This is a genomic window from Paenibacillus sp. FSL H8-0283 (genome assembly GCF_045040675.1).
In the GTDB taxonomy this organism is placed as follows: domain Bacteria; phylum Bacillota; class Bacilli; order Paenibacillales; family Paenibacillaceae; genus Paenibacillus; species Paenibacillus amylolyticus.
This window is the reverse complement of sequence record NZ_CP150295.1, coordinates 5,360,056-5,475,398: the sequence shown is the minus strand read 5'-3', so window position 1 is coordinate 5,475,398 and position 115,343 is coordinate 5,360,056. Positions and strand designations below refer to the sequence as shown.

97 protein-coding genes and 1 riboswitch (2 of these 98 only partly in view) are annotated in these 115,343 nt (G+C 46.4%); of the genes, 73 read left to right on the top strand and 24 right to left on the bottom strand.

The window, feature by feature from the left end:
• From MHI52_RS24145 to MHI52_RS24130, 4 genes are all read left to right on the top strand, one after another.
• Positions 1-406, top strand: partial view of a TetR/AcrR family transcriptional regulator gene (locus tag MHI52_RS24145; protein ID WP_127551060.1) — the 3' portion only. 260 nt of this gene lie to the left of the window's left edge; only the last 406 of its 666 coding nucleotides appear in the window; the start codon falls outside the window, past its left edge; its stop codon occupies positions 404-406.
• Positions 407-442: 36 nt separating this feature from the next.
• Positions 443-1,234 (top strand): DUF4097 family beta strand repeat-containing protein, encoded by a 792-nt coding sequence (locus MHI52_RS24140; protein ID WP_405157792.1) that lies wholly within the window; start codon positions 443-445, stop codon positions 1,232-1,234.
• A gap of 44 nt (positions 1,235-1,278) precedes the next feature.
• Entirely contained in the window at positions 1,279-1,449 is a 171-nt protein-coding gene (locus MHI52_RS24135) for a hypothetical protein (protein ID WP_282320415.1), read from the top strand.
• Between the two features lie 137 nt (positions 1,450-1,586).
• Positions 1,587-3,767 carry a HelD family protein gene (locus tag MHI52_RS24130; protein WP_405157791.1) on the top strand — a complete coding sequence of 727 codons (2,181 nt, stop codon included), beginning with the start codon at positions 1,587-1,589 and terminating at the stop codon, positions 3,765-3,767.
• A gap of 123 nt (positions 3,768-3,890) precedes the next feature.
• Here MHI52_RS24130 and MHI52_RS24125 read toward each other — a convergent pair whose 3' ends face one another.
• Positions 3,891-4,793 carry a DMT family transporter gene (locus MHI52_RS24125; protein ID WP_405157790.1) on the bottom strand — a complete coding sequence of 301 codons (903 nt, stop codon included), beginning with the start codon at positions 4,791-4,793 and terminating at the stop codon, positions 3,891-3,893.
• Positions 4,790-5,533 carry an SDR family NAD(P)-dependent oxidoreductase gene (locus MHI52_RS24120; RefSeq protein WP_315370458.1) on the bottom strand — a complete coding sequence of 248 codons (744 nt, stop codon included), beginning with the start codon at positions 5,531-5,533 and terminating at the stop codon, positions 4,790-4,792. Before MHI52_RS24120 ends, MHI52_RS24125 begins: the two co-directional genes overlap by 4 nt.
• A 136-nt stretch (positions 5,534-5,669) precedes the next feature.
• Here MHI52_RS24120 and MHI52_RS24115 point away from each other — a divergent pair, with 136 nt between their 5' ends.
• The 4 genes from MHI52_RS24115 to crcB (MHI52_RS24100) are packed head-to-tail and all read left to right on the top strand — an operon-like array spanning position 5,670 to position 8,701.
• Entirely contained in the window at positions 5,670-6,560 is an 891-nt protein-coding gene (locus MHI52_RS24115; protein ID WP_340018315.1) for a LysR family transcriptional regulator, read from the top strand.
• A 42-nt stretch (positions 6,561-6,602) separates the two neighbouring features.
• On the top strand, positions 6,603-7,910 hold the full coding sequence (locus tag MHI52_RS24110; RefSeq protein WP_405157789.1) for a replication-associated recombination protein A: 1,308 nt from the start codon (positions 6,603-6,605) through the stop codon (positions 7,908-7,910).
• A 33-nt stretch (positions 7,911-7,943) separates the two neighbouring features.
• Positions 7,944-8,345, top strand: coding sequence for a fluoride efflux transporter CrcB (crcB, locus tag MHI52_RS24105; RefSeq protein ID WP_405157788.1), 402 nt, complete (start codon positions 7,944-7,946; stop codon positions 8,343-8,345).
• Positions 8,342-8,701, top strand: a complete 360-nt coding sequence (gene crcB / locus MHI52_RS24100) for a fluoride efflux transporter CrcB (protein WP_405157787.1) — start codon at positions 8,342-8,344, stop codon at positions 8,699-8,701. Before crcB (MHI52_RS24105) ends, crcB (MHI52_RS24100) begins: the two co-directional genes overlap by 4 nt.
• Before the next feature lie 131 nt (positions 8,702-8,832).
• On the opposite strand, the gene mnmA is transcribed toward crcB (MHI52_RS24100), so the two are convergent.
• A complete protein-coding gene (gene mnmA, locus MHI52_RS24095) occupies positions 8,833-9,957 on the bottom strand; it encodes a tRNA 2-thiouridine(34) synthase MnmA (protein ID WP_036616942.1) in 1,125 nt (374 codons plus the stop codon).
• Positions 9,958-10,278: 321 nt separating this feature from the next.
• On the opposite strand from mnmA, the gene cymR reads away from it, so the two are divergent.
• Positions 10,279-10,698, top strand: a complete 420-nt coding sequence (cymR, locus tag MHI52_RS24090) for a cysteine metabolism transcriptional regulator CymR (protein ID WP_017686811.1) — start codon at positions 10,279-10,281, stop codon at positions 10,696-10,698.
• 182 nt (positions 10,699-10,880) lie between these two features.
• Here cymR and MHI52_RS24085 read toward each other — a convergent pair whose 3' ends face one another.
• Positions 10,881-11,276 (bottom strand): hypothetical protein, encoded by a 396-nt coding sequence (locus MHI52_RS24085; RefSeq protein ID WP_127551074.1) that lies wholly within the window; start codon positions 11,274-11,276, stop codon positions 10,881-10,883.
• A 132-nt stretch (positions 11,277-11,408) separates the two neighbouring features.
• Between MHI52_RS24085 and MHI52_RS24080 the strand changes: the two genes are divergently transcribed.
• The 14 genes from MHI52_RS24080 (at position 11,409) to MHI52_RS24015 (ending at position 27,435) form a co-directional block, all read left to right on the top strand.
• Positions 11,409-12,560 (top strand): cysteine desulfurase family protein, encoded by a 1,152-nt coding sequence (locus tag MHI52_RS24080; protein ID WP_405157786.1) that lies wholly within the window; start codon positions 11,409-11,411, stop codon positions 12,558-12,560.
• A gap of 164 nt (positions 12,561-12,724) precedes the next feature.
• The gene (locus MHI52_RS24075) at positions 12,725-13,246 is read left to right on the top strand and encodes a PRC-barrel domain-containing protein (protein ID WP_017686814.1); all 522 of its coding nucleotides are present in this window, start codon (positions 12,725-12,727) and stop codon (positions 13,244-13,246) included.
• A 10-nt stretch (positions 13,247-13,256) separates the two neighbouring features.
• Positions 13,257-13,466, top strand: a complete 210-nt coding sequence (locus MHI52_RS24070) for a hypothetical protein (RefSeq protein ID WP_017686815.1) — start codon at positions 13,257-13,259, stop codon at positions 13,464-13,466.
• Positions 13,467-13,762: 296 nt separating this feature from the next.
• On the top strand, positions 13,763-14,830 hold the full coding sequence (locus MHI52_RS24065) for an AI-2E family transporter (RefSeq protein ID WP_076212453.1): 1,068 nt from the start codon (positions 13,763-13,765) through the stop codon (positions 14,828-14,830).
• A 435-nt stretch (positions 14,831-15,265) separates the two neighbouring features.
• Positions 15,266-17,896 carry an alanine--tRNA ligase gene (gene alaS / locus MHI52_RS24060; RefSeq protein ID WP_339284014.1) on the top strand — a complete coding sequence of 877 codons (2,631 nt, stop codon included), beginning with the start codon at positions 15,266-15,268 and terminating at the stop codon, positions 17,894-17,896.
• A 242-nt stretch (positions 17,897-18,138) separates the two neighbouring features.
• Positions 18,139-18,399, top strand: a complete 261-nt coding sequence (locus MHI52_RS24055; protein WP_036616950.1) for an IreB family regulatory phosphoprotein — start codon at positions 18,139-18,141, stop codon at positions 18,397-18,399.
• Between the two features lie 128 nt (positions 18,400-18,527).
• Positions 18,528-18,944, top strand: a complete 417-nt coding sequence (gene ruvX / locus MHI52_RS24050; protein ID WP_036616953.1) for a Holliday junction resolvase RuvX — start codon at positions 18,528-18,530, stop codon at positions 18,942-18,944.
• A gap of 12 nt (positions 18,945-18,956) precedes the next feature.
• Positions 18,957-19,256 carry a DUF1292 domain-containing protein gene (locus tag MHI52_RS24045; RefSeq protein ID WP_017686820.1) on the top strand — a complete coding sequence of 100 codons (300 nt, stop codon included), beginning with the start codon at positions 18,957-18,959 and terminating at the stop codon, positions 19,254-19,256.
• On the top strand, positions 19,257-19,571 hold the full coding sequence (locus tag MHI52_RS24040) for a DUF1292 domain-containing protein (RefSeq protein ID WP_047844066.1): 315 nt from the start codon (positions 19,257-19,259) through the stop codon (positions 19,569-19,571).
• A 76-nt stretch (positions 19,572-19,647) separates the two neighbouring features.
• Positions 19,648-20,688 carry an endolytic transglycosylase MltG gene (mltG, locus tag MHI52_RS24035; RefSeq protein WP_235193974.1) on the top strand — a complete coding sequence of 347 codons (1,041 nt, stop codon included), beginning with the start codon at positions 19,648-19,650 and terminating at the stop codon, positions 20,686-20,688.
• 14 nt (positions 20,689-20,702) lie between these two features.
• Positions 20,703-21,632 carry a peptidase U32 family protein gene (locus MHI52_RS24030; RefSeq protein WP_036616959.1) on the top strand — a complete coding sequence of 310 codons (930 nt, stop codon included), beginning with the start codon at positions 20,703-20,705 and terminating at the stop codon, positions 21,630-21,632.
• A gap of 17 nt (positions 21,633-21,649) precedes the next feature.
• Positions 21,650-22,978, top strand: a complete 1,329-nt coding sequence (locus tag MHI52_RS24025; protein WP_100529071.1) for a U32 family peptidase — start codon at positions 21,650-21,652, stop codon at positions 22,976-22,978.
• Between the two features lie 234 nt (positions 22,979-23,212).
• A complete protein-coding gene (locus tag MHI52_RS24020; RefSeq protein WP_405157785.1) occupies positions 23,213-25,501 on the top strand; it encodes a methyl-accepting chemotaxis protein in 2,289 nt (762 codons plus the stop codon).
• Between the two features lie 224 nt (positions 25,502-25,725).
• Positions 25,726-27,435, top strand: coding sequence for a peptidoglycan D,D-transpeptidase FtsI family protein (locus MHI52_RS24015; RefSeq protein WP_405157784.1), 1,710 nt, complete (start codon positions 25,726-25,728; stop codon positions 27,433-27,435).
• Here MHI52_RS24015 and MHI52_RS24010 read toward each other — a convergent pair.
• Entirely contained in the window at positions 27,414-28,598 is a 1,185-nt protein-coding gene (locus MHI52_RS24010; protein WP_127551080.1) for an AI-2E family transporter, read from the bottom strand. The genes MHI52_RS24015 and MHI52_RS24010 overlap by 22 nt on opposite strands.
• 174 nt (positions 28,599-28,772) lie before the next feature.
• Between MHI52_RS24010 and MHI52_RS24005 the strand changes: the two genes are divergently transcribed.
• Positions 28,773-30,176: a polysaccharide deacetylase family protein gene (locus MHI52_RS24005; RefSeq protein WP_339284007.1), complete on the top strand. Its 1,404-nt coding sequence runs from the start codon at positions 28,773-28,775 to the stop codon at positions 30,174-30,176.
• An 85-nt stretch (positions 30,177-30,261) separates the two neighbouring features.
• Here the strand turns inward: MHI52_RS24005 and ilvD are convergent, their stop codons facing one another.
• The 3 genes from ilvD to MHI52_RS23990 all read right to left on the bottom strand — a co-directional run bounded on the left by ilvD (position 30,262) and on the right by MHI52_RS23990 (position 33,670).
• Complete coding sequence (gene ilvD, locus MHI52_RS24000) at positions 30,262-31,947, bottom strand: dihydroxy-acid dehydratase (RefSeq protein ID WP_036616973.1); 1,686 nt, start codon at positions 31,945-31,947, stop codon at positions 30,262-30,264.
• 308 nt (positions 31,948-32,255) lie between these two features.
• Positions 32,256-32,507, bottom strand: a complete 252-nt coding sequence (locus MHI52_RS23995) for a KGG domain-containing protein (RefSeq protein ID WP_405157783.1) — start codon at positions 32,505-32,507, stop codon at positions 32,256-32,258.
• Between the two features lie 122 nt (positions 32,508-32,629).
• The gene (locus MHI52_RS23990) at positions 32,630-33,670 is read right to left on the bottom strand and encodes an acyltransferase family protein (protein ID WP_405157782.1); all 1,041 of its coding nucleotides are present in this window, start codon (positions 33,668-33,670) and stop codon (positions 32,630-32,632) included.
• 222 nt (positions 33,671-33,892) lie between these two features.
• Between MHI52_RS23990 and MHI52_RS23985 the strand changes: the two genes are divergently transcribed.
• The 6 genes from MHI52_RS23985 to mgrA all read left to right on the top strand — a co-directional run bounded on the left by MHI52_RS23985 (position 33,893) and on the right by mgrA (position 39,401).
• Positions 33,893-34,858: a sugar kinase gene (locus MHI52_RS23985; RefSeq protein ID WP_405157781.1), complete on the top strand. Its 966-nt coding sequence runs from the start codon at positions 33,893-33,895 to the stop codon at positions 34,856-34,858.
• 88 nt (positions 34,859-34,946) lie between these two features.
• Positions 34,947-35,612: a bifunctional 2-keto-4-hydroxyglutarate aldolase/2-keto-3-deoxy-6-phosphogluconate aldolase gene (locus MHI52_RS23980; protein ID WP_017686833.1), complete on the top strand. Its 666-nt coding sequence runs from the start codon at positions 34,947-34,949 to the stop codon at positions 35,610-35,612.
• A 94-nt stretch (positions 35,613-35,706) separates the two neighbouring features.
• Entirely contained in the window at positions 35,707-36,471 is a 765-nt protein-coding gene (locus tag MHI52_RS23975; protein WP_405157780.1) for an alpha/beta fold hydrolase, read from the top strand.
• Between the two features lie 64 nt (positions 36,472-36,535).
• A complete protein-coding gene (locus MHI52_RS23970; RefSeq protein ID WP_405157779.1) occupies positions 36,536-37,303 on the top strand; it encodes an HAD family hydrolase in 768 nt (255 codons plus the stop codon).
• A gap of 271 nt (positions 37,304-37,574) precedes the next feature.
• Complete coding sequence (locus MHI52_RS23965) at positions 37,575-38,315, top strand: NAD-dependent protein deacylase (RefSeq protein ID WP_405157778.1); 741 nt, start codon at positions 37,575-37,577, stop codon at positions 38,313-38,315.
• Positions 38,316-38,393: 78 nt separating this feature from the next.
• Entirely contained in the window at positions 38,394-39,401 is a 1,008-nt protein-coding gene (gene mgrA / locus MHI52_RS23960) for an L-glyceraldehyde 3-phosphate reductase (RefSeq protein WP_036616991.1), read from the top strand.
• Between the two features lie 82 nt (positions 39,402-39,483).
• Here the strand turns inward: mgrA and MHI52_RS23955 are convergent, their stop codons facing one another.
• On the bottom strand, positions 39,484-40,458 hold the full coding sequence (locus MHI52_RS23955; RefSeq protein WP_405157777.1) for an AraC family transcriptional regulator: 975 nt from the start codon (positions 40,456-40,458) through the stop codon (positions 39,484-39,486).
• 153 nt (positions 40,459-40,611) lie between these two features.
• Between MHI52_RS23955 and MHI52_RS23950 the strand changes: the two genes are divergently transcribed.
• The 3 genes from MHI52_RS23950 to MHI52_RS23940 are packed head-to-tail and all read left to right on the top strand — an operon-like array spanning position 40,612 to position 44,397.
• The gene (locus MHI52_RS23950; RefSeq protein WP_127551746.1) at positions 40,612-41,793 is read left to right on the top strand and encodes a galactokinase; all 1,182 of its coding nucleotides are present in this window, start codon (positions 40,612-40,614) and stop codon (positions 41,791-41,793) included.
• Between the two features lies 1 nt (position 41,794).
• Positions 41,795-42,784, top strand: a complete 990-nt coding sequence (gene galE / locus MHI52_RS23945) for a UDP-glucose 4-epimerase GalE (RefSeq protein ID WP_017686840.1) — start codon at positions 41,795-41,797, stop codon at positions 42,782-42,784.
• Between the two features lie 14 nt (positions 42,785-42,798).
• Positions 42,799-44,397 carry a UDP-glucose--hexose-1-phosphate uridylyltransferase gene (locus MHI52_RS23940; protein WP_405157776.1) on the top strand — a complete coding sequence of 533 codons (1,599 nt, stop codon included), beginning with the start codon at positions 42,799-42,801 and terminating at the stop codon, positions 44,395-44,397.
• A 59-nt stretch (positions 44,398-44,456) separates the two neighbouring features.
• On the opposite strand, the gene MHI52_RS23935 is transcribed toward MHI52_RS23940, so the two are convergent.
• Positions 44,457-46,481: a leucine-rich repeat protein gene (locus MHI52_RS23935; protein WP_405157775.1), complete on the bottom strand. Its 2,025-nt coding sequence runs from the start codon at positions 46,479-46,481 to the stop codon at positions 44,457-44,459.
• A gap of 253 nt (positions 46,482-46,734) precedes the next feature.
• Between MHI52_RS23935 and MHI52_RS23930 the strand changes: the two genes are divergently transcribed.
• From MHI52_RS23930 to ptsP, 8 genes are all read left to right on the top strand, one after another.
• Positions 46,735-47,307, top strand: coding sequence for an MSMEG_1061 family FMN-dependent PPOX-type flavoprotein (locus MHI52_RS23930; RefSeq protein WP_405157774.1), 573 nt, complete (start codon positions 46,735-46,737; stop codon positions 47,305-47,307).
• 92 nt (positions 47,308-47,399) lie between these two features.
• Complete coding sequence (locus MHI52_RS23925; RefSeq protein WP_036616999.1) at positions 47,400-48,563, top strand: iron-containing alcohol dehydrogenase; 1,164 nt, start codon at positions 47,400-47,402, stop codon at positions 48,561-48,563.
• 280 nt (positions 48,564-48,843) lie between these two features.
• On the top strand, positions 48,844-49,380 hold the full coding sequence (locus tag MHI52_RS23920) for a hypothetical protein (protein WP_017686844.1): 537 nt from the start codon (positions 48,844-48,846) through the stop codon (positions 49,378-49,380).
• Between the two features lie 63 nt (positions 49,381-49,443).
• The gene (locus MHI52_RS23915) at positions 49,444-51,000 is read left to right on the top strand and encodes a flotillin family protein (RefSeq protein ID WP_036617002.1); all 1,557 of its coding nucleotides are present in this window, start codon (positions 49,444-49,446) and stop codon (positions 50,998-51,000) included.
• 165 nt (positions 51,001-51,165) lie between these two features.
• Complete coding sequence (gene glcT, locus MHI52_RS23910; RefSeq protein ID WP_036617005.1) at positions 51,166-52,020, top strand: glucose PTS transporter transcription antiterminator GlcT; 855 nt, start codon at positions 51,166-51,168, stop codon at positions 52,018-52,020.
• 287 nt (positions 52,021-52,307) lie between these two features.
• The gene (gene ptsG / locus MHI52_RS23905; RefSeq protein WP_339186016.1) at positions 52,308-54,359 is read left to right on the top strand and encodes a glucose-specific PTS transporter subunit IIBC; all 2,052 of its coding nucleotides are present in this window, start codon (positions 52,308-52,310) and stop codon (positions 54,357-54,359) included.
• Between the two features lie 77 nt (positions 54,360-54,436).
• Positions 54,437-54,712, top strand: a complete 276-nt coding sequence (locus MHI52_RS23900) for an HPr family phosphocarrier protein (protein WP_036617010.1) — start codon at positions 54,437-54,439, stop codon at positions 54,710-54,712.
• Positions 54,705-56,417: a phosphoenolpyruvate--protein phosphotransferase gene (ptsP, locus tag MHI52_RS23895; protein ID WP_405157773.1), complete on the top strand. Its 1,713-nt coding sequence runs from the start codon at positions 54,705-54,707 to the stop codon at positions 56,415-56,417. The genes MHI52_RS23900 and ptsP overlap by 8 nt, the downstream gene beginning before the upstream one ends.
• Before the next feature lie 245 nt (positions 56,418-56,662).
• Here ptsP and gcvPB read toward each other — a convergent pair whose 3' ends face one another.
• The 3 genes from gcvPB to gcvT all read right to left on the bottom strand — a co-directional run bounded on the left by gcvPB (position 56,663) and on the right by gcvT (position 60,725).
• Positions 56,663-58,153, bottom strand: coding sequence for an aminomethyl-transferring glycine dehydrogenase subunit GcvPB (gene gcvPB / locus MHI52_RS23890; RefSeq protein WP_340984905.1), 1,491 nt, complete (start codon positions 58,151-58,153; stop codon positions 56,663-56,665).
• Positions 58,154-58,236: 83 nt separating this feature from the next.
• The gene (gene gcvPA / locus MHI52_RS23885) at positions 58,237-59,592 is read right to left on the bottom strand and encodes an aminomethyl-transferring glycine dehydrogenase subunit GcvPA (RefSeq protein ID WP_340984393.1); all 1,356 of its coding nucleotides are present in this window, start codon (positions 59,590-59,592) and stop codon (positions 58,237-58,239) included.
• On the bottom strand, positions 59,589-60,725 hold the full coding sequence (gene gcvT, locus MHI52_RS23880; protein WP_340984394.1) for a glycine cleavage system aminomethyltransferase GcvT: 1,137 nt from the start codon (positions 60,723-60,725) through the stop codon (positions 59,589-59,591). Before gcvT ends, gcvPA begins: the two co-directional genes overlap by 4 nt.
• A 320-nt stretch (positions 60,726-61,045) precedes the next feature.
• Positions 61,046-61,168, bottom strand: a riboswitch (glycine riboswitch).
• Between the two features lie 343 nt (positions 61,169-61,511).
• On the opposite strand from gcvT, the gene gcvH reads away from it, so the two are divergent.
• Positions 61,512-61,907: a glycine cleavage system protein GcvH gene (gene gcvH, locus MHI52_RS23875; RefSeq protein ID WP_076252926.1), complete on the top strand. Its 396-nt coding sequence runs from the start codon at positions 61,512-61,514 to the stop codon at positions 61,905-61,907.
• Between the two features lie 501 nt (positions 61,908-62,408).
• Positions 62,409-62,852 carry a hypothetical protein gene (locus MHI52_RS23870; RefSeq protein ID WP_076252925.1) on the top strand — a complete coding sequence of 148 codons (444 nt, stop codon included), beginning with the start codon at positions 62,409-62,411 and terminating at the stop codon, positions 62,850-62,852.
• A 1,256-nt stretch (positions 62,853-64,108) separates the two neighbouring features.
• On the opposite strand, the gene MHI52_RS23865 is transcribed toward MHI52_RS23870, so the two are convergent.
• Positions 64,109-64,324, bottom strand: a complete 216-nt coding sequence (locus tag MHI52_RS23865) for a cysteine-rich CWC family protein (RefSeq protein WP_405157772.1) — start codon at positions 64,322-64,324, stop codon at positions 64,109-64,111.
• Positions 64,325-64,462: 138 nt separating this feature from the next.
• A complete protein-coding gene (locus MHI52_RS23860) occupies positions 64,463-66,466 on the bottom strand; it encodes an endonuclease MutS2 (protein ID WP_405157771.1) in 2,004 nt (667 codons plus the stop codon).
• 527 nt (positions 66,467-66,993) lie between these two features.
• Here MHI52_RS23860 and MHI52_RS23855 point away from each other — a divergent pair.
• The 14 genes from MHI52_RS23855 (at position 66,994) to MHI52_RS23790 (ending at position 90,016) form a co-directional block, all read left to right on the top strand.
• Positions 66,994-69,330 (top strand): AraC family transcriptional regulator, encoded by a 2,337-nt coding sequence (locus MHI52_RS23855; RefSeq protein WP_165790022.1) that lies wholly within the window; start codon positions 66,994-66,996, stop codon positions 69,328-69,330.
• A 282-nt stretch (positions 69,331-69,612) separates the two neighbouring features.
• Complete coding sequence (locus tag MHI52_RS23850) at positions 69,613-70,566, top strand: sugar ABC transporter permease (RefSeq protein WP_017686861.1); 954 nt, start codon at positions 69,613-69,615, stop codon at positions 70,564-70,566.
• A gap of 45 nt (positions 70,567-70,611) precedes the next feature.
• Positions 70,612-71,484, top strand: a complete 873-nt coding sequence (locus MHI52_RS23845; RefSeq protein WP_017686862.1) for a carbohydrate ABC transporter permease — start codon at positions 70,612-70,614, stop codon at positions 71,482-71,484.
• Positions 71,485-71,546: 62 nt separating this feature from the next.
• Complete coding sequence (locus tag MHI52_RS23840) at positions 71,547-73,046, top strand: extracellular solute-binding protein (RefSeq protein ID WP_036674498.1); 1,500 nt, start codon at positions 71,547-71,549, stop codon at positions 73,044-73,046.
• 24 nt (positions 73,047-73,070) lie between these two features.
• Positions 73,071-74,183 carry a glycoside hydrolase family 105 protein gene (locus MHI52_RS23835; protein WP_405157770.1) on the top strand — a complete coding sequence of 371 codons (1,113 nt, stop codon included), beginning with the start codon at positions 73,071-73,073 and terminating at the stop codon, positions 74,181-74,183.
• 180 nt (positions 74,184-74,363) lie between these two features.
• Positions 74,364-75,875 (top strand): extracellular solute-binding protein, encoded by a 1,512-nt coding sequence (locus MHI52_RS23830; RefSeq protein WP_282320451.1) that lies wholly within the window; start codon positions 74,364-74,366, stop codon positions 75,873-75,875.
• Positions 75,876-76,222: 347 nt separating this feature from the next.
• Positions 76,223-77,491, top strand: coding sequence for an S-layer homology domain-containing protein (locus MHI52_RS23825; protein WP_405157769.1), 1,269 nt, complete (start codon positions 76,223-76,225; stop codon positions 77,489-77,491).
• Positions 77,492-78,093: 602 nt separating this feature from the next.
• Complete coding sequence (locus tag MHI52_RS23820; protein WP_405157768.1) at positions 78,094-81,183, top strand: DUF5704 domain-containing protein; 3,090 nt, start codon at positions 78,094-78,096, stop codon at positions 81,181-81,183.
• A 171-nt stretch (positions 81,184-81,354) separates the two neighbouring features.
• The gene (gene pulA, locus MHI52_RS23815) at positions 81,355-83,403 is read left to right on the top strand and encodes a type I pullulanase (protein ID WP_405157767.1); all 2,049 of its coding nucleotides are present in this window, start codon (positions 81,355-81,357) and stop codon (positions 83,401-83,403) included.
• Positions 83,404-83,891: 488 nt separating this feature from the next.
• Positions 83,892-86,768 (top strand): type I pullulanase, encoded by a 2,877-nt coding sequence (pulA, locus tag MHI52_RS23810; RefSeq protein ID WP_405157766.1) that lies wholly within the window; start codon positions 83,892-83,894, stop codon positions 86,766-86,768.
• Between the two features lie 281 nt (positions 86,769-87,049).
• The gene (locus MHI52_RS23805; protein WP_405157765.1) at positions 87,050-87,679 is read left to right on the top strand and encodes a 50S ribosomal protein L25; all 630 of its coding nucleotides are present in this window, start codon (positions 87,050-87,052) and stop codon (positions 87,677-87,679) included.
• A gap of 167 nt (positions 87,680-87,846) precedes the next feature.
• Positions 87,847-88,365, top strand: a complete 519-nt coding sequence (locus MHI52_RS23800; RefSeq protein WP_405157764.1) for a hypothetical protein — start codon at positions 87,847-87,849, stop codon at positions 88,363-88,365.
• Positions 88,366-88,639: 274 nt separating this feature from the next.
• Entirely contained in the window at positions 88,640-89,611 is a 972-nt protein-coding gene (locus MHI52_RS23795) for a YafY family protein (protein ID WP_036617058.1), read from the top strand.
• A gap of 42 nt (positions 89,612-89,653) precedes the next feature.
• Positions 89,654-90,016, top strand: coding sequence for an HIRAN domain-containing protein (locus MHI52_RS23790; RefSeq protein WP_076252914.1), 363 nt, complete (start codon positions 89,654-89,656; stop codon positions 90,014-90,016).
• 20 nt (positions 90,017-90,036) lie between these two features.
• Here the strand turns inward: MHI52_RS23790 and MHI52_RS23785 are convergent, their stop codons facing one another.
• Positions 90,037-91,140, bottom strand: coding sequence for a glycosyltransferase family 4 protein (locus MHI52_RS23785; protein ID WP_405157763.1), 1,104 nt, complete (start codon positions 91,138-91,140; stop codon positions 90,037-90,039).
• Positions 91,141-91,355: 215 nt separating this feature from the next.
• Here MHI52_RS23785 and MHI52_RS23780 point away from each other — a divergent pair, with 215 nt between their 5' ends.
• The 6 genes from MHI52_RS23780 to msrA all read left to right on the top strand — a co-directional run bounded on the left by MHI52_RS23780 (position 91,356) and on the right by msrA (position 97,292).
• Positions 91,356-91,667, top strand: coding sequence for a DUF3817 domain-containing protein (locus tag MHI52_RS23780; RefSeq protein WP_036617062.1), 312 nt, complete (start codon positions 91,356-91,358; stop codon positions 91,665-91,667).
• 277 nt (positions 91,668-91,944) lie between these two features.
• A complete protein-coding gene (locus tag MHI52_RS23775; RefSeq protein ID WP_036617064.1) occupies positions 91,945-92,763 on the top strand; it encodes a TerC family protein in 819 nt (272 codons plus the stop codon).
• Positions 92,764-93,264: 501 nt separating this feature from the next.
• Positions 93,265-94,728, top strand: a complete 1,464-nt coding sequence (locus tag MHI52_RS23770; RefSeq protein ID WP_282320460.1) for an RtcB family protein — start codon at positions 93,265-93,267, stop codon at positions 94,726-94,728.
• Positions 94,728-96,032, top strand: a complete 1,305-nt coding sequence (locus tag MHI52_RS23765; RefSeq protein ID WP_340387272.1) for an AAA family ATPase — start codon at positions 94,728-94,730, stop codon at positions 96,030-96,032. Before MHI52_RS23770 ends, MHI52_RS23765 begins: the two co-directional genes overlap by 1 nt.
• A gap of 308 nt (positions 96,033-96,340) precedes the next feature.
• Complete coding sequence (locus tag MHI52_RS23760; RefSeq protein WP_017686880.1) at positions 96,341-96,598, top strand: GlsB/YeaQ/YmgE family stress response membrane protein; 258 nt, start codon at positions 96,341-96,343, stop codon at positions 96,596-96,598.
• A 178-nt stretch (positions 96,599-96,776) separates the two neighbouring features.
• Positions 96,777-97,292, top strand: a complete 516-nt coding sequence (msrA, locus tag MHI52_RS23755; RefSeq protein WP_340387270.1) for a peptide-methionine (S)-S-oxide reductase MsrA — start codon at positions 96,777-96,779, stop codon at positions 97,290-97,292.
• Positions 97,293-97,381: 89 nt separating this feature from the next.
• Here msrA and MHI52_RS23750 read toward each other — a convergent pair whose 3' ends face one another.
• Positions 97,382-98,194, bottom strand: coding sequence for a putative RNA methyltransferase (locus tag MHI52_RS23750; RefSeq protein ID WP_338708995.1), 813 nt, complete (start codon positions 98,192-98,194; stop codon positions 97,382-97,384).
• 352 nt (positions 98,195-98,546) lie between these two features.
• Positions 98,547-99,815, bottom strand: a complete 1,269-nt coding sequence (locus tag MHI52_RS23745) for a hypothetical protein (RefSeq protein ID WP_405157762.1) — start codon at positions 99,813-99,815, stop codon at positions 98,547-98,549.
• Positions 99,816-100,077: 262 nt separating this feature from the next.
• On the opposite strand from MHI52_RS23745, the gene MHI52_RS23740 reads away from it, so the two are divergent.
• The 3 genes from MHI52_RS23740 to MHI52_RS23730 all read left to right on the top strand — a co-directional run bounded on the left by MHI52_RS23740 (position 100,078) and on the right by MHI52_RS23730 (position 102,318).
• The gene (locus MHI52_RS23740; protein ID WP_036617077.1) at positions 100,078-100,674 is read left to right on the top strand and encodes a restriction endonuclease; all 597 of its coding nucleotides are present in this window, start codon (positions 100,078-100,080) and stop codon (positions 100,672-100,674) included.
• A 119-nt stretch (positions 100,675-100,793) separates the two neighbouring features.
• Positions 100,794-101,021 (top strand): hypothetical protein, encoded by a 228-nt coding sequence (locus MHI52_RS23735; RefSeq protein ID WP_036674487.1) that lies wholly within the window; start codon positions 100,794-100,796, stop codon positions 101,019-101,021.
• 49 nt (positions 101,022-101,070) lie between these two features.
• Positions 101,071-102,318: a DNA glycosylase AlkZ-like family protein gene (locus MHI52_RS23730; protein WP_315371803.1), complete on the top strand. Its 1,248-nt coding sequence runs from the start codon at positions 101,071-101,073 to the stop codon at positions 102,316-102,318.
• A 194-nt stretch (positions 102,319-102,512) separates the two neighbouring features.
• Here the strand turns inward: MHI52_RS23730 and fabV are convergent, their stop codons facing one another.
• Positions 102,513-103,706, bottom strand: coding sequence for an enoyl-ACP reductase FabV (gene fabV / locus MHI52_RS23725; protein WP_036617082.1), 1,194 nt, complete (start codon positions 103,704-103,706; stop codon positions 102,513-102,515).
• Between the two features lie 203 nt (positions 103,707-103,909).
• On the opposite strand from fabV, the gene MHI52_RS23720 reads away from it, so the two are divergent.
• The 3 genes from MHI52_RS23720 to MHI52_RS23710 all read left to right on the top strand — a co-directional run bounded on the left by MHI52_RS23720 (position 103,910) and on the right by MHI52_RS23710 (position 106,971).
• Positions 103,910-105,190 carry an XRE family transcriptional regulator gene (locus MHI52_RS23720; RefSeq protein WP_405157761.1) on the top strand — a complete coding sequence of 427 codons (1,281 nt, stop codon included), beginning with the start codon at positions 103,910-103,912 and terminating at the stop codon, positions 105,188-105,190.
• 458 nt (positions 105,191-105,648) lie between these two features.
• The gene (locus tag MHI52_RS23715; protein ID WP_036617087.1) at positions 105,649-106,065 is read left to right on the top strand and encodes a hypothetical protein; all 417 of its coding nucleotides are present in this window, start codon (positions 105,649-105,651) and stop codon (positions 106,063-106,065) included.
• A gap of 111 nt (positions 106,066-106,176) precedes the next feature.
• A complete protein-coding gene (locus MHI52_RS23710; RefSeq protein ID WP_405159421.1) occupies positions 106,177-106,971 on the top strand; it encodes a hypothetical protein in 795 nt (264 codons plus the stop codon).
• 99 nt (positions 106,972-107,070) lie between these two features.
• Here the strand turns inward: MHI52_RS23710 and MHI52_RS23705 are convergent, their stop codons facing one another.
• Together MHI52_RS23705 and MHI52_RS23700 are read right to left on the bottom strand one after the other, a co-directional pair.
• Complete coding sequence (locus MHI52_RS23705; RefSeq protein ID WP_405157760.1) at positions 107,071-107,886, bottom strand: class I SAM-dependent methyltransferase; 816 nt, start codon at positions 107,884-107,886, stop codon at positions 107,071-107,073.
• Positions 107,887-107,959: 73 nt separating this feature from the next.
• Entirely contained in the window at positions 107,960-108,901 is a 942-nt protein-coding gene (locus tag MHI52_RS23700; protein WP_353883304.1) for a WYL domain-containing protein, read from the bottom strand.
• Positions 108,902-109,246: 345 nt separating this feature from the next.
• Between MHI52_RS23700 and MHI52_RS23695 the strand changes: the two genes are divergently transcribed.
• Complete coding sequence (locus MHI52_RS23695; protein ID WP_315372786.1) at positions 109,247-110,680, top strand: glycoside hydrolase family 1 protein; 1,434 nt, start codon at positions 109,247-109,249, stop codon at positions 110,678-110,680.
• 165 nt (positions 110,681-110,845) lie between these two features.
• Here MHI52_RS23695 and MHI52_RS23690 read toward each other — a convergent pair whose 3' ends face one another.
• Positions 110,846-111,514 (bottom strand): phosphatase PAP2 family protein, encoded by a 669-nt coding sequence (locus tag MHI52_RS23690; protein WP_315372785.1) that lies wholly within the window; start codon positions 111,512-111,514, stop codon positions 110,846-110,848.
• A gap of 152 nt (positions 111,515-111,666) precedes the next feature.
• Between MHI52_RS23690 and MHI52_RS23685 the strand changes: the two genes are divergently transcribed.
• Positions 111,667-112,242, top strand: a complete 576-nt coding sequence (locus tag MHI52_RS23685) for a hypothetical protein (protein WP_315372784.1) — start codon at positions 111,667-111,669, stop codon at positions 112,240-112,242.
• A 173-nt stretch (positions 112,243-112,415) separates the two neighbouring features.
• Here MHI52_RS23685 and MHI52_RS23680 read toward each other — a convergent pair whose 3' ends face one another.
• A complete protein-coding gene (locus tag MHI52_RS23680; RefSeq protein WP_405157759.1) occupies positions 112,416-113,192 on the bottom strand; it encodes an AraC family ligand binding domain-containing protein in 777 nt (258 codons plus the stop codon).
• Positions 113,193-113,211: 19 nt separating this feature from the next.
• A complete protein-coding gene (locus MHI52_RS23675) occupies positions 113,212-113,793 on the bottom strand; it encodes a LysE family translocator (RefSeq protein WP_405157758.1) in 582 nt (193 codons plus the stop codon).
• Between the two features lie 206 nt (positions 113,794-113,999).
• On the opposite strand from MHI52_RS23675, the gene MHI52_RS23670 reads away from it, so the two are divergent.
• Positions 114,000-115,007 (top strand): substrate-binding domain-containing protein, encoded by a 1,008-nt coding sequence (locus tag MHI52_RS23670; RefSeq protein WP_076252891.1) that lies wholly within the window; start codon positions 114,000-114,002, stop codon positions 115,005-115,007.
• A gap of 91 nt (positions 115,008-115,098) precedes the next feature.
• Positions 115,099-115,343: the 5' end (the start) of a sensor histidine kinase gene (locus tag MHI52_RS23665; protein WP_405157757.1), read on the top strand. The gene runs 1,624 nt beyond the window's last position; only the first 245 of its 1,869 coding nucleotides appear in the window; the start codon lies at positions 115,099-115,101; the stop codon falls past the right edge of the window.

The window sequence follows — 115,343 nt, the reverse complement described above, 5'->3', positions numbered from 1 at the left end:
GCTCATCAGTATTTTGGAAAATATTATCGTTGATCCTGGAATCCAGTCCAACTCAATTGATCAGGTTCTAAGCACTCAGATCAAGAATCCGCAGTTTGTTCTTGGAGGGATCAGAAAAGGTGTTCTGAAGGATGCACGAATTATTTCCAATATTATGGAACAAGGCAAGGAAGATGGGTCCATTTCAGTCGAATATCCGCTGGAGTGTGCTGAAATCTTCATGTTGCTCGTTAATATCTGGATTAACCCTCTTCTTTTTGGCAGAGATCAGGAGCAGACATTGGAAAGGCTTAAGTTTTTGCAACACATGATGAAGCTCTTGGGAGCAGATATCGTTAGCGAACAGCTCATTCAGCGAATTACGAATCGCCATGCCAGCACAGGAGGCTATGCGGAGGCGGAATAAACATATACCTGATTGTTTGAAATGGAGAGGGAAAAGATGTTGAAAAGTAGTGAGCTTGCCATATGCAAGAGCATAGACATTGATCAACCCATTCATGATATACAGTTAAATTGGTTGTCAGGAGATATCAGAGTTCTTCCGAGTGTGGATGAACTGATTCACGTTATGCAATATGCGGATGTGTGCTTTTCCAAGCGAAGGCTGATGCAAGTTAACATACGAGGGGATACCTTAAGCATTGTGGACGGGAGAAAAAGGAGAGGCCTCGTTGGAATAAATATTGCTAGAACAGCATTGGAGATTCAGCTTCCTGATCGGGTTTTTGATCGTATTTTACTAAACTCCACAGGAGGACAACTCCGGTTGAATCGGCTTCTGGCCACTCGCTGTCAATGTAAGATCACCTCAGGTAGTGTAGACCTATCAGGGAGGATGGATGAGCTTGAACTGTGCGCATTGGCATCGATAGTGAAAGGACAGCACCTTAGTGCAGATAAATTCAATCTTCAATCCAGTTCAGCCAAGATCGACATATCAGGGGAATTCCGTCACTTGCAGTATACAACTACAGGCAGAGGATTGAATATGGATTGTCTCAAGATGCCGGAGAGCTTGCATTCCGTATCCACAGGATCAAAAGTAGTGGTTTCCATTCCAGATAACGAAGGTTTCCGAATTTTACTTAAAAGAAGATCAGGAGCGTTAAAAAGCGAATTTGATTTGACTCCCCTTCATGGAGACAGCAACTGTCTAATACACAAAAGTGGAAAAAGTGAATTCCAAGTGGATATTCGAGGAGGAGCTTTTCATCTAAAATCCAGGAAATGAGAGACTGTTCGTGTGTACTGAAAACAAAGGGGGCGGTAGGTATAATGGCTGGTTGGATTGTAGGGATTAGTTTCTCCACCATCGTACTGCTAATCGGGATTTACGGCGCATTAAACAGCAGGAGCAGGCAGGCCAGAAACAAGTGGGCCTGGTGGTTTATTCTGTTTGGTTGTTGTGCGCTTGTCAGTGCCATCATTAATTATCAATTCAGATGAGCCTCATATATTACAAAAGTAAGCCTACAAAAACGGATGTGGCTTTCAATTGCCCTATGTGATATAGTAAGTATCCTTTTGTATTGCCAGATCTAGGCGATGCAGAGCAAAACATATTCTTAGGAGGTAACTGAAACATGTCAGACAGCTTTCAAAGTGCCTATCAAGAAGAAGAGTACAGGTTAGAGCGAACGATGGAGGAAGTGGATAGTCAGCTGGAACGACTGCAGAACATTCCGGTATACACCGGCCACGACTTCACAGAACAAGTGCTGGAAGCTGGACGCGAAGAGCGCCGCACCGCCTTGTCCAAGAGCGCGCAGCAACCCTATTTCGGACGCTTGGATTTCGAAGAACAGGGCAGTGGTGCACGGAAACCGCTGTATATTGGCAAAATTGGCGTAGACCGCGAAGAGGTGGGAGAGCATCCGCTCGTCATCGACTGGCGTGCTCCTGTCGCAAGCCTGTTTTACTCATTTACGGGAGGGGAAGCCTCCGCTACGTATGAAGCCCCGGAAGGGCTTATTGAAGGTCTCGTATATCTGAAACGAAACGTTGTCATTCGGCAGCGGATATTGGAACGTGTGGCGGATACATATAACCGTGACAGCGACCAGCCAGCGGTATCTGATGAATTCCTCGTTTATCGTTTGGGAGAGAACAAGGATAACAAACTGCGTGATATCGTATCTACGATTCAAGCGGAGCAGGATCTGATTATTCGTGCGGCGAGAAACACTGCATTGATCATTCAGGGTGTAGCTGGATCCGGGAAAACGACGGTTGCCCTGCATCGGCTTGCCTTTTTGCTATATCAGTACAAGGAGCAGGTATCTGCAGAGAAAATGGTTATTTTTGCGCCCAACCACATGTTTCTGGATTACATCTCGGATGTGCTTCCGGAACTTGGAGTAGGGGACATTCAACAGCGGACATTCCCGGATTGGGCGATGAACCTGCTGGGGCTGGATATGCCTTTGGCGAATACGTCGGATACATTGAACACCTGGTTCGAAAAACCTGATGCACGACCTGAATTGAATGATGATGTACCTGGGCGTTACAAAGGATCCATCCGTTTCATGGAGCTTATTCGAGAATGGTTGTCGGGGATGGAAGCGGATTCCGTACCGGATATGGACTTCAGTCCATGGGATGGTAAGGTGCTCAGCAAGACGGAGATCGAGAACTGGTTCGGTGAGGAATACAAACATTATCCACTGGCCAAACGCAAAGAACGGGTCATGGCGCGGGTTCACCGCTGGATTGAGATGGAACTTAAGAAACCGATGCCAGAAGCTGTGCGCAAAGAACGCAAGAAAAAAGCGTCTACTCGTGAGAAAGCTTATGCCAAAAAATGGCCTCAATACGAGCCGCTTACGTTATACAAACAGCTGTTCAAAGCTGGAAAGGGCGGCTCTGTGCCAGCCTCGCTCAGCGGGCTGATTCCAAAACTAGTCATGAAACAAACGGCAACAGATCTGAAACAGGATATCGTCCGTGAAGAGGATCTGCCTGCATTGGTATACATTCATACATTGGTCCATGATATCGAGGGCTCGGAGCGGTTTGATCATATTGTGATCGATGAAGCGCAGGACTTTTCCCCTTTTCATGTGGCGTTATTGGATCAGTTCGTCAAAGGGCATTCCTTCACCATACTGGGTGACTTGTCTCAAGGCATTCATGAGTACCGTGGTGTTCATGCGTGGGAAGAGATGAGTTCTTTATTTCCTGAGGAACAGAATGCATACTTTGCATTGACCCGAAGTTATCGTTCAACGATGGAAATTATCGATTATGCCAACACGATTCTGGAACGTGGTGTCAAGAGCGGGATTACGGCGATTCCTGTTTTCCGTAGTGGTGATCCGGTTCGGACGTTGGCTTATGGAGGCGACGGGCGGACGGCGAGTCTGGAGCAGGCTTTGAAGCTGTTAACGGTCAAAGACTACCGAACGGTCTCCATCCTGACTCGTACACTGCATGAAGCAGAGGAACTTCACCGTGACCTACAGGCCGCAGGCTGGGATCTAAACTTGATCGATGGTGGCAAAAAGCAGTACACAGGTGGGCACTCCGTTTTACCGGTCTATCTGTCTAAAGGGTTGGAGTTTGATGCCGTTATTGTGGCAGACGTAGATCAGAAGCATTATTTGCCAAATGCAGGTGATGCAAAGCTGTTGTACGTTGGTTGTACACGGGCCTTGCACGAATTGTGGTTGTTCCATGACGGTGAACTGCCGATCTATGCGGCTGCAACACATAATCCCGATGGCGAGTCCGTAACCATTCAGGGTTGGCCAGAGCTTGGCTAGATAAAGTTTATTTATACAGAAAAAGGCATGACGTTTATGGAGAGTCCCATAAGCGCATGCCTTTTTTGCTTTTGTGCGAGAAATGATTAATCTTCCAAGGAAGAACGATGGGGGAGTTCAAGTTTATGTTACGCTATTTCTCATTCTGGATGAGCGACGGTTCACCAGGAATATGCCAACACCAATAAATAAACCGCCTGCTAATGCAAACCACTGAACGTGCTCTCCTAGTAAAATCCAACTCGATAGTACACCAAAGAACGGAGCCAGAAACAGATACGAACTGGTTTGGGCTGGGTCACTATTCTGAAGCAGATAAAACCAGAGTGAGAACTGAATGATGGAGCAAATAAGCGTTAACCAGAGCAGCGCCATAACCGAGGTGGTATTGATCGTAAAGTGAGGCTGTTCAGTCCATACGCTCAGCAGAAGCAACGCAGCACCTCCAGCAAGCATCTGATAGGCTGTTAAGACAAAAGTATCGTAGCCATTGCCCCAGCGTTTGATGAGCAATGTGGACACGGCAAAGGAGATCGCTCCACCAAATCCAATCCAGGTTCCGGGGCTAAAGCTCATTTGCATTCCAAAGGTTAACATAATCCCGATGAAACCGAGTATAACACCGATCCACTGACTGAAACGGTAGGTCACTCTATATAAGAGAGCACTGAGGATAATGACCAGTAGCGGATTGGTAAACGTAATAATGGCGGATTCACCGGATGTAATCCAGTTCATGCTGTAGTAGGCGCAGCCCATCACTCCTGCGGATTGGAACAGGCCAATAAGGATTATTTTCAACCAAGACTGCCATCCAGTAGGCAAAGGACGTTTACGAAGGAACAAGGCCATCAAGCCACCTGCCAGTATATAACGTATGCCCATGAGCAGGAAAGGTGGGGCATATAACATGCCGATCTTGCCAACTGGAAAAGAAGTGCCCATGATTAACGTTGTCAAAATGATCAATAATGTATATTTCAATGGTTTGATGATCCGGGTATCTTTATCATGACTGGAGCTCATAACGTCTGTCCGCTATCTACAGTAATTAGTTGCCCGGTCATGGATTGCTGTTCCAGGGCAGCACAGATCATGTGTGCGATATCTTCAGGTGAGGCAATATGCTGTAATAACACTTCTCCACCGAGACGATACATTCGCTCCTCGTTTCCAGCCCACCACCTTGTAGCAACTGCGCCAGGGACGATAGCATTCACCCGAATGTGTGGTGAGAGTGCGTGCGCAAGTGATAAGGTCAGCCCATGAACTGCCGCTTTGGAGACGGCGTAAGGGAGGCAGGAGCCCGAGCCCGTACTGCCTGCGATGCTGCCCAGATTTACGATAGAACCACCGCCAGCCTGTCTCATGCCTTCCGTCACTGCACGAGCGCAATGAAACATGCCTTTCACATTCACATCAAGCAGCTCATTCCAGATGTCATCTGTAACAGACTCCAGATCGTGCATGGGGATATGGTGCGTGATTCCAGCGTTATTTACAAGTGAAGTGATCGGGCCATAGGTTTCAGTTATTGTAGTGACCATTCGCCGGACATCAAGATCATTGGCAACATTAGCTTGAACGGCGAATGCATGGCCTCCCGTATCCAAAATGTGTTGAACAGTCTCGTTTGCTGCATCTTGTGAGCGGGAATAGTTGACAGCGACCAAGGCTCCGCGTTCAGCGAGCAACTCACTTACAGCACGTCCTATACCTGTTCCACCACCTGTGATCAGAGCAACTCTATTTTTCCAGTATGTCATGCTGAACACTCCTTATCATCATCCAGTCAGATGACTGGTTTGGGATCTACATGAATTGTAGTCCGGTTTACACATGAAGTATAATGATTGGTAATGAAGCGGATATCATTTTGAATGATGTCAGAGTGGGGGGACCATGGAGAGCGGGGATCTTAGAATATTTCAGTGTGTTGCACAGGAAGGGAATCTGACCAAAGCTGCTTCTAAACTGGGGTATGTTCAATCCAACGTAACGGCACGAATCCGGCATCTGGAAGCAGAAGTAGGTACAACGTTGTTCATTCGTCATAACCGAGGTATGACGTTATCTCCAGCCGGAGAAATGTTGCTGACCTACGCAGATAAAATTATTGGTTTGCTGAATGATGCTTCCAAGGCACTTCGGGCGACGAGCACACCATCGGGTCCAATGCGAATAGGGTCTACACAAACTGCAGCGGCCGTGCGACTACCTGAACTTTTCGTCAGATATTATAAACAGTATCCAGATGTCTCCTTGTCACTGGTTACTGGCAATTCGCAGATGCTTATGGATCAGGTTATTGGGTATGAATTGGAGGGAGCGTTTATAGGCTGTCCCTGTGATCATCCTGATATCGTTTCTATTCCCGTATTTGATGAGGAACTATTTGTTGTCTGTTCTGGTATGGGTCCTACGGATGAAGATCTTAAGAGTAAACCCATTCTTGTCTACAGCATGGGGTGTTCCTATCGTCAGGTTTTGGAGGAATGGTTAGAGGTGGGTGGTGTTACCCGCCCAGTAATTATGGAATTCGGAACCCTTGAAGCGATTATTAGTGGAGTTACGTCCGGTATGGGAATTTCCTTATTACCAGAGATTGTGATTAGGCATCAGATCAAAAATGGATTATTGCGCACGCATACACTCCCCGTAGGTATGAATCGCATGATGACTCATTTTATTACTCGCAAGGATGCCTTTGTCAGCAGTGCACTTCATGCATTTATGGCTATGTTACCGCGAGAGTATGATATGATAGAGAGTGGAGAACCATCTGAAGTGTAATAGTATTCAAGGCAAGGCAATCCGTTAAGGAAGTGATGAGCAATGGATTTATTTTCGTTTCAACAGGACTCAAAACCACAAGCTAGATTGCTCGCGGACCGCTTGCGGCCAGAGCATCTGGATGAATATATTGGACAGGAACATATTATTGGACCGGGGAAATTACTCCGGCGCGCCATCGAGGCTGATCAGATTTCGTCAATCTTGTTATACGGCCCGCCGGGATGTGGCAAGACTACCTTGGCACATATTATTTCTCAGCAAACGCAAGGACAGTTCGTACGTCTGAATGCAGTGGAAGCTTCCGTTAAGGATGTGCGTGAAGTCATCGAACAGGCGCAAACGAACAAACAGCTGTATGGAACCAAAACCATTCTGTTCCTCGACGAGGTACATCGATTTAACAGTTCACGTCAGGATGCGCTATTGCCAGCGGTAGAGAAGGGCACGATTATTTTTATCGGCGCGACAACAGAGAATCCCTTTCATTATGTCAATGGAGCCTTGATGAGTCGCTCCACCCTGTTCCAGCTGGAATCGCTGAACAAGGATCATTCCCTAATTGCAATGCGCAGAGCATTGAGTGATGTGGACAAAGGTCTGGGGTTCATGGAACTACAGGCGGACGATGAGGCGCTAGAGCATATTGCCACGATGGCCAACGGAGATATTCGGCGTGCGCTTAATGCGCTTGAACTGGCTGCGTTGACCACGCCACCGGAGAAGGATGGGGCCATTCATATCACGCTTGGTGTAGCTGAAGAGTCTATTCGGCGCCCCATTGTGAAGGCAGATGAATCCACACAGTATGATGTGCTGTCTGCATTTCACAAGAGTATTCGGGGTTCCAGTGATGCGGCGTTGTTTTGGTTTCTATACGCGGTGGAGAAGCTCGGCATGGACCCGATGACCTTCATTCGGCGTCTGATTGCAGCGAGCAGTGAAGATATTGGACTTGCGAACCCGCAAGCCATGACTCAGGCGATTGGAGCACTTGATGCGTACCGAAATAACGGCTGGCCCGAAGCCAAGCTGAACATTGCACAAGCGATTCTGTTCGCGGTCGAAAGCCCAAAATCAAATGCGGTGTACACCGCCATTTCCAAAGCCATGAACGCGATTGATGAGGTGAAATCGGCAGAAGTTCCGCTTCACTTGAGAGATACGCATTACTCGGGTGCCGTGAAGCTTGGACATGAGGGTTATCAATATCCACACAACTATCCGGGGCATTACGTGAAACAAGAATATTTGCCAAAGCAGCTCTCACGGAGAGTATTCTATGAGGCAACGGAGCAGGGTAACGAATCGAAGATCAGGCTGAACCAACAGCGGCGCAGGGAATTTTAAGGACAGACAGATCATCCGGGAGATGCACAAAACATGAAAGAGCTTTTGTATATAGGGGCGGGTGGATTTCTCGGTACATTGACCCGATATGCCATACAGTTAGCGATACCAACTGTCCATGGGGGATTCCCATGGGCAGTGCTGTTAATCAATGCGATTGGCAGCCTTTTTTTGGGTTGGTTCTTTACCATAGCTGTTCCAGGCAAAATAACACCACAACTTCGACTGGCGATTGGTACAGGTTTTACTGGCGCATTTACGACATTCTCCACGTTTACGCTTGATATTGTTCGTTTATCCGAAGGGGGCGAATGGATCAGTGCCGCTATTTATATGATCGTGAGTCTGTTGGCAGGATTGTTGCTCTGTGCGCTGGGAATGAGCCTTGGACATCGTATGTTGGGAGCACAAAGACAAGAGGGTGATGCCTCATGATCCTGTGGATTGGTTTTGCAGGTGTGCTGGGTGCGGTACTGCGTTACAGTCTGGGAAAATGGGTCTCTGGCTTGCTGGGAATGGCCTTTCCATGGGGAACATGGATCATCAACATCAGTGGTTCACTGTTGCTTGGGTTGTTATATGGGTGGCATGTATCTGCAATGATCTCAGATGGAATCTGGTTGATGTGGGGAACCGGATTTTGCGGTGCGTACACGACGTTCTCTACCTTTGGTTATGAGACGTTAGGGCTTATGGGTCGACAACGATACGCAAGCGCGGCGCTCTACGTTGTCAGTTCGGTTCTAGTTGGGGTGTTGGCCGCCTGGGCAGGGGTCTGGTTGACTGCATAACGAACTATTTTTAATTTTTTTGCAAAAATAAGCAGGAAAAAAGCCATCCTTCATGGTATACATGAAAGACGGCTTTTTTAATAGGGATACACGGTATTGTGTATAATCCGCATTTTAATGGACAAGCTCTATTATTGCATTGCGGGTACAGGTACTTTTTGCACCTGATCGATCGTACCCCCACCCAGGCAGACCTCTCCGTCGTAGAAAACAACGGCTTGTCCTGGCGTGATGGCTTTTTGCTGCTGGTCAAATTGTACATCCACACTTCCATCTTCCTGCCAGGTCAATGTTACACCTTGATCCGGCTGACGATAGCGGAATTTGGCAGTACAACGGTATGGCACATTAGGCATGTGCTCTGCACCAGCAATCCAGTTCACACCCGTTGCGGTAAGACCAGTGGAGTACAGGCTTGCATGGGCATCGCCCTGAACAACAAGCAGTTGATTCTTCTCCAGGTTCTTGTCTGCAACGAACCAGGGTTCACCATTGCCGGAACCACCAATGCCAAGACCTTGGCGCTGTCCAAGTGTGTAGTACATCAGACCGTCATGACGACCTTTGACTTCACCGGTTGCGATATCAACCATGTCTCCACCTTTGGCAGGCAGATAGTTACTCAGGAACTCTTTGAAATTACGCTCACCGATGAAGCAGACACCTGTGCTGTCTTTTTTCTTGGCAGTATACAAACCAGCCGCTTCTGCGATTTTGCGTACTTCCGGTTTGGGCAGATGACCAATCGGGAACATGGCTTTGGACAGCTGGTTCTGATTGAGTGCGTTAAGGAAATACGTTTGATCCTTATTGTTGTCCACACCACGAAGCAACTTGAGTGTGCCATCTTCTTCAATCAGACGAGCATAGTGTCCTGTAGCTACATAATCTGCGCCGAGATCCAGAGCTTTGTTCAGGAATTCACCAAATTTGATCTCACGATTACACATGACATCCGGATTTGGCGTGCGGCCCGACTTATATTCATCAAGGAAATAGGTAAATACTTTATCAAAATATTCTTTCTCGAAGTTGACAGTGTAGTAAGGAATGCCGATCTGTTCACATACGCGGCGTACATCCTCTGAATCTTCTTCAGCGGTACAGTGGCCGAACTCGTCGGTGTCATCCCAGTTTTTCATGAAAATGCCGATGACATCGTACCCTTGCTCTTTCAGCAACAGTGCGGTAACGGAAGAATCGACACCTCCGGACATGCCAACGACGACCCGTGTATTTTCAATTGTTTTGGACATCGTTATCACCATTTCTATATATAAATGTGTTTCGTTTCTTATTCTAGCATAACCGGACTCAAGATACGATACACCCGGCCAATTTTGGATAGTGTCCACCACAGACGCACATTTTGGAATATCGTCAATCTTTCTTTTCCATAAAGCATGCAGATATGTTAACATTAGCTGAGGGTTATGATCGGAATACGGAGGATTAGAAGGTTTATGCTAATCTCAATGCATCTCCGCTGTGGATAGATCGTGAAACAGACGGTCATGGACCATAGGATTAAATATAAAGTTTCCAATCGTTTCTGAAAATTGAAAGAGGTGACTCCTTTGAAAATATCGACAAAAGGCCGTTACGGCCTCACAATCATGATGGAGCTTGCTGCCAGAATAGGCGAAGGCCCTACATCACTTAAAAGCATTGCTGAGCGCAACCAGCTTTCGGAGCATTACCTGGAGCAACTGATCGCTCCACTACGTAATGCAGGACTGGTGAAAAGCATTAGAGGTGCTTACGGCGGTTATATCCTTGCGGGTGATCCTGCAACCGTGACTGCAGGCGATGTAATCCGTGTACTGGAAGGGCCAATCTCTCCAGTAGATTTCACAGAGGAAGATGATCCGGCGAAACGTGATCTGTGGTTGCGTATTCGTGATGGCATTGCGGAAGTGTTGGATTCCACAACACTGAAAGACCTGATTACCTTCCAGGATCAGGACAAAAAAGACAGCTACATGTTTTACATTTAAGATCATTAATTCGCATCACAGAAGATACAATAAAGCCCCCAACTTGGGGGCTTTAGACATGCCAATGGGTACTTTGTTCTGTTCTTCAATTTCTACGGATTATTTTAATTGAGTAGGGCTATGTATTCAGCCGTGGGATTTACAAGATGGTCTAGTGTGAACTTAACTGGATCACTTGTAAATCAGCGACCTTTTAAGGTTTCTATATCAGCTTCCATGCGTAACTGACGGCGATTCAAAATATCAATGCTGTGCTGATGGGTATTCAATTCGGTAGTTACTTTGCGTTCAGAGGCGGAGTGGGAAGCGTCAAGACGTTTCGTAACGGTTAGTGTTTCCAGAACAGCTTGTTGAAGAAGCGGAATGTTTTTAGTTTGTTCCTCTATGGTGTCCAATCTGCCATCCATGGTATTCAGTCTGTCATCGACAGTGTCTAGTCTGTTCTCTACGGCACCGAGCCTCTCTTCCATAACATCGAGTCGGTGGTTTATTTTTCCAAGATGTCCATCAATACTGTCGAATCGTTTGTCCATTTGTTGAAGCTGATTCAGAATCTGCCCGAGAATGGGATCACTCATGTCTCTCTCTCCTTTTTGAAATGGATATATAACATTATACACGAAGATGTGACAATAGAGCATCCGTTTCAGTTTCCAATTTTGACAGTTTGCCATGAGATAGAAATTTAACATATAACGGGGTGAAGATAAATGAAACGAATTTATTTGGATCACGCCGCATCGACACCTATGCATCCACAAGTCGCAGAAGCGATGATGAACGTCATGACAGGACAATTTGGCAATGCATCAAGTATCCATGCCTTTGGGCGTGAGGCCAAACGGACTGTCAGCGGAGCAAGGGATGTCATTGCGGCGTCTTTGGGCTGTTTCCCGGACGAATTGGTATTCACCGGAGGTGGCACGGAGAGCGACAATCTGGCAATCTTTGGAGCAGTGGCATCCAGGCAGGATAAGGGGAAACACGTCATTACGAGCGCAATTGAGCACCATGCTGTCTTGCATACGTGTCAGGAATTGGAGCGGCAAGGTTATGAAGTAACCTATCTATCTGTGGATCGTCATGGACGAATAAATCTGGATGAGTTGCAAGAGGCCATTCGGCCGGATACGGTGCTGATTACCATGATGTATGCCAACAATGAAGTAGGCACGATTCAGCCGATCCGTGAGGTGGGTGAGCTTGCCCGTCAGCATAATATCCTATTCCATACCGATGCAGTTCAGGCTCTGGGTAGCCAGAATATTTCCTGTAAGGAACTTCCTGTGGATCTGATCAGCTTCTCTGCGCATAAAATCAACGGACCTCAGGGCGTGGGTGCACTCTATGTACGGCGAGGAATTGTGCTGGAAGCAAGAGCTCACGGTGGGTTGCAAGAGCGTCAGCGTCGCGCTGGTACGGAAAATATCGCAGGTATTACCGGATTTGCAGAGGCTCTCAAGATTGCATCAGCACAGACGGAGGCGCATCGTCAGCATGATTTGGAATTGCGTAAACTTTTGTTAGAACAGCTTGAAATTCATGTGGGGACGGAGCACTTTCACGTGAATGGACACCTGGAGCATACGCTGCCAAACATCCTGAATATCAGCTTTCCGGAAGTGTCCACAGAGACGATGTTAATGAATCTGGATATGGAAGGGATTGCTGTTGCAAGCGGTTCTGCCTGCACTTCCGGTTCACTTGAAGTCTCTCATGTGCTCAAAGCGATGAAATTGCCTGAAACATTTTTACACTCTGCGATTCGATTTAGCTGGGGATTGGGTAATACTACGGAAGAAATCATGATAACCGCCGAAAAAATTGGAACCATTCTTGGACGACTGCGTAATAGACCCTAAGGGGAACTTTACACATGGAACAGAAGGAGGGAAGAAGTTCCATTTCATCGGTTGGATAGAAGCGGTTTTGATGATCGGCGTCTGATTGCCACTCATCAACTTTGGGCATACCTAGCAATAGCGCCGCGCCTATTTAATGATAAGAAGATGAGGGGGACCCAGCGATGAAGCTTCAGGAAATGATCGGACTTGCCGTTTTTGATGTTGAGGACGGGAAGCAGGTCGGTAAAATCCAGGATTTCATTGTGAATGATGATTGGGAGATCGAAGGCATTGAGCTTGAGAACAAAGGTCTGTTTACCAATCATGTCAAAATCGTGCAGTGGCAAGATATCGTTGCCTACGGCGAAGATGCCGTCATGATCCGTAATCAACAGGCTGTCCGCAAGACGGGAGCCGACGACATAAAATACACGTACCTCCTCGGTCGGTCTAAATTGAAGGAGATGTCCGTGCTCACCGAAGAAGGTTTGCTGCTTGGGCGTGTCTCCGATGTTTATTTTGACCAAGAGTTGGGAAATACAATAATAGGGATTGAAATTACGGACGGTTTTGTGTCCGATCTGATCGAGGGCCGCAAATGGCTGCCATGTACAAGCGATATGTCCATCGGGGAAAGTGCCATTATGGTTCCGTCTCTGAGTGAACAACGCTTGGAAAATGCCATTCATTCTGTTAATGGATAGGTGAATGAATATGAAATGTCCAAACTGTAGTTCCAAAGATATCGGGAAAATTGGTTCCCACCAGTTTTATTGCTGGGGATGCTTTATTGAATTAACGGTGAACGGTGAGAAAATGTCTGTATATCAGGTGGAAGAAGACGGTACGCTGAGTTCCCTGGATGATCTGTTTTTCGGGGACGAGTTGCCACAAGACTTCCCTCATCTTCACGCTTCTTCTTAATAAGCAGAATAACTTCCTCTATGTGCGGTTTCATGACAATGTCTGTCATGGGAGGCTGTCGCTAATTGTTGGCAGATGTATATAGATGCGGTTACATAGTGGTTCGGCTGGTGTATGGTTGATTATATGCTAACCCGTACTGCAAAATGCGCTTCCTTCTCTGATGAAGGAGGCGTTTTTTTTGGGTTTAAGAAAAAATGTTCGGATTACTCCTTTCCACTTTTGCGCTGTGTTAATAAATATTACCTTTCCTACATATACTGACTCTCAGAGCCAGTCCAAAAGGAGAGATGCAAGTGGAGCAATTAACCAAAAACAAGCTGTTCCGTTACGCGATCTGGCTGCTGCTCGGATTGATCATTTTATATTTTATCTGGCTGCTGCGGCCTTTACTACTTCACATATATGCGTTCCTGAAAACAGTGCTGGCACCCTTTATCGTAGCCCTTATCATATCCTATGTACTTAATCCGATTGTCAGCATGCTGGGAGGGCGCAAGGTGCCGCGTACGATTGCGGTACTACTCATATATGCCTTTTTCCTGACCTGCCTCGGTGTCATTCTGATGAATGTCATTCCGGTATTGATTGAACAGCTAGGGGAACTCAACGAGCATATGCCGGAACTGTCCATGCGTGCCCAGAGCCTGATGAACAATATGGATCACAAATTAATGCCGCCAAGTGTGCGAACAGGCATGAACAGTTGGTTTTTTCAGATGGAGGATCGACTAACTCAGGGAATTACTGTGCTTATGGACAATATCGGGGCGACCATTAATGTGTTATTCAATGTGTTTATCGTGCCATTTCTGATCTTTTATATGTTAAAAGACTTTGAGGTGTTTGAGCGCACCATTGTGGCGTATCTTCCGCGTTCACGTCGGAAAGCGATTGTCTCGGTGATGAAAGAGATCGATACTGCACTGGGGAACTACATTCGGGGACAGTTTATTGTCTGTGTCATTGTTGGTATCTTTGCCTACATTGGTTATATCGTCATTGATATGCCGTATGCCCTGCTACTTGCAAGCATTGTAGCTGTGTTTAACATTGTGCCCTACTTGGGGCCTTTCCTTGGAGCTGCTCCTGCTGTGGTCATGGCATCAACCGTATCGTTTAAAATGGTACTACTTGTTGTCATTGTGAACACACTGTGCCAAGTGTTGGAGAGTAATGTTATTTCTCCTCAGGTGGTGGGACGTACGTTGCATCTGCATCCTCTGTCGATTATATTTGCACTGCTCGTCGGAGGTGAATTGGCAGGCATTGTAGGTTTAATTCTGGCAGTACCCGTTTTTGCCGTGCTGAAGGTGATTGTGCAACACTTTTTCGCCTATTACATCAAACGAAGGACCGACTAATTATCAGGGGTAAAACATCAACGAGGCCGCGTTGACACCCGCTTGTGCTATCGATATAATGAGTGTGTATGTTGAGAACATGAAATCGATGATGAAATAAAGTACGCCGAGGGTTCCTTTCCTCAGAGAATAGACTTCTTCGGATCAGGGTGAGCCTGAACTGATGGCTGGAAGAGTCTTGAAAGATGAAGCGGCGGAAAGCTAATTTCGGAGTGCAGGACAACCCTGCCGGGAGCGACCGTTATTTCGCATGAACGAGGAGATTGTTTGTTTGTCCGGGCAGCAAGGGATAAACAGCAATAACCAGGGTGGTACCGCGATAACATCGTCCCTGATTATTCAGGGGCGTTTTTTGTGTTTATTTTTACAAAAACAATGTTGACCAACCGGAGCGAATACGCAACGGACTATTATAATTTAATGGGGGCATCCAGTATGAAAGCCAGTGAAATCCGGTCCAAATGGATAGAGTTTTTTGCAAGTAAAGGTCACAAAATCGAGCCGAGCGCATCGCTCGTGCCTCACAACGATCCTTCTCTTTTGTGGATCAATGCAGGTATGGCGCCGCTCAAACCATATTTTGACGGACGTGAGAAGCCGGAGAACCCGCGTCTTGCGAACTCCCAAAAATGTATCCGTACCAATGATATCGAGAATGTTGGTAAAACACGTCGTCACCATACGTTCTTCGAAATGCTCGGCAACTTCTCTATTGGAGATTACTTCAAGGAAGAGACCGTAACATGGGCTTGGGAATTCTTGACCAGCAAAGAGTGGATCGGATTCGATCCGGAACGTCTTTCCGTAACGGTATATCCGGAAGATGAAGAAGCTTTCAAACTGTGGAACGAAAAAGTAGGACTGCCTGCTGAGCGTATCATTAAATTGGATGAAAACTTCTGGGATATCGGCGAAGGCCCATGTGGACCTTGTACCGAGATCTTCTATGACCGCGGCGAAGCTTACGGAAACGACATGAGCGATCCTGAAATGTATCCAGGTGGGGAAAACGAACGTTACCTGGAAGTATGGAATCTGGTATTCTCCCAGTTCAACCATAACAAGGACGGCAGCTACACACCGCTTCCTAACAAAAACATTGATACAGGTGCAGGTTTGGAGCGTTTTGCTTCCATTCTGCAAAATGTGGATTCCAACTTCGACACAGACCTGTTCCAACCGATGATTCAAAGAACAGCCGCTCTTGCGGGTGTGAAATATAACGACAGCGTAGAGATTGATGTTGCATTGAAAGTCATTGCCGATCATATCCGTACGGTTGCTTTTGCAGTAGGTGATGGCGTTCTGCCAAGTAATGAAGGACGTGGATATGTCATCCGTCGCTTGCTTCGCCGTGCAGTTCGTTATGGAAAAGTGCTTGGACTTGACCGTCCATTCCTGTATGAATTGACAACAACCGTTGGTGAAGTGATGGGCATGTACTACCCTGAGGTAGTAGACAAACAGGAGTTCATCGCCAAAGTAATCAAAACCGAGGAAGAGCGTTTCCACGAAACACTAACAGATGGTCTGGCTATTCTGGCTGATATCAGCGGCACAGCCAAATCCGAAGGACGCACCGTTATTAGCGGACCTGAAGCTTTCAAGCTGTATGATACGTACGGTTTCCCGTTTGACCTGACAGAAGATTATGCAGCAGAGCATGGTCTGACTGTGGACCGAGAAGGATTTGATGCTTCCATGCAGAAACAACGTGAGCTTGGACGTGCTGGGCGTCAAGAGAACGAGAGCATGAAAGTTCAAGGCGGACCACTTGCTGATCTGGAGGTTAAAAGCGAGTTTGTTGGTTATACTGACCTGTTGACGGAAGCAAAAGTGGTAGCCATCGTAGCCGGTGATGCCCTTGTTGAATCTGTAGGCGAAGGACAGATGTGTCAGGTTGTTCTGGACAAGACTCCGTTCTACGCGGAAAGTGGCGGTCAAGTGAGTGATCAGGGCTTGCTGCGAGGTGCTGGTGTATCAGCGAAAGTACAAGGTTTGTTCAAAGCTCCACTTGGACAACATGTACATCTGGTGAATGTGGAGTCTGGTGAACTGCGTGTAGGCGATGTGATTAATGCCGAAGTAGACTCAGCGAAACGTGGCGACATTATCAAAAACCATACGGCTACCCACTTGCTGCACAAGGCACTCAAAGATGTGCTCGGAACACATGTAAACCAGGCAGGATCGCTCGTAGAGCCACAACGTCTGCGGTTTGACTTCTCTCACTTCGGTAGTATTACGCCGGAAGAGTTGACAGAGATTGAACGTCAGGTGAATGAACAGATCTGGAATCGTCTGAACGTGAACATCGAGCTGAAAGCTATTGATGAAGCTAAAGAAATGGGTGCAATGGCCCTGTTTGGCGAAAAATATGGAGATATTGTACGTGTTGTTCAAGTAGGAGACTACAGTTTGGAACTTTGTGGCGGCTGTCACGTAAATAATACTTCAGAGATTGGAATCTTCAAACTGGTGAGCGAGAGTGGAATTGGCTCCGGCGTACGCCGGATCGAAGCTGTAACTGGCCGCGGCGCATATCTGTATGTGGAAAGCCAGTTGGAACTGCTTAAACAATCAGCAGCACTGCTCAAAGCAAATGTGGCTGATGTACCTAAACGGATTGAAGGTCTGAACCAACAACTGAAAGAAGCAGCCAGAGAGACTGAATCCCTGCAAAGCAAGCTGAGTGCTATGGAAGCGGGTCAATTGACCGATCAAGTGGTACAAGCAGGAAATACACAATTGCTGGCAGCACGCGTAGATGCTCCGAACATGGATGCGCTGCGTACAGTGGCAGATGAGTTGAAAGTAAAATTGCCTAACGCGGTACTCGTATTGGGTGCTCCAGCGGACGGCAAAGTGAATTTTGTTGTAGCAGTACCTGCTGAACAAGTAAAACAAGGATTACACGCAGGCAAAATCGTCAAAGAAGTCGCAGCAGTATGCGGCGGCGGTGGCGGTGGACGTCCAGATATGGCGCAAGCCGGAGGTAAGGATGCGACCAAGCTGGATGAAGCGCTGAAACTGGCGGTTTCGCTGGTTAGCGGGCATAATGCATAAATCCATTGAGCGGCTTTCAATCGTCAAAAAATAAATCGAAATGGTTCTGTTCGTTTATTTTTTGTACCCGAGAGCGTGTGGAATCGAATGATGCAATATGCTGAAGCCAGTAAAGGACAAGCAAAAAACACAATTGCCTTATCCTTTGTTTACTTGTGGCAGTCAGAATATGTTATTATATAAACAGAAATCAATTCGGCAGGACATGGTCCCCATGTTCATGCAGGAGCGAGGTGTCATCAATGGACTCCATGGATAAGACGGTTAAATTTAATGTGAAAGGTGACGAACAGGAAGCATCATCCAAAGAGATTCTTCTCACGGTATATGATGCATTGGTCGATAAGGAGTATAATCCGATCAACCAAATTGTTGGGTATCTGATTTCTGGAGACCCGGCATACATTCCTCGTCACAACAACGCACGTAGTCTGGTCCGTAAAAAGGAGCGCGATGAGCTGATTGAAGAGCTTGTACGTTCCTATCTGGCCAATCACCGGTAATGTACGCCGCTTCCGCTGTGTTGCAGCCTTGCAGGCAGCGGGAAATGAACCGACAGAAGACAGCCTGAAGCTTGAGAAGGCGATTATTTGTAATCGACCTGAGCAGGCCCCAGGATGGGAGAGCATGGATGAAAATATTAGGTTTGGACTATGGGGACCGAAGAATCGGAGTTGCCGCGAGTGACGCCTTCGGTTGGACTGCCCAGGGATTGGAAGTGCTAGAACGTCGCCGTGATGAAGGCGAGTTCGCTCGGATTGCCGAACTTGTGCGTGAGCATGAGATTAGTGAGATCGTAGTCGGACTTCCCAAAAACATGAACGGCACCGTAGGACCGCGCGGTGAGATATGCATTGCTTTTGCCGATCGCCTGCGGGATGAACTGAATTTACCTGTTCACCTTTGGGATGAACGGCTGACAACCATGGCAGCAGAACGTACGCTGATTGAAGCGGATGTCAGTCGGAAAAAACGCAAACAGGTTGTGGACAAAATGGCCGCAAGCTTGATTTTGCAAAATTATTTGGATGCCAATAGTAGAAGGTGAGGGGGATCAACAATGGCTGAAGATCAACTGGGTATGGAAGAAGAAGCGGAAATTATTTACATTGCGGATGACGAGGGTAATGAAGAGGAATTCGAAGTCATTATGAAGTTTGAAGTAGATGGTTCGGAGGCCAAGTACATGATGGTTGCTCCGGTTGAACCTGAAGATGGCGAAACGGATGTATATGCATTCCGTTATGAAGAAGAGGGCGACGATATTAAACTTTTCGTCATCCAAGATGATGCCGAATGGGATATCGTTGAGGAGACGTTTAATACATTTCTTGCTGAAGATGAAGAGGAAGCGAACTAAATGACGGAATATAGCCGCAAAGACCTGAAATGGACAGATTCACTGCGTCTGGCATTCGGTGCTCATGTTGAGCTCGAAGAAGAGAACGGTAAATCACAACCGTATGACTTGTTGGCTGAGTTCGAAGTGAACGGTCAACAGTACGCGGTGCTCCGCAGTTCGTTGCGACCTTATGACGAGGTTGAACTTCTGCGGGTATCACCTGGAAGTGAAGACCAGATCATGCCAGAGTTAGTTACGATCGACGATGACGATGAGTGGGAGAACATCTCGGAACTGTATGATGAGTGTACACTCCCCATTGACGAAGATTAAATCAGCTTCAAATTGAAGAAACCGGGAGGGCGGAGAAGTCCGCTCTTTTTGGTTGTGTAAAGGAGTTGTTTCTTTTTTGAAAGGGAAAGCAATTGTAGTCATACTGCTTATCATTGTAGTTCTTGCCGGAGGCGCAGGCGGTTACGTATGGAGTATGATGCGTCCTGTGGAAGCTTCTACAGAACCGGTCGTATTCGAGATTAAGAGCGGATCGGGAACTTCGAAAATCGCGGATCAGCTTCAAGAAGAAGGCCTCATTCGAAGTGGGTTAACCTTCAAAGGGTATTTAAAGTGGAAGAAACTAGGTTCTAATTTCATGGCGGGTACATATTCAATGAATCCTGGCGTGACATATGATGAGATTGTTAGCAAGCTGAGTAGTGGCGAAGTTGTACCGGAAGAAATGGTGAAATTTACGATTCCGGAGGGTTATAACGTTCTGCAAATGGCGGGTAAGCTTTCTTATGAGCATGTAGTAGATCGGGATGAATTCATCAAGCTGGCCAATGATCCTTCGGCCTTTGATGTAGATATCATCAAAGATATTCCAGTGGATGAAGAACTTCGCTACGTATTGGAAGGGTATCTATTCCCGGAGACGTATGAGCTGAAAAAGGGAAGTTCCACGCATGATGTGATGCAACGGATGCTGGAAGAATTCCAGACCAAGATTAATTCCATTCCTGATTTGGAAGCCAAGCTCCAGGAAAAGAACCTTTCCCTGCATGAACTGCTGACGATCGCGTCACTCGTGGAGAAAGAAGTTGTAGTGGACGAGGAACGTGCTCTGGTTGCAGGTGTAATCTACAATCGGATCAATCAGGATATGAAGCTGGAGATTGATGCTACCGTGCAATATCTGCTCGACAGACCGAAGGAACGATTGTTTTTCAAGGATCTAAAGGTGAAAAGTCCCTATAATACGTATCTGAACAAAGGCTTGCCACCAGGTCCAATTGCCAGTCCAAGTCTTCCGTCCATTGAGGCAGCGCTAAATCCGGAAGCTTCGGAGTATCTGTTCTATGTGACAAAAAAGGATGGCTCGTCTGGACATCTATTTGCCAAAACGTATAAGGAACACCAGCAAAATATAGCCAAAAGTAAGGCTGCGCAATAAGCGGAGGGGATTATATGAGTAAGAAACATGAACTGCTCGTTACAGCAGCGAATGTGAAAGAGGCAGAAGTGCTTCTCCAGGCTGGAGCAGATGCTCTGGTCATTGGAGATGATCGATTCGGCATGCGTCTTCCAGGCAGCTTTAGCGTGGAAGAGACAGCAGAGGTGGTTGCCATTGCAGCCAAACATCAGGCGCGTGTGTATGTATCCATGACTAATCTGATGTCCAACGAACTGTTGAAAGAATTGCCTGAATATGTTCAAGCACTTGGCAGAATCGGTATTGATGGTGTGGAGTTTAATGACCCATCCGTGCTGGCCACCATGAAGGAATACGCTCCACATGTGAAGCTGCACTGGAATGCGGAGATGACTTCAACGAACTATGCGACGGCCAACTATTGGGGAACCAAGGGAGCGAGTCGCGTTGTACTTGCCCGAGAGTTGAATATGGACGAGTTGACGGAAATGGTTCCTTTTCTGAAGGTCGAGGCTCAGGTTCAGGTGCATGGCATGACGAATATTTATCATTCCAAACGCAGTCTGGTGCAAAGTTATATGGCTCATCAAGGACGGCCGGTTGAGGGACATCTGGGCAAAGAACGGGGATTGTTCCTGATCGAGGCTGAACGCCGGGATGAGAAATTCCCGATCTATGAGGATATTAACGGTACACACATTATGAGCTCAGAGGATATATGTATCCTCGAAGATCTTCATCTGTTGATGGAGGCGGGTGTGCACAGTTTCAAAATTGAAGGTATGTTAAAATCACTCACCTACAATGAAGCTGTTGTACGTGCATATCGGACAGCGATTGACAGTTATGTAGCCGATGCTGATGCATATGCGTTCTCTGAAGAGTGGCTCGCTGAGGTGCGGAAGTTACAGGACCCTGAACGTGAATTGTCGTTTGGATTTTTCTATAAAGAACAAGTGTATTAATAGACGAGGTGAACAGAATGGAAACAGTGGCGGTACAGCGGAAGTTTTCGGGGAAACGTAACCGTCTGGACAAACCGGAGCTGCTAGCTCCGGCGGGTAATCTGGAAAAACTGAAATTTGCGATCCATTACGGTGCAGATGCCGTATATATCGGTGGACAAGCCTATGGACTGCGTTCCAACGCGGATAACTTCAGCTTTGAAGAGATGCGTGAAGGTGTGGAGTTTGCCAAAAAGTATGGAGCCAAGGTGTTCGTAGCGACAAACATCTATGCACATAATGAGGATGTTGAGGGTATCGAAACGTACCTGCAAAACCTCTATAATGCGGGAATCTCTGCGATCATCGTAGCCGATCCGGCTATTATTGAAGTAGCGCTTCGTGCTGTGCCAGGCCTTGAGGTACATCTAAGTACTCAACAATCCACACTCAACTGGCAAGCCGTGAAGTTCTGGAAAGATGAAGGACTTCCACGTGTTGTTCTCGGACGTGAGACTAGCTTTGAAGAGATTGAAGAGATCAAGGCCAATGTGGATATCGAAATTGAAGCCTTTATTCACGGGGCGATGTGTTCGTCGTATTCCGGACGTTGTGTTCTCTCCAATCACTTTACGGATCGGGACTCCAACCGGGGCGGCTGTTGCCAATCTTGTCGCTGGAAGTATGATCTGTTTGAGGATGCGAGAGAAGATACGGTGTGGGTCAGCGAAGAGGACATGCAGATGAAGGCACCTGCACCATTCAAACTGGGTGAGAACCAGCTTCCCCTGTTCGAGGAACAGGATAATTCATTCTCCATGGGATCTAAGGATCTGTGCATGATTGGCCATATTCCCGAGTTGATTGATGTGGGTGTGGACAGTTTCAAGATCGAAGGACGTATGAAATCGATCCACTACGTGGCAACCGTGGTTAACGTATACCGTCAAGCTATTGATGCCTATATGGCAGACCCGGAAAATTATGTTCTGAAACCTGAATGGGTTGAAGAAATGAACAAAGCGGCGAATCGCCCGCTGAATACCGGCTTTTTCTATGATACACCAGACCATGAAGATCATATCTATGAACCGGAAGAAAAGGCTGTACCTTTTGACTTCGCTGGATTGGTCATGGGGTATGATGCTGAAACAGGAATGGCAACCATTCAACAGCGCAATCATTTCAAACCAGGACAGGAAATTGAATTTTTCGGCCCGGGAGGTCACTTTTTCAAACAGGTCGTCGGTGAAATACAGGATGAAGAAGGCAATGTTCTAGATGCTGCTCGTCACCCGTTGCAACTGATTAAAATGAAGGTAGATCAACCGGTTTCGTACTTCGATATGATGAGAAAAAAGAAATAGGCTCAAATACCTACAATGTGTCAATATTGTATTATGATTTAACAAAATAGTGTTATGAAATTTACATGGGGACCTCCGTTTATCGGCAGATGGGGGTCTTTTTTTTATAGAAAAATAGGAATAAAGTTGTAAAATATTTCTGGGAAGTGAAAGGGGAACGAAGAAAGCTGTCGAATACTACATATTTATAGGGGAGAGAAAGAAAAATCTAACAAGTAAATTACTGGCAGGTGAATGGGATTGGTTCAAAAGAAGCAGGAAGACAGTGGGGAGCAAGTGACAAAAGCCGAGCAGGTTAATCCTGAGAAGGTTCAGAAAGTGAAGAAAGAAAAAGTAGTCAAAAGCAAAACAACAGGTAGTGGCAAAAAATTGTTTAAGATTGACCGCAGCAAGCTCAAGCTGGGCTGGATCAAGACTGATTGGGTGAAGAAACAATTTAAAAACCGGGATTGGAAAAACATTGGAGGTTCCTCTTTCCAACAGATTAAGAAGGCAAATCCGGTTAAATCCGTAGGGGTTAAACTGTTCTTGATCTTTTTTGCGGGAATTATGATTTTTGTAGTAAGTTTAGGTCTATTATCCTATTCGAAGGCCAAAGGTACGATAGAGAAAAATGCCTCGCGTGCCAATCAGGAGACCATTGATCAGACCAAACAAAAAATGGACATCATTTTGGAGAGGTTTGTCGATACATCCACACAGATTTTCTTTGATCCGGAAATGCAGTCCTTGCTACAAAAAATGTCAGATACGAATTTGACTGCGTATGATACATTCGTGAACTCAAGTTCAATCAACAAGCAACTGTCCAATGTTGCGTTTACAAATAAATCTATGGAAGCGATTTATTTGGTACCTACGGACGATACAAAGTCCATTATGGGTACCGGCAGCAACAGTTCATCCATGGGCAGCATTCGCCAGGAAGCATGGTACAGTGAGTTAATTGAAGCGGGCGGTTATCGCTGGCTTCCAACAGAGGTCAAAGAAGGTGGCTCAACGCCAACGTTTAAAATTGCACGTTCCATGAAAAACTTGCAGGGGACTACTCAGTCGTATGTTCTGGTTATTGAACTGAAACTGGAAGTTTTGGAGGAACAATTGAAATCGCTTGATCTGGGGCCAGGAGCTATTCTTCAACTAATTGCTCCAGATAATAAAGTGGTTGCATCCTCCATCTCGGATCGTACAGGACAAGATACAGAGCTCGCATTTGTCAAAGAGTTGACCGAACCAGCAGGTAGTACGAATACGGAGTATACGGTAGATGGCAAATCTACGGAAATGCTGGCTGTATACAGTACGATGGATACATCCAATTGGAAACTGGTTGGTATGATACCTACCTCTGTTTTGGTTCAGGACGCAAAAGGCATTCTGACTCTGACCCTGTGGATGGCGCTGATTGATGCGGGGATTGCAGTATTGATCGGGATCTGGATGGTGCGTATGATCGCTCGTCCACTCGGCAAATTGAAAGACCTGATGCAGGAAGGTGCGAAAGGTAATCTTAAAGTTCGTACACCATATAGCTCTCAGGATGAAATTGGTCAGCTCTCGACCGCCTTCAATCTGATGATGGAGCAGATCACTAAGCTGGTTGAACAAACCAATCGTTCTGCGCAGGAAGTATTGGATACGGCCTCTGAGCTGAGCAGTGCATCCAAGAAAACGGCTGTGTCTGCTTCGGAGATTGCCGTAGCTACAGAAGAGATCGCAGGCGGTGCAGGCAGTTTGGCAACCGAAGCGGAACGTGGCAATGAATTAACTGACAATATCTCTCGTCAGATGCAGAGTGTAATCGCTGCTAATGAACAGATGGGTGATTCTGCTCGTCATGTAGAGAAGTCCAGTCAGACAGGAACACAACATCTGAATCAGTTGATGACCAAAACCCAGAAGACAGAAGAAATGATTGGTGCACTGGTGAATAAGGTTGATTCGCTGAAAGAGAGTACGTCTTCTGTTCTGAAAGTGCTTGAAGTGCTGCAAAACATAACGAAACAGACAAATATCCTTTCCCTGAATGCAACCATTGAAGCAGCACGTGCCGGTGCAGCCGGACGCGGATTCATGGTGGTGGCTGATGAGGTTCGTCAGCTCGCGGCTCAATCCAGACAATCCATTGAGATGGTTGGAGAGATTACAGACAAAATCATGACTGAAATGAATGAGACCGTTGATGCTTTGTCGGCAGCTTATCCGTTATTCAAGGAACAGATGGATGCGGTTAAAGATACCAACGTCATCTTTGCTTCCGTACAGGAACAGATGGGTGCATTTGTGGAACGTCTGGGCATGGTGACAGGTTCTATTGGAGATTTGAACAAATCTCAAGGTACGTTGTCTGAAGCCATGAGCAATGTCAGCGCTGTAGCTGAAGAATCTTCTGCAACGTCCCAAGAAGTAGCTTCCTTGAGCAGTGAACAGCAAAATATCAGTAACCAGCTGGTCAATCTGTCTGGCAAACTGGAGAATGTGTCCACTGAACTGAAAGAAACCTTGTCACGCTTTACGGTGTAACAAGCCAAGGTTGAAATGAGGAGAACCTGTCCCGCACATGGGACAGGTTTTCTTTTTGTTTACCGGATAATTCCAAGTCATATCAGCAATAATATGTCAAAACGACAAAAGGTGAGATTGGGATGCATCTCCTTGCGAAACGGCGAATCTATATAACTTGTATTCTTCTAACTCTTGTCTTTGGATTGCTTATATTACGATTGGGATGGGTTCAGATCGTTCAGGTGAATCAGACGATGCCTGGATTTCACCGAACGGTACGTGAAATGTCTGTATTGCAGCGTGAACGCGGGGTGATGCTTGACCCGGGGCGGGGGCAATTTACAGATTACAAGGGTGAGGCATTGACCGGTAAGCTGCAATGGGGACTGGTTCTTTTTCCACAGGCAAGTCCATTACAGACATTACGCAAGGATGGGGCATTAGAAGGCTCCGAGATGGTACAGTTGGCAGCTATATTACATACCGATCCGGATCAATTGAAGAAGGAATGGAATCAGGAAAGTATACCTCATTTCTGGACAGCAGGTACACATCAGCCTGTTCATTTGAACGTTGCTCAGGTGGAGCGTCTACGCAGTTTGCACCTGCAAGGAGCTGGCATCTATCCGATGATGACAAGGTACCTTCAGGGGCATACAGGAATGCAGTGGATGGGTTATCTGGCTGAACATCCTGAGTCCTCCAAAGTTCTAACAGGGCATCAGGATGAAATAAAACAGCCATTTGCCATGAAATCAGGGGCAGCTGGACTGGAAAGGACACTTGAACCGCTGTTAAGGGGAATTGGCCCTACGCTTGTATCACGCATGGTCTCGGGTGGTGGGGAGATTATCCCTGGTATTCAGCCGCACGTCATTGCACCAGCCAATAGCCATTATCCTTTACGTGTGGAAACCACTGTGGATGCTGAGTTACAGCGTGGGTTGGAGGAGTTGACGCAAGAATCTGGATTACAAGAAGGGGCCATTGTTGTGTTAGATGCCGCTAACGCAGATGTTCGCGCCATGATCTCCCGTCCTTTCTATCAGCCACAACATGTGGACCCTAAAGAATCGGCCTGGGGGAATCGTGCAGTACAGGGAGCCGTACCGGGTTCCATTTTCAAAATTGTCACTGCGGCTGCTGCTTTGGAGTATCATGCGGTTTCTAACGGAGAAGAATTCCATTGTGGTGGTGAGTACGGAAGATATGGGTTGTCTTGCTGGAAGGAGCATGGTCATGGAGACTTGAATCTGGAGCAAGGATTCGCTGAGTCTTGCAACATCGTATTCGCAGAAACGGCGCGCAGGCTGAGTATGGAACAACTGGAGAACACGGCTGATCGTCTGGGACTCGCGCGTCCGATTGGCTGGGAAGGGAAGCAGATGGCAGGAATGCCTGTGTTACGACACTTTGATCATGAGGATCACGGGCGTGTGAGAACAGAGGCTGTTTCTTCTGCTGATGAAGGTGCAAAAATACAGACAGCAATTGGTCAGCGAGATGTCTTGGTCACACCGCTGCAAGCTGCCAATCTGATCGTTACACTGTTACATGATGGAAAGGTTAGTGCCCCACGTCTCGTTAAGCGCATCCGATATGCGGATGGTGGCACCATGCTGGAAATGCCCTTGCATGATTCACCTTCAGCATCAGGACAGATTGCTCCCGCAACAGCGCATAAACTGTTATCCTGGATGAATAAGGTAGTTCGTGAGGGAACAGGAAAATCCCTGCAGCGTGCGCGGTGGCATGTTGCAGGGAAGTCAGGTACAGCTCAAGTACAGAAACATGGAGAGAAGCGCAACAATCAATGGTTCATTGGTTATGGACCGGTAGAACAACCCCAATATGCTGTAGCTGTTCTTGTCCAAAATGTCTCTCCAGACAGCCATCATCAGGCGACAGCTCTCTTCAGGAAGGTGATGGACTATTTGGCGGAGTCCTCATGATCCTTCGCAGGAATGGGACGTTGTACAGTAGACTCGGTAGAATTGTTAACGGGTGGGTCCATGACTAATGGAGAAGACTCAAATTCATCTTTTGGCAGGTGAATCCACTTTTGCAGGTATCCTTGTTGTAACAGTTCTTTCAGAAGGATCAGAAGCACTGGAGATAACACTACACCAGCCAGGCCAAAGATCGAAAGGGAGATCAGCATAAACGAAAGCATCAAGTACGCCGAAGATACACCAATCGAGTTACCTGATATTTTCGGTTCCAGCAATTGCCGTGTCAGCATCGTCACTGCCAGAATCACAATCAGGCCAATCGCCAGGCTACTATTGCCAATAATGAATAAGTAGACGATCCATGGAATAAATACAACAGGAACGCCAAGCAAGGGTACCAGATCAAAAACCGCACAGACTGCTGCAATGGTAAAGGCGTTAGAGGTTCCCAAAATCAACAAACCTGCATAAATCAATACAAATGTAATGAGCATCATGATCATCTGTGCCTTCAGATACGAGCGGATTGTTTTGAACACGTGATTACGCATGAATTCAATAGCTAACTTTAATGTTTTGGGCGTTTTCGCACGGGCGAACTTGCGCCAGGACTCAATCTCGATACTGAGGAAAAATGCCAGAATAATCGCAATTCCGAAGTTCGTAATAAACGAAGAGAATGAACTGAGGAAACCTACGACGAATTGCGCTCCGCTAGTTACCCATTTGGACAGGAACCCGGTCAGTGTTGCAAAATAATCATTCGCTTTTTCCATAACTCCATCAGGGAGAGCGTCTGACTTGTCCTGAATGAATAACACCAGATTGGTGAATTCACGTTGTATCATTTCAATGTATACGGGGAAATTATCTTGAAGATTGGAAATTTGTGAAATGATAATCAAGCCTACCCCAAAAAAGGCAGCGACAATTAATGCAAGAAACAACAAGACGGAGATGGCGGCTCCAAGTGTCTTGGGCAATCCTTTGCGATGTAAAAATTTGGCCAGCGGTTCAATCATCCAATACACAATGAATGATAGAAAGACCGGTGCAGCCACATGGTATAATTGACTGAAACCGTACATGATCACATACACGGTTAATACGAGCAATGCGATGTCAAAGACAGTTCGCCCGTATTTTTTGTAAAGCGGTAGCATGGACATGGCTCCTTTGATGGCAATAATTAGATTGTATTTATTGTACACGATAGCTATCTTTTTGGGAAAACAGGATTCAAGAAAAGTCTGAACTATGATAAAATTAAAGGCGGTTTATTTTAGATAGTGCCATAGTGCACCGTAATTCAGCAGGAGAAGTGGGGAGCTCGCAACATGACAACGATACTTCATAGTATTTTACTGTGGTTATTGTATCTTTCATCTTTTTACGCCTTTATTCCAAGTTTGATCAGCAGGCTTTTTGGTTTTCGTGTATTTCGACGGGGAAGAAGTGATACACAATTTGCATTAACGTTTGACGATGGGCCAGATCCACATTATACGCCAAGACTGCTCGATCTGCTTCGTCAGCATCAAGCAAAAGCCACATTTTTTGTCGTTGGAGAACATGCAGCGAGTCATCCTGAACTCATACAGCGCATACATGAGGAAGGTCATCTTATTGGCATTCATAATTATATTCACAAGACGAACTGGCTCATGCGGCCACGTACCGTTCGCGATCAGATTCAGCGAACAGGTCAGATTATTCATAAAGTAACCGGCGTGAAGACTTGTTATTATCGTCCACCGTGGGGGATTATGAATTTGTTTGATTTTTTCAGCAAGAAAGAACGAAAGATTGTACTGTGGTCTTCCATGTTTGAAGATTGGAGAAGCCGAGTAGGTGCCCAGAGATTGACTGAACGGATGCTGAAGGAACTGAGAGGCGGAGAGGTCATGCTACTGCATGATCGAGGAACGACCCTTGGTGCTGATGCACACGCGCCGGAGCAGATGCTTCAGGCGCTGGAAGTCGTATTACAGGAAGCTGAACGGCTAGGCCTGCAAAGCGTACGCGTTGATACGTTGATGGGAGGTATCATAGTGAGCGAATCTCAGAACAAAACGCAATTACAGACACCACTGAAGCTATGGAAACGAATCGTTGTTGCCTTATGGCTGGGCTGGGAGAAGTTGTTCCACTGGGTATATCATTTACGGACGGCTTCGCCAGAGGACCCAATGCTGCACTTCAGATCACGTGTATATCACGGAGCACGGGTGGAGATGAATGATGGCCATGTCATTCAAAATGGAGATCCGGTAATAGAACTACATTTTGACAATCAGAAATTGTTTGAACTTGGAGTGACGTCACGTTCCAGTATGCATTTGGCTATTCGCATGATTCGGACGATGGAACAGCAATTGCCGGATTTGGCACGCATGGTGGCACTCGAACCTGAGTTACGCTCTGCCAAGGCGATATACGGTGTGAGTATGATTAACAGAGGCCCAGAAAAATTCGGATTTACCATACAAGAATTGCCTCCTGGACCGTTCAGTGCTGCATCCAAAGTATACTTGAAGTTGCTGTTAAGTGTAATCCACCCGGCAGGAACCAAACGTTTGAAACAGCGTACTGAACAACTGGTACCCAAGATGATTGCCATGCCGCTGGATCTATTATTGGAACGTTACGGTCAACATACGATGCAGGTAGCAGCAACGGTAGAAGAATCCAGAGATGAATCGTTGTTAATTGAACAAGAGATACTGCCAGAGCGGAACTAAACGGACTGATCACACCAACCAGCAAAAGAAAAGGGTTGCCCTTCGCCAGATTTGGCAGAAGAGCAACCCTTTATTTATTAGTGAATTAGATACTCAGTACGCCACCGTTGCTTGCGTTCGTAACCAGTTTGGAATAACGAGCCAGGTAACCAGTTTTTACTTTTGGTTCAAAGCCTTTCCAACCTGCGCGACGACGTTCAAACTCTTCGTCACTGATGTGCAATTCGATGATACGGTTGTTCAGATCCAGCTCGATGATGTCTCCTTCTTCAACAAAGGCGATTGGACCACCCTCAGCTGCTTCCGGAGAGATATGTCCGATACTGATTCCGCGGGATGCTCCAGAGAAGCGTCCATCGGTGATCAGACCAACTTTGGCACCCAATCCCATACCTACGATCTGGGAAGTAGGAGCCAGCATCTCAGGCATACCTGGTCCGCCTTTTGGTCCTTCATAACGGATAACAACAACATGTCCTTCTTTTACTTTGCCGTTAGCAATACCTTCTAGCGCTTGCTCCTGGGAGTCAAAGCAGATGGCAGGACCTTTGTGGTATCCGCCAACCGAAGCATCAACTGCACCAACTTTGATGATAGCGCCTTGTGGTGCAAGGTTACCAAACAATACAGCCAGGCCGCCTTTTTCGGAATGCGGGTTATCCAGGTGATGAATGACATTTGTATCCTGAATTTCTTTTCCTTCAACGTTCTCACGGATCGTTTTACCTGTTACCGTAATGCAGTCTCCATGAATTGCGCCTGGTTTCTTGAGTAATTCGTTCAGCACTGCGCTTACGCCGCCTGCATTGTGAACGTCTTCGATGTGAAGATCGGAAGCAGGTGCAAGTTTCGCCAGATGCGGAACGCGGTTCGCTACTTCATTAATACGTTCGATTGGATACTCGATACCTGCTTCATGAGCCAGTGCCAGCGTGTGCAGTACTGTATTCGTAGATCCACCCATCGCCATATCTAGTGCAAACGCATTATCGATCGCTTCTACAGTTACGATATCACGTGGTTTCAAGTCCATTTTGATGAGTTCCATCAATTGGGTAGCGGATTGTTTAACAAACTCACGACGCTCAGGAGCAACGGCAAGGATGGTTCCGTTACCTGGCATAGCCAGTCCCATCGCTTCTGCCAGACAGTTCATGGAGTTTGCCGTAAACATACCGGAACATGATCCACATGTTGGACAGCCGAACTGTTCAAGTTCAAGCAAGCTCTTATCATCGATTTTACCTGCTTGGTAAGCACCTACACCTTCAAATACGGAAGTCAGGGAAAGAGCTTTACCATTGCTGTCACGACCAGCTTTCATTGGTCCACCACTTACGAACAGGGTAGGGATGTTTACGCGAAGCGCACCCATCATCATGCCTGGTGTAATTTTGTCACAGTTCGGGATACATACCATGCCGTCGAACCAGTGTGCAGATACAACGGTTTCCACGGAATCCGCGATAATGTCACGGCTTGGCAGCGAGTAACGCATACCAATGTGTCCCATGGCAATACCATCATCTACTCCGATGGTGTTGAATTCGAATGGAACGCCACCGGCTTCACGAATAGCATCCTTTACAATTTTACCGAATTCCTGAAGGTGGACGTGGCCGGGCACGATATCGATGTATGAGTTACATACGGCAATAAACGGCTTGCCGAAATCCTCTTCTTTAACGCCCGCTGCGCGGAGCAAACTCCGGTGTGGTGCACGGTCAAAACCTTTTTTGATCATATCGGAACGCATCTTCTTGGCTGACATGGTGTATTCCCCCCAAATATATAATATTGAGCAACATGAATGGAAAAGTAAATGGCAGTGCATCTGTCGTTTAATTTCATCCGTACTCTAAAAAAAAGGACCGGCATGCCGGTGTCGAGCTCCCCGTAGTTTGTGAAATTCTTTGCTGCTTTAAACCCGTGAACACCCGGTTTTTCTATTGAGTCTATCACAACCGTCGTCATATTTCTACAATCAATAGAAAGAAGCCTCAAACCATTTTCATGGAATTAGACTTCTTGATTTACGGGAAAGCTATGATCATGTTTCGATGTGGCAAGCGGAATTCATTAGTTGCTTCCACCTTTGCGTCCAATCTCACGATAAAAATCCTTATTATGAGTTTCGGAGGTTGCTTCGCCGCCCTTGCGACCAATCTGCTTGTAAAAGTCAGTATCATGGGCATCTGAAGTCGCTTCTCCACCTTTTTTTCCAATCATCTGGTAGAAGCTTCGATCATGGTTCTTGGAAGTCGCTTTGCCACCTAATCTGCCAGCTTCCTCACGGCTCATCTTGTGTTCTGACGTCGGTTGACGTGCCATTACAAATCACTCCTTACAACGATAAGTTGTTTTTGTAGCGCGTATCCCTAATTTACCACCTTATTTCCAGCCTGAAACAATTCACTAGGATAGAATCGATGGTGAAGAGATCCGTCAGAGCATTAGGCCGACCGTTTAAACACCTCATGTCGATTGAAAGAAAAGCGGGATATATCCGGTTCAATTACGGGTTTGAACGTGTGACGTACAGCCGGCAGAGCCAGTGTGACTGCAAAGAGTACGGCAATGACCAGTATGACTGGAATATACGCCGAGCTTCCCATATAACTGTAGACTCCGGACCAGATCGCGAGACGAACGAGAAACCCATGCAGCAGGAACACATAGAGTGTGCGTCGTCCAAGGTCCGTCAGTCTGGAAGTCAAGGAAGGTACCCAAGCCAAGAACAGTGCTGCCGATGCGATTTCCAGCAAGTAGACACCCACCCGGAAGATACCGGCATACCATTCGTGGTGACCCAGTTCGGCGTACGTCATGCTGCCGAGTAACCATCCGGATGAAATATTTAACCCCCCATACCCAATCCATACCAACAGTGCTGCAGAGAGGATGGCTGCGGTTTTTCGCCCCCAACCGGATAATAAACGTGAACGGATGGTTGCTCCATAGTCATAACCGATGACAAAAAACGGCAGAAATACAAACGTACGGCTGAAGCTGAGCCAGAACCCGTCGATGGGCAAATACCCGGCAATTATACCAAGCGCAATCGATCCAATCAGCCGATATATCGGTTTCCAGGAAATCGTCAGACGAAGCAACAGTCGCCAACAGAAATGACTCGCCAGAAACCATAACAGCAAGTAAGGTGCAAAGAAGGATAGCCGCATATGGGGTGTGTGGAATACGGTAAAGTCCATCAATGCGTATAAGGACTGAAACAGTACATACTGTAGTGCAATCTGCTTCAGGACATTTCGCCCAGATTCACCCTGGAGTGAGTGTGTCGCAAAATACCCGGTTACCCATACAAAGAGTGGCATGTGAAACGTATATATCCACAGGAACAGAGCTTCCGCTCCTGCAAAACGTGTGATGAGTGGTTCAAGTGCATTACCAGCAAGGACACAGACGATAAGCATAAAGCGCAGATTGTAAAAGAAAGATTCCTGATCATTCCGGATCAGTGTCTGATTTTTCATGGTGTAGCCCCCTTATAGACCCTGTTTGCAAGGTCATTTGCATCTGTAATAAGGGTAATATGGATGTTTATTATCCATTGTGATTTAATTCACATTAGTAAGCGTTATCTTTTATCAAAGCTGTGACAACAAAATGAACGCAACGGGATTGACAACGGTTGCATAGAGGATGACAATAGAAAAAGAAGATGAGGGAATGTAACTATAAGGAGGGAAGAAATCATGTCAACGAGTCCCTATCCAAGCCCGGAAATTATTACGTTTGGGGAGAGTATGGGTTTGCTGACTGCCAAGGATACAAGAGGGCTGGAATATGCAACCACACTGGACAAGTCTTTCGGGGGTGCTGAGAGCAATCTGGCTATTGGCGTATCCCGCCTGGGGCATACCAGTGGTTGGTTTGGACGCTTGGGCAATGATCCGATCGGCAGGATGATTCTGAAAGCCATTCGCGGTGAAGGCGTAGATGTATCCCGGGTAAGGTTGAGTGATCACGAGCCAACTGGTTTGATGATTCGTGAGAACGCTTCCGGGAAAGCCTCGGTGCATTATTATAGGAAGCTATCTGCTGCAAGTGCGATCACACCTGATGATCTGGATCCTGATTATATTGCCGGGGCGAAGATATTGCACGTTACGGGTATAACGGCAGCGATAAGCCCGTCCGGACTTGCTACGGTAGAGGCTGCCATACATATTGCCAAACAGGCAGGTGTGAAAGTAAGCTTTGATCCAAATTTGCGTCTCAAACTATGGTCTGCGGATGAGGCCCGTCCGGTTATACTGCGTTTAGCTGAACTGGCGGACTACTTTTTACCGGGTCTGGACGAGATGAAACTTCTATATAACGAAGAAAATGATCAAAAAGTACTTGAGCGTTTATCTGCCATGAATGCTGTGTGCATCGTGAAGGGTGGCCCTGATTTGACCTACGTATTGGCGAATGGTACCCTAACTGAAGTTCCGTACTTTAAGGCGGATAATGTTCTGGATACGGTAGGAGCAGGAGACGGATTCTGTGCGGGATTTTTATCGGGTTTATTAAAAGGATACTCCCCGCAGGAAGCAACCCGTCTCGGCAATTTGACCGGTTCCATGGTTATACAGGCTGTTGGCGATTGGGAGGCGCTCCCGACGTGGGGGCAGGTCGAGGCCAAGCTGAACAACGTTGCCCATGTTGAGCGTTAGTCGCTGCTGAAATCATATATGGCTCATCTTCGTTCTTAAATGTAAGGCTTGTATACACAACCACCACATTGACAAGGGAGAGAATGAAATGAAGAAGCTTCAGCTGTTGCAAAAGATTACGGACAATGGGGTTGTTGCAGTTCTGCGTGCAGATTCTGCGGATCAAGTCATTGCCATGGCCGAGCAAGCGATTGCGGGTGGCATTAAAGTTATCGAGATTACGATGACAGTACCCAGTGCACTCAAAGCCATTGAAAAATTAAGCCGTGTATACCATTGGAACACACAAGATCCAGAGAAATTCGCGATTATTGGTGCGGGAACGGTGCTTGAACCGCAAACGGCAAGAGCGGCTATCATGTCTGGTGCCGAGTTTGTAGTCGGACCTTCCCTGAACCCGGATACGGTTCAGATCTGCAACCTGTATCGAATTCCGATTCTGCCGGGTGTGATGACGATTGCTGATGTTCAACGCGCATTGGAACTCGGTGTGGACATTGTGAAGTTGTTCCCGGGTAATCTGTATGATCCTTCGATTATCAAAACGATGAAGGGCCCTATGCCGCAGGCGAATTTTATGCCAACTGGCGGGGTATCCTTGTCTAATCTGGGAGATTGGATCAAGGGTGGAGCAGTGGCTGTAGGGATCGGCTCCGACTTGACATCGGAAGCTGTGAAGACGGGTGACCTGAGTCATGTCCGTCGCAAAGCGGAACAATATATGGATGCTTACCGCAAGGCCAAGGCTGAATAATATTTTTTCAATTCGGAGAAAGGGAGCCTGATGATCGAAGGCTCCCAATTCTGTGAGCCGCGGCACCTGCGGAAGTGAAGAAAGGTGATTAACGTTGAGAAATCGGTATAATACAGGGCGCAAGAAGAGGGGCATCGGGAAATTCCTGCTCGTACTTCTGGCGCTCATTGTCATTGGATGTGGATTTGTTGCGTGGAAATTATTCACACCATACGGTCCACAGGAAACTGCCCAAACGGCTATGGAAACAGCCAATCCGGTGACGGTGAGTGAACAAGAGAACTGGATTGATTTTGTGCCAGATAAACCGACGGGGAAAAGTGTGCTTTTCTACCCTGGTGGACTGGTAAAACCGGAAAGTTATGCACCACTTGCGCATGAGCTGACTGCTGCGGGTCATCACACGATTATTGCCAAGATGCCAGTTAATCTGGCAGTGCTTAAGCCAAACTTGGCAGATGAGATTCTGGCCGCATATCCGGACGAACAATTTGTTATGGGTGGACACTCTCTCGGCGGGTCGATGGCTGCACGTTATGTAGCCGCACATCCTGATGCACTTCACGGGATCTTCTTCTTGGCATCTTACCCGGATGAAAAAGGAAGCGTAAAGTCACTTGGAATACCTGCTTTATCTATTCTGGGTACTAAAGATGAAGTCGTGAATGCTACGAAGTATCAGAGTGGACGGATGTATCTTCCAGAAGACACGGTATATTACACCATTGAAGGTGGTAACCACGCCCAGTTTGGTGATTATGGTCATCAAAAAGGAGATGGCGAGCCGGAAGTGAGCGGGGAAGAACAGCTGAATCAGACGGTCAAGACTGTACTCGCTTGGTTAAGTACCATGAAGTAGGTTTTGATTATTCTGCATTAAGGGTTGAATGCATTTATAGCATAACTTAATGGAGGTGATATGGATGACCATGCTTCAAGTGAATGGAGTGCAGATCCCATGTAAAGGGATCCTGTTCGATAAAGATGGAACACTGCTGGAATTCCTTCAGCTATGGGGGCCGTGGGCAGAGACGTTGCTGAGTCAGTTACAAGCACGTATGAATGAGCTTGGAGCTTCATTTACGGTTGAACGGGAGCACGTCTTAGGCACCATTCATAATGCAGAAGGTCACATTGTCGGCTATGATCCGCAAGGCCCGCTGGCCATTGCGACTGTGGATGAGTGCACGGGATTGCTTGCCGGGCAACTATATGCAGCAGGCATTCCATGGAATGAAGCAATCACAACGATACGCCAATTTTCAAGTGTAGCCATGAGATCGGTAAGAGAGCGCAAATCGGCTGAACCGATGCCAGGATTACTTGCTTTCTTACAAAGTTGCAGGGCAGCAGACATACCTCTGGCAGTCGTCACTTCAGACAGTACAGCGGCAGCAGAAACACATCTGGGTTGGATGGGGATACGTTCCTTTTTCACCTCCATTGTGGGCTGTGATCGGGTGACCCAAGGCAAACCGGATGGAGAAGCAGCACTCTTGGCTTGCCGTGAATTACATATCGATCCTGCGGAGGCAGTTGTAATTGGAGACAGCAATGGGGATATGCAGATGGGGCGGCACGCAGAGGTATCCTATACGCTCGGTTACGGTCCGCAGTTAGATCAAGGATCTCACCTGGTTGATGCCCATGCCAGTATTCGTCATTATAATGAGATAAGTGTGATTATATAAGTCACCCTGACCTGATTGGACTATATAAATTGAACTAACATTTACACGAAATGGAGAGGACAGAAATAACCTGAAGAAACGGAGCGTTCGCCTAAAAGCTTTCTAAAAGAAAGCTACATCGGAAGCATATGCTATCCTCGGATTTTCCCCTTAGGAAAGGAATCAAAAAAATCTGGGGATAACAGCGATCGGAAGGTTGTTCTGTCATCGGAGTGGTCAGTGTAAATATTCTTTAGTTCAATTTATATAGTAAATAAAAGGAGGAGAGAGGATGAACGCAACAGAACAACTGGCTGCCTGGATTCAGGAGAGCTCCCGGATTGTTTTTTTCGGAGGGGCAGGGACTTCAACGGAAAGCGGGATTCCCGACTTCCGCTCGGCTGCGGGTCTGTATCAGACGGAGCAGCATTCGCCTTATCCACCGGAAGAGTTATTAAGCCGGCATTTTTTTGATCAACATGCTGATATTTTTTATGATTTTTATCGTGGAAAAATGCTTCATCCAGATGCGGAACCGAATGGGTGTCATCGACTATTGGCCCGTCTGGAGCAGGCGGGAAAACTTCAGGCAGTGATCACGCAAAATATCGACGGACTACATCAGAAGGCAGGCAGCAGCAATGTTTTTGAGCTTCACGGTTCAATTCATCGTAATGCCTGCATGGATTGCAAGCAGTTTTATACGCTGAATGATATTATACAGTCCCAAGATACCGTGCCTCGCTGTACCACATGTGGTGGTGTGATCAAACCGGATGTGGTGCTGTACGAAGAGGAGCTGGATCAGACGACATTGTATCGTTCCATTGATGCACTGTCTTCTGCAGATCTGTTACTCGTGGGAGGCACGTCACTGACGGTATATCCGGCGGCCCAGTTAATTACGTATTTTCAGGGAAAACATACCGTTCTGCTCAACGCTACACCTACCGCTTACGACCGCAGGGCTGATTTGCTGATTACAGAGCCGATTGGCGAGGTAATGAATATTGTGGACCAGCTTCTTGGTTGAACGTATGTACTGAATAACCGCATTCTCCGGTATAGACCGGATACAAGAGGCGGAACCTGGGGAAAGAAGGGATTCATAATGGTCTACGTAGCAAGCGATACTCGCTATGAAACGATGAAATATAACCGCGTTGGACGTTCAGGTTTGAAACTGCCAGCGATTTCACTGGGGCTGTGGCATAATTTTGGCGGTATCAATAACGCTGAGAATGGTCGTAATATGATTACCCGATCATTTGATCTGGGTATTACACATTTTGATCTTGCCAACAACTATGGCCCACCGGCAGGTTCGGCAGAGCAGTTATTTGGACAGGTACTGGCCCAGGATCTGAAACCTTATCGTGATGAACTGGTGATCTCCACCAAAGCAGGGTATTATATGTGGCCCGGACCGTATGGCGAGTGGGGTTCACGCAAAAATCTGGTATCCAGTCTGAATCAGAGCTTGAAGCGTATGGGCCTGGATTATGTAGATATTTTCTATTCACATCGTTATGATCCCGAAACACCTTTGGAAGAAACGATGATGGCACTGGATCATATTGTTCGCTCGGGCAAAGCCCTTTATGTGGGGATATCCAACTATCCCGCAGAGCAGACAAGACAGGCTGCCGAAATTCTGAAAGGTCTGGGTACGCCTCTGTTAATCCATCAACCGAAATACTCGCTGCTGGACCGCTGGATTGAAGATGGTTTGCAGGACGTGCTGGATGAGTATGGAACAGGCAGTATTGCATTCTGTCCATTGGCACAAGGTGTGCTCACGAACAAATACTTGAATGGTATCCCGGAAGACTCACGTGCCAAAGGGCCGTCGGTATTCCTGAATGAAAACAACATCTCTCCAGAGACGCTCCGCAAAGTGCGTGCGCTGAACCAGATTGCAGCAGCCCGTGGTCAGAGTTTGGCCCAATTTTCACTCTCATGGGTGCTGCGTAATGGCAGGGTAACTTCCGCGCTGATTGGCGCAAGTCGTCCTTCCCAGATTGAAGAGAATGTGGCTGCGCTCAGTCAACTGGATTTCTCTACAGAGGAGTTGGAACGGATTGAATCCATCCTGTCTCCAGAGCCTGATGACAAATAAATAAAGTGTAAAAGGTGCATCTTAGCCATAATGGCGGAATGCACCTTTTTTTTGTCGTACGTGGTTCCGTCCGTTATGTTGCTCAACGTTTGTTTTGTTGAGCATTCTGATGTAACCCCTGATGTAGTGGGCGGGACAGTATTTTCTCTCGATACAAGCTAGGCGCTTCACCGTGAAATCGTTTGAACTGTTTGGAGAAATACAGCGCGTCTGGCAGTCCCACTGAGGCAGATACCTGTTCGATGGACAGATCCGGGCGTCCTCTCAGGAGTTGGCGCGACTTATCGATCCGCAGTTTTAGCAGATAAGTGACTGGGGAAAGACCAGTTTCCTGTTTGAAAATACGGGATAGATACGCACGGTTGTAACCGAGACTCGCAGACATTTGTTCAATGGAGACAGGATAGGCATACTGGGTAGACATATATTGAATCATCTGTTTCACCGTACGTCGGATGGAGGATTCACCGGGAATTAAGGTTTGACCCTGCGAAAGGTGATTCTGTGCTTCGGCTAGAATCATATATAACGTACCCAGTGATGTGAAATGGGAGCTTTCTTTGCGCTCGGCAAAAGCATCCTGCATCACGGATAGCCAATCGGATATCCCACAGGATGGTCCAGCATGAAAAACGGACTTCTCCGGGCGGAACCCGGCTTCCTCGGTATGTTGGCCCGCCTGGCTGCCTGTGAAGGCAATCCAGCGATATTGCCATGGGTTGCGGGCGTGAGACTGGTAACTTACCAGTTGCCCGGGATGAATGAGGAAACAATCACCTGCGGATAACTCGTAGGTGTGCAGTTCGGTACGGAACGTACCCGCCCCTTTTTCTACATAATGCAGCAGATAATAATCAAACAATTTAGGACCGAGGGCGTGACCCGGAAGGGTCTGGCTTGCTCCGGCAAACAGGACATGCAGTGCGCCTTGTTCATAATAGACCGGATTGGAGGCAACCGAATAACTGAGTGCTCCGCTTTTACCGGAAGGTGATTCCTGTATTTTTTCGTTAGAAGATGCAAGGGATTCTTTCTTGGGGTTGGATTGATCTGACATGGTCGTTTCCTTCTTTCCGGGATGCTCCGATCATTATACGCCTTAAGGTCACATTTATCCATATGAAACACACATGGTTGCATTACAAGAGGCACCGCTTTCTTATATAATAACATTAAGAAAACCACAACAACGAGGCGAGGTGCACCAGCAGTGAACGTAACTGAATTGAAACAAAAGTTTATTGAGAAGTATGGAGAGAGTGGAGCGGACATCCGTGTATTTCATGCCCCTGGGCGTGTGAATCTGATCGGTGAGCACATTGACTATAACGGTGGATACGTGCTTCCGGCAGCACTTGAATTCGGAACAACATTGATCATTCGTGAGCGTGAGGACAACAAGTTGCAACTGGCTTCCACGAACATGTCTTATGAAGGGGGACTAGACACTTCCTCCATCGGTAAGGAAAAATCCGGAGAATGGACCGACTATCCTGTTGGTGTCATGGTTGAACTGCAAGGCAAGGGCGTGAATGTAACAAAAGGGTATGACTTCCTGTACCACGGGGAGATTCCGAACGGGGCAGGACTTTCATCGTCTGCATCACTGGAGGTACTTACCGGATTTGCGATTCAGTCTCTGGAGGGTGTATCGGATATTGACACGGTTCAACTGGCGCTTTTGTCCCAGAAAGCGGAAAATGAGTTCGTAGGCGTCAACTGTGGAATCATGGATCAGTTCGCTGTCGCAAACGGTGCTCAGGATCACGCGATCCTGCTGATGTGTGACACACTGGAATACGAAAAGGTTCCTTTCCGTACAGGCTCCTACAAATTGGTCATCGGTAACACAAACAAACGCCGCGGTCTGGTGGATTCGGCTTACAATGAACGTCGCTCCCAATGCGAGCAGGCACTTGCCATCTTGAAGGAACAGCTGCCTGCACTGAATTATCTGGCTCAATTGACGCCAGAGCAGTTCGTAACGCTACAGGATCAGATCAAGGATGAGAAAGTAAGACAGCGTGCACAACATGTTGTGGAAGAGAACGCGCGTGTGCTCGCTTCGGTCGAAGCATTGCAGGGTAACGATCTGGAAACCTTCGGCAAGCTGATGAACGCTTCTCATGAATCGCTTCGTGACTTGTACGAAGTAAGCTGTGATGAGCTGGATGTTATGGTTGAAGAAGCTCAGCGGATTCCAGGCACGCTTGGTGCCCGGATGACTGGCGCAGGATTTGGCGGTTGTACCGTATCACTTGTGCATGAAGATGATGTCGAGCGTTTTGTAAGTGAAGTGGGCGCTGCATATGAAGCGCGTACCCGTCTCAAAGGTGATTTCTATGTATGCGGTGTAGGCGACGGTGTTAAAGAATTGAAGGAGGCGAAGTAAAATGGCAATTTTGGTGACAGGTGGAGCAGGGTATATTGGATCTCATACGGTAGCAGCATTGTTGGAACGTGGAGAAGAGGTTGTTGTACTGGATAACTTGCAGACAGGGCATCGTGAAGCGTTGCTCGGCGGTAAGTTGTATGAAGGGGATCTGCGTGACAAAGAAATTCTGGCGAAGCTGTTCGCTGAGAATTCAATCGATGCAGTCATTCACTTTGCAGCCAACTCACTCGTAGGCGAGAGTATGAAAGACCCGGTTAAATATTATGACAACAACGTGTTTGGTACACTCTGTCTATTGGAAGCGATGAATGCAGCGAACGTACGCCGCATCGTCTTCTCCTCTACAGCAGCTACCTACGGTGAGCCTGAGAAAGTGCCAATCGAAGAGAGCGATCGTACAGAACCAACCAACGTATACGGCGAAACAAAGTTGATGATGGAACGCATGATGTCATGGTTTGATAAAGTTCAGGATATCAAATACGTTTCCCTGCGTTACTTCAATGCGGCCGGTGCACATGACAGCGGTAAAATTGGTGAAGATCACCAACCAGAGAGTCACTTGATTCCACTGGTACTGCAAACAGCATTGAAACAACGCCCGCACATCGCCGTGTTTGGTGACGACTATGCAACAGAAGATGGGACATGTATCCGTGACTATATCCACGTGAGCGACTTGGCTGATGCACATCTGCGTGCAGTAGATTATCTTCGCAAAGGTGAGAACAGCAATGTGTTCAACCTGGGTAATGGTACAGGATTCTCGGTGAAACAAGTGATCGAAACAGCTAAAAAAGTAACTGGCCTCGATATCCCGGTTGTACAGGAGCCACGTCGTGCAGGTGACCCGGCTGTGCTGGTAGCTTCATCTGCAAAAGCGAGATCTGTCCTGGGCTGGAATCCAAAATGGACCAATCTGGAAGATGTTATTCAAAGCGCTTGGAGCTGGCACCAATCACGTCCTGACGGCTACGGAAAAAACTAGGAGGCGAACACCTTATGTCACAGACTCATATTGCAGCAGGTGCCACAGAGCGGACACCGGAGCAGCAGGAAGCACTGCATGCCATTGAACGTCTGGTTGCATTTGCCTTGCAGAAACAATTAATCGAGGAAGCGGATTGGGATTATAGCCGCAACCTCTTGCTGGAACAATTCGGATTCTCAGAGCCTTATGCCGGTGAGTTGGACACGACTGTGCCCGATGGCCCACAGGCTATGCTGGATACGTTGATTGATTATGGATTTTCCATTGGACTCATTCCTGAAAATAGCGATACATTCCGTGATTTGCTGGATGCCAAAATCATGGGTCATTTGATGGCACGCCCATCCGAAGTGGTACGCGCATTCCGCCACATGGAGCAGACGGAAGGCATTGAGGCAGCCACATCTCAATTCTATGACTTGTCGATTAACTCCAACTACATCCGTATGGATCGGATCTCGAAGAACGTCTACTGGACACAGGACACGGCTTATGGATACATGGAGATTACCATCAACCTGTCAAAACCGGAGAAAAGTCCAAAGGAAATTGCCATGGCGAAATTGCTTCCGCCACCGGTATATCCAAAATGCCAGCTGTGTCGTGAAAATGTAGGTTATGCCGGTCGAGTGAATCACCCGGCTCGCCAGAATCTGAGAGTTATTCCGCTAGAGCTTAACAACGAGCCTTGGTTGTTCCAATACTCGCCGTATGTGTACTACAACGAGCACTGCATCATTTTCCATCATGATCATGTGCCGATGAAGCTGACGAAGGATACACTGCGCAGACTGCTTGCGTTTGTCGGGGAGTACCCGCATTACTTTATCGGATCTAACGCGGATCTGCCGATCGTAGGCGGTTCTATCCTGACACATGACCATTTCCAGGGTGGACGTCATACATTCGCGATTCAAAATGCACAGCCAGAGGCGGTCTTCCGCCATGCGGATGCACCTGGACTTACGTTGAGTCTCGTGAAATGGCCAATGTCCGTAATGCGTCTGGCTTCACACGATCCTGCAGAGCTGCTTGAAGCGGGCAACGCCGTATATGAAGCGTGGAAGGTCTACAGTGATTCTGCTGTGGATATCGAAGCATTCAGTGAAGTAGACGGGGAACAAGTACCACACAATACGGTAACACCAATCGTTCGTCGTAGTGCAGACGGTGGGTATGAGATGGATCTTGTATTGCGTAACAACCGCACGAATGATGTGCATCCAGAAGGCATTTTCCATCCGCACCGTGAAATGCACCATCTGAAGAAAGAAAACATTGGTCTGATCGAAGTGATGGGGCTTGCCATCCTGCCAGGTCGTTTGAAAGAAGAACTGGACAGTATCGCGGATATCCTCGCTGGAGATGCTAAACTTGCTGAAGCCGCCAAAGCTTCTGATCATGTGTTGAACAAACATCTGGGCTGGGCGGAAGAATTGATTGAACGGTTTGGTCCTAAACTGGACAAAGAACAAGCCGTTGCCATTGTACAGCAGGAAGTTGGCTTGAAATTCGCCGAGATTCTGGAACATGCAGGGGTCTACAAATATGATGAAGCAGGACGCCAGGCTTTCCGTCGTTTTGTAAGCAGCATGGGATACACTGAATAGACATGTAGAACGATGAACACCAGCCCTACAAGGGCTGGTGTTTTTTTTGAATATGATTTTTAACGGAGTTGTGAGCCAGTCGTTTGTTCTGTTGGAATTGAACGATAGATCAGGGCAGCTAGCTCGGCTCGGGTTAGGGAGTCATCTGGCCTGAACTGTCCGTGATATCCCACAACCATTCGAGTCTCGGCCAGCGTGGCTATGTAGTCGTGAGCCCAGTGGGAGGAGGGCACATCCTCAAAAGAACTCGTTTGGATCAGCGGCAGGTCCAGTGCGAGCACCAGAATTTTTGCTGCCTCGGCCCGTGTAAGTACCGCATCCGGATGGAAGAAATCATTTAAGCCGTTTGAAATATGGAATCCATCAATAAGGCCAACCTCTTGTAGTTGGGATATAGCATCAAAGTAGGGATGTGTCGGCTCTACATCTTCAAAGGGAGTAGCCTTTCGGATTATTGGTAGCTCAAACGCTCCGTTGATTATACCAGCCATGTGTTTACGCAAGATTGGCTGATTAGGCCTGAATGTGGCATCGGGATATCCTGTTATCAGACCACGTGCAGCGATACTTTCAATCATCAAGCGTGCCCAATGGGTTGAAATATCACTGAACACAACTGGGGTCAAAGGTGTTGTTGGTTCTTTAGGTTTAGGTTCAACTTTAAGTTTAGGTTCGGTTTTAAGTTCCGTTCCTGTATCGGGTTCCTGGGATGATGCGTCAGTAATAGAGCTACTGGTCCAGAAAGAAGGACTGCCACCATGGTTTTCAGAGCTATCAGTCTTTACCCATTTGGCATATAGTGTTATGTCCCGACTTACAGTATCTCGGTCAAAATTCCAGGGAAGAGATAATGCCGAATCTATGTACCATCCATCAAATGAAAACCCGCTCTTGCTGGGCTGAGTGGGAGGCGCTATTGCTTGATTATTCCTAGTAATAGTAGAGGAAACGGGGCTTCCGCCTTGAGAGTCAAAAGAGACGGTCAAGGCGGAAATGGGATCGTCCTTAATCGTATCTTTAAACGCAGTTGTCACTGAACTTGTCCACTTGGCGTACAGCGTGATGTCCCCAGTCACGGTATCTCTGGCAAAATCCCAGGGAAGGGAGTATACCGAATCCATGTACCAGCCTTCAAACAAAAACTCGTCCTTGGTAGGCTGAGTGGGAGGTACAATGGTTTGCCCATAAGTGGCTTGAGTGACCGCAACCGGGGTCCCTCCATTGGAGTCGAAGGAGATAACCATATTCAATTTTTGAAAGGGAATGCTATAAAAGTTAGTGAAGTTTTGAGCCTCTGAAGGATCAAAACCCGTAATAATAAGGGATGAGTTACCATCAAACGCTAAGAAACCAATTGACAAGACACTAGCTGGAATGAAGACAGTCGCCAACCGATTGTCCGCAAATGCCATCGCCCCGATAGAGGAGACACTCTCCGGAATGACGACAGAAGTCAGTTGATTGTCCATAAATGTAGCATGTCCAATGGAAGAGACACGATTTGGAATAACAATGGAAGTAAGCTGGTTAGATGCAAATGCCCAGTATCCAATAGTTGAGACATTCTCTGGGATAACGACAGTAGTTAGTTTATTGTTTGTAAATGCACTATTTCCGATCGACATAACAGTCTCGGGAATAACGACAGAGGCCAGTTGGTTGTTAGTGAATGTGGAGTTCCCAATCGTGGATACACTGTCCGGAATGACGACAGAGGTCAGCCGGTTGTATGCAAATGCCAAGTCTCCAATAGTCGTGACAGTCTCTGGAATGACGATAGAAGTCAGTTGATTGATTTCAAATGCCCTTTCTCCAATAGTGAAGACGGTATGCGGAATAACTACAGAAGTCAAATGATCGCTGTAAAATGCTTTTTCACCAATAGAAGTAACTGGTTGACCGCCAATGGTTTCGGGAATAATGACATCTTTCGAAGTGCCCACATAGTCGTTTATTGTGATTCCATGAGCATTAGCGCTCGTTATGAAGTCTTTTTCTTTATTCGGCTCAGCATACATAACCATCTGTCCCCAGGGTACGAGGAACATTAGCAGAGCAAAGACGAAGATGCTTGCTTTTTTCAATCCAATAACCTCCTTATATTTATATTAAGAATTTTGAAGTTCTTTTGGTTACAGTACAACTGTTAGATGATATTAACAATACTGAATCTCCAATAGGTGACCCGAGGGGACATGGGGGCGCGGTATTTGAATGACGGCACTCATATTCGTTCTCAGAAATGGAAGATGTCAGTTCCCGCATGTATAATGGTGGAAAGCCATTGAATACATAACTCAATGAAGAAACGGGGACGAATAATTGGAAAAGAAGGCATTGAATATTCCGTTGATTACAGATGCTGAGGAACTGCAAGGCATGGTGGGTGAACCGCATGAACATGTGCGTAACAAGGCAATTTCATTTGTGGATTCACATGTTCAGAACTTTCTATCCATGTCACCGTTATTTTTCCTCTCCACCTCCGATCGTGATGGAAAAAGTGATGTGTCACCTCGGGGTGATGGAGCAGGATTTGTGAAAGTCTATGATACATATCGGCTCGTTTATCCCGAACGCCCAGGCAATCGGCGGATAGACTCGTTGTTAAACATGTTGTCGAACCCTGGTATTGGTATGCTCTTTTTGATTCCGGGTATGAATGAAGTGCTACGTATTAATGGCACAGCATCCATTACTAAGGATGAGGAATTCATCGCCAGTATGAGCTGGAGTGGTAAAACCATAGGTGCGGCTGTCATTGTAGATGTGGAAGAGTGTTTTATCCATTGTCCGCGGGCATTCAAACAGGCTGGATTATGGGCCACAGAAACATGGGTGGATGCTGAGAATTTGCCTTCATCTAGCGAGATGTTTCGAGCTCATTTGGAGATTAACGGGTTGTTATAAAGTGAGTGACTATCGATTTGTTTTTCTATAAACAGGGTACTATAATTGGAGTTGCACAAAAATACTAAACTCCATTGGAGGCGACAATAGATATGAGATCTTTCCAATTCTATAATCCAACCCGGCTGATTTTCGGCAAAGGACAACTGGAAGCATTAAAGACAGAAGTGCCGAAATACGGTAAACGGGTTCTGCTTGTATATGGTGGCGGCAGTATCAAACGCAGTGGTCTGTACGATCAAGTGATCGGTTTGCTTAAGGAAGCTGGAGCAGAAGTGACTGAACTGGCAGGTGTTGAACCTAACCCGCGTCTTTCTACGGTGCATAAAGGGGTAGACCTCTGTAAAACAAATAACATCGACCTGATCCTCGCTGTAGGTGGCGGTAGTGTACTGGACTGCTCCAAAGCTATCGCTGTAGGTGCCAAATATGATGGCGATATGTGGGATTTTGCTCAGCGCAAAGCCGTTGCACAGGATGCTCTTCCACTCGGTACCGTATTGACCATGGCGGCAACTGGTTCGGAAATGAACTCCGGTTCGGTTATTACGAATCAGGATACACAAGAAAAACTGGGTTGGGGTAGCGCATACTCATTCCCTGCATTCTCTATCCTGGATCCGGTGAATACATACACTGTTCCGCTGGACCAAACGGTATACGGCATGGTGGATATGATGTCCCACGTATTGGAGCATTACTTCCATCTGGATGCCAATACACCGGTTCAACTCGGCTTCTGTGAGACGATTCTGCGTACTGTCATGGAAGCAGCGCCTCGTCTGGTTGAAGACCTGGAGAACTTTGAACTGCGCGAAACAATTCTGTATTGCGGAACAATGGCACTGAATGGCGTGCTGAATATGGGTCTCGCAGGAGATTGGGCAACACATAATATTGAACATGCGGTTTCCGCAGTGTATGATATCCCACACGGCGGTGGACTTGCAATCTTGTTCCCACACTGGATGAAACATAACCTGGACGTGAATGTGGATCGATTCAAACGTCTGGCAATTAATGTATTCGAAGTGAACCCTGAAGGCAAGTCGGACAGACAGATTGCCGAAGAAGGTATCGATGCGCTCAGCAAATTCTGGACATCCATTGGTGCACCTAACCGTTTGGCTGATTACGATATCGATGATAGCCAGATCGACGTAATGGCAGACAAAGCGATGCTGTTTGGCCCATTCGGTAATTTCAAGAAACTGCAACGGGAAGATGTTGTATCCATCTACACGGCTTCTCTGTAATTCTATAATCACTGACAAGTGAACGGACACATCCTGTTGTCCAATAAACCGCAAGTCTCCTTCATGGGGGCCTTGCGGTTTTTTCATGTATTCGGGCTGTACACGTGAATGATGGAGGAACATGAAGCAAGAAGAACAGAATGTCGTGATAATACCCATTATCGGGTTCAGAATACATTTGAGGAAAGATTTTGAAACATTTTGATGTTAGCTACGTATTTATTTACATGTGGAATGCCCAGTTAGGATGAATTTGCGGCAGAGAGAGGAGGAACAGGGGATGGAGACAATTTATTGGGGTTGTCTAATCGGAGGAGCAATATTTGCGGTTGTCAGCCTTGTACTGGGTGACTTGATTGACGGCTTGCTGGACGGAGCCTTCGAAATGCCAGGTCTTGATTTTTTCAAACCTGTTGTGTTAGCTGGTTCCATTACAACCTTCGGTGGGGCAGGCATTATGCTGACACGTTATAGTTCATTAAGTGCGATGTCGGGTCTAATATTATCCCTGCTTATAGGTATTGCTGCAGCCATGCTGGTATTCTTCGCATATATCAAACCGATGCGTAACAGCGATGTCTCGATTGCATTTTCAATGAAAGAGTTATCTGGGAAAATTGGGGAAATTACCATTCCGGTGCCGGAAAAAGGTTTTGGCGAAGTGATGATTCGTTTTGCTTCCGGCAGTACGATTCAAACGGCATCCAGCTTTGAACACCTCCCCATTGCGGCGGGAGCACGTGTAGTTGTGGTCGATGTTGTAGATGGTGTACTGCGTGTGTCGGAATGGGATGAAAATGTTCTTAAAGATTTATAAAGTATTCTTATCACCTAAGTAGTTTAAGCACTCATCATGAATGAATAAGGGGAGAGATGTGGAATGGATAATTTGAATTTGAATTGGGATGTATTGCTGATTCCTATAGTTGTAGTCGGTGTCATTCTAATTTTAGGTTTGGCTTTCTGGGCGAGATACAAAACGGTTGGACCGGATGAGGCGATGATCGTTACGGGATCATTCCTGGGTAGCAAAAATATCTCCGATGATGATTCTGGACGGAAAATTAAGATTGTTCGTGGTGGCGGTGCATTTATCCTGCCGATATTCCAGCAATCCGAATTTATCTCCTTATTGTCCCACAAGCTGGATGTCTCCACACCTGAAGTGTACACGGAGCAAGGGGTTCCGGTTATTGCTGACGGTGTAGCTATTATCAAGGTTGGAGGCGCTGTAGAAGACGTTGCTACGGCAGCTGAGCAATTCATCGGTAAACCTGTAGAAGCGCTGAGAAGCGAAGCACAGGAGGTACTGGAGGGGCATTTGCGGGCCATCCTCGGTACAATGACGGTGGAAGAAGTATATCGGAACCGGGATCGGTTTGCGCAAGAGGTTCAAGGCGTAGCAGCTAGAGACCTGAAGAAAATGGGCCTTCAAATTGTTTCATTTACCATCAAGGATGTTCGTGATAAACAGGGCTACTTGGATGCTCTCGGTAAACCGAGAATTGCTGCTGTGAAGCGTGATGCCGAGATAGCTGAAGCGGAAGCGATGCGTGATGCACGTATTCAGAAGGCCAATGCGGAAGAGCAGGGTCAAAAAGCAGAGTTGCTGCGTGATACCAATATCGCTGAGGCGGCCAAAGAGAAAGAACTGAAAGTAGCCACGTTTAAGCGGGATCAGGATACAGCCAAAGCGGAAGCCGACCAGGCGTACCATATCCATGAAGCTCGTGCGAGACAGACCGTGGTGGAAGAAGAAATGAAGGTTGAACTCGTTCGTAAAGAACGTGAGATCGATCTCCAAGAAAAAGAAATCGTCGTACGTGAGAAGCAATACGATGCCGAAGTGAAGAAAAAGGCAGAAGCGGATCGTTATGCGGTAGAGCAGGCTGCCGAAGCGGATAAAGCCAAAAGAATGCGTGAAGCCGATGCAGTACAGTATTCCATCGAAACACATGCCAAAGCAACAGCTGAGCAGAAGCGACTTGAAGGTCAGGCCATGGCGGATGCGGAACTTGCCAAAGGTACAGCAGATGCAGAAGTTATTCGTTTGCGTGGTCTTGCAGAAGCAGAAGCGAAAGAAAAACTGGCCGAAGCGTTCCAGAAGTTTGGCGAAGCAGCTGTACTCGATATCATTGTCAAAATGCTGCCTGAACTGGCTGGCAAAATTGCAGAGCCAATTGCATCCATTGATAAACTGACGGTGGTAGATACAGGTAAAGGTGAAGGTGCAGCACGAGTGAGTAACTATGTTACCGAACTTATGGCGACCGCTCCAGAGATGCTCAAAAGTGTATCCGGCATCGATGTAGAGCAGCTGATTAAGGGCCTTACGAAGTCTAAAACACCTGCGCCAGTTGCCATTCAACAGAGCGAGGCTGTTACAACTCCTTCTATAATCGACAAGATTGTGGAAAGAGCTGGAGTTGACGAGTAAGAAGCACTTCGAATCTTGCATGGTTGCTCTATTGACCTTAAGGCGAATTTTTGTTACTTTTTAAGCGAGACGTCCGGCGCGGTTTGCCCGCTCCGGGTGTCTTTTCGTTCGTAACAGGGTGTGACTTAATCACACCTAAGATGGTGTGAAAAAGAGGTGCAAACAATGAGCAACTTGCATGTAGATAAAGCGCTAAATAATAATGTAATCATTGCACAGCATCCAGAACACGGGGAAGTCGTTGTTATTGGTAAAGGCATTGGCTTTAACCGAAAACCGAGTGATCACATTCCATTGATGGCTGTGGAGAAAATGTTCATTTTGAAAAACCAGCAGGAGCAAGAGCAGTACAAACAGCTTCTTCCACAGGTGGATGAAGCACTGATCGAGATTATTAACGAAGTTATTACGTATATTGCAGAGCGTACGGACGTTCCTCTGAATGAACATATCCATATTGCATTAACCGATCACATTTCTTTCGCGTTAAAACGCAAGGAGCAGGGCATTATCATACAAAATCCATTTTTATATGAAACCCGCGAGATTTATCCTGAAGAATATCGAATGGGAGAATACGCTGTTCGTCTGATCAAAGAGAAAATGGGTGTAGATCTGGGGATGGATGAGATTGGTTTTGTTGCCCTCCATATCTATAGCGCAATGACCAATCAAAATATATCCCAGGTACGTGAGCATTCACAATTGATCACTGATTTGGTGAACCTGGTGTCTGATCAACTCGATTATTCGTTTGAAACGGAATCGCTGGATTACTCTCGTTTGCTGACGCATCTTCGGTTCGCCCTTGAGCGTGTTCGCCGTGGAGACAAAGTGGAAGAGCTTCATAAGTTGGATTCCCTACTTAAGTTAGAGTATCCCGAAATGTACTCGCTTGCATGGAAACTGACCAAAGTAATGGAGAAAAGACTGAAACTGCCGGTTTATCCTGCAGAGGTAGGTTATCTGACCATTCATCTGCAAAGGCTGAATCAGCGGAAGGAAGAAGAGAATAAGTGAGATCATTCCAGTGATGGAATGTGGAATTTATTTTTTTGGTGTAAAGGCTTGCAATAGATTAGAACTGGTGCTACAATGGTTTCCGTAATCAAGCAACTGAATAAACATAAGCGACGTGTTACTGACTCGATCAGGCATGAGTTAATTAAAGTGTGATTGTTCTTTCCTTGTACAGGGTATGCTATACCCCAAGGTTGGCACAGTTTACTTTATTAATTCATGCCTTTTTTTGTGTTCCCTTGCTTGCATCACAACATATAAATTAGACGAAAGGGAGAAACGACGCGATGTTCAAAAAGCTTTTTGGTGTATTGCAAAGAGTAGGTAAAGCTCTCATGTTGCCTGTAGCCATTCTACCTGCGGCAGGTTTGCTGCTCGGAATTGGTAACATGCTGGTTAATCCAGATTTCTTGCAATATGTAACGGCGCTCGACACCCCTTGGGTGAACTCGATCGCAACAATTATGATGAACGCAGGTCAGATCGTATTTGATAATCTGGCATTGCTGTTCGCCGTCGGTGTAGCCGTCGGATTGGCCGGTGGCGAAGGGGTTGCAGGTCTCGCAGCGATCATCGGTTATCTGGTCATGAACGTCACACTGGGTACCGCAGTAGGGGTTACTCCTGCCATGATCGGTGAAGTACCGGGTTATGCCAGCATCTTGGGTATCCCAACATTAAGTACAGGCGTGTTCGGAGGTATAATCATAGGTATTGCCGCCGCGCTGTGTTACAATCGATTTTTCAAAATCGAACTGCCGTCTTACCTCGGTTTCTTTGCAGGTAAACGTTTCGTTCCGATTATCACTTCGGTTGTTTCCCTCTTAATCGGGTTGCTTCTGGTGATTATCTGGCCGCCGATTCAAAATGGATTGAATACTGTATCTCACTTCATGGTAGATACAAGCCCGACATTGTCGGCATTCATCTTCGGAGTTGTGGAACGGTCATTAATTCCGTTTGGTCTTCACCACATTTTCTACTCCCCATTCTGGTTTGAGTTTGGTGAGTATGTGAACAAAGCTGGAGATGTCATCCGTGGTGATCAGCAAATCTTCTTCAATCAATTGCGTGATGGTGTGAACCTCACAGCGGGAACATTCCAAGTTGGTAAATTCCCGTTCATGATGTTTGGTTTGCCAGCAGCGGCACTTGCGATGTACCATGAAGCAAGACCGGAGCACAAAAAGTATGTTGCAGGTATCATGGGTTCAGCTGCGCTAACCTCGTTCCTGACAGGTATCACAGAACCACTTGAATTTTCGTTCCTGTTTGTAGCACCAATCCTGTTTGCAGTACACTGTATCTTTGCAGGTTTGTCTTTCATGACCATGCAAATTCTGGGTGTAAAGATCGGTATGACCTTCTCCGGTGGGTTCATTGACTTCCTGATCTTCGGGATTATTCCAAACCGTACACCTTGGTGGGACGTTATTATTGTCGGATTGGTTCTTGCGGTGATCTATTACTTCGGTTTCCGGTTTATCATTCGCAAATTCAATCTCAAAACACCAGGACGTGAAGATGCAACGCCTGAAACCGAATCTGGCGGAGGCTCTGGTTCAACGGATGACCTGCCACATAACATTCTCGAAGCTTTCGGTGGCAAGGAAAATATCAAACATCTGGACGCTTGTATTACTCGTTTGCGGATTGAAGTTAATGAGAAATCCAATGTGAAAAAAGATCGTTTGAAACAATTGGGTGCATCTGGTGTACTTGAAGTGGGTAATAATGTTCAAGCCATCTTCGGAACACGTTCCGACACGATCAAATCTCAAATGCAGGATATTATTGCAGGACGAACACCAGCACCAACGCCAGCAGCTGCCAAACCAACTCCTGAAGAGGAAAAGGCACAAGGTGAGCAAGGCGAGCGCATTGTTGCTGAGGATATCGTCATGCCAGTCAATGGTGAATTGCTGGACATTACAAACGTACCTGATCCGGTCTTTGCTGAGAAAATGACAGGTGATGGATTCGCAATTTTGCCACATGATGGTACGATAACTTCTCCTGTGTATGGTAAAGTGTTTAATGTATTTCCAAGCAAACATGCCGTGGGCATCATGTCCGATGGTGGTAAGGAAGTGCTTGTTCATATAGGTGTTAATACGGTGAAGCTGAAAGGTCAAGGCTTTAACGTACTGGTACAGGAAGGTGATCTGGTATCGGCAGGTCAGCCGATTATGGAAGTGGATCTGGAGTATGTCAAAGCAAATGCTCCTTCGATCATTTCACCAGTTATTTTCACTAACCTGCCAGAGGGCTCCACAGTAACTCTGAAGAAGAGCGGAGTGCTGAAAGTTGGCGAACAGCCAATCATTGAGATAAAATAAGAAGTGTTACGACGATGGCAAGCAAGTGTAAATATATGCAATGCCTAAACCAAACTACTGAAAGTGAGATGATTGTAATGCAACAAACATTCAGAATTACAGACGAAGATGGTATCCACGCACGTCCGGCGACAGCCCTGGTTAATACAGCAAACAAATTCAAAGGTGCAGAATCCTTTGCAGAAGCTAACGGTAAAAAAGTAACTTTGAAATCCATCCTGGGTGTTCTTTCCCTCGGATTGGAACAAGGCGACACTATCAGCATCATCGTTGAAGGCGAAGGCGAAGCTGAAGCTCTTCAAGCTTTGACTGACGTTATGGTTAACGAAGGGTTGGGCGAAATTAATGCTTAATGTCTCCGGGATCGCGGCTTCGGCGGGTATTGCTATCGCCAAGGCGTTTATCTTGGAGCATCCTGACTACTCTGTAGAAAAACGCCAAATTAACGACGTTGACGCAGAGATCGCGAAACTCGACTCAGCTCTGGGTAAATCCCAGGCTGAGCTTGAGGCGATCAAAGAGCGTACTTTACAAGAGCTTGGCGAGAAAAAAGCTGAAATTTTTGCTTCGCATTTGCTCATTCTGAATGACCCGGAACTGATTGATCCGGTTAAAGCTAGAATTACGGATGACATGATCAATGCAGAATTTGCTTTGAACGAAACGGCATCGCAATTTATCTCCATGTTTGAGAACATGAAGAGTGCTTACCTGCAGGAACGAGCTGCAGATATGCGTGACGTTACCAAACGTGTGCTAAATCACTTGCTTGGTATCGACTTCATGAGTCCAGCTGAGATCAATGAAGAAGTGATTGTGCTTGCGGAGGATCTAACACCTTCCGACACGGCTCAATTGAATCGCCAATTTGTTAAGGGTTTTGCAACCAACATTGGCGGACGCACTTCTCACTCGGCGATTATGGCTCGCTCTCTTGAAATTCCAGCTGTTGTTGGAACCAAGGACATCTTGGCTCAAGCGAAACAAGGCGATATGATTATTGTTGACGGTCTGGATGGTCACGTACTGGTTAACCCTACTGATGAAGTTATTGCTGAATACCGTGCCAAACAGGAACAGTATGATGCACAACGTGCAGAGTGGAGAAAACTTCGTGATGAGCCAACGGTAACGGTGGACAACGTTCATGTTGAACTTGCAGCCAACATCGGTACACCGAATGATGTAACAGGTGTTCTGGAGAACGGCGGCGAGGCTGTAGGCCTGTACCGTACCGAGTTCCTTTACATGGGCAGAGACAAGCTCCCTTCCGAAGACATTCAGTATAATGCTTACAAAGCGGTACTGGAAAAAATGGAAGGTAAACCTGTTGTTGTTCGTACACTCGACATCGGTGGAGACAAAGAGCTTCCATACCTGGATCTGCCAAAAGAAATGAATCCATTCCTCGGCTTCCGCGCAGTTCGTCTGTGTTTGGACCGTCTGGATATCTTCCGTACACAATTGCGTGCATTGCTGCGTGCAAGCGTACATGGAAACCTGCGTGTCATGTTCCCAATGATCGCAACACTCGGTGAATTCCGTGAAGCAAAAGCTGTCTTGCTCGAAGAGAAAGAGAAGCTGGTTGCTGAAGGTATTGCTGTTTCTGACAGCATTCAACTCGGAATCATGGTCGAAATTCCTTCGACTGCAGTTCTGGCGGATCAATTTGCCAAAGAAGTGGATTTCTTCAGTATCGGAACGAACGATCTGATTCAATACACGATGGCTGCTGACCGCATGAACGAACGAGTGGCTTACCTGTATCAACCTTACAACCCAGCCATTTTGCGTTTGGTTAAAATGGTTATCGATGCAGCGCATCGTGAAGGCAAATGGGTTGGCATGTGTGGTGAGATGGCAGGAGACGAAACGGCAATTCCATTGTTGCTTGGTCTTGGATTGGATGAGTTCAGCATGAGCGCAACCTCCATTCTGCCAGCTCGTAGTCAGATCACCAAGCTGTCCCGTGCGGATATGCAGGAACTGGCTGCTAAAGCTCTGGATATGCAAACGGCTGAACAAGTTGTTGAATTGGTTCAAAGCATTAAAGCGTAATTTTGCCGGGGTTTCCTCCGGATTTGAGGTTTTTCTTTTTCCGATAATGAGCTGCATTGATGCAGCGATTTTGCCGGTATCCGCGATTCATTGTGGATATCGGCTTTTTTTGTTATAAACGTTGAGAAATACTCTAACAGGATGATGGTGAGCTGTAAGAGTGACATCAGTAAAAGGGAAGGCAACACAAAAAGCTCTTGTTGATTGGAACATCAGCAAGAGCTTTCGTGATAACAATGATTTGATTAACTGCAAGCGCAGTTAAGTACAGGTTTGCGGGCAGCGGTGGTCTCATCGAGTCGAGTAACCGGTGTGCCGTAAGGTGCGTTCAGGACCAATTCAGGTGTCTCTTCCGCTTCTTTGGCAATCCGTATCATCGTATCAATGAACCCATCCAGCGTTTCTTTGCTTTCGGTTTCTGTCGGTTCGATCATGATGCATTCCTCCACGTTGAGCGGGAAGTACACCGTAGGCGGGTGATATCCAAAATCAAGCAATCGTTTGGCAACGTCAAGTGTGCGCACACCATATTGCTTCAAACCCCGACCAGACATGACGAATTCATGTTTGCATACACCCGGATATGGAATCTCGTAGTAAGGTGCGAGACGGGTCATCATATAGTTAGCATTGAGTACCGCACATTCAGATACACGGCGCAATCCTTCCGGTCCATAGGTACGAATGTAGGCATAGGCACGTACCAATATACCGAAGTTACCGTAGTGGGCTTTCACTCGGCCAATGGATTGATCGCCTTCACGATCGAATGCATACATACCGTCATCATTTTTGATAACCATGGGCTTAGGCAGGAACGGAACCAGACGGTTCTTCACGCCAACTGGTCCGGCGCCAGGTCCACCACCGCCATGAGGCGTACTCATCGTTTTGTGCAAGTTCAGATGCACCACATCAAAGCCCATATCACCCGGACGGGTAATACCCATAATGGCATTCGAGTTGGCTCCATCGTAGTACAACAAGCCACCAGCCTGATGTACGATGGATGCAATCTCCTGAATGTCTTTCTCGAACAAACCAATTGTATTCGGGTTGGTCAGCATCAAGGCTGCTGTATCCGAACCAACGGCTGCACGGAGTGCATCCAGATCGACCAGTCCGTCTGCGCGGGATGGAATCGTCACAGTTTCAAATCCTGCAACGGTTGCACTTGCCGGGTTGGTACCATGCGAAGAATCGGGCACGATGACTTTGGTACGTTGTTCGCCACGACCTTCGTGGTAGGCACGAATCATCATAAGTCCAGTCCATTCTCCATGGGCACCAGCTGCTGGTTGCAAGGTCACAGCGTCCATACCTGTCAGACCTGCAAGGTCGGTTTGCAACGTATACAACAGTTCAAGTGCACCTTGAATGCTGGATTCATGCTGGTACGGATGGATTTTGGCGAATCCATTATAACGGGCAACATCCTCATTAATCTTTGGATTGTATTTCATCGTACAAGAGCCCAGTGGATAGAATCCGTTATCTACGCCGAAGTTGCGGCGGGACAGAGCGGTATAGTGTCGAATAACATCTACCTCAAACACTTCCGGCAGCGCTGCTGCTTCCGAACGGAGCATTTCCCGGGGAATCAACGTATCGGCAGACTGGCGAGGAACGTCACATTCTGGCAAGGAATAAGCGACACGCCCAGGGCTGCTGAGTTCAAAAATCAATGATTGTTCCGGAGCAGGAGATAAGGTCTGTGCGTTGAATTTTTCTAACACAGATTGAGCCGAAGTGGAGACAGCTGTACTCGCATCCGATTGTCCGTCTACCGATGTTGTCGTTGTCGTCGTCGTTTCCTGAGTCACAGCGATCCCTCCAATGCTCGTGCGAATTCGTCAATCTCTTCCTTAGTGCGCCGTTCGGTAACAGCAATCAGCATATGTCCGGCAAGCTCCGGATAATCACGTCCGAGTTCGTAACCACCAATAAAGCCGGCATCCAGCAGTTTCAGTTGAAGTGCATCCACATCGGTTCCTTCAGGAAGCTTAATCACAAATTCATTAAATGTTGGTGCATTAAAAGTAAGGCTAACTCCAGGAATCGCAGTTAATGTATTGAGGGTGTAATGACTCTTTTGCAAATTCAGATCCGCGACATCGATCATACCCTGTTTACCCATGATGGACATGTACACAGATGCGCTGAGTGCAAGCAAAGCTTGGTTGGAACAGATGTTGGATGTCGCCTTTTCGCGGCGGATATGCTGTTCACGTGCTTGCAGTGTGAGTACAAAACCACGTTTGCCGTCGCGATCCGTGGTCTGGCCTACAATTCGGCCAGGAATTCGGCGCATATGAGGCTGGGATACGGCGAAATATCCGCATGTTGGGCCGCCGAGTGAAGCGGCGATACCGAGGGGCTGCGCATCGCCAACAACGATGTCGGCACCCAGCTTGCCTGGGGCTTCCAGCAGACCCAGCGATAGCGGGTTGGCACTTACAACGAGCAGGCCCTTGTGCGCATGCACGAGGTCGGCAGCCTGCTTCACATTTTCCACGGCACCAAAGAAGTTCGGACTCTGGATCATGACAGCAGCGGTATCGTCTGATATGGCGGTTTGCAGGGCATCCCAGTCAGTGAGGCCATCCTTATAGCCAATCTCGACAATCTCCAGACGGAGTCCGTGCGCATATGCCTGCAATACCTGACGGGCTTCCGGATGAACGGTACGGGATACGATGAGCTGTTTGCGACGAGTTGCCGCTGCGGCCAGATTACCGGCTTCCGCAAAAGCTGTTGCACCGTCATACATACTGGCATTGGCTACAGCCATACCGGTTAATTCACAGATGTAGGATTGAAATTCGAAAATGGCCTGTAGTTCACCTTGGCTGATCTCAGGCTGATAAGGTGTGTAGGCAGTGTAAAACTCGGAACGGGAAATGACATGATTGATGACGGAAGGAACATGATGATCATATATGCCAGCGCCGAGGAAGCTGGCGTGTGTTTCGAAATTGGCGTTGGCGCCAGCTTGTTTGGACATGTGACGTGTCAGCGCATATTCATCAAGTTTGGAGGATACGGGCAGCTCGCCCTGATAACGAATCTCTTTTGGAATGTCCTGAAACAGATCCTCCAGCGTATCCACACCGATGGTTGCGAGCATGGCGCTCTGATCTTGTTCAGTCATGGGAATGTAACGGTGCTTGCTCATGCTTGATCAGCTCCTTGAGTAGGTGTCTTCGACGTACGTGTCCGTTTATGAAAAGGGGTCTTCACGACCTCGGCTTTTAGTTTCTTGCCGCGGATCTCAATCTCAAGCGGGGTTCTCAGCGCAGCGTATTTGCTGTCGATGAGGGCAAGCCCCAGATTACGCTTCAATGTAGGTGATTGCGTGCCTGTTGTCACTTCACCAATCTGTACGCCTTCGGCGTAAATCGGATAGTGGGGGCGGGGAATACCGCGCTCCAACACTTCGATGCCGACCAGTTTGCGGGCGGGCCCGTCAGTTTTTTGCTGTAACAAGGCTTCGTGTCCGATAAAAGGTCCGGCATTCAGCTTCACAAACATGCCAACACCAGCCTCAAGCGGAGAGATAGTTGCCGACAATTCCTGTCCATACAGAGGGAGCTTTGCTTCAAAGCGCAGTGTATCCCGAGCACCGAGGCCTGTCGGTACAAGTCCGTGACCTTCACCGGCTTGCATTAACCCATTCCAGACCACAGCGGCTTGATCTGCAGGAACATATAGCTCAAAGCCATCTTCACCGGTATAACCGGTACGGGACAACAGTAATTTTACTCCACATACTTCAGCATCCTGCACAAAACGAAACGGTTCAATCGAGCTTACATCCGTATCTGTAACTTTCCCGATAATGTCTACAGCCAGTGGACCTTGCAAGGCGAGTAGCGCCGTCTGCTCCGAATCATTGGTCATGCTTACGCCGGGGATCAAGTGCTCTTGCAGCCACGCCCAATCCTTGTCGATGTTGGAGGCGTTAACCACAAGCATATAATGCTGATCTTCCAGCTTATACACGAGCAGATCATCCACCACACCGCCATCTGGATAACACATCAGGGTGTACTGGGCTTGACCGGGAACCAGCGTGGTCACATCATTAGTCATCATTTGTTGCAAAAAAACTTCAGCCTGCTCACCCTGTACAGTGAATTCGCCCATATGGGATACATCAAACAGTCCAGCACGCTCGCGTACCGCTTCATGTTCTTTCTGGATTCCGCTAAATTGTACGGGAAGCTCCCAGCCTCCAAAATCAATGCACCGTACGCCTTCATATTGCTGATATAGTGGGAAGAGTGGTGTTCTAAGCAAATCAGACATCAAATCACCTCGTCATGGGCCGTCAGCCGGCCGGATATACAATCGTGGATCAATGAACCAGGGTATTTTTAAATTTTCAGCTAGATATTTTCATCACATAAGTATGGTAAGGCAGCTATGGCAGCGCCATTCTACATCCTGTTTTTCGTTTTTTGGGAAAAAGGAAAAGGACAGGCCAAAGAATCGGCATGCCAAGTAGCACGCTGTATTCTAAGGCTCTGTCCCTTGTACCTGAGAGTTACCCCGCTGCGTTGTGCAGCAGGTTTCCCCTTGGGTGATCATAACGCCCGCACAGGGCGAATAGATGCTCTCCAGAGTTGCGTCCCGTAAAAGTCCTTTTGCCTGAGAGATTCACCTCCGCTTATCGGTGGTTTACTCCTTCGGCGTTACCTCATGTACATCCCGAATCGGGTGTCACGGGTAATCTCTCCCTTTACATTCATCCGCGGGTATAACATAGTCCAATAAACATATTTACTCCTTTCATTAAAACGTGAATCCACTACCGATGTCAAGAACGATATCATAGATAATGATTTAAAACCGAATATTTATTTTATTTTTTAAGTTATTGTTCGTATATTTAAAAAGACTACGCTTACTATTCTAATATTCACCAGTATATGAAGAAAGAGTGTAATCCGGTTACAGGATTTAGAGGTGTTCAGCAAATAAATTGTGAGGTATCTTGACATTTGATTCAAAAATATCATACGCTATGTTCTGGGAAAAAGGTTAAGGTCAAAGAACGCATGTACTCATTAATGAAAAGCGAGGCGGATATCGATGAGCGAATTGAAAAGTGATTTCCTGTACAGTGAAGAGCACGAATGGGTGCAAACCGTAGGGGAGGATACTGTACGTATTGGCATTACCGAGTTCGCGCAGCATCAGCTGGGTGACATTGTGTTTGTGGAATTGCCTGACCTTGAAACCAATGTAAAAGCAGAGGACAGCATTGGAACGATCGAATCGGTCAAAACGGTGTCGGACTTGTTCTCTCCCGTCACTGGTTCAATCATTGCGGTGAATGATTCGTTGCAGGACTCCCCTGAACTTGTGAACAGCTCTCCTTACGAGGAAGGCTGGATGATTGAGATCCGTGTTGAGGGAGATCTGACAGCAGCATTGTCTACATTGATGAATGCAGACGCGTATCGGAAACATACGGAAGCCCACTAAAACGAAAAACCTTAAGAAAGCCTTCTTCTAAATGCTTTCTTAAGGTTTTTCTCGTCGATATTTTCTGATTGTTGAATTTTGAACCTGGAGATTTATAGCTCTTGGATAAAAAGGAGGTTTTATGTACGGATGATATCGTTATCAAAATTTCTTGGAGCATGCAGAACTAAGGTTACGTTATGGTTTCAAATGTCTTAGTTACCCTTATCCAAACTTGTGTCCAACTAGTTTGGTAATACTTATTCCTTCTAAGAATATTGAACCTCGTTACAAGACAGCGAACAAGATAATAGTAAAAAAGGTATACAAATTGATGTACTTTAGACTTTAAAGTTTTCGTATTAAAGAAATCTAATTATATACATATAGGTTATTCATCCTAAATTATTGAAAATAAGTTGAAATTAATTAAATGTTGAAATATAATGGTTTTTGTTGGAGAATATTAAGTTGAGTTAATTTTTTATATTATATTATATTATATTTGGAGGTACATATTAAATGAAAAACATGTTAAAGAAAGTCGTAATAGCTTCAATGCTAGCAACAGCCGCCTATCCATTATTTCCTGTTAACACAAATCTAGCTTCAGCTAATAGTGATTATATTGGTGATGTTTCCCAACCAAAGTATAAAACCATTGCAACCTATTACATGGATGCAAATACGGTAAAAGATTTGGCAGCGAATATGAAGAGGTTTTCAAGTAATTCTGCAATCTTAGTTGAAACAATCGCTCCAATGATAGCTTCAAGGGTATCTCCTGTATTGGGGGGGTATGTTAGTGCAATTTCTCTAGCTACAGCACTGAGTGTCAACTCTCTACTTTCAGACGAAGTGATTTTTGCAGCGAGTCGTAATTTGAGAGTGAAAGTTGAGATACAGGATCTTCCTTATCATACTTCATACTCTGTGAGAACTATTTTTACTGCAGTCTATCATTAAATTTAATGATTTTATTAGACACAAAGGAATGAGTATAGTTATAGCCCTGTCATCAAGTAGACAATAAAAAAGAAAAAATTAATTAAACGGCGGCTTTTTTCTGGAATTTAACCAGGGAGAGGTCGCCTATTTTATCTTGGACACCTTCCTTGTTGCAAAACGAAATATATTCCGTAATCTGGCTCGTTGTTTTCTCTAGATTCAGAGGCTTATCTATATACAGTTTTTCCTTCCTTTAAGTGTGAGAAAAAGAACGAAACAAGGATTGTCAAAGCAGTTCTCACGTTGGGAATGGCTCCGCGTCAACGTCTTCTCTTTAAGCGACTTGGTTTAGTCTTGTGTTGTATAATAAATCCACTAGTTCGTATGGAGCAAGGGTGTTCCACATTGCAGTTTCTTCAACGTGTCAGTCATAGGTTTTAGTTCATTTCCCTCGGAGAGTTCCCATGCCACAATTTCGTTGTTTATACAGATCTATCTCAAACGAAAGATAACATAGCAAACTCATGACTAATTCGGACCTATGTGATATCCGTCACGTGCTTTGCCCAGGAGAGCGCGACCTTCCCGATTTAAGACATCACGGAACGAGTCAAGGAATGAATCTGAAATTATCTGAATAAGCGGCGCGCCTTCTTGTAATAGGCCACGAAGTCTCTTTTCCTAAAGCGGTTCGGATATGTTTGTAGCCGAATTAAGGATAAGCCGGTAAATGCTTAACATGTGTGCTTTCAGGTCTGCATCCCGGTCTGCTCGTTTCTCTCTGAGGGCCAAGTTTCTTCCAATTGTAATAACCTGCACGTGAAATTTCAACAATCCTACATAGCCAAACCACCAAAGAACCCACGTGCTTATTTCTTGATTAAACTGACACCGGGCTTTAAAATTCAGCTTCCCTCCCCGTGCAAGTCTGAGCTTTTTTTAGATATTATACCTGCGTTTTAAATAGACGTTTTCTTCTACGCTACTAAAATTCTTCTTCGTCCGACTTTCACGCTAATCCTTAAAACTTTCTCCGATTTGGCTTTTACGAAACGATGTGATGATCCAACTCTCATTTAATCCCAATCTTATTCTTCCTCGCCCAGACGATCCGCTTCTTTTATCGTCGTTCTTCGCTGGCTTTAAAAAATACCCTCTGGTTTCCAGTGTTGAGTTGATTGTAACATGACTTGTTTTTTCACTGTCTACCATGAGGGTATAATACCATATGTGCAATCAGGTTCATTCTTTTAGTTCTAACCTAGTAAACGGTATTAAGTGATATTGAGACAGCGTTGACATATGCACGATTTTCGGCGCTGCTCTGCCGGAATACGGTCAAATACACCTTCGGGGAAAGTAGCCCGGTTACACCAGCATTCCGAATGGGGATGTCCTGCGGCATAGGAACATCGATTAGCTTCCCCGCATAATGGGCAGACAAGAACATCGATATTGCTGCGCTCTTGATTGTCTTGTTCCGCAGACATTGGGTTCTTCCCTCCCTGTGAATAGCTACGAGCTGAAGTTGAACATACTGGTCTCAGTATAACAGAAATGTGTTGGTGATTATGAATTTTACTGTGTATATATGACTTCCATTTCACCACATCTGTTTCTCCCATCGGCTATTCTTCAGGCGGTAATTCGATTTGGAGGCCTTCCACATGTTTGCGTCCCATCAACTTACGTTTCTTTCGATTTTCCTTTGTTTCCAGCACAATGTCCAAGTCATAATCGTCACCTGGATAAAGCTCATTGGCAGATATATGCAGAGTCAGGCGTTTCTTATGGATTTTGACTTTGCGTCCTCGCAGCATGACCCCGATATTTCCACGGCTATCCTCGACATCACAGACGATGCCCGACTGATTAAGATAGGCCGCATACACCGGATCTCCTTTGCGAAAAGTTTTGGCAGGGGCAGGAGAATCCGACTCTCTGGTTGTTGTCTTTTTGTTGAGACGGATTGGATCCTTTGACTGTTTCGACTGGTTCTTTCTGGATAACTCTGCTGGGCTGACTGATTCTGTACCAGAACGAGCAGGCGTCAGGGCCTTAGTTTCCGAAGGAGGCGACGTGAACCCTAATGTACGATCTCTCGAAATACTTTGATCGGACAGGGACTTGGAGCGCTCGATAATTCGCTGTGGCATGCCTAGCTTCAAAGCGATGGAATAGGCGTAACTTTCACCAGCTTCTCCGATACGCAATCGATACAGCGGCTGGAGAGATACGGTATCAAATTCCATACGGGCATTTTCGAATCCTGGCGTGGCAGCTGCAAAATGTTTGATTTCACCAAAGTGTGTTGTCGCCACAACGGTTGCTCCGCGGCTGTGAAGTTCCTCCAGCATGGCGATGGACAATCCGACACCTTCACCGGGATCTGTGCCGGAAGCCATCTCATCAATGAGCACCAGAGTCGAAGTATTGGCCTGTTCCAGTATGCCGATCATATTGCGAATGTGTGCAGAGAATGTACTGAGTGCTTGTTCCATACTCTGTCCGTCACCAATATCAACCGCTACCTCGTTATAAACAGCCATCTCGCCACCTTCCTCGACCGGAATAAGCAAACCGGATTGCATCATCAGGGTTAACAAACCAAATGTTTTGAGTGCGACCGTTTTACCACCGGTATTCGGGCCAGTAATAATGAGCGATGAATACGTTCTGCCGATGGCAAAATCAAGTGGAACCATGGAAGAACCCATGAATGGATGACGTGCACGTTGAAGGCTAATGTGGCCCTGAGTATTGACTCGAACGGTACGCCCATCCATGGTGGCCGCATATTTGGCTTTGGCAAACAGGAAGTCCAATACACCTACCGTTTCGGTGTTGAGGGCGATTTCACGGTTATACGATTCGGCCAGAGAGGTTAAATCACCGAGAATTCTCATCTCCTCTCGGGACTCCTCGGCTTGTAGAGCAGCCAATTCCATCTGCAGACTTACTAATTCAACGGGTTCAATATACACGGTTTGCCCGCTCCCCGATTCATCCAGCACACTGCCTTTCACCTGTTTGCGAAACTCTTTCTTAATGGGCAGCACCGTACTTCCTCCCCGTTGGCTGATGACATGTTCCTGCATAATGGAGCGATGTTTACTCACCAGAGAATCAAGTTTTCGTTTCATGCGTTCCGCATTCACCGTTATTTTTTTACGAATACGAATCAGTTCCTTGCTCGCCTGATCCTGAATGCGTCCACTATGGATGCAACGCTCGATCTCACTCAGCAAAGGTTCGATTAGAATCATGGATGCTGCATAACGACTGACGGTGGGAGCGGCCCCGGATTTGCCCTCCATGTATTTCATAAGTTGTGCACAGCTCCGCAGGAACTGAGCGAGATGACTGAAGTCGCGTTCACTGAATAGATAACCGGTGCCAAGCAGATCCATAATGGTTTCCATTCCGTCGAGTGAAGGGAGGGGGATACTGGCCCCGAAGCGAATCAATGCAGCAGCTTCTGCTGTTTCTTCCAGGCGAATCTCGATCAGGTGAGCATCTACCATCGGTTTTAGTTCTCTCGCATAACGTTTGCCCAGATAAGACAGGGCGCAGTCTGCAACATTTTTTTGAATTTGTGGATAGCCCAAACTGTTTAATGTGTTCTCATTCATGCGTAATCTCTCCTTGAATTTGAATTGGGATTTCAGTTGACGCGCTGAAACATATTCCTGGAAAACGCAAAAAGGGCGGAGAATGAACAAACGTCATTCTCCGCCCTAAACGTATGGGAAAGCAAAGTCCACTACAGGTCTATACTAAAAAATCCGCGCTGAACTCAGCGCTTAAATAGACCCGGACAATTACAATCCCGGAGGCGATTTATGATATCCGCTGTTCTTAACTAAGTACAGGGATCTGGCGCATCATGAAATACACGTATGCCATATGGGCACAAGCGCAATGAAAGGCCAAACTCCTGAATATGAAACTTGGTTAGTTAAGAACATTCACCGACATTAAAAATCTCTCCTTTGATTGAGGAATATGCAACCAATATAAACTGGAAATTGGTTTGAAGTCAACCTTTAGAATAAATGAGTGGACTTGAATAAGAATGGGTTTTAAAATAACAATAGTAAATTAATCCAATGAAAGCGATTTATTTTAATAAACATACGTATAAAGGAGGATGCTCTTCTTGCCGAAGTATTTACTGCGTTTGCTCTGTTTTACCCTGATCCTCGGAGCCCTTCCGGTCATTGTTATTGGTTCGGTCTCGTATACGATTGCATCACGTGACATTGAACAGAAAGTGCGTGAGAGCAATCTTCAGATATTACATCAGACCCAAATGAGGGTAGAACAAGTTCTGCGCAGCCTGCAATTATCCTCCATCCAGTATGTTAATTCGCCCTTGGTACTACAAGCGATGAAGAAACCACTAGACAGCAGCGAGTTTCAGGAGATTCGTGATCTGACCTCCGGTTTTAACAACTTGCAAGCGGTTACGAACATTGACCAAGCCTATCTGGTTAATCTGGATGAAGATTGGGTCGTTTCGATGCGTTCTTTTGGCAAATTGGATGATTTCAGCATTCGAGACCGAATTGGCTCCTACCTAAGTTATACCAACAGCCTGTTCTGGGTCACTCAGAATGCTAGTTCAGCCAAAGAAAGTGTACCTGTGTCAGCAGGTATGGGTGAACTAACAACCGAACAGGCACCTGCTCTTATATCATCGGATAATGTGGTCAGTATGGTATTCAAAATCCCGATGATACCAACCAATGTGAAACCAAAGGGATTTCTTGTGATTGATATCGCCGATACGGAACTGAGTACCTACTTGAGCCGGAATACGAATTCTGGAGATATGTACGTTCTGGATCGGGAGCAGAAGTATTTTCTGAACGATATGCAGCAAGGCGGGAAATATGACGCGCTGAATAAGGAAATTCAGGAAATGGTGCAAACGACGGGCCAGCCAGAGGGTTTCTTCAGTGCGGAGGTGGAAGGTAATCAAGTGGCAGTTAGTTATAGGCAATCTCCGCTCAATGGCTGGTTATACGTGTCCGTTGTATCTCTTGGACAGATCACGGCCCAGTCACAGAAAATTGCATTGGTTACCGGTATCGCTACACTGGTCATGTTATGTGTAACGGGATTGTTCGCCATATACGGCAGTCGGCGGATGTACTCACCAATCTCCAGACTGCTGCAATTTACGAAGGGTTTGGATTCCCCAGTTGCCCCGTCAGGACGCCGTCAAGATGAATTTATCTATATTGAGGAGCAATTGTCAACCTTGTTCAGTTCGGAGAAAACGATGCGTGAGCAGATGAAGGGGCAGCATGTGCACCTCCAGGAGTTTTTTATGACCAAACTGCTGACAGGTAAAATCTCGGAAGAAGATTTCAGATATCAGGGAGAATTGTACGATTTCCCGACAGGCTGGGCGAGTCTTGGTGTACTCATGCTCCAGATCGATACCTTGGAAGGGACCCGATATGAGGAACAGGATCGCGATCTGCTGCTGTTTGCTGTCAACAATATGGTAGGTGAGCTCCTTCCTTCGGCAGTTCGGTTCACCCCGGTCATGCTGGATGATGCTCAGGTCACCGTACTTGCCTCCGAACTGACGGATGAGGTGCAGCTGAAGGAATGGATGCATACCCAGGCAGACTGGATTCGTGAACGTGTCGTAACTTATCTTAATCTGCCCGTAAGTATCGGCATCAGTCGTTCCTACGCTTGTATTGGAGATACGCCAAGAGCGGTTCAGGAGAGCCGCGAGGCTCTGCAAGGCCGGGTAAGTCTGGGCAGCCGTATTATTTTGCATTACGAGGATATTCAGCCACGTGGTCAGATGGAAGCCGCGTTGTATACCCAGTTACGTATGATTGAGGATCAGCTTGCGTCTGCGCTCAAACAAGGAGATGAGGAGAAGACGGACGCCTACTTTAAGCAATATTTGGGGCTGCTTGCAGACAAAAAGCTTCATTTCAGTGAATACCCCGTCATTATGGTTCAGTTATTGTCTCGTGTATATCAGCTTGTGCAGGAGCAAGGTGGAGATGTAGCCGAAGTACTGGGTGAAAAAGCATCCATGTCACATTTGCTGAAGTTGTCCACATTGGACGAAATGACCAATTGGTTCCGCAAGCGGCTGTTCCTGCCCGTCATTCGTTTCTGGCGAGAGCAGGAAGAATCCCAATACATGAATATTGCGAGACGTATGATTCGTTTGATCGAGGAACGTTATGATCGTGAATTGTCGCTGGAAGCCTGTGCCGCTGAGCTTAATTTTCACCCTGTTTACCTAAGTCGGGTATTCAAGAAGGAAGCTGGAGTCAATTTTACGGAATATCTCGCAGAGTATCGTATGGAAAAAGCAAAGACATGGCTGCAAACAACAAATCTTAAAATATCGGAGATTGCCGAGAAATTAAACTATACCAACCCAACCGCATTTATCCGTACATTTCGCAAAATCACAGGAACCACCCCCGGCAAGTACCGGGAGCAGCAGCGATAAAACAAACCTGCTCTGCCCGCCATGGCAGGCAGGCTTTTTTATGTTTGGATGAAGGAAGAAGACCACTTTTCTCTATGAAGTTAAGACAGGAATATAGAGGTTGAAAGCAGTTCATTGCGCCTTTGAACTCTGTGATGTAAATGAGCTAAACCCTTGCTACATAAGGAAAAACAAAAGGCTAAAACGAGACGATAGCCAGTCATTCGTTTATCCTCCACAATGAAGACATGAATTCAGGAAGTGATATTTTGTAATCGTTTCCAATGTGGGGAGGAAGACAATATGAAAGCCGAAACGGCGGCTCGAACACGGCCCGCTACCCGCAGTGACAAAAACCTGCTGTGGAGGGACATTATCAAAAACCGGTGGCTGTATATCATGTTAATACCGGGTGTGCTTTACTTTGTTATTTTCAAATACATACCCATGTATGGCATCACGATGGCTTTTCAGGATTACACGCCTTACAAGGGCATCTTGGGAAGTGACTGGGTAGGGTTCAAACATTTCCAGCGTTTCTTCGGAGAACCGCAGTTCTGGACATTATTTCGAAATACGTTTTTACTTGCCATTTATAACATTGTGTTCTTTTTCCCACTGCCGATTGTACTGGCACTCATGATGAATGAAGTTCGCCGTGAACGCTTCAAACGATTTGTACAAACTCTTGTTTATGTTCCACACTTTGTTTCCTGGGTTGTTGTTGTCGGTGTGTTCTACATGCTGTTCACAACTGAGGGTGGTGCGATTAATGAATTGCTCTATAACCTGACGGGCCAAAAAGTGGCGTTCCTGCTTGAACCCGGATGGTTCCGAACGATGATTGTCGGACAATCCATCTGGAAAGAAGTCGGTTGGGGCACAATTATCTTCCTGGCGGCGCTTTCCGGTGTGGATACACAGCTCTATGAAGCTGCACGGATTGATGGTGCCAATCGGTGGCGCCAAACCTGGCACATTACGTTGCCGGCCATTCGCAGTACCATCGTCATTTTGCTCATTCTGCGTCTGGGAAATTTCCTGGATACAGGTTTTGAACAGATCTTCCTGATGCTAACTCCGACAAACCGGGATGTGGGCGAGGTATTTGATACCTACGTGTACACGAAGGGTCTTACCCAGGCACAGTACAGTTATAGTGCTGCTGTCGGGTTGTTCAAATCGGTTGTCGGGCTGGCGCTTGTTCTTGGTGCCAATACGCTGGCCAAAAAATTCGGGGAGGAAGGCGTCTACTAACCCTCGGAGGCAGACGTTCTTCACCAGACAGGAGTGAACATTAAGATGCAACAGGATAAAACGTGGGGCAACCGGATCTTCGATTTTCTCAATCACGGATTGCTGCTATTGATTGGAATTGTTACGGTCATCCCGTTCATGTATATTTTGGCCGTTTCGTTTACCAGTCCGCATGAAGTGGCTAAGGGAGGATTTATTCTTTTTCCAAAAGAGTTCTCTCTGGCTGCGTACCGTTACATTTTCTCTACAGATACCTTGATTCGCAGTCTGGGCGTATCGGTCTATATTACCGTGATCGGTACCTTCATTAACCTGCTGTTTACGTCACTTATGGCATATCCGCTCTCCAGAAGATATCTGCGTGGACGCCAGCCCATTTTGCTCGGTGTATTGTTCACAATGCTCTTCAGTGGCGGGATGATTCCAACATACTTTGTCGTCAAATCTTTGCATCTTACGGATACGTTATGGTCGTTGATGCTGCCTACCGCTATTAGTGCATTTAACTTGATCGTACTCAAAAACTTCTTCCAGGCCATTCCCGACGAACTGGAGGATGCAGCCAAAATTGATGGATGTAACGATGTCAGCGTATTGTTCCGGATTGTACTGCCGTTGTCCATGCCAGCCATGGCGACATTTTCACTCTTTTACGCGGTGGCCCACTGGAACAGTTTCTTCAGCGCTGTTATCTATATCAACGATAGTGAGAAGTGGCCTGTCCAAGTCTGGCTACGTGAGATTGTCATTCTGGCACAGAGCCGAATCGGAGACACAAGTATCGAAGAGACCGAGATCCAGCCGCTTACCATTCGCATGGCCGTTATCGTGTTCTCCACGATCCCGATTATGCTGGTATACCCATTCCTGCAAAAGCACTTTGCAAAAGGAGTGATGCTGGGTTCGGTGAAAGGTTGAGTCGGCACATGGTTCGAAGTCAGTTCAGTATGACTGCATAAAAAAAGGGAGGTTTTCATGTTATGAAAGCAACAAAAAAGAAAGCCGTAGCTGTCTTAAGCACACTGGCACTGGTGACAGGTTTGCTGGCAGGATGCGGATCAGACGAGGGTCAGGCTGCCGAGGGCGGCGTGCAAAATGTGTCCATAGCCATTGCACAGGTGGGTGATGTGCCAAGCAAAGGTAATGAAGTTCAGCAAAAGATTGAAGCGTATACCAATACGAAACTGGATATCCAGTGGATTCCGGCTTCGGCCTACAATGACAAAATCAACGTGATGATCGCTTCAAGCGATATGCCAAAAATTGTGAAAGTGCAATATAACCCAACGGTGACCAGCGCGATGCGTAATGACGTGTTCTGGGAAGTGGGGCCTTTGCTGAAAGACTACAAAAATCTGTCGGCACAGAACGAGCGTTTTTTTGACAACATCAAGGTAGAGGGCAAAATCTACGGGGTTCCTGTATTCTCCGATATTGCGCGGGCTACAGTGATCTATCGCAAGGACTGGTTCGAGAAGCTGAATCTCAAGGTGCCAGCTACACCGGATGAATGGTATGAAACGATCAAAACCCTGGCAACCTCCGATCCGGATGGAGATGGTCAGGATAATACGTTTGGACTGATGCTTTTCAAAAAATATAATGAGGATCAATATTCCTTCACGACGCGCCTTGGCGTAAGTTTTGGTGCACCTAACAAGTGGAAAGTCGAGGATGATGGCAGCTTCACGCCGGAATTCATGACACCGGAATATATGCAGGTACTGGATCTGCTGAAACGTTTGTATGACGAGAAACTGCTGAACCAGGACTTTGCCGTATTCGACTCTACGGAAGCGGAGAAAAAGTATGATTCCGGTGTTGTGGGTATCCGTGTTGGTGTTGCTCAGAACGGAAAAAGTCAGCAAGAGCGTTTGTCCAAAAACAATCCGGATGGTGTGGTAGACATCGCTGGTTTGCTTGGAGCGAACGGAGATCGTGTTGCAGGACAGACAGGTAACTCCGGCATTCTAGCATTCCCTAAATCAACGGTGAAATCGGAAGAAGAACTCAAAAACCTGCTCTCCTTCCTAGATAAACTGATGGACCCTGAGATGGCGACCCTGTTGATGCGTGGTATGGAAGACAAACATTACACCAAAGTGGGCGAAGATCAGGTGGAGATGAGTGACTTCGATGCATTCCAGCGTGAAGTGAAACCTTACCGTGACAACCTTCCTTATGTGGAAGGATATAACGTACCAAAATTGAAGGACACTGAACTGGGTGAAAAAGGTACGGCACTTGCCAAGGAACTTGCGGAGCACGCTGTGCCAAACCCTGCGCTGACGTTATATTCTCCAACGTATGGTGACCGTGGGGCGGATCTGGATCAGGTGATTGCCGATGCGCAAACCAAATACATTATGGGCAAGATCGATCAAAGTGGCTGGGAAAAGGAAATTGAGAATTGGGGCAATGCTGGTGGAAACAAGATTCGTGAGGAATATGCCGAAGATTACAAAAAACAGGCTCAATAAAGAGCCGGAAGCGGAGGCTTGATCATGAAGGAAACACTGCAACTCACATCGGTGCGCATGGCACAGCAATTCATGGAAAGTTATCGCAACCATGAGCTGTATTCCACTTGGCATTATGAGAACGGCTGCTTACTGAAAGCGCTGGAGGAGCTGTATACGCACACGGGGGAGCAAAAGTATTTTGACTACATCCGTGAGTTGATGGATCATTTCGTTCAGGAAGATGGCTCCATTCGCTCCTATACGATCGAGGAATATAATCTGGATCAGATCAATCAGGGGAAAGCATTGTTCCTGTTGCACGAGAAAACGGGAGAAGAGAAGTATCGCAAAGCTGCGGAGTTGCTTATGACTCAGCTTAAGGGACAGCCACATACGAGTGAAGGCGGGTTCTGGCACAAAAAGATTTACCCATTCCAGATGTGGCTGGATGGATTGTACATGGCTACTCCGTATCTGACCCAGTATGGCGCAGTGACGGGTGAAGAGAAGTGGTTTGACAAGGCGGCTCTGCAGCTCTTGCTGGTGGAGCAACGTACACGTGATCCGCGTAGCGGTCTCTTGTACCATGCCTGGGATGAGAGCAAAGAGCAACGCTGGAGTTCGGGTGAGACGGGATGTTCACCACATGTCTGGAGTCGGGCGATGGGCTGGTATGTGATGGCGGTTGTGGATACCTTGGATTATCTGCCGGTAGATCATCCGCAGCGCGGGCAGATTGTGGGTATCTTCGAACGGGTAGCAAACGCACTAGTGCATGTGCAGGATCAGCAGACCGGACTATGGCCACATTTGTTGGATCAACCGGGACGTGAGCGGAACTATCTGGAGGCTTCCGGGACCTCAATGTTTGTCTATGCATTGGCCAAAGGTGTGCGTAAAGGATATCTAAGTGGCAAGTTCAAAGCGGTTGCGGAAAAAGGGTATCAGGGTCTGGTGCAGTATCTGCTGCAAACGGACCGTGAAGGCGTACTGTCTTTGACGCAGTGTAACGGCGGAGCAGGTCTCGGAGGAAGCCCGTATCGTGACGGGTCCTATGAGTATTATGTGACTGAGTCCATTCGGATTAATGATCCGAAGTCGGTCGCTCCGTTCATTTTGGCGGGAGTGGAGATTGAACTTTACAAGTCCAACTAACATGTACATGAGAACGGAGAGGGCAGAAATAATCTGAGGAAGCGAAGCGTTCGCCTTTATCCCCGGATTTTCCCCTTTTTAAAAGGGAATCAAAAAATCTGGGGATAACAGCGATCGGAAGGTTGTTCTGTCATCGGAGTGGTCTATGTACATAACCTTATCCAAAAGGAGAGATGGTTCATGAGTCCAAAAGGTCCAATGTCCCGTTTAGGCGGAATCGTTGTAATTGGTGCAATGTCCGCTGGATTGCTTGCAGGTTGCGGGGGAGAAAAAGCACCTGCTGCAGGGGAAGGTAAACTTCCCATTTCCATCTCTTTAATGCAGGTAGGTGATATACCGGCCAAGGAGAACGGGATTGAAAAGAAGATTGAGGAATATACAAATACGGATGTCAATGTACAGTGGATTCCGCAGTCTGCTTTTGATGATAAGGTGAATGTTATGGTTGCTTCAGGCGAGATGCCGACCATTATGCGTGTGAATTATGTACCGACCACATTTAATGCCGCCAAAACGGGACTGTTCTGGGAACTTGGGCCTTACTTGAAGGATTATAAGAACCTGTCTGCCCAATCCGAAGCTTATTTTAACAATATCAAAATTGAAGGCAAGGTCTACGGTATTCCGAACTTCCGGGATATTGGACGGACTGCGATCGTATATCGCAAGGACTGGTTTGATACATTGAAGCTGGATATACCAAAAACGCTGGATGACTGGTATGAAGTGATGCGCTCTATTCGCAAGGATGACCCTGACGGGAATGGTAAGGAAGATACGTACGGTGCACTGCTCTTTAAAAAGTATAATGAGGGTGTCTCTTCCCCACTGACGCGGATTGCTGTAAGTATTGGCGGTGTTAACAAATGGGGAGTGGATGATGCTGGGAAACTGACCCCGGAGTTCTTGACCTCGGAATACGTGGATACGATGAAACTCTTCAAGCGACTGTTCAGCGAGGGACTGATTAATAGTGATTTTCCTGCTCTGGACCCTTCTGATGCGGACAAAAAAATGGATTCAGGCCTAGTTGGCATGAAGCTTAACGGTGTGGCCCAGAACGGAAAGTCCTCTCAGCAGAGGCTTACACCTAACGCTCCGGATGGAGAAATTGATGTGGCTCCGTTCCAGGGAACCGATGGTATTCGCATCGCCGGAGAACCAGGGAACTACGGAATGCTGGTCATCCCGAAGGCATCCGTTACGGATGAGGAGCAATTGAAGCAGGTTCTCACGTTCCTGGATCAGTTGATGGATGAGGAATTAAGTGCGTTGCAGCTCCGTGGATTGCTCGATGTGCACTACACCAAGACTGCGGATGGGAAAACCGAACTTAAGGATTTTGACGCTTATCAGCGTGAAGTGAAGCCATATCGGGATAATTTATTAAGCATTGAAGGTTATAACGTGCCTGAACTGGTTGATGTTCCGATTGGTATGAAAGGTACAAAGATGGCGCGTGAGAATGAGCAGTATGCCATTGCCAATCCGGCACTCACCTTGTCTTCGGCGATCTATACTGAGCGTGGTCAGGAGTTGGATCAGATGATCTGGGATGCGCAGACCAAGTACATTATGGGTAAAATCGATGATGCAGGTTGGGAGCAGGAAATCGCAAGCTGGAGAAAAGCCGGTGGTGATCAATTGATCACGGAATTGGAAGCATCCTACAAAGAATTAAACGGAAAATAAAGCTGGGTGAAATAAAAAAAGGTTGATCAAATGGAATGATATGGTTTATTCTATGAGTGAGTTCATTTTTCAATATCATAAGAAAGACCACACCCTTAAAGCATAAGGCTATGAATCTGCGGATTCATGGCCTTTTTTTGTGTTTTTAGGCGAATGAAGTGGGTCTATGGAAGGAGGGACGCACGCCTTAACGTGATGGGGATGGACGAAAAATAATACCAATAGCCTAGTACAACATGGTAGAATATTTATTATTATGGCAAATTTAGGTTTTAGTTATGAAAAGAATTGACTAGGTTGACCAAGTAAAGCATCCCCATACTAAGGTACATAGGAGCGTGAGTAGATTGAATAAACGAATTGAAGGTCACGAGAAGAAGAAAAAACGTCATGTTTGGATCGTCGGGTTGGTAACAACAGCAGTATTGGCAGCAACACTATTACCGATGGGCCCCGTACATTTGACGTCAACAGCGAATGCTGCATCGGGAACAAGTGACACTGCCCTTAGCAAGTTCAAGGATATCAAGGGCCACTGGGCTCAAGCAACAATTGCCAAAGCTTATGAAAAAAATCTGATCTCTGGTTACCAGGACGGAACGTTTCGTCCCAATGGCAAAATCACGCGTGGGGAATATGCGACAATACTCGCCCGCGCGACTGGACTAGAGAAGGTAGAGGGACAGAATCCCTTTGCTGATCTCAAGGGACATTGGTCTGAAGCGGCGGTTAGCCAACTTGTCGGACAAGGATTCATTAACACTGATGATTATGCCAAAGGGTTCAATCCAAATGCGGAGCTGACGCGTTACGAGATGATGAAATGGATTGCCAATGGACTGATCAAGTCCGGAACCAGCTTCCAAGATGCTTTTAACGATACAAAAAATACGCTGCTCCCCACACCGGAAGTGAACCGCGGCACCATTCGTGCTGAGCAGATTCCGTATCTTGCCCTTGTTCGTGGGACAGGCATTGTCGGTGGATTCCAGGATGGCACATTGAAACCCGTGGATTCCACAACTCGTGCAGAAGTATCGGCCATTTTACTGCGTTATATGGACGTAGAGGGCACGGATGCCGGGAAGTACAGTGACCTGAATGAGATGAGAGAGGTCGGTACGACGGGGACGAATTTAACGACAGTATCAAATTACAAATATATTAAAGGTAACTTCGGAGATATATTTAACACAGAGTACACGTTGAAAAATAATGTGGGGGTCGTAAGGTACCATAGATTTATCGTAGTGGATACCCGAGGGACTAAGCCCAAGGGACTGTACGCCACGTTATTTGTAGATCAAAATAACTTGACTAGGGCACAAAAGGGGCGCTTCTCTACCTACGCTGAGATAACGTTTACTTCAAAACTTGATAAGTCAAATCTTTTAACTATTGCTAGAGCGAATGATAATATAGCTATTCCAATTCAACGATTATTTAACGTGAGCTATTTGAAAGAAAAAGGATTTATTACTTTACCAGACGATTCAAACGCAATGTTGAAGCAAGGGGTATCTACCAAATTTTGGTCATCACATACTCTGGATCCTGTAAAGGGAGGATATATGTTGAAGAATGATGCTGGTAAAGAAGTTCAAATCTATCAATAGAACTTTTGGTGGTGTTTAAATTTAATATTAAACGTTATCTATTAGGTGGTTTTAAAAGTTTATATAGAATCTTAGTAATTATATTTATGATATTACCAGTCTATTACTGCACTTTTGATACTCTTAAAGCTAATGCCGTAGAAGAACAATATGGTTCCAAATCCATGAAAGGGCCAGCAGTAACAGTTGATGCAAACCCAACTCAAGGAACACCGGGAGTTTACTGGTATCAACTTGATTCAGGAGAATTTAGGGCAGAATATCAAGGCACACACAAAGATGTGGATAACGGAGGAACTGATTATGATGCATACCCTGTAAAAACAGAAATTCCTGATAATGTTGATATGAGTAGATGGCCGCCACTAAGTTGGAAGCCATATAGAGGTATAGGAATTGATAAGGAAATGGTAACTGATATTAAGTTAAAGAACGATCCTGATGGTGTAAAATATCAGCAGGTAAATAGTTATGAAGGAATAGGTAGTCCAAGAGTTACAAGTGAAAAAAATGCGGATCTTAGAACATATACTGGCAAAGGGTTTGAGTTCTTTGAAAGGGAACCTTATGGGACTAGGCCAGGCAATAAACCCAAATATAAGATGGTATACCACACCCCTGTTAGCATCTTCTGGGAAGGTAAGATTCACGAAGAAAAAGAAATCGATGTAACCCCAGATTCTACCCTTACCATAGGGCAGACCCAGCAGATAGAAGCCAAGGTGAAGACAAAGGGTTATGGTGCGACAGATTTTAATGGGGGCATCGACGTATCGCGAAGGGAAGCAGAGATCAAATGGTTTTCTTCTGACGAGACGATTGCGAGTATAGAGTTGAAAACAGGGATGTTAACGGCCGAAAGTCCGGGCACGGTCACTGTGCGTGCAATCTGGAACAATGGTACATACCTTATCTCGGATACAGCCACCATAACCGTTACGTCTGAGCCAGGACTCGTGGTGAATTTGCCGAATGCTTGTAAAGCCAATACGACATCACTACAGGCAGAAGCAGTTCTAACCAAACTGGATCGCTCTGTTCATAAACTGACGGCTCACCCCAAACTGACGTGGCAGAGCTCGAATCCGGCTGTGGCAACGATCGGTGCTGATGGCAAAATCACGACAAAAGGGATCGTGGGTAGCACTACCATCAAAGCTCATTTTCTTGATTCTCCTCAGCAACTGGATGAACAAGGGACTCAGGTGCTTGAGGTGAAGGACTGCACGGATAATGGAGAAGGTGGTAATGATGGCGATCCGGGGGGTGACCCTGCGAACACTTGCCCCGTGACCATCAGTCCACCGAGTAGAGGTACGGTTATTGAAGCATCGGTTATGGACCCGTCTGTTCGAGGTGTGTTGAAGGCAGACGAGCGTGGATCTGAGAAGTTCGATGTTACCCGTGGTATTCCAACTTCGGAAGATCTCTATGCCAATGTTTTAGCCAAGGGATATCTGTTTCAGCACCGTTGGATTAACATGACAGGAACGGTGACTTACACCGTTAAGGTGAAAAGGGTTTATCATAAAACCTGGACGATCCCGGGAAGAGCGTCTAGTGGTGAGGGGGATCCAGGGACACCTCCTCAGCCCAGAGAACGTGATGTGCCTGGGGATAAAACCATGCAAGTAACACGGACATATAGCTATTGGCAGATTGATAACCTGGAGGTATACAAGTTAAATGAGGCAAAGGTATCTAACTATGCGTTAGGCGGTTATGGTGATACCGTGACCCTTATGCCCAATGCATATACACCACCGACTTTGCAATCGGCTTTGGATACTGCGATTACCAATCATGTGAAACCTGCGCCATGTCGAGAAATTGATCTTGGCATCAAAGGGGTTCCGGGTGGTTCGGCTGAACCGCCTACGCCAGATGAAACATCATTGTTTCAATCCAAAGCTGAAGTGGAGGTTAGAGAAAATACCGTCAATAATGACAAGGTAACCTTTAATGGAGCGACAATTATGGATCCTGCTCCTGTGACCAAAACCGCTCCGCAACCGGGAAGTATCTCCCAGCCTGGCATGATCGGAGACGATGTTCTGTACCAGAACCGGCTGACGATCAAAAATACATTGATGAACAAAGCTAACCAGCCAACCACGGGTGAGATTACGTATGGACTGCTCCCTGGTAATGTTAACGGAGGTCAGGATCAGAAGTTCCCCATTCTGGGCATCAACTCGGTGACAGTACATACTCCAGTTGTGAACTATGCCTGGGTGTCAGATGATCAGCCGCATAACCAGAGGACCATGCCTGATCCGACCAGAGCTGCACTTATCTTAGAGCGCCCATTCATTGTACGAATCCCAACCTCAGGTCAACATTTGGATGTAGCAAGTTATCCTGGGTATGGAAACCATGATTATGCGAAATATTTCCGGATCAAACAGGTTCGTTTCCCATTTGATGTCTATAACGGTGCCAGAAGTCAGTTTATTCCGGCCATGACATGGGTGGATATTCCGGTAAATCAGTTGGACACTCCTTTTTATCTTCCTGTATGGGTGGATGAAGGGAATTACCAGATCGAGTTTCGAAATATCGCCGAAAATGCACCTGCAAACTACACAGAACAACAGGATGCCAATACGAATCTGACTCATCATGTCGCAGCAGATACCGTTGCTGTAGACGTTATCGGACGATTATATGATTTTCACATCACCGATATTTCAGACTACAACTGGGAGAATGTGTTCCGTAAGCGGATAGGCAGCCCCGAACCAACGGGTGTAAGCTACTGGACCGGAGGAAACAGTATAGACGGAGATGCCCGAGGTAATTTGGCTCCCTATGTCCTGCCTATTCGTCCCGGCAGTCATCCGGTACAGGGGTTCCGAAATGCTGCAGTGAAGACGGGTTACCATTTCAAGTTTGATCTGAAAACCAAGGGTAATATGTTTGGGAAACAGGATGGTATCCGAATCACGCCGACGTTCTCTTTTGTGAGTAAAGATGGCACCACCAGGCAAGGAGTGGATTTATACTACCATCGAGGACAGGAACGACTCATTCGTATTGGATCGGCACAAGATTTAGAAAAACGCTTTGTTGTCCTGAACTCACGTTTGCGGAATGTCCCCGGTTCGGAGTTAGGTGATACAGCGCGTTATCAGTATACCTATGAACTGTCGGCGGAGGAACGAAATCAGGGTACAATGGCGGAACATATGGTTCGTTTCGTGGATCAGACCTCTCATCATAAAACGTGGGTAGGTCGTTATGACTGGATGATTCTTCCTTCACAGATCCGTACACTCATTGGCCCAAAAGCAGATATTCCCTCCAGTGTTAATGTGGATCGGGCGAATGCAGCGATTCAGCGCTGGTATGGGGAATATAGCTTGCCAGCAGATGTATATGCTGTACCCAAAGGAACCGATCTCGAGTCGCTTTCCAGACAAAACCAGTTGGATGAGAAGGCAATGGTATTTCTGAGGGACGGTTACATTGTGGTTAATTTCAATATTGAAACATTGCGCAGTGGCAATACGAGTGCACCGCATCTGCAATATATTCATGCACCGTTGATGAATCAATGGCAAATGGAAGGTTTTGATAACAACCCGGTAGATAATCAGGGGAGAAGCTGGCCGATGCAAGATGGGGACGTGGTTTTGTACCACGCCGATCAATCCAGCCGGAATGATTTCCAATCCCAGGTACCGCATTAGGGAGATATCGTTTTACCCATAAAGAAGGCAGGCGTCATGTGAATCTACATGACGTTTGTCTTCTTTTGTGTAATTCGGATTATGGTTGGGTAGCAGAACGGGTATAAAGGGTAAGGAGCACTCGTACCATCCATGTTCATCAATTTTCTCAACGAGAGGGGAACAACACATATGATTGAAGAGGATAAGCAGGAACTATTGATTTCAGAAGATACATACAAAGGAAGAGATTTAGGTGTCACATTAGGAGCACAAACCTGTCACTTCAAAGTCTGGTCACCGTTAGCTGTTCAGATGGAACTACTTTTGTACCCACCTTTGACAGGGGGGAGCCCGGAGGAAGAGCCCAATCAACGGAAACAGCAGGCGCTACCTATGCAAAAGAAAGAACAAGGCATCTGGGTTATGGAACTGGAAGGTGATTTAAGTAGCTACCGTTACATGTACAAGCCTACTTTCGAAGATGGACATTCAACTACTGCTGTAGATCCCTACGCCCGAGCAGTGACCATGAATGGAGAAATGGGTGTAATTGTGAGACTGGAGCAGACACATCCGAAGGGATGGAGTGAGGATATTCGCCCGGAATTGACCAGTTCTGTAGATGCAGTCCTGTACGAACTGCATGTACGTGATTTTTCCATTCACCCATCATCTGGTATAACGAATAAAGGCAAATACATGGCTTTCACCGAGACGGGCCTGCATGATTCGGAGGGCAACACACTGGGGATCGATCATTTGGTTGAACTCGGGATTACCCATGTGCATCTGCTCCCAGTATTTGATTTTGCGACGGTGGATGAATCCAGGGTGGATGGTGATACGTCTGATGCCTCCAACTATAACTGGGGATATGATCCGCTCCATTACAATGTACCGGAAGGTTCCTATGCATCACGTGCAGATGATCCGGAGACACGAATTCGTGAGTTCAAATCCATGGTGCTTGCCCTTCATAACAAGGGAATAGGTGTCATTATGGATGTGGTATATAATCATACGTTTGATACGGCAGGCAGCTCTTTTGAGAAACTTGTACCAGGGTACTACTATCGTCAAAACGCCGATGGGACCTACAGCAATGGTTCAGGTACGGGCAATGAGGTGGCTACTGAACGCACCATGGTTCGCAAGTTTATCATCGACTCGGTCCGTTACTGGGCAGAGGAGTACCATGTGGACGGTTTTCGATTTGACCTGATGGGTCTGATCGACACAACTACGATGAAACAGCTTGCAGCGGAGTTGCACGCCGAAGTATCCCCATCCATATTGTTATATGGTGAACCATGGGGCGCACTGGATTCGCCTCTTGGAGATGATATGACCCTAAAAGGAACGCAGCGCGGAGCTGGTTTTGCTGTGTTTAACGATAATTTTCGAGGAGTGATCAAGGGAGACAGCGATGGCATGGGTACGGGATTTGCGACGGGCGCGGATGGGAAAGAAGACGAATTGTGGACTGGGGTCCGGGGAGCCATTCAGGATTTTACGGATGGTCCATCCGAGACGATTAACTATGTAACAGTACATGATAATCTCAACCTGTGGGACAAAGTTGCACGTACACAAGGAATCCACGATACCTTGAATTTCCTCACCTATGACGAGGATGGAAGTATTCGTGGATGCCAGAGTGTGGAAGAGGCCGTAGAGAAGGCTAAGCCTTACCTGCAGATCGATCCAGAACACATTCTGGAGAATGAGACCGTTAGGCGTTGTCTGCTTGCCAATGGTATCGTTTTAACCTCCCAGGGTATTCCCCTGATCGCGGCCGGAGATGAGTTGCTTCGCAGCAAATATGGGGACGCCAACAGCCACCAGAGTGGAGACGTAGTCAATGCCATACATTGGGAGCAAAAGCAGCTGTTCAAGCCGGTATTTGATTATTATCGTGGGCTGATCCGTCTTCGGCGAGAACATCCAGCCTTTCGGCTTCGTACACGGGAAGAGATCGAGAAGCATGTTCGTTTAATCGAAAAAGGTAATGGGCTGTTAGCGTATGAACTGAACGGTACAGCAGCCAGCGATTCATGGGAACGTATTGTTGTCATCTATAATGCTGCAAAAGAAAACCGTGACATCTCTGTCCCCACAGGGACATGGAATGTGATTGTAGAAAAAGGACAGGCAGGCATTGATACGATACGTACCATACAAGACGGACAGGTACATGTGAATGCGATATCCCTAACGGTGATGTATTCCAATTCCTGATGGACGCAAAGCTTGCCAAGAATTGAAGGCTGCCAACAGACCATTAGTAAAATCGATAACAAGGACACGTTCAAGATATCCAGTCAATCAAATTTAATCAAATAAATTGAGATGAAACAAATCCTCCTTTCTCGTAAGAAAGGGGGATTTGTTGATGCGTCAGAGACCATTGCCTTGGTCGCAGGGCTATACATTGTCATGTCTGGACCTTCTTTATGCTGTGCACCGGTTAGTACATTTTTAATCTCAACCAAATGACATCCTGTAATTTATTCTTGTATATTCCAAATTTTTTTTGTCGGGACAGGTACAAATGCTGTCAATCTATGGCGCTTGTTTTCATATCCTATATTTTGAAAGCGATTGCTAATTGAATATGCAAATTGGACCGATATGATGAGTACAGACAACCCCGGGTTGACAAACAACGTCCCACTCCGTAACATCGGGACAACACGAAATCAATGGATATAAAGGCGGTGGGAACGATGCCGGAATGGACTTCTTTTTGTTACGAAGGCAACGATCTTGGCTTAACATATACTCGTGCAGCAAGTACTTTTAAATTGTGGGCACCTACGGCACAGCAGGTTTATATATTGATTTTTGACGATGAAGGGCATTACAACGATAGTGGTAAAGTACAAGATCATGAAAATGGGCAGGAACATTTCTTGACACGAGATGCGGACGGAATATGGAGTCTGAAGCTCAGCGGCGATTGGGCAGGACATTATTATATGTACCGAATTATCCATGATGATCAGCGGATTGAAGTAGTTGTTGATCCTTATGCCAGAGCGGTAACGGCTAATGGGCAACGAACGGCTATTATAGATCCGGAGACCACCAATCCGGTCGATTGGGACCTGGATGTCAAACCTGCTTTTCTGCGTCCTGTCGATGCCGTGTTATATGAGTTACATGTCCGTGATTTCTCCTCAGACCCACATGCAGACATTCCGTATAAGGGAAAATATCTGGCATTCACGGCATCCGGTCTGACGGATAGAGCAGGCAATAGTATTGGCGTAGACCATCTTGCCGAACTGGGAGTTACTCATGTACATCTTCTGCCTGTGGCGGATTATCAGACGGTGAATGAACTTGCTACGGCAGATGTGGGTTCAAATGTCAGAGCACCATACAACTGGGGGTATGATCCCCAACATTATAACGTTCCCGAAGGTTCGTATGCGACAGATCCTCGTGATCCTGCAGTTCGAATTCGGGAGCTCAAATCACTCGTTCAATCGCTGCACAGACAAGGCATTCGCGTTGTACTTGATGTTGTCTATAATCACACGTATAGCGTGGAAGAGGGACCTTTTGAACGGATTGTACCAGGCTATTATTACCGTTATCGGGAGGATGGCACCCTCAGTAATGGTTCTGGTGTAGGCAATGAATTGGCGACAGAACGTCCAATGGTGCGAAAATATATTTTGGATTCTCTCCGATATTGGGCAGAAGAATATCATGTGGACGGATTTCGATTTGACCTCATGGCCCTGATTGATACGGAAACGATGAATGAATTGACACGCGAATTGAAGGAACAGATCGATCCGGCGTTTCTGATCTATGGGGAACCCTGGATGGGTGGAGATTCACCTTTGGACCGTAAAACATTAAAAGGAACCCAGCGAGGTCAGGGGTTTGCAGTATTTAATGATCATTTTCGCAGTGCAATCAAGGGTGATAGTGATGGCAGTGGCAGAGGGTTTGTCACGGGTGCCGGAGGGCAGGAATATGAGCTTATTAGGGGATCAGCGGGAGCACTGGATGATTTCACATCTTCACCTGTTGAGGTTGTCAATTATGTAACTGCCCATGACAATCTCAATCTGTGGGATAAAATTGCGACAACGATGAACCTTAGACAGGAATTAGGATTTCCCGTATGGAAGGACGGACAGCCCGTGGGTGGCGGAAGTGCTGAGTCGGCGGTAAAAGCAGCAGATCCATATCGGTATGTGGGTGCAGATGATGTTTTGAATCATGAGATGGTTCGTCGCTCGTTACTGTCCTCCGGCATTCTGCTTACTTCTCAGGGAATTCCGTTTCTGCATTCAGGGGATGAGATGCTCAGATCCAAAGCCGGTGATCATAACAGTTATCGGAGCGGGGATGCGGTGAACGCCATCACATGGGCTAACAAATCACGCTTCAGACCGGTGTTTGACTACTATCGTGGTCTTATTCATTTGCGGCGAACCCATCCCGCTTTTCGGATGATTGATGCTGAACAGGTACGAAATCACCTACGTGTGATTCGTGCGGATGGCAATGTAGTTGCCTTTATACTTCAGAATGGTGCGAATCAGGACACCTGGAATCAGATTATGGTCATCTATAACGGAACGGAACATGAGCAGCATGTCGACCTGGGGGAAGGGGACTGGCATGTTGTGGTCAATGATCATCAGTCAGGCACAGACGTGATCGAGACTGTTCGTGGTACTGTTCAGGTAGAACGATGGTCTTTAATGGTACTGTATGACACAGAGCATGCTGGAGGCGCTGAACCATCAACAGTGGAGATTAGTTTTCCTCGCCAGGTATATAGTCCGAAGGAGACCACTCAACTACGAGCGATCGTACGGGACAGTATTGGCAATGTGGTGGAAAAAGCTCCAGTTACCTGGACTTCTTCTGATCCGAATATTATTCAGATCCAGCCTGATGGAACAATCCATGCACTGGAACGAGGGGAAGCTTCGATTACAGTGCACTGTGGGGACATAACGGCAAGCTGTATGTTACAAGTGGATTATCGTCATGCTGAACGAATCGAAATTGTGGGCGAACCTGTCATGTACATGACTCGAATCAGTCGCTTCAGTGCCTTGGTTCTGGATCAATTTGGTCAGCCGCTTCAGGATTCGAATATACGTTGGAGCTCTTCTCATCCAGAACTTGCAGCGGTGAGTGCAGCAGGGATCGTACGTGCGATGACACCTGGAGTAACCCATATTATTGCTGAGGCTGGAGGAATTCGGGCAACGCTTGGCGTAACGATTCATAAACAGATTTCGCGAACTGTCACGCTTCGATACGAACGGGAAGACCAGCATTATGAAGGTTGGGATGTCTGGGTATGGGGCACAGGTATGGAGGACGGAGCAGTACGGCTGGAACAAGTCGGTAATGCCGCCGAAGCCCGCTTCCGGGTTGCTCCGGGTCTGCATCACCTGGGATTAATCATTCGATTGAACGAATGGGAAGCTAAAGATACGTGCGGAGACCGTTACGTGGACATTGTACCTGAAGATGGGGATGTACACATTGTTGTCCGTAGCGGATCAGACGAGATGCAGATCATTCGTGAAAGTGAAAAAACAGAGGATCGTAACAGCGCATAGTTTCTTTATTTATAACTTTGAATGTAGTTCGTCAAAACCTTGATAAATCAGCAGTTGGAAGAGATTCCGACTGCTTTTTTTGGTCTGATTATAAGCCGCATAACTTGCCAAAAAAAAATTATTTGTCCTGTTTCGTGTTTGAGATCCTCTATCATTGGGGTAAATATAGATATGGCCCACGATTCGGCCAAAGGAAAAAAGACCATCATGGTCTATGAGATAAGCCTCAGCGCTTTCTAACAAATATAATGTAGTGATCCCTTGAAGGAGGATGTTCAATCATGAAATCCAACGGAAAAATGGCTCAACTTACAGCAACGCCAAGAACGGAAAAGAAAGGTGCAGCACTGCGCCTGTTAAGACAAGGCGGACGAGTTCCCGCAGTCGTTTACGGCCCGGGACTTGAAGGTGCTTCAATACATGTAGATGAAAAAGAAATGCTGAAAGTGGCACGCACAGGCCGCTCCGAAATGTTCAACCTGAATGTGGAGGGCGGTAAAACGCTTCCGGTGCTGATCAAGGATCAGCAAGAGCGTAACGGACGTTTGCTGCACGTAGACTTTTTGCAAATTTCCAAGAACAAGCCAATCAGCGTAAGTGTATCGATCGACTTCCAAGGTACAGCGGCCGGCTCGAAAGCTGGCGGTGTATTCCAGACACAGGAGACACAGCTGGAAGTAGAAGGATTGCCTGCGGATCTGCCAACGTCCATTGAAGTGGATGTGAGCGGATTGGACATTGGTGATCGTTTGACTGCTGCGGATATCAAACTCGATAAAGGTTTGACACTCGTAACATCACCTGAATCCATCATTGCGTCCGTCATGCCGCCACAAGCCGCTGAGGAAGAGCCAACAGCATCTGCTGAGGAAGCTGAACCGGCAGTTGAAGAAAAAGCTACAGAAGAATAAACCAAGCTACGGGATCTTGCCAGATCTCATGCTTAACCCAAGTCCAGTCCTAGTGACTGGGCTTTTTTTATTTTCCGAGCAAGAGAGTTCAATAGGCACATCGTTCGCATGAAAAATGAGAATGTACTACAATACATGTTAAAGGGTAAGAAAGTAGGTTTAATTCAATGTTTGATCCAACGGTGTATGACAATCTGAAAGTCGGGTTTGAGAATTATCTCTATGATATGGATAACCTGGACGAACGTATTCAGATTACGGGGCGTAAAGATCGGCTGGAGATGGCAGTGATGTCCAGAGAGTTCACATTACAATTCTGTCTCAGGGATCGTCCGGAAGTAACAGGCGAGGTTGTGTTAAGTAGTTCCCTAAATGAGCTCGCAGCGGAGATCCTGGAGACGCCTGGCGCTCATCCAGGTTGTCGTTTGGAAATCCGGTTTGGCATGGTTATGAAAGAGCCTGATAGGCATTGCCCAGCCATTCGTTCGATATTACAGGAGAGCTGGCCTGAGCAGAGGATATGCCAGACTATCCAGTATATCTTTGATGAACAGCCAATCATTTATAACGTCATGGCTCACGTTTGTTTTGACCGCAGTGTGAATGAAGACCAGATGGGGGACATTGCTGAACTCTGTGAGCATATGGCAAATGTGATGAATCAATTATTACAGTTGAATAATTAGTATTTCCGAGAAAAGCCTTGTCTCTTTGTGGAGATCAGGGCTTTTTTGTATTATTTTTAGAAAATTGTATAGGCTTTCAGGCTTAGGTTTAAGGTCTTTTAGGTTAATGTTTTACGCAAGCGAGTAAGAGAATGTATATTAAAAGGGGGTAAGAGTGCAATTGGACTATACAAAAATGGTGAAATTGCGAAAATAATATTGGGACTAAAGATTTAGTTCTGTACTAAAGGAACTAGTTTTCCTTGCCGATAAAATATCGAAGGGGAGAAACTACATGACAGAGAAATTAATTCGTCTGCTGCGTATACTTCAGGCTATACAAGCAAATCCTGGAATTTCGGCCAAGGAATTGGCGCTGAAATGCGGTACGACTGTACGCACGATTTATCGTGATCTCCGGATTTTGGATAGGGTCGCCCCGATTATGAATGAAGGATACGGCAAAGGTTACCGATTTATTGGTGAGTTTGCGATGTATCCATTAGATTTTACTGAACAGGAAGCAATGGTTTTCTCCTTGCTCCCGTCCGTAGTTGATACCTCCAAGTTACCTGCTGAGTTTGATTCAGCGTTTGACAAGGTTATGTCGGCTCATACCAAATTAAAATCAAGAAACAGTGACATTGTAGAGAATATTGCGGGAATTATTCGGATGGGCACGCCAGCTTATCGTGAGGAAGGAAAAGACCCTAATTTGCTGATTCCTATTATCGAAGCTATTCTAAGCCAGCAAACCATTCGTACTCAATATCATACGCTGACAAGAAATGAGATCACAGTCCGGGATATCGATCCCTATTATCTCATTCCACGTGATCAACGTTTTTATTTGATTGGATACTGCCATTTGCTGCAAAAAGTTCGATTGTTTAGGATCAGCCGTTTTTTGGATGTGACACGAACAAATGCCGGTTTCGACAAGGGTGATTTCAACATAACGCAGTACATGAAGAACACATGGTCTATTGACCGTGGCGACGAAAATATCCATTTCAAGGTAAGATTCTCTGAGAAAGTGGCCCCCTACATAAAAGAAGAAGAAATGTTTGTTCGCCCGCGAATGACGAATATGTCGGATGGGGGATTGTTATTTGAAGTGACACTGAATAGCAGCAGAGAATTTTTGAAATGGTTGTATCAATTTGGGCCCGAGGCAGAGGTACTTGAACCTCGTGAGTTTCGTAGAGAGATACGCAGGCAACTTGTCGAGTGGTTGGAACATTATGAAACCGATGTATCATTGTAAAAATTTTAATCATGGAGAAATACAGGAAAAGGAGCAGGTAATATGAGCACCAAATTATTCGCAGCTATGTATGGAATGGATCACTACCATGGAGTACAGGCTTTACATGTGGGGGATACCGTGTATCTCGTCAAAGATCCAGATAATCGTTTGGATTATCAAGCAATTAAGGTTGTTATTCCCCCGATTGGAGCCGTAGGTTATATCGTTAATGACCCGCTGGTCGTACCTCATGGATGTTGGGCCGGGACGGCATTCTACGATGTATTTCATCAACTAACGTGTGCCAAAGTACGATTCATGATGAGAGATATGGTGATTATGGAGTTAATCGAGATGAGTCACATTCCTGTTCCACAGATGGATTCTTTGATTAAGGGATGGCAATTTCGTGAAAAAGCTTGATCATCCTAACAAAAGAAGGCTCATTTACGGATGAGCCTGGTATAGGTCGCTTCCAGATGCATGGCTGTTCTTGCCCAACTGAAATATGCCCTTGCGCTGTCTCGGCCAGCCTTTCCTAACTTCTCGGCAAAAGTGTGATTGCTTGCAAGTTTGTACAGGTAAGAGGCGAAACGTTGGGGACGCTTATAAGCGGTGACAAGGTATCCATTGATACCTGATTCAATAATCTCGCGAATACCTCCGTTATCCGAAGCAATGACGGGTAATCCTGAAGCCATCGCCTCAACATTAACCAGGCCAAAAGCTTCATGTTCTTGAGACGGACAGACCAGACAATCCACTGCCCGATACAACTGATCGATATGCTCATGGTTTATCTGACCACGGAAGGAAATATGGACTTTTTGTTTTTGGGCAAGTTCGCGAAGTTTACGCATGTAATACGGAGGTCCTTTGCCTGCAACAATCAGTTGAACAGGTACCTGTTGCTGAAGGAGGGCAGTCGCACGAATTAATACGTCTACACCTTTTCCAGGGATCAGCCTGCCGACATACAGAATAGAGAATGGTTTAGTTACTCCAAATTGTGTACGCAGATGAATCTGTTCTTCGCTGGATTCAACAGGTCTGAAGCGGCTTAGATCTGCACCCAATGGAACAACACTCATCCGGTGTTTAACCAATGGAAATCTGCGGCCTAACCTTTGTCGCAGGGAATGACTGTTGACGGCAATCCAATCAGCTTTTTTCATTAATGTGAGTTTGGAAGGCCCGGGCTGAGCAAACGTTAATGAGTGAAGATAGAGTACAACGGGAGTGCGTGGAAAAGCTCGTTTGATGGTAGCCATACTTCGTGGCCTGTTATCCACTTGAATTACATCGTAGGGTTGTTGGGATAACAAACGTATGACTGCTTTGGTGTACATGACAGGACTCGACGCAGGGACACGTTGAATGGTGATACCGTCGATCTGTTCTGTGGCGGCGAGACCTTGCATTTGACGACTTATAATGGTCACCTGATGGCGATGGGCTAGTTCACGAGCGATGCCCAGGATACAGATTTCCACGGAACCATTACCGGGCAAAGGCAATTTCTCGGGTGCAACCATAGCTATTTTCATGATCCGGCTCCTCCTTGTCCGACATCTGTAACAATCTTCGTCATATATCTTATGAGAAGTTAAAGCATTTGGCTCCTGCGAAATGGTAGATGAACCACCCACATAAGCGTGCAGGAATAATCTGCTGCTTGGCATCAAGCGAGATATTCAGCTTTTGTGATATACTTTACGGGAACAATTGAATTCGTTACATGTATAAAAGCAGGAGGAAAATAATGTTACATTCTACGCTGGGGCGCTTCCGGCTGATGTTGTGGTTGCAGGGCATTTCGTATGTGTTGTTACTGTTTGTTGCTTTTCCGTTGAGAGATGCCGGGGTTATGCCACAGGCTGTCACATGGTTTGGGAATCTGTATGGTTTTTTGTTTTTAATGTATTTGTTATTTATGGTGACTATGTACACCTCACAGAAATGGCGTCTGCGCCGTCCAATTGCTCTGTTCTTTGTTTCTTTCATTCCACTGGGGAATATGATCTACGATGTTGTCGTATTCCGTAAGCTGTATCGTCAACTAAATAAAGCTTGACTTTATTTAACGTTATGAAATATGATGAGTACAGGTTAAACAACCCGTTCCAACTAAAACTACATATTCCTGTTAAAGGGGAGTAGCTTTTACAGTAAAGTCGTCAATTCGGGATCATATCCCCGGCTTTATTGGCAGCAATTTTGTTGTTAGCGAGACCTTTACCAAGTTTTCATGCTCGGTAAAGGTCTCTTTTTGTGGATATAAAAGGACCTTACCAGTGATGGTAAAGGTCCTTTTTTTTGTACATCATAAGAATATTAAGGAGGAGTCAATTTTGGATGTTTCATTATTATTAGAATATGGGTGGGTGCTTGCTGTCTTAGTGGTCCTTGAAGGATTACTCGCAGCAGATAATGCATTGGTACTCGCAATCATGGTTAAACACTTGCCTGAAGATAAGCGCAAAAAAGCGTTGTTCTACGGTCTGATGGGTGCATTTGTTTTCCGTTTAGGTTCATTGTTCCTGATCTCTTTCCTCGTCGATGTATGGCAGGTGCAAGCGATCGGTGCCCTGTATCTCCTGTACATTTCGATTAACCATATCGTTAAAAAGATACTGGGTAGTCGCAATAAGACAGATGAAGCAGCTGATTCAACGCCTAAGAAACCGAAAAAACAATCCGGTTTCTGGATGACCGTTTTCAAGGTCGAAGTAGCGGATATCGCATTTGCAGTTGATTCCATTCTGGCTGCTGTTGCTTTGGCCGTGGCGTTGCCACCAAGTGGATTGCCTCCAATTGGCGGACTCGACGGTGGACAGTTTATCGTTATCTTCCTCGGTGGATTCATCGGGCTTGTGATCATGCGTTTTGCAGCCTCATACTTTGTGAAATTGCTTCATTCCCGTCCAGGACTTGAAGTTGCAGCCTTTGTCATCGTAGGTTGGGTAGGAGTTAAGCTGGCGGTTATTACACTCGCTCACCCTTCATTGGGTGTTCTGGATGAGCATTTCCCGGAAAATAAAATTTGGAAATTCGGATTCTATATTGTACTGATCACCATTGCGGTATGTGGTTGGTTCCTGTCTTCCAAAGTTCCTGAAAAAGAAGACGAAAATCCGGTTGAAGAGTTGGAAAAACAAGCAGGACTGTAATAATCATGTTACGCTAACAACATCATTATTATTTGGGAAACAGGAGATTTTCCTAGGACAATCTCCTGTTTTTGTTTACATATGCAATCTACACCATGGACCAATTTCCAAGAAAAGGGTTGACACATGAATTCTAGTCCCCTTAATATAAGACTAACATTAACGAAGGGAGGCCGAGAGACATGATGCTTGGTTATGATTTGATTCAAACAGGGCGCAACGTAGACACAATAGCATATCCGGCTCATCGTTTCATTGGCCTCATACGGTCGACATAGGGGATAGGCATATCGTTTAGCAGGTTTTATAATCGATATGCGTTCTTCGCTTATATTATAGCGATGGATGACAGACACACAGCATGTTTATGCTGTTCTGTTCTCCGTTATTGTCATTCAGTAGAAGTCATGGGCGACTAGCCTATGGCTTTTTTGGTTTTATTTTACCGATGAATCAGCAAACCGAATTTGCTGAACGTACAGGAAGGAATAATACACTTTTATGAATACAGAATTTAATTTATTTACTAATCCAAACGAATTAACAGGTGCTTACCGGCATGAAGTAAAATTGCCTGCAGGTGATCTAACCGTATATGCGGCGCAACAACTCTTCTCCTCGCTCGATTACAAGGTGTTTGAGATGGCAAACAATAATCTGCAGATTCCGGGAATTTCTTATATGAGTTACACGCCAGACGTACACGTCGGTGTAGGTACGTGCATCGGAACGACAGCCGTGTGGGATGCGCAGAGCGGATACGTTTCTCCCTCCATCGTGGGCAGTGACATCGGCTGTGGCATGCGAGTGCATATGACAAACTTGCACAAGGACGAATTGAAAGACATCAAGCTTCGCCGCAAACTCGTCAAGGCCATTGAGAAAGTATTGCCGATGGAGGCGAACCAGCGAGGTCATTACTCGGATATCAGACTGGAGCATATTGTTCGTAAAGGCCTGCATGGTTTACCCAAAAAGTATATTCCAGACAGCTATACACCGAAAAAATCAACCGCGATGACACATGTGGAAAGCAGCAAGTTCAGTTACGATGAGGATGTGTTAAACCACGTTCCTGATATGACATGGCACCGTTCGCATCGTCAGCTCGGAACACTGGGTGGGGGGAATCATTTTGCCGAGATCCAGGCGATTGAGATCGCTGAAGAGAATCGTGAAATCGCCGAAGCTTGGGGATTGTATGATGGACAGGTCGTGGTCATGATTCATTCCGGCTCTCGTGCATGGGGTGGGTATGTAAGCCAGACGAGTTCGTCAGCGATTGCCAAAGTCATGCAGCGGCTTAACCTGGGTACATCCGATCCCAGACTGGTATTTGCTCCACTTGAGCATGCGGAAGGTCGTCATTATGTGAACATGATGTATTCTGCATTGAATTACGCTGTTGTCAATCGTCACCTGATTGCGTATGCTATTCGCGAAGCATTCCGGGATGTGTTTGGCTCCAAATGTGAATTTCGTACGTTATACGATCTGATGCACAACTATGCCTGGGAGGAATCTCACGCAGACCAAGGTTCCGTTTTTGTGCATCGCAAAGGGGCGACACGTGCGTTGCCAGCAGGTCACCCGGACAATCCAAAGCCTTATCTGGCAACTGGACATCCGGCACTTATTCCGGGTTCCATGGGAACTGCTTCATATATCATGGTAGGTCAGCCTCAGGGTGCTGATAATTATTATTCAATATGTCACGGTGCGGGTCGAATCCGTTCACGGACGGCAACAAAACGATTGATTAGCGTGGAGGATTTTGCTACGGCACTGGGTGTGGGTACAGAAGATGAGATCGTGGTAAATCAACGCTCACTTGAATCCATTATTGATGAATCACCTCAGGCTTATAAAAATGTAGATGAAATTATAGACAGTGTTACCGGCGCAGGCCTGGCTCAAGTTGTAGCCAAATGCAAACCGCTTGTAGCGGTAAAGGGAGCGAAATAATGACAATAAACGAAAAACAAACAGATCCAACCCAGGCGATCTATACTTATGACGAACAACATGATACCCGAATTCGAGTGGAGGGGTACGCCATCTATTCAAGGCTGATTCGTGGAATCAGTGAGGCACTTCATCAGCGCTATGGAGTTGAGTACAAGCTGTATGCCAGTTCCGACCCGAACAATGAATACTGGGAGTTACTCCGGGAAGACCTGCAAAATGGCAGTGACGAAGTGGAATTGGTTGCCCGTATATTCGAAGATCTGGAGCTTCAGACCTTGCATTACGACGATGATGGAGATGTGCCTACTTATGGTGTGCATTACTCCATTCGCAACAACGTATTTGCTTATCCGAAATGGGGCGTAGCACTTGTGCGGGTTCCATTTTTCAGAGAGAACGGGATCTACAGTGAAGACTTTGTCTTTGCCATCGGTGATGAGGAGATGAAGCAATTTCTGGGAAGTGTCCGGGAACGGGAACGTCAGCAAAATATGAAAAAAGTAACGGTCTACACCGATGCCCGTAATGGCAGCGATCGTCACGTCGAATCCATCACTCGCTCCGTGGGAAGAGAGGATGTTGTTCTCTCGGCACAGATCAAGCAGGATATTTTCCGCTCGCTGGATCAGTTCTTCGAAGCGGATCGTTCTTTTTACAGAGATTATGATATCCCGTACAAACGGGGCATTCTATTGTATGGGCATCCGGGAAACGGCAAGACCACGTTGGTAAAATCCATTGCTGGAAGTATTCCGGGACCGGCTGCGTATTGGCAGATTACGGAGTATACCAACAGTGAATCGGTGCGTGAAGTGTTCGAGGCTGCCAAGCGGTTGGCACCGATGGTACTGATCATTGAGGACATCGATTCGATGCCGGATGAAGTCCGTTCCTTTTTCCTGAATACACTGGATGGAGCTACGTCAAAAGAAGGCATTTTCCTGATCGGGACAACGAATTATCCGGAGAAAATAGATCCTGGCCTCATGAACCGTGCTGGGCGGTTTGACCGGGCTTACGAAATTCCGTTGCCAGATGAAGCGCTGCGCTTGCAATACTTGCGTCAACGAGGCTTCACTGTATTTGCGGGTGAAGAAGGCGCGGTAGAAGCAGCTCGTCTGACCGACACGTTCTCTCTTGCACAGCTAGGTGAGTTATATGTGAGCGCTGCGCTGGAATGGCATCAGAATGGACAGACAGACATTGTGAAAGTCATTCAGTCGATGCGTGGCGAGCTGGACAAGAGCCATAAACATACTTGGCTGGCGCAGCCAGGTAAGGGCCGTGCAGGCTTTTATTGATCAGACCTAACCCATCCATCTTATAATATGACGCAATTTTATAAATAATCCTACCTCAATTGGTGATACTAACCTTGTCTGCTCTAACATACAATGACTTTCGGGAGGTACATAACGCAGCCCTGAGCTGGTGAGATGCCGGAAAGTAACGCGAACTGTTCCATACCTGACTAAGGCTTGTTTTGCAGAGGAAGATGCATGGGGACAAAAGGTAATATGCAAAAATTTTTATGCCAATTGTTTAAATGCTTCTGTAGCGGTTAATAGTAGACAGACAACAACAAAAACTTTAATTAGAGGTGAATGATATGGGTTGGTTATGGTCATTAATTATCGGTGGTATCATTGGATGGTTGGCAGGTTTGATCGTTGGTCGTGACATTCCAGGTGGTGTTATTGGTAACATCATTGCTGGTTTTATCGGTGGATGGTTAGGTGGAGTAATCTTGGGCGATATGGGTCCTGAGATGGGCGGATTCTACATTGTGCCTGCATTGATCGGTGCGATCGTTCTTGTAGCCATCGTAAGCTTGATCTTCCGTTCGATGGGACGTAGTCGCGGGTAACTTAATCAAGATAATTTCTTGAATTAGTTGTCAGCCAAATGTTTTACCAATGAAGAGGTTGATTGAGAGCCATAACCATGGCTTTCAATCAACCTCTTGTTGTTTTAAAATATAAGAATGTATGCGTAACTTAGCATCAGTATTCTATAGCTAGTTTAGATAAGAGGGGATGAACGGAATGGAAAAAGCTACATTCGCCGGCGGATGTTTCTGGTGTATGGTTACACCGTTTGAAGAACAACCGGGCATTCATGGCATTATATCGGGTTACGCCGGCGGTCACGTCGAGAATCCAACATATGAGCAGGTCAAAACCGGGGAGACCGGTCATGTCGAAGTGGTTGAAATTACATTTGATCCAGATGTATTCCCTTATGAACGACTGCTGGAGCTATACTGGCCGCAGATTGATCCGACGGATGATGGAGGTCAGTTCCAGGATCGGGGGACACAGTATCGCACGGCAATCTTTGTGCATAATGAACGTCAACGTGAGCTTGCTGAACAGTCCAAACAGGAACTGGCAGCCAGCGGACGATTCACTCAACCCATTGTTACGGAAATTCGGGATGCAGCTATATTCTATCCGGCTGAAGACTATCATCAGGATTACCACAAGAAAAACGAAAAACATTATAAGGAAGACCGTGCGTTATCCGGACGGGACGAATTTATAGACGAGAATTGGAAATAATGCATCAGATCACATGAAAAGCCGGGAAAGTTCCAGTTGGAACTCGCCCGGCTTTTTGGCTGTATGGCGGCTGAAATCAGCCATAATGGTTATCTGATTGTTCCTACCAGTATTTCTACGTCAATGGTAATCTTCGACAAGGAAGCTTGAATGCTCACCAGGGATGATCCCGACTGATGCCAGGAAAGTGGTGTCATATGAACGAGTGAATCCAGCATGTTTTCGGTGACGGGCAGCGTGTAGGTCAGCGGAATGCTGGCGATGAGATGATGATGTTTGCGGAATCGGTCCAGCGTAAGTTCCCGGCCGTCTGCTCGATCAGGTCGATTCAGGAACAGCATTTCTCTCAGTTCAATTAAATATCGTTCACGGGGGATGACTTTGATGATCCATCCCCCATCCTTCAGAATTCGTCCAAACTCTTCATAGTTGGAAGGAGAAAATATATTCAGGATGATGTCCAGCTGACCTTCTGCAAACGGACTGCATGCCAGATCGCCGACAAACCAGATTTGCTGGTTGTAGGCAGAGGAAGCCATGGCAATGCCTTCTTTGGCAATATCGATGCCCCAGCCAACGGCTGGAGTATTCTGCGTAATCTGCTGCAGAAATGTTCCCTCTCCTGTGCCTGCATCCAGAATATGCACGGGATAGTTGATGTCAACGGAATAACGTGCGATCCACCTGCGTAGTACTTCGGTCAAAGGAGCATAAATACCGGTTCCCGATAAGATATTCCTTTTGGCTGTAAATAAACGTTTGTCATAGTTGCCCTTGAAAAAACGTGTCATGAAATTGATATAGCCTTGTTTTGCAAAATCAAAGCTATGCCTGGACACACATTGAATGCTCCCTGAGTTAATGGTTGCCATAGGGCTATGACAGATGGGACAGTTCAACATATGGATGTATGGATTAATAAGCGCAGCGCTGCGTTCTCTGCGATGGACTGACATGGAATAACACCCCATTCATTCAGATTTGGATAACTGAAGAAAAGGGCATAACAAATAAACCTCTGCACGAAATTCAAAAAAGAGGTTTATGGCTATGCCCCAAGTTATCTGTATCGAATGAACTGAATAATCATAGGAAGGTTAAGCTCCTTTTGCCTATCAAGATTAGGGTGAAGCAAGAGAACGTTACCAGTATAACAGGATGAGAAGAAATGACAAGTAAGGGGAGCCAGGCGAATGTGAAATAAAAGAGCGCCCTGTCAACCGTTTAGACGGTCATACAGAAGCGCTCCGTTCATTATTTTGCAGTAGCCTTTAATACATATTTGGACAATGTCTCATCGTTCATGGAATAGATGACATCATCCACATAAGTTGAAACACCTTCTAATGAAGGAACCGAGGCACTGGTCGTGTAGATATGCACGTCTTCCAGCGTCTGAGGATCAAGAATGTATCCCGTTTTGGCAAAATCAAGCTGATACTGACCATCCTGTGTCTGGTCAACACGCATAAGTGCAGGCTGTGCGTCCTTGAATGTACGCTCAGTCACTTTGCCTTTCATTGTGTACAGTTCCAGCTTCTGCCCTGTAAAGACTGTATAACCGTTGCCAGCCGTCTGAATGTAGGCATCACCAGCAATGGCACGTCCCCAAGCAAGCTTGCCATCGATGCCAAAGCCCATCAGTCGGTTACCGGTGTTCTCGAAATTGGCGCGCATAATGATGGAACCATCGTCGAGAATGGCCAGAGATTCACCGCCGCCATCTCCTAATGTATTTGCATTGGCAGGGAATTGATAGAAGGACAGACGATTCAACGTACGATCATAGATCTCTACTTTGGGATTCGCAGCTTGCTGCCAGAAGTTTCCTACCTTGGTTTGTTTACTGGCATCCACTACAATTCGACCATGGTCAGCCTTAAGCACGTTACCGTTAATGGTTTTTTCAGTAATCAGCTTGCCCTTTTTGTCATATAACGAGATGGTTGAGCGAACCGAACCATTCGATTGCACGCCCTGACTTGAAGCAACCATCAGCGTATCGTTATCCAATAGGGATATGCTTGCAGGTGAATTCACCGTTTTGACCCAGTTGGTTTTACCGGATGTATTGAATGAGTACAATTTTTTGGTTTTGTCCGAATATTCCATATACACATAAGCCGTACCGTTGCTGGCATATACCGAATCGGAGTAGGTGGTATAAGGACCACTTTTCTCATGGAATATCGTATTCCACTTCAATTGTCCAGTTGTCGCATCGAATGCTTGGAGAGAGTCCAGTTGCCAGTCGAGTGTTGTTTTGCTACTTGTTTTGGTCACGGGCTGGGAGGCATGTACATATACAAGGTTTTTGGATGGCACGGCATGAATTCCCTTGATCAGGACATCTTTCTCTGTATTAGCCTCAGATAACATCAGGGACGATGACGTCCACGCCGGTTTGGGCATGGATTCGGTTGAAGCAGCGGCGTAACCTGTTGTATTCATGGTGAAGAGGAGCATGCCGCTGAGAATGAGGGCAGCCCATGTTTTGGACTTGTGTTTGGTCAATGTATGCAAGTGATAAACCACCTTTCTTCTTCGGTTCAAAATAGAACCGATTGTTGAATTTTACCATTAAAGTCAAGCTGAATTCAACCGAACGCACTGTAACCTTTTATCATTGGTTTGTCGAAATGACTATGTTTGGGGAAGTATAACGGTTACAGGGAATTCATCTTCTTTCGATGAAGGTGGAAGTCTGATATATTTAGTGCGGTGACAAGCCATATCTGCGTAAGACATTGGATAGAACATAGGAAATGAAACAAGGAGAATAGCTATGAACTGGAGTGAAAATGTGACCCTATGGGTCATTGGATGTATCATCATATTATTGCTGCTGGCCTGGATTATTCGGCGTGTTATCGGGCGCGGGCAGCGGATCCGAAGTGAAGCCAATCCTCGTAAGATCACAATAAAGGACATCGACAAGATGGAGGATGGTTCGGAGTTTGAATTATATCTCTATCATTTATTCGAAGAGCTCGGGTACGATGAGGTGCATAAGACAACAAGCAGCCGGGACTTTGGGGCAGATCTGGTGTTTGTTGATAGACTCGGCAGACGAAGTGTGATACAAGCGAAGCGATATGGTGCGAACCATCCCGTAGGGTTGAGTGCTGTGCAGGAGATATATACATCGATGCGTTATTATGAAGCCGACCGGTCGATTGTATTAACGTCCGCCCGTTACACCGAGGCCTGTCGGACGCTTGCAGCGGTTAATGGAGTGAAGCTGCTGGACCGGGAAGACCTGATGGAATTAATTCTGTTATTCAAAGCCAGAAGAGTGGAAGAAGCATTGGAACTGATCGAAGAAGATGATCATGAACCAATCGAGACGTGGCAGTCCCGGCGAAAGCGGCAATCCCGCTAAGTACTTGGGTGGAAGCCTTTTTAATGATGTACATCTCATTTCAGTTGGAAGCACCTTCACTTGCGTAGCTGCACATGATATATTGAGTGTATATCAACCAAAGGAGTGTGTGATCCATTATGGCACGTACACAAACACAAAAAGCATTACGTAAAGCAGAGCGGTCAGGTCAATGGTGCTCGGAACAGAGCCGAAGAGTTAACGGGGATTATAGCGCGTTATCCCAGCATGTACGGCTCATGCCTACGAAGCAGGAAAAATTGCAAAAGGTCAAACACAAGAAGCAGATCATCCAGGATGGTGGTGCTTCTTTTTATTTTATATATGAGGCGCCGATTGCTGGATAAGTAAGACGATAGAATTTTGTACACTAAATGAAGGGAAGAACCTATACATATGACAACAGCGCTGCACATGAATAAAAAAATCGTTCGGCGTTTTTTGCTGCAAACGCAAGCTTTACTTGGACGTTGGCCAGCAGTTTCCTTACCTTCGGGACCCGACCAAGTTTTGAGTTTAATTCGCTCCCTTGGTTGCGTGCAGATCGATCCTGTGGCTGCTGTAACTGGAAACCAGCATTTGGTGCTGGGGGCTCGTGACCCTGGTTATACTGCTGACAGCTTAAATACACTGCTGAGTGATCACAAGGTGTTTGAATATTTTGCAAATGCTGCCTGTGTCATTCCAATGGAAGACTATGCTCTCTTTGAACCTGTACGTGCCCAATTAAGGGAGCGTCTGGCTCCGTCCTTGCAAGGTCTGGAGAAAACAGTGCAGCATGTGTTGCAGCGTTTGAAGGAAGAGGGGCCGTTGCCTTCAAGAGCTTTTCGTGCTGTTGAAAGGGTAAGTGGTTATTGGGACAGTGCGGATGTGCCAAAGACAAAGGATACCACACTTGCTCTGAATCTACTGTTGGACTCCGCTGTGATTCGTGTGGTGGCGCGGCAGGGGAATGAACGTTATTTTCATATTACCGAATCCGGATTGCAACAACAGGGACTTACGATAAAAGAAGACATCGATGTGTTGGCCCAGAGACAGGCTCTGCTGGATAAATACATTCATGCGTATCGTGTCGTAGATGCCCGTGATCCCCGTCTGGGTTGGCTAAAATCTACAGCGGCTGAACGACGCGCCGATATTGCTGCCCGTGTGTCAGATGGGCGAATGATCCCGCTTAAGGTGGAGGACGTGGCCACGCCTTATTATATTCGTGCTGAAGATGAGGACTTGCTGCTGCATATGGAAAGGGAAGAGCCACACTATGATCCGTCTGGCCCGGTACGTTTCCTGCCGCCGCTGGACAACCTGTTATGGAGAAGAGAACGTATTGTTGATTTATTTGATTTTCATTATAAATGGGAGATTTATACGCCAGAGGTGAAAAGAACCTACGGTTATTATGCCATGCCTATTCTTCACGGTGATCGGTTAATTGGACGTATGGACCCACGACTTGATCGCAAAACTGGAGTACTTACTGTTCGTTTGTTATCGATGGAAGAGACTGCTCCACCTGTGGAGGAATGGATTACGGATTTTCGGGAGGGGCTTCAATTCTTTGCGTCCATGCATGGAGCGCGTTCCATTACTATCGAGAAGACGGTACCAAAAGAGCTGAAAAAGCTGCTTAAATCGATTTGATTAGGGGATACATGAAAGAGTGTATGGACACGGAAATTGGAATTGTTGAGGGGGTAAAGGATCTAAAAAGGACAAAAAAGGAGGAGCCAGAAGACCCCTCCTTCTTCATTTGATTTTAATATCATATCTCTAGCATTACATTAGAAGTGCTAACGAAAACAAAAACCTAGGTTCACGTCCACGCCAAAACTTCTTTAGTTCACCAGATGAGGCATTTCAACGTTGGGATCAACATCTGCTTCATAATCCACACCATCGGTTTCAAAACCAAACAGCTGGAAGAATTCGCGACGGTAACCTTCCAGATCGGACAGATCGTAGATGTTCTCTGTGGTCAACTCATTCCAGAGCTTCGCCACTTCTTCCTGAACGTCAGCTCGCATCTCCCAATCGTCAATGCGAATACGGCCTTCGGCATCGGTTGGAACTTCTCCTCCCGCATACAAGCGATCAGCGAACAGACGTTGCAATTGCTCGATACATCCTTCATGCAAGCCTTTTTCTTTCATGACTTTGTACAATGCTGAGATGTACAGCGGCACGACTGGAATCGCAGAACTGGATTGAGTCACCAGCGCCTTGGCTACAGTTAAGTACGCACGTCCACCTTTGGCACTCAAACGATCATTCAGCTTGTGTGCAGTTGCTTCCAGATGATTCTTGGCCTGACCTATGGAACCATCACGATAAATGGCATGGGTAAGTTCAGGACCGATGTAGGAGAAAGCGATCGTTGTTGCATCGTCGGCAAGCACGCCGCCTTGTTGCAGGGCATCCATCCATAGTTCCCAATCATCTCCGCCCATAACAGTTACCGTCTGACGAATTTCCTCTTCGTTTGCCGGTTCAAGGGTAACGGAGCTAATTTCGCCTGTGTGGAAGTTCACCGTTTTGTTCGTGTAGGATTGTCCGATTGGCTTCAGCACAGAGTTAAATACTTCACCCGTGTTCGGATCGGTACGGCGTGCCGAGGCTACGCTGTATACAACCAGATCGACTTGACCGAGTTCACTGCGAATCAGTTCAACGGCTTTGTCTCGTGTTTCGTTTGCAAATGCATCACCTGTAACGCTGTACGATTTCAGGCCTGCTTCCTCCGCGGCTTTTTCGAATGCAGCGGAGTTGTACCAGCCTGCGGAAGCCGTACGTTTCTCTGTGGAACTGCTTGGACGATAAATGCCGACTGTATTCGCTCCAGCTCCAAAGGCAGAAACAACGCGTGACGCCAGACCGTATCCAGTGGAAGCACCGATCACGAGCACATTACGCGGTCCTTTCAGCTCAGGCTGGGATTTCACATAATCAATCTGTTCCTGCACTTGCGCAGCGCAACCTACAGGATGGGAAGTGGTACAAATAAAACCACGTGTTCTTGGTTTAATAATCATTTATTTGCATCCTTTCATATTCAGCTCATGTTTCAGCATTTCGATAAAATGCTCTTACACATACTTTCTTATTGTAAAACAATTACCTCGGAAACGGAAACCGTTTCGTTTGATTTCGCCGGAAGGGTGGCGTTATATCTCTAATTTTGCGATGATGTGAATAGAATGTACTCGCTTGTTAGGATAGAAAGGACAGGGATACCATGCTGAAGGAACGCATTGAACTGCTAAGCAAAAGAAAACAAATCTCCCGTAAAGACCTTGTGGAAGGTCTAGTCACGCAGGCCCACTTTGCCAATATCCTGGCGGATCGTTATCCGCTACCTGAGGACTTGGCAGAAGCCATCGCCGGGCGTCTTGGGGTATCCCCTACCTATATTCTAAAAGTTGCGGCTCAGGACGAGGATACAATTGAACGGGCAGAGGTTATTTTCGAACAAATGTCTGTTCCAGCGTCGGCGATATCCGAAGATACGGTGCATGCACTGGCAGATCGGGATGACACGCTGACCGTTGAGCTGACAACGGCCTTGATGAAGGCGGTCTATTATCAGCAATTAAACGATGCAACGGCTCATGAGTATATACACACGTCCTACCTCAATTTTTACCTGGAGAAATACGGTCGTCCAGACGATATCGATTTGCCGCGTCCGTTAGTCAAAGCACTTTTATTCTATAAAATACAATATTATCGCTCCAAAATGGCTTTTGTGGATGTATTAACTCATGCAACCAGGCTTAGTGAGCTCGCGCTTCCTGGAAGTGAATTCTGGTTGTCTGTGCAAAATATCAAGATGGAAGCCTACATCCAGGTCAAACAGTATGAAGAGGCCAAACAGGTATTCGAGCTTACAATGCGTCATGTCTATGATCAGCGGATGTTCCATCGGTTGTCCGGGTTATATGTGGCATATAGTGGCTATTGTTTTGCGATGGGGCTGGTTCAGGAGGCACTCTCGGCATTAACGATGGCGGAGGCAAACCTCGTGTATGCTGGCAACCAGGGAGATTTGGTGACAGCGATTGCCAACAATCGGATTGTCATGCTGACGATGACAGGTGAACTGGATCAGGCACAGGCGGAGATTGAACGATTTGAATCGCTATTGCAGCAGGAAACGGAAGAAACTCAGCTCGCAATGCAGCCGCTCGTCAGTGTGTATCGATGCGAAGTAGCTCTTGCACGGAAGAACTGGGGTGTGCTCGCACAGAGTGTAGATCAACTTTTGAAATGTGCAACAACACAGGACCAGCAGATGAGCGCAACCTTCTACCAGAGCCATCTGGCTCTTGCGCATGGAGATCGCGAAGTTTTCATGGAGCGGGCGCTTGCGTGTCTGCCTTATTTTGAATCCGCGCAGCATGTCATGCGGCTTGAACCGTTATATGAGGGGATGGCCGTAGTATCGGAGGATCAGCGGAAATACAAAGAAGCGGCGATGTATTATCGGAAGCTGGTCTATCTGTTACGCAAAAAATAGAGTGAGAATCGGCTTGCAATAGCCTGATTAAGGCATGATTTTGTGCATTGCCAAAGCACTTGGCACAAAATATGGCCGTCAATCGTGAAATGAAGATTGGATTAGCAGATCTTTTTTTGCGGAATTAGCATAATTCTTTACCAAAGAAACGATTATCCCGTAATTCATTTGCCGGATTTTTCGTTTTTTTTGTATGCCGCCAGAAGGGTATTCAAGGACAAGCCGCGGTGTTTATAATTTAACTATAAATACGTGTTCAAAAAGTCTGGTTTTCAGTACCGAGAAGATGGAATGAAGCTAGAAATGGAGTAGCGGAGCGTAGGAGACCTACGTGAGCAACGGACATTTCGGCTGAATTTCATATTCGATGCTGATGATGCCGCTAGGCATGATTCGTAATCAAAAGTGGACTTTTTGAACAACTTCTAAAAACAAATAAAACAAATGAGGTGCTGGATATGGGATGGTTCGGTAAAAAGAACAAACAGGAAGATACGATTGCTAAAGCGGATAAAATGATGAATAAAGGACTCACTGGCATGATGATGAAAGGCTTTGTATCAAAGGAACATCGTGAGGCCATCAACCAAAGTCTGGATTCGGCAAAGCAGGCACAGTTGGCGGCGAGTGGTTCTCTGCCTTTAACAGCTACGGCTACGGTGGTGACAATCACCGATACAGGCAAACTGATCAACTTTGATCCGATTGTTGTGCTTGTGTTGGATGTGACAGAAACGAATGGCAACCAGTATCAGCGAACATTAGAGACACTGGTGTCCAAAATGCAGATTCCACGAGTAGGCGATCGGGTGGGATTAGGTCAAAATCCAGCAAATCCCTCCGAACTGATCTACATGGGGCTTATGTCCATCTAGAAGGTATTTGGTTATAAGACAGTCATAATCTATTTATATAATGCTTATAACAACGCTAAATAGATATATTGATAGAGATATTAAGAGAAGGATTAAGAAAGGGTGGATCATATGATAGGTTTCCTGAGATTCATTGGCGTATTAACTGTATTCGGGGTGGGGTTCTCCCCATTTCTGGCACAGCAGCTGTGGAATGATCCGTTTATGATTATGCAGGCATGGTGGTACACTCCGACGATCTTTGCCGGGTTTGCACTGATCTTTGTTCCTGCGATTTTGAGCAATATTTTTGGCGTAGGTCGAGTGAAGACAGGTTTACCAGCAGTTGGGGTCATTAAGACTATACAACAGACGGGGACGTATATTAATGAACAGCCTGAGGTTCGATTGGGTCTGACGGTGTCGCGTAAGGGGCGCGAGAAATACGATACCGAGATGAAAGCCGTCATTCCGCTGACCTCCATGGCACAGTTTCAGCCGGGCAGTTTCATTCCGTTAGTAGTCTCCGTAAAGGATGAGCGCAAGGTAGGGCTTGATATGAAGGGGCAATTATCACAGGAAGATATGCAGCAATTGCTGGATGAAAAGATGGTACAGCAAGGGGTATCACCTGAAATGATGGATATTGCAAGAACAGGGGAAAAAGCAATGGCCAAGATCCTTGATGTCACTCCACTTGGAAGTGGTGGCAATAACAAGATCAAGCTTCAGCTCAAACTCAGTATAACGAAAACGAACGGTGAAACCTTCAATGTTACAACGCAAAAAGAAATTTTGTCATCTGCCCTGCCGCAGGTGCAGCAAGGTCATATCATTAATATCATCTATTCAAGACAAGACCCAACAAAATTGGTGTTGGCATTGAATGTACAGGAGCGACAATTAAGTGACTTATTCTCTTCCTGAGGATGTAGACAAAAGGAGGTCCTACAGATCATGTTTATGACGTGTAGGACCTCCTTTTTCATTTTGGTATGTATGAGAGATACAAGCAACGGACGGTTTTCAAACAATACCAAGGCGCATGCGATAAGAAAAAAGTACTTTTCTGGATTCTCCATCAAATACACGATTAGCCAGCGCTCTGAACTCGTCAGCAGCTGTTAATAGATCATCCGCTCCCAGCTTCAACGCCGTTTGCAGGCCGCCTTGGCTCAGGGCGAGATTGACATATCGATCGGCAGTGAATGTCTCGTGGTGATGAAATACGATTTCCCGGACATATCGGAACAGCCCGGACTGCTGAATCTGCTGCAAATGCCCATCCTTGCTCCATTTGTGTGCCTGACTATCCTGGGGAGCCAGACTGGCTGCTCGTTGATCTGCTTCCTTATTCAGCTGCAGATAGGCTTGTTCTAACTGCCAGTCTAACATTGGCGGCCAGTCGCAATCGTAGGCTGCAAATATGCCTCCTGTACGAAGTACACGTGCAAACTCGCGTAGTGTGGGTTGCGGCTCCATCCAGTGAAACGATTGGGAGCAGGTCAGCACATCCACACTGCCATCTGGTAGTCCGAGGTCGTGAGACAAGCCGGACACAAACCGCAGGTTATCCGGCTTCCCGGCAGATTCCCACTTGGATTCAGCTACAGACCTCATGTCATCGCTGGGTTCAAAGCCGATGATACGTTCAGCTTCATTAAGCCAGATCCACGAGGATAAGCCGGTGCCACAGCCAATATCTGTGACCATACGCGGTGTGCTGCCAAGATATGTCGTTAGAATATCCACCACTTCAGTGGGGGCAGCTGGTCGGTTCTGATCGTATAACGTACCAAAACCTTTGAAACGTTCCACATTGTTGCGTCTAATGTCTTGCATGGATAAACCTCCTTCGGGCAGATGGATGACGGAGAGTCAGCTGTGATCAAAAGTTGTATAGGTCTATATTATATCATTCATTGTTGGGAAGTTTGTTCATGACGTTCTGCAAATGTTCAACGGCTTTGATATGACGTCTGAGCAATTCCTGTCCAACATGAACAGGCTCGATTACGGTCAGCTCGGAACCAAACGACAGCAGGAAGGAGTAGAGCCATTCCCCTACATTCAGTTCGAGAGAAACACGGAGCCTGCCATCAGGCTCTTTTTTAATGAGGGTGGGTTCGAAAAAATCATACACTCGGTATGCAATATTGCTGGAGAACGAGAGTGTAAGAGGAGTCAGGACAGGAGCTGCTTCTGATTCAGGGTCGTTTGATCCGGCAGTAACAGAGTGATCGTGTTTTCTCGCCAGAAAAGTCAACTGGGTGATCCGTTTCATCTTAAATGTCTCGAATTCTTTCCGATCAGGGTCATCATGGATATATCCTTTGAAGTACCACGTACTGTTTTTGAATATAAGTTTCTGTGGCTCCACGGTCGGAATGCTCTTCTCACCATCCGAATTAACATAATGAAACGTAATCAGTTGATTCGTTAATATAGCTTGTTTCACCTGATTGAACAGTTCTCTCTCCTGCAGAGGGATGCTGCCCCATGGTGAGAAATTGAATTCGATCCAATCCAGCTTGTGATCAAAAAGGGCGGTTAACCGTTGCAGCATATGGGCACTGTTAAGATGTGGGATCGCACTGATGCTATATAGTCCCATCAAAATTTCATTCTGGTCTTCTTCCGACAACAGGGACTTGTCCATGACATAGTTGTCCATCAGATGGATACCGCCATGCTTGCCGGTCGTTGTATAGACGGGAATGCCCGCAGCACTCAACCGATCGATATCACGGTACACCGTGCGTACAGAAATCTCGAACATACGGGCGAGTTCTGGTGCAGTGGCTTTCTTTTTCTCCAATAACAAAAGCAACATTCGAAATAGTCGGTTATTTTCCATGCTCTGATTATACCATGACAATAGGTGTCAGGGTATGGGTGGTACACTGGTGTAAAAGTCTTACCAAGACATTTTGACTCAGATTTATAATTTGTTCTTCATTTATTGGGGAGTAGTGAAGGGGACGATATCGATTCTGAAGAAACGAAGTGTTCGCTAAAAGCTTTCTGTAAGAAAGCTACTTCGGAAGCAAACGCTATCATGGGATTTTTCCATTTAGAAATGGGAATAAAAGAAATCCGAGGATAACAGCGATCAGAAGAACGATTCGTGACCGGAACGGCTACTCGCATAATATCAAGCACTTTATACCGAAATGAGTTAATTATGAAGGAGGAACTGGTCATGACAATGAAAGAAGGATTTTACTGGGGTGGTGCAACGGCTGCCAATCAATTCGAGGGTGGATGGAACCAGGGTGGCAAGGGGCCAAGCACGTCTGACATGATGACAGGAGGAACACACACGATTCCACGCCGGATTACGCCAGTACTGGAAGAGGGCACGTATTATCCGAGCCATGAAGCGGTTGATTTTTACGGACATTACAAAGAAGATATTGCCATGATGGCAGAGATGGGCTTCAAAATGTTCCGCATGTCCATCAACTGGTCCCGGATCTATCCAAACGGTTATGATCTGGAGCCAAACGAAGAGGGATTGCAGTTCTACGACAATGTTTTTGCCGAGTTGAAAAAGTACAATATTGAGCCGCTCGTAACGATCTCCCATTATGAAACGCCATTCGGTCTGACACAGAAGTATAACGGCTGGGCTTCCCGTGAAGTCATCGACTGTTATATCCGTTATTGTACAACCCTCTTCAACCGTTACAAGGATCAGGTCAAATACTGGCTGACGTTCAACGAAATTAACTGTCTGACGATGCCGATGGGTGCATATATGGCTGCAGGTATTCTGTTTGAAGGCAAAGAGACACTGGTCGACGGAGTGGATGATCCACAGACTCGTTTCCAGGCATTACATCACCAATTCGTTGCCAGTGCCAAAGCAGTGAAGCTGGGACATGAGATCAACCCTGATTTCAAAATTGGCTGTATGGTTGCATTCATGACAACCTATCCAAACACATGTAACCCGGACGACATGTTGCTTGCACAGAAGAAAGACCAAATCTCTAATATGATCTGCGGTGATGTACAGGTTCGTGGAGCGTATCCTGGATTCGCCAAACGTTTCTTCGCCGAAGAAGGTATCCAGATCGAGATGCAACCGGGAGACGAGCAGATTTTGCTTGAAGGCTGCGTAGACTTCTATTCCTTCAGTTATTATATGTCCTTGGTTGAAAGTGCGGACGAGTCCCTCGAGAGAGCAGAAGGTAATCTGCTGGGCGGTATCAAAAACCCATATCTCGAAGCTTCCGACTGGGGCTGGCAGATCGATCCAAAAGGACTGCGTTACACGCTGAATCATCTGTATGATCGTTATCAGATTCCACTGATGGTGGTTGAGAATGGCTTGGGTGCTGTCGATGTGGTCGAGGAAGATGGCTCCATTCAAGATGACTATCGCATTGATTATCTGAAAGGTCACATTGAACAGATGAAAGAAGCGGTAGCTGACGGCGTAGATCTGATTGCCTACACCATGTGGGGATGTATCGACCTGGTTAGTGCATCCACTGGAGAGATGAAGAAGCGTTATGGCTTCATTCATGTCAACAAGGACAACGACGGTAACGGAGACTTGAGCAGAACACCGAAGAAGAGTTTCCACTGGTACAAAAAAGTCATTGAATCCAATGGTGAAGAGTTATAAATTGGCTTAAAAATAACCAGACCCGCCTGTTCCCTTAAATGGGACAAGCGGTCCATGTAGTCCTGAACGAGTTCAGGACTACTATATATGAATATAAAAAATACCCGGCTATCCTTCAGTTAAGGAAAGCCGGGTATTTCTTTGTGTAGTTCCATAGCGGGCCGCCTAGGCCAGCCTTCTGCTTTGCAGTTGGGACATGCGCTCCAAATGCCGCCGATAAAACCATATGCATGTGGACAGCCAGCAACCACTCAAGAAGTATCCGCCTACGATATCACTTGGATAATGCACCCCCAAGTAGATACGACTTATACCAATGGTCAGTATAAATACGGCGCTGGCAACAATTATCAGCACACGTCCGGTGACGGTGGGTACATGTTTCCAGATTAGAAAGGCCAGTCCACCGTACAGGCTGAATGCTGCCATAGAATGCCCACTGGGGAAGCTGTAACCGCTCACTTCAATGATCCGGTTAATGGTAGGTCTGGCACGCTGGAATACCAGTTTGAGCAATGCATTTAACAGGGTTGAACCTGCAAGCACACAAGCCAGGAAGAGCAGTTCGCGTTTGTGTCGCAGGCAAACGTACAACACAATCATGGCGATGATGGTAATGAAGACCACTGGCATTTCGCTGCCGATCCAGGTAAAAAGGTGCATGAATTGTGTCATACCAGGGGATTCCAACCCCTGAATCCAGCCGATCAGCGTGTCATCAAATCGATGAATCTGGTTGTCGCTGATGGACAGGGCGATGCTTATAAAAGCGATCATGCATAACGCTGCAACGAGCAGCGAGAATGAGATATTCTTTTTCCAGTTGTGTATCAAATGTTGAGTTCCTCCGTGATGGTTGATTTCGTATGTTGGACATAACGATATTTATATTGTGCTATAATTTTACAATAAATATAGTAGCAATAAAAATATGTAACCTTAACAACGCTTATTCAAGCAGAGAATGTAGGAGGGGAGCGGTCGGAATGAAACGACGTTTGGTGATGTGCATGTTGATCTTACTGTTGGTTACGTCTGGGTTAGCTCTATTTCCCGGAGAGAAAGTGTATGCTTGCAGTTGTCTCGAGAGTGATGCTCAAAAGAGATTGGAAACGTATACCACGGTATTTACAGGAGAAGTGGTGAAGAAAGGCGGATCGCAGATATACCGGTATAATGGGGTAAGAGAGTATACCTTTGATGTAGATTCTGCATGGAAGGGAGTCAGTGCCAAAAAGATGAAAATTGTGGGGAGGGGCGGAGGGTCTGACTCCTGTGGCATCGAATTTGAAAAGAATCAGTCTTACCTGATCTTTGCCAGTCTGGATGAACGAGACAACAGGCTGCATACGAATCTGTGCAGTCGCAATGTTCCAATTGAACAAGCCGGAGACGATCTGAAATTGCTGGGTGCGGGAAAGGTTGTAAGTAAAGAAGATTTTGGAGAAACCAATGATAGTGGTGGGCGAGGTGGGTTTCTCTATCTCATATTATATGGTGGAGTCATTTTATTGGCAGCGTTGGCAATCGTGTGGATATGGAAACGAAAGAAAAGAATCTGATTGCAGGTCTGATGAAAATTGAAAGTTGGATTGTATAACAAAAGGTTTGTATGATTGAAAAACAAGTCAATCCCCGTAAGAACGTCGAGGTACATCCGCGTTCCATACGGGGATTTTCAGGAGTGGCGTCAAAATTTCACCCATTTGGAGTCGAGATTATCGATCCGATGCAGCTAGTTTAGCTGCAACATGTATTCATAAGCTGTGATACCAAATACCCGTTTGAAATGACGATTCAGATGGGTCAGATCAACGAATCCACAATCGGCAACAGCAGTATATACGTCCTTCTGCTTTTCGATGGATTGACGGGCACGCTCCACCTTGCAGTTTAAGAAAAACTGGTAGGGAGATATACCTGCTTGTGCTTTGAATTCCCGGATAAATTGAAACTTGGACATGCCAAATTCGGAACTTAGGTTGTCCAGCTTGAGCACATCTTCAGTGTTGCAAAACATGATTTCCTTGGCTTTTCGAACCAGACTGTCCTGAGGCAACCAGAGCTTGGTGTCCATTTCCTTCTGAGCCAGAAGGTGAACCAGATCGAAGACCCGTTCGCTGCACTCGGCTTCGTCCTGTCGGAGTTGAACGGCATCGTTCAGCATCAGGATCTTACGTGCAAGCTCGGGATCATAGACGATGGGACTTCCAAAACGCAATTCCTTTTTGCCTATAATCTCCTCTACCAATTCCGGCTTCAAATACAGCATCACATAGTCAATGCCAGCCTTATCATAGGAGCTTCCGTCATGGGACTGTTCACGGTTGAACAACATGACACCATTTTGGTGAGACGCCTGATATTGTCCGTCCAGGTTGTATTGTTGAATGCCACGCAGGGTTACGCCGACCGCATACTCTTCGTGGCAATGTTTTTTGTATGCAAAATCAGTAAAGCTGGCGGATAGTGCCAGCACGTCTTGCGACTTTTTATAGTTAAACCGTTCCATGCAGCACACCTCCCAAGCTTTAGATTAATCCGGATACTATAATGGCTGAGTATAACAAAAAAAGTGCCATGAGAATACTCAGTAATTTTTGGTGGCGATTCAGCAACGTTTTGAAAACCGTGCCAAAAACAACCCAACTGGAATAGGCCAGAAAACCAATGAATGTAATGAGCAGCACGAACAGGAACGAAGAAAATGAACTTTGATAAAAGGGCAATACATAGCTTGGAATGACCGTGAAAGTAAACAAGACCACCTTTGGATTCACAAATTGCATGATGAAACCGTTCCAGAATCCGGTAACTTGTTTCGGTGCATCCTCGGTGGTACCCATCTTGTAGATCTGGTACGCCAGATACACCATGTACAGGCCGCCGACAATCTGCATCACCTTCAGAATTCCGGGTAACACTCCTGCAAGAAGCTGATTAAGAAAAGCTGAAGCGGTAAGCAGCAGACCAAATGCCAGCGTAGCTCCCCACACATATTGCATCGTTTGACGCGCCCCAACCTGTTGTACGGAAGAAAGAATTACGATATTGCTGGGGCCAGGGGTGAACGTAACGACAATACAGTAGATTAAAAAAGATGCAAGATTCATAAGGATGATGCTCTCCTCTGGTTGTAGTTTAGTTCCATGATCATACGTCCAGAGGGAGAAACCATATAGTACATTATTGCAGCGGGTGCATCGTTAGCAACAGGAGCTTGCTTTTAAAAGATACGGGGGAGTTTTCTTTTTGAATGATTGCGTTTACAATTTAGACGATGTACAAGGTGATCAGACGACTTGAGGAAGTGAACGGAATGAAAAAAATGCTACTTGTTTACATTTTGCTAATCTCAGCATTTGCGTTGTATGTATTGAGGTTTGAATACACCAGTCAGGTAAACAGTTCTTGGGAGGACCGGGGGTTGCGCGGTGATATCGGAGAGACGTATATCATGATTACATTCCAGTCCGGGCTGGAGTATTGGAAGAGCCCGCTCAAAGGTTTCGAGGATGCCGCGGATGCACTCGGCGTGACCGTAGAATATCGCGGGGCTACCCGGTATGATGCGAAGGAGCAGACCATGGTAATCGAGCAGGCTATCGCTCGCAAGCCCGCAGGCATTGCTATATCTGCAATCGATCCTCAATCGTTAGTTCCAGCGATTAACAAGGCAATCGACGCAGATATCCCTGTTGTATTATTTGACGCGGATGCACCTGATAGCCAGGCCTATTCTTTTCTTGGGACAGATAATTACAAGTCGGGTGTAATGGCTGCCGATAAAATGGCTGAACTGCTGGGTCGTGAGGGAGAGGTCGCGGTATTAACCTTGCCCGGACAACAAAATCATGAAGAGCGCACGAAGGGTTTCCGCGATACGATCAAGGAGAGATACCCTTCCATGCAGATTGTTGAAGTTGCAGACGGACACGGTGATGCGATGGTATCCAGAGACGAAACAATCAGAATGATGAAGGAACATCCCGAGCTGGCGGGAATTTTTGTGACTGAAGCTACCGGAGGGGCAGGAGCGGGGGAAGCCGTTCAAACTGCCGGGGACAGACATCCATTGCAGATTATTTCGTTTGATACAAATAAGACTACATTGGATATGATCAAGAACGGTACGATCTCAGCTACAATTGCACAGGGAACCTGGAATATGGGATATTGGTCACTCCAATATCTGTTCCATCTGCATCACCAGTTAACGGTTCCTGCCCCATCCTCATCCGGTGAAAATGCACCGCTTCCCGTGATGGTGGACACAGGGATCTCTGTGGTGACACGCTCGGATGTGGATGATTACTATGCCAAATAACAAGGGGGATTTCAAGAGTCCAAGGCCTTGGAGCAGGAGAGCGATTCTCTCCACTTTCAGGAACGGGATTCGGCGTTTACGCTTGCGTAATATGCCCCTTCGGTACCAGCTGATGCTGCTTTTTCTGTTATTCGCCATTGTACCTTCCGTAGGACTTGGGTTGCTTGTGAACTGGACGGTGGAGCGCGTAGTTGAGCGACAGGTTGAAGGGCATACCATGCAACTGATTGGCAAAGTGAATGAAGCTCTGAACAGCAAAATGGAGAATTTGCAGAATATGACCTATCTGATTGCATTTGACCCGGATATTGATGCTTTTATGAACGACAAAATGCC

Coding starts and splice junctions, on each gene's coding strand:
- MHI52_RS24115 (WP_340018315.1), top strand. CDS start 5,670: ATGGAGAGCGGGGATCTTAGAATATTTCAGTGTGTTGCACAGGAAGGG.
- MHI52_RS24010 (WP_127551080.1), bottom strand. CDS start 28,598: ATGCTACCGCTTTACAAAAAATACGGGCGAACTGTCTTTGACATCGCA.
- MHI52_RS23675 (WP_405157758.1), bottom strand. CDS start 113,793: ATGAATCTTGCATCTTTTTTAATCTACTGTATTGTCGTTACGTTCACC.
- MHI52_RS23685 (WP_315372784.1), top strand. CDS start 111,667: ATGAAACGACGTTTGGTGATGTGCATGTTGATCTTACTGTTGGTTACG.
- alaS (WP_339284014.1), top strand. CDS start 15,266: ATGAAAGCCAGTGAAATCCGGTCCAAATGGATAGAGTTTTTTGCAAGT.
- galE (WP_017686840.1), top strand. CDS start 41,795: ATGGCAATTTTGGTGACAGGTGGAGCAGGGTATATTGGATCTCATACG.
- MHI52_RS24130 (WP_405157791.1), top strand. CDS start 1,587: ATGTCAGACAGCTTTCAAAGTGCCTATCAAGAAGAAGAGTACAGGTTA.
- glcT (WP_036617005.1), top strand. CDS start 51,166: ATGAGCAACTTGCATGTAGATAAAGCGCTAAATAATAATGTAATCATT.
- MHI52_RS24125 (WP_405157790.1), bottom strand. CDS start 4,793: ATGAGCTCCAGTCATGATAAAGATACCCGGATCATCAAACCATTGAAA.
- MHI52_RS23760 (WP_017686880.1), top strand. CDS start 96,341: ATGGGTTGGTTATGGTCATTAATTATCGGTGGTATCATTGGATGGTTG.
- MHI52_RS24025 (WP_100529071.1), top strand. CDS start 21,650: ATGGAAACAGTGGCGGTACAGCGGAAGTTTTCGGGGAAACGTAACCGT.
- MHI52_RS24135 (WP_282320415.1), top strand. CDS start 1,279: ATGGCTGGTTGGATTGTAGGGATTAGTTTCTCCACCATCGTACTGCTA.
- mnmA (WP_036616942.1), bottom strand. CDS start 9,957: ATGTCCAAAACAATTGAAAATACACGGGTCGTCGTTGGCATGTCCGGA.
- MHI52_RS23845 (WP_017686862.1), top strand. CDS start 70,612: ATGCAACAGGATAAAACGTGGGGCAACCGGATCTTCGATTTTCTCAAT.
- MHI52_RS23710 (WP_405159421.1), top strand. CDS start 106,177: ATGATAGGTTTCCTGAGATTCATTGGCGTATTAACTGTATTCGGGGTG.
- MHI52_RS24030 (WP_036616959.1), top strand. CDS start 20,703: ATGAGTAAGAAACATGAACTGCTCGTTACAGCAGCGAATGTGAAAGAG.
- MHI52_RS23860 (WP_405157771.1), bottom strand. CDS start 66,466: ATGAATGAGAACACATTAAACAGTTTGGGCTATCCACAAATTCAAAAA.
- MHI52_RS23700 (WP_353883304.1), bottom strand. CDS start 108,901: ATGGAAAATAACCGACTATTTCGAATGTTGCTTTTGTTATTGGAGAAA.
- crcB (WP_405157787.1), top strand. CDS start 8,342: ATGATCCTGTGGATTGGTTTTGCAGGTGTGCTGGGTGCGGTACTGCGT.
- MHI52_RS23740 (WP_036617077.1), top strand. CDS start 100,078: ATGAACTGGAGTGAAAATGTGACCCTATGGGTCATTGGATGTATCATC.
- MHI52_RS23670 (WP_076252891.1), top strand. CDS start 114,000: ATGAAAAAAATGCTACTTGTTTACATTTTGCTAATCTCAGCATTTGCG.
- MHI52_RS23790 (WP_076252914.1), top strand. CDS start 89,654: ATGAGCACCAAATTATTCGCAGCTATGTATGGAATGGATCACTACCAT.
- MHI52_RS23915 (WP_036617002.1), top strand. CDS start 49,444: ATGGATAATTTGAATTTGAATTGGGATGTATTGCTGATTCCTATAGTT.
- MHI52_RS23805 (WP_405157765.1), top strand. CDS start 87,050: ATGAAATCCAACGGAAAAATGGCTCAACTTACAGCAACGCCAAGAACG.
- ilvD (WP_036616973.1), bottom strand. CDS start 31,947: ATGTCAGCCAAGAAGATGCGTTCCGATATGATCAAAAAAGGTTTTGAC.
- MHI52_RS23680 (WP_405157759.1), bottom strand. CDS start 113,192: ATGGAACGGTTTAACTATAAAAAGTCGCAAGACGTGCTGGCACTATCC.
- MHI52_RS24140 (WP_405157792.1), top strand. CDS start 443: ATGTTGAAAAGTAGTGAGCTTGCCATATGCAAGAGCATAGACATTGAT.
- fabV (WP_036617082.1), bottom strand. CDS start 103,706: ATGATTATTAAACCAAGAACACGTGGTTTTATTTGTACCACTTCCCAT.
- MHI52_RS23780 (WP_036617062.1), top strand. CDS start 91,356: ATGTTACATTCTACGCTGGGGCGCTTCCGGCTGATGTTGTGGTTGCAG.
- MHI52_RS24020 (WP_405157785.1), top strand. CDS start 23,213: ATGGGATTGGTTCAAAAGAAGCAGGAAGACAGTGGGGAGCAAGTGACA.
- MHI52_RS24110 (WP_405157789.1), top strand. CDS start 6,603: ATGGATTTATTTTCGTTTCAACAGGACTCAAAACCACAAGCTAGATTG.
- MHI52_RS23820 (WP_405157768.1), top strand. CDS start 78,094: ATGGTATACCACACCCCTGTTAGCATCTTCTGGGAAGGTAAGATTCAC.
- MHI52_RS24070 (WP_017686815.1), top strand. CDS start 13,257: ATGAAATGTCCAAACTGTAGTTCCAAAGATATCGGGAAAATTGGTTCC.
- pulA (WP_405157766.1), top strand. CDS start 83,892: ATGCCGGAATGGACTTCTTTTTGTTACGAAGGCAACGATCTTGGCTTA.
- MHI52_RS23990 (WP_405157782.1), bottom strand. CDS start 33,670: ATGAAAAATCAGACACTGATCCGGAATGATCAGGAATCTTTCTTTTAC.
- MHI52_RS23750 (WP_338708995.1), bottom strand. CDS start 98,194: ATGTTGAACTGTCCCATCTGTCATAGCCCTATGGCAACCATTAACTCA.
- MHI52_RS24005 (WP_339284007.1), top strand. CDS start 28,773: ATGACAACGATACTTCATAGTATTTTACTGTGGTTATTGTATCTTTCA.
- MHI52_RS23830 (WP_282320451.1), top strand. CDS start 74,364: ATGAGTCCAAAAGGTCCAATGTCCCGTTTAGGCGGAATCGTTGTAATT.
- MHI52_RS23955 (WP_405157777.1), bottom strand. CDS start 40,458: ATGTCAGATCAATCCAACCCCAAGAAAGAATCCCTTGCATCTTCTAAC.
- MHI52_RS23705 (WP_405157760.1), bottom strand. CDS start 107,886: ATGCAAGACATTAGACGCAACAATGTGGAACGTTTCAAAGGTTTTGGT.
- MHI52_RS23735 (WP_036674487.1), top strand. CDS start 100,794: ATGGCACGTACACAAACACAAAAAGCATTACGTAAAGCAGAGCGGTCA.
- MHI52_RS24045 (WP_017686820.1), top strand. CDS start 18,957: ATGGCTGAAGATCAACTGGGTATGGAAGAAGAAGCGGAAATTATTTAC.
- msrA (WP_340387270.1), top strand. CDS start 96,777: ATGGAAAAAGCTACATTCGCCGGCGGATGTTTCTGGTGTATGGTTACA.
- ptsG (WP_339186016.1), top strand. CDS start 52,308: ATGTTCAAAAAGCTTTTTGGTGTATTGCAAAGAGTAGGTAAAGCTCTC.
- MHI52_RS23870 (WP_076252925.1), top strand. CDS start 62,409: ATGAAAAACATGTTAAAGAAAGTCGTAATAGCTTCAATGCTAGCAACA.
- MHI52_RS23965 (WP_405157778.1), top strand. CDS start 37,575: ATGAACGCAACAGAACAACTGGCTGCCTGGATTCAGGAGAGCTCCCGG.
- MHI52_RS24120 (WP_315370458.1), bottom strand. CDS start 5,533: ATGACATACTGGAAAAATAGAGTTGCTCTGATCACAGGTGGTGGAACA.
- MHI52_RS23835 (WP_405157770.1), top strand. CDS start 73,071: ATGAAGGAAACACTGCAACTCACATCGGTGCGCATGGCACAGCAATTC.
- crcB (WP_405157788.1), top strand. CDS start 7,944: ATGAAAGAGCTTTTGTATATAGGGGCGGGTGGATTTCTCGGTACATTG.
- MHI52_RS23980 (WP_017686833.1), top strand. CDS start 34,947: ATGAAGAAGCTTCAGCTGTTGCAAAAGATTACGGACAATGGGGTTGTT.
- mgrA (WP_036616991.1), top strand. CDS start 38,394: ATGGTCTACGTAGCAAGCGATACTCGCTATGAAACGATGAAATATAAC.
- MHI52_RS24080 (WP_405157786.1), top strand. CDS start 11,409: ATGAAACGAATTTATTTGGATCACGCCGCATCGACACCTATGCATCCA.
- MHI52_RS23720 (WP_405157761.1), top strand. CDS start 103,910: ATGCTGAAGGAACGCATTGAACTGCTAAGCAAAAGAAAACAAATCTCC.
- MHI52_RS23715 (WP_036617087.1), top strand. CDS start 105,649: ATGGGATGGTTCGGTAAAAAGAACAAACAGGAAGATACGATTGCTAAA.
- MHI52_RS23940 (WP_405157776.1), top strand. CDS start 42,799: ATGTCACAGACTCATATTGCAGCAGGTGCCACAGAGCGGACACCGGAG.
- gcvPA (WP_340984393.1), bottom strand. CDS start 59,592: ATGAGCAAGCACCGTTACATTCCCATGACTGAACAAGATCAGAGCGCC.
- MHI52_RS23985 (WP_405157781.1), top strand. CDS start 33,893: ATGTCAACGAGTCCCTATCCAAGCCCGGAAATTATTACGTTTGGGGAG.
- MHI52_RS23970 (WP_405157779.1), top strand. CDS start 36,536: ATGACCATGCTTCAAGTGAATGGAGTGCAGATCCCATGTAAAGGGATC.
- MHI52_RS23925 (WP_036616999.1), top strand. CDS start 47,400: ATGAGATCTTTCCAATTCTATAATCCAACCCGGCTGATTTTCGGCAAA.
- MHI52_RS23920 (WP_017686844.1), top strand. CDS start 48,844: ATGGAGACAATTTATTGGGGTTGTCTAATCGGAGGAGCAATATTTGCG.
- ruvX (WP_036616953.1), top strand. CDS start 18,528: ATGAAAATATTAGGTTTGGACTATGGGGACCGAAGAATCGGAGTTGCC.
- MHI52_RS24040 (WP_047844066.1), top strand. CDS start 19,257: ATGACGGAATATAGCCGCAAAGACCTGAAATGGACAGATTCACTGCGT.
- pulA (WP_405157767.1), top strand. CDS start 81,355: ATGATTGAAGAGGATAAGCAGGAACTATTGATTTCAGAAGATACATAC.
- MHI52_RS23770 (WP_282320460.1), top strand. CDS start 93,265: ATGAATACAGAATTTAATTTATTTACTAATCCAAACGAATTAACAGGT.
- MHI52_RS23730 (WP_315371803.1), top strand. CDS start 101,071: ATGACAACAGCGCTGCACATGAATAAAAAAATCGTTCGGCGTTTTTTG.
- MHI52_RS23800 (WP_405157764.1), top strand. CDS start 87,847: ATGTTTGATCCAACGGTGTATGACAATCTGAAAGTCGGGTTTGAGAAT.
- MHI52_RS23765 (WP_340387272.1), top strand. CDS start 94,728: ATGACAATAAACGAAAAACAAACAGATCCAACCCAGGCGATCTATACT.
- MHI52_RS23785 (WP_405157763.1), bottom strand. CDS start 91,140: ATGAAAATAGCTATGGTTGCACCCGAGAAATTGCCTTTGCCCGGTAAT.
- MHI52_RS24085 (WP_127551074.1), bottom strand. CDS start 11,276: ATGAGTGATCCCATTCTCGGGCAGATTCTGAATCAGCTTCAACAAATG.
- MHI52_RS23865 (WP_405157772.1), bottom strand. CDS start 64,324: ATGTCTGCGGAACAAGACAATCAAGAGCGCAGCAATATCGATGTTCTT.
- ptsP (WP_405157773.1), top strand. CDS start 54,705: ATGCTTAATGTCTCCGGGATCGCGGCTTCGGCGGGTATTGCTATCGCC.
- MHI52_RS24075 (WP_017686814.1), top strand. CDS start 12,725: ATGAAGCTTCAGGAAATGATCGGACTTGCCGTTTTTGATGTTGAGGAC.
- gcvH (WP_076252926.1), top strand. CDS start 61,512: ATGAGCGAATTGAAAAGTGATTTCCTGTACAGTGAAGAGCACGAATGG.
- gcvT (WP_340984394.1), bottom strand. CDS start 60,725: ATGTCTGATTTGCTTAGAACACCACTCTTCCCACTATATCAGCAATAT.
- MHI52_RS23850 (WP_017686861.1), top strand. CDS start 69,613: ATGAAAGCCGAAACGGCGGCTCGAACACGGCCCGCTACCCGCAGTGAC.
- MHI52_RS23795 (WP_036617058.1), top strand. CDS start 88,640: ATGACAGAGAAATTAATTCGTCTGCTGCGTATACTTCAGGCTATACAA.
- MHI52_RS23840 (WP_036674498.1), top strand. CDS start 71,547: ATGAAAGCAACAAAAAAGAAAGCCGTAGCTGTCTTAAGCACACTGGCA.
- MHI52_RS24055 (WP_036616950.1), top strand. CDS start 18,139: ATGGACTCCATGGATAAGACGGTTAAATTTAATGTGAAAGGTGACGAA.
- MHI52_RS23995 (WP_405157783.1), bottom strand. CDS start 32,507: ATGGCACGTCAACCGACGTCAGAACACAAGATGAGCCGTGAGGAAGCT.
- MHI52_RS23900 (WP_036617010.1), top strand. CDS start 54,437: ATGCAACAAACATTCAGAATTACAGACGAAGATGGTATCCACGCACGT.
- MHI52_RS23695 (WP_315372786.1), top strand. CDS start 109,247: ATGACAATGAAAGAAGGATTTTACTGGGGTGGTGCAACGGCTGCCAAT.